The sequence below is a fragment of the Paenibacillus alvei DSM 29 genome, assembly GCF_000293805.1.
Classification (GTDB): domain Bacteria; phylum Bacillota; class Bacilli; order Paenibacillales; family Paenibacillaceae; genus Paenibacillus_B; species Paenibacillus_B alvei.
On record NZ_AMBZ01000010.1, the window covers coordinates 1 to 115,343 of the forward strand.

Here is a 115,343-nt window from a genome sequence, read left to right on the forward strand (position 1 = left end):
GCACGGCTCCCTCTGCTAGATGATGCTGTTGCACGGCTCCTTCGGCCAGATGATGCGGGTGCACGGCTTCCTCTGCCAGATGATACGGCTGCACGACTCCCTCTGCTAGATGATGCTGTTGCACGGCTCCCTCTGACAGATGATGCGGGTACACTGCCTCTTCCGCTAGATGATTCGGATGCACGGCTCCTTCCGCTAGATGACTCGGTTGCACGGCCTCTGCCGCTAAATGAACGGAAGCAACACTGCCGTTGGCTAATTTGTCAGAGGTAACGCTCATATTCGCCAGTTTGCTTGAGGTAACCGCCATATCGGCAAGCTTTTCGCTTGATACACTCTCTGGTGATAGCTTCAGCGATGTGATTACATGGTCAGACAAGTGATGAGAATAGATCGAGGATGAGCTTATGTGCCTGTCGCGCACTGCATGTGTAGCGAGCTTTTCACTCGTCACTGTCTCTTGCTTCAGCATCGCCGAGTCTATCGACTCGGAACGGATATGTTCGGAGCCAATTGCTCCTGAAGTAATGTGTTCACCCTTAATCGAATACAACTCTATTTCCTGAGTCCCTACAGCGCCTGAACTAATATGGCGAGATTGAATACTATTGTCGGCTAGTGCCTCTGAGGTGACACTCTGATCCGCAAGCTTATGCCGGGTTACAGCATCATCAGCAAGCTGCAAAGTGGTGACACTATGAACAGCCAATTTGCTCGTGGTCACAGCTTCATTGGCAAGGTGTACCGAAGATACAGCATTCGCATCAATATGTCTTCCTTGTACCGCCCCGTGTGCAATGTTCTGCTTATTAACAGCTCCATCCTGCAAATGCCGATTCGCAATGCTGTCCTGTTCAATATGCTCCCCGCTAATTGACTCTTCCTGAATATGAGACGTTCCAACTGCCATTGGCGCAATCTGTTGGTAGCCCACTGCATACTTGGCAATATGACGGGTTTGAATCATGTCGTCGGCAATTTTTTGCGAGGTGATGCTTTGATCCGCGATTTTGGAGGAGGTGACAGCTTGATCAATCAATTTCACAGTTGCAACAGATTGATCGGATAGTTTATCCGTCGTGACCGCTTGTTCGTGCAAATGCCAGCTATGGATTTCGCCCTCACGCACATGCTTCTGATGAACCGCCTTCTGCTGCAAATGGTCAGATTGAACAGCATCTGCTGCAAGATGTATTGCATGAATGGATTGAGATTGAAGATGCTGGCTGCTTATCGACTCCGTTGCAAGATGCGAACCGTCAATTTGGCCGGAGCCAACATGCCGACTTTCTACTGCACGCTCGGCGATGACACGACCGAGTATGATTTCGTTGGCTAGATGATCGCTTGTAATACTTGAGGGGGCTATTTTCCCGCTCGTAATGGAATGATCACGCAGCTTGGAGGCCGTTACGGCATCATCACGCAATTTAGAGGTGTCTACAACTTCATTGGCTAAGCTTTCCGTCTGAATAGCGCCGCTGCGAATCTTCTCCGCAGTTATGGATTGATCCTGAAGCAATTCATTCGAAATGATCAGTTCACTTAAATGCTTCGTTTGAATTGAGCCCTCTGCTAATTTATTGGAATCAATCGTCTTATCGGCAAGCTTCTCGGATGTAATACTGCCGTCTTTAATTTTGCCTCCTGTAATTGAACGATCCCTGATTTTGCTCCCTGATATCGCATTGCGGGCAATATGCTCCCCTATTATCGCCTCAGGTGCAATTTTCCCGCCTGTAATTGCTTCATCAGCAATCTTGATTGAGGTAACGGCAAAATCCTTCAACGCTTCTGAGTCTATGCTCTCGCGTTTGATCTTAGTTCCACTTATCGAGTATGTGGCCAGCTTTTCATTGGTAACTGCCTCATCCACAATATCATCGGTATATATAATCGCTTTTGGCCGGAAAATGCTTCTCTTCTCGAACAGTTGTCTTTCCTTCTCTGCCTGCAACGCTTCAGCATCTTCTGTTCGAACTGTTCCATCGCTAACGGTTTCTTCAGGTAAAACGGAGTTGTCCTGTGAGCTAGACGCGGTCGAGACAGCATCTACTTCTTCATTAGCAACGGTTCCCCTGATTGGCTTGGAAGATTTCTTAGATTTTTTCTTATCGGAATGGCCGCTTGATTTTGAAAGCCTGTTAACAGATTGCTTCGTTATCGAATCATCTGAACCTGTATGATTTGGATCAGCAGTTCCTACAGTATCAGTAATGCGCGTCGCCTGTATGTCCTGCTTGCTTTGCCCGATGGATGAAGCAAGCGTTGATGTTGCGGCGCTTCTGCTTGCCTGAACGTCAAAGGAGATAACCTTGCTCGAGTCCCCTCCTTCTACAGCAGTTCGTTTTCCTTGTACAGAATCATCAGGTGCAATCCATGCTTCCTGAATTTGTGCTTCTTTGACCTGATTTTGACTGAATTGCTGCGCCGCCGCAAATGAAGTAATCGCCGCTTTATTTGACTGTACTGCACTTTTCGATTTCGATAAACGATCCAGCATCTTCAGCTCCGATTTATTCGGATTATCTACATAATACGAAGTCCTTTTTCCTTTTTGGGACGAGCTTCCTTTCTTCTTTTTCAATCTGCGCACTCTCCTTTCCGATGGGCTTCTACCTACACCTACCCCATCATATGCACCTAACCGGCTCCCCGACACTCGCCTAAGCGTGAATCTCTATTCATCGACAAGGGTGTATCCTTGTTAGCCATCCCAGCATCCATTCATTCCTCTTCAATCTGTATGAAGCAGGCTTCGAATCCAATTCTTCTATACTCGTCCAAGCCGCAGCTAAAGGACATGCATACGATGCAATACCCGCCGACGGCTGGCTGCTTATCGCATGTTTCCTTAAGGAGGTAAGGCTATGTCCGACAATCGAATTGGAATATTGTTCAGTGCACGAATGCTGCGTGAATTTATCAATGGCAAATTGAAATTCGAATCCACTCATTTATATGAAGAGGCAGCACGACAGTACGGACTCGTTCCTTGCTTCTTCCGAATTGAGGATGTTCATCTTCGCCAAATGGAAGTAGACGCCTATGTAAAGGGCCCCTCCGGCTATGTTCGCTGCCGCATGCCAGTGCCATCGGTCATTCATAACCGTGCTATTTATAAGCGTTCGTTCTTACATGCACGAGTCCGTTCCTTGGTTCAAGCAAATATTATCTTGTTCAATGAGGTCAATCGCTATAGAAAAATAAGCATTTACAACCTGCTGCGGACAGATCCTCTGCTCGTTACTCATTTGCCTAAGACGTTGGTGGCTACCTCGTCTGCCATCTCTGACTTCATGACACGCTATGGAGCGCTCATCTTGAAGCCTGACAACAGCAGCGTAGGCCTTGGGCTCACCAAAACGGAAAGAACGAGCAAGGGATGGAGAACGACTTACATGCTGCGGACATCAGCAGGACGAGCACGCTGGAGAACCGTAGATTTGCCGGCAGGTGAGCTGCCTGCTGCTGTAAAGCGCGATATGTTGAAAAAAGTCTATTTGGTTCAGCAATTGCTGCCGCTTGCTCGTTACAAGGGCAGACCCTTCGATCTGCGCGTATCCGTACAGAGAGATGGGTCTAAGCAGTGGCAGATTACAGGGATCATCGGTAAGGTCGCACCTCCCTATACGTTCGTTACGAATGCTGCACGAGGAGGGACCACCTATAGATTTGAACAGTTAGCTGCATCTTCATTTCCTCATCTTGCAATAGATGTCCTTCGGGATCGCATATGCCGCTTTTCTCTGCGTATTGCTTCCCGTTTGTCTAAATCGCTTCCTCAATTGGCTGACCTCGGGCTTGATATCGGCTTATCTCCCGAGGGTTTGCCTTTATTTATCGAATGTAACGGAAAAGATCAACGTTACGGCTTTCGTGAGGCACATTTACTTGATTGCTGGAAAGCAACATATGCAAATCCGATTGCTTACGGCGCGGCTTTATTGCATCAAATTAAGGGGTAATCGCTCGTTATTACCTTCGTAATGGACTATCATATTGAAAATGATGGCGTTCTGTGTCAAGATAGTCCACAGGAAACATGGTTTGATTTCGTTTCTTGAGGTGCTGAAAATACAGGACGCCATTAATGAAGCGTCTTATAAACCAGGTGATTAATTGAAGATGAAAAAAGAATTTTACGCTTGTTAACTGAATTATCCTCCCGCAAGTGGGTATCGCGCATTGCAGGGCGCTTCGCCAATTCCGGCTTAAGCCGCCGATTTATCCCCACCTTCGCCAAAACGTACAATATCCGTGTGGAAGAAGCTGAGAAGCCAATTGAGCAATACGGAACCCTGAATGAATTTTTCACACGCAAGCTGAAGCCGGGAATGCGTCCAATGTCTGCTGAGGCAGATCAATTGGCAAGTCCAGTTGATGCCGTCATCACTGGCATGGGTCCAATTCAGGAAGGCAGCATCTTTAATGTAAAGGGGCAGGACTATACGCTCGATGAACTGCTGCATCACTCTCCGCATCGACAAAAATACAATCATGGCTACTGCTTTGTACTCTATTTGAGCCCTTCCGATTATCATCGGATTCACGCTCCTGTTACGGGTGTCACAGTAGAAAGCGAACATGTACCCGGACGCGTCTATCCGGTGAACGACTTCGGTCTGCATCATATGCCGCGGGTGCTCAGCCGAAACGAAAGACTGATCACATACATACGACACCAGTTGGGTGAGGTGGCCATTGTCAAAGTCGGAGCGCTCAACGTGAGCAGCATCCGCTATGCCGACGATCGAGTTAAAGCTTCATACGAACAAGGGCAAGACCTCGCCTATTTCGAATTTGGTTCAACCGTTGTCCTGCTTACGGAGACGAATACGTTCCAGCCTTTGGAGGGATTAGCGCTCGGGGCTAAGGTGAGGATGGGCGATTGCTTAGGGACGTTCCATGCAAAGCCAGAACGAGGACAGAAGATTCCGTCCTAAATAAAAATAGGCCTTTGATAAGTCGTGATCTAAAGACTTATGCAAAGGCCTATTTCAAACGTTTCATTTTTTATATAGTAAACTATTTTCAAATTCCCCATCCAGTATGGGGATTCGGTCATTTACCCAAATCACTCTAAAAACTCTTAAGTAACTGATTACCAAAGTGCAAGTGCTAATATGTCTTGGACATACAGTGCTCCTGTTACAGGAAACGCAACTCAATATCTAATCCTTAATGTCGGAAATAATTCTGCAACATCTGAATTTACTACTTAAGTAATTTATGGTGATTTATGCAACTTACAGGAGGAATTCGTTTGCTTGATAAATTAAAACGGGTTATTACCAATCCGGTTTATTTTATTTACCTGGTAGTTATATTTATAGTTGTTGCGTTCCTGATCGGAGCCTATGCTTTGAATAAATCCTAAATATAAAAAAGTTCGAAGCCGCATTTTTATTGTAATTAACAGCCACTAAATTCCACCTTTTAACTGTAACACAGATAGTGGATAGTTTATGACAAGCAGCCTGAGTTAAATAACAAGCAGATGACCTCTGAATTAATCGGGGTCATCTTTTTTTGCTTCGGCGGATTCCAAATCTCGCTTTTGAATATAAATTTGCAGGAGGAACTCACGATGTTCATTTTATAAAGGGAGATTTCGTCACTGTAGCAAATGCGCGATGGCTGTCTCATATTCAATTCATTCCGATATAGGCGAATCAAACATCTCTAAATTTTGCTTAGTAGACTTTACAGCCTTCATGCAGTTTTCCTCTATTAGACTTGCTGTTTGGATCGTGAGACCCGCATTTTGATTCGATAGATAAACAGTAAGCGCTATAACTTTATGTCAGTTCGGCAGCGATAATCTTTTCAAAATGCTCTTCTTCTGTATTTCGACAATGTAGCCATCCAGCTCCTGGCTAAGTCGAACGACAGAAGCATCAGTCAAATTCCGGCCAGCCTCTACCGCGCTAATCATATTCAATCGCGTCTGCTCCATTTGTCTTAACAAGGCCTCGTCCGTATCTGTTAATCTAGTGAACATGGTTATCCCCTTCTTGAAAAATTCGATAGCTTCTTTCTGTCTATTCATTCCGCTCAGCAACTTCCCTTTATTGATATAATAGTTTGCAAGCTCATTGATTTTTATCGGATTTGTGAAGTCTTCTTCCAAATAGTCGGGTTCACGCAGTAGCAACTGTTGGGCGGCATCCATATCTCGTTTTTGAAGATAGATATGAAGCAGTGAGTTTACGATGTTCAATTTATAAACTGACGATTTCAAGCAGAACTGCAATTGGAAGATGGCCGACTCCACATCTCCTCTTTTCTCATACAGCTTGGCCTTCATAAAAGCGACATGATCCTTCAGGAATGGGAATCGGGTCAAGCTAATACGTGCTAAATACTGCTCTGCCAATTCATAGTTGGATTTCTTAAAGTAAGATGAACTAATAAGCAGAATGGAATATGCTTTATAGGTACTGTCTTTCCCGTCACTGTCCAGCAGCAATTTGCTAAACTCAATACTTTCCTTATAAAAATGCAAGGTATATGCATGTACACCTAACTTGTAATAGAGAATAATGCGTTCATCACACGACAAAAATTCAGCATAGGACAACACCTTTTTTCCCGAAAGATAAGTTTCCGCCATTTTGCTGAAGTTATCCCGCTCCACGAGATAGCGATAATACTTTCCTTTGGCAACATAAGTATCCATGCCTCGCATTTGAGCATGTGCAATTGCATAATCCATTAACGCAAGCCGATGCTCAATACTGCCCGATCCTTGTTGTACAACGCTCATTAGCTTGCCTAGCTGTGCTTCAGTGCTCTCGTCTTTACAGGCCAATACATGCACCATTACATCTCTTGCAAGCGAAATATCACCTTCTGCAGAGACGAGCTGTTGCAGCAGACCAAGCCATATGTCCGAATGAATTTTCGTAGTGGCTAGTGCCGTCACTACCTCATGAGCAGGAATATTCAAAGCCGTGAAGATTGAGTCCAACGAAGCATAATCTCTTGGAGTACCACCATATTCTAGAATCGAAATCATTTTTCGATGTACACCAGATATTTTCACAAGATCTTGCTGGGTCATATTCAATTCATGCCGATATCGGCGAATTAACACCCCCAAATTCTGTTTAGTAGACTTTACAGCCCTCATGCATCTTTCCTCCATTAAACTTGCTGTTTGAATCGTGGGTACCACATTTTGTTGCGATAGATAAACAGTCGCGCCCATATTTCATCAATTTCTTAATAGGGAGCTTTTCAATATCCCCTTTTTCTGTATTTCAACAATATATCAAGCTCTTGACTGAGCTGTACAACAGAGGCATCTGTTAAGTTGCACCCCGTTTTACCCGCGCTCATCATACTCAACCGTGTCCGTTCAGCTTCCGTAATAGCTCTATATCGTTTTCAGTCAATTCAACAAACATGCTTACACTTTGAATATAACAATCAACGGCTTCACTGTTCTTTCCCCATCGATGAAGCCATATTTCTTTAATTTTGTAATAGTATGCGGTTCCTGATATTGAAATCGGATTTAAGTAGTTTACATTGAGGTATATATGTTTCTTGTTGGAGTAGTTGCCTAGCTGAAGACCTATCATTTTTTGATAGATACAATTCTAGAAGTGAATTCACAATGCCTATTTTTATAAGAAGACACTGTAAAACATTTTTGCAATTGGCTAATTGCCAATTCTATGTCTCCTCTTTTTTCATGGAGTTTAGTAGTAAGAAAGCCAACATGTTCTTGTACAAAGGAAAATGGAAACTGGCTATAGATATTCAAATACCTTTCCGCCTCATTATAATCTTCAAGACGAAAATATGATGAACAAATAAGCAAGGTGGAGTATGCCTTGTAAATGCTCTCTGAGCTATCTTCATCGATTCCTAGCTTAGCCATTTCTATTCTGGACTAGCTAACCTCTTCTGTCGATAGGGATGCCACTATTTCCGCCACTGGGATACGCAATAGGTAATCAGTGACTTCAACACTGCATGTTCTAGTGGCATTTCTCCCTCTTCAATTGCGATAACACTTTCATAGTCTACACCTGCTTCTTTTGCAAATTCCTGCTGTGTCATACTCACATTCCGGTAACATTGAATTAGTTCCCCGAATTTCTCGTACTCCATAACGGAACCCATGTAAATATCCTCCGCTATACCGGATAGTCATCGCCTTGCTCCCTAGCTCAACCAGCTATTTCAATCTCCAAGATTGCCTTTTTTAGCAGTCTTTTCTTTTGAATTTCCACCAAATACTCATCGAGCCGCTGACTAAGCTCAATAACATCGGCGTCAGTAAAAGTTTTGCCGGCTTCAAGTGCTTCTTGCAGCTGTTCGCGAGCTTTTTCGATTTCATCCAGCAGTATTTCATCCGACAAACTAATTTCATTAGTAGGGATATCAAAGTAAAACCGCATCTTGTTAGCCTCCCGATTTAATGAGATTCTATTTTATAGTGATTGTTTCTATTATCCGACAATTATGTATCATTGTCATTATATAACATTCTGCTTATTTCACTATGTTTCTCTAAAATAAGATATATTCGACGCTCTTCAACATTTGTTGCGATGCGTACTAGACAACAAAAAAGGACGCTAACGATTAGCGTCCTCGTCTCTTACATTATTTCTTACCAAGGTATGTCGACATCATGACCTCCACCAAACATGACGACATAATGAACTGAAGTCTTGGCCGCTTGACACTTTACATCAGAGAGACCATTGGCAATCGAAGGAATTAACAACATTGATGCCATTAACAACGAAGCACACAATGTAATAATCTTTTTTTTCATACAAGATTCCTCCTAGTTTTTCAGCTCAGCGAACAACGCACTAAGCTTTTTCATCATTTCAAAATCATCTTCAAATGACTTCATGTGTTCAAAGATAAGCTCCAAGCATTCATAAATTTGCTTATGCTCACTTAAATCGGCAAATATTTTGGCGCTATCAACAAAATTTTCAATGGCCTCTTTCTTTCGATCCAGTTCCAGCAAATACTTCCCCTTGTTTACAAAATAATGCGCGCGGCCTGAAATGGAGACAGGTGTGTTCGAGCTCTGAGCCAAAAATTCACTTTCACGTTGGATCAGTTCACCAGCTGCTTCCATATCATTATTGTTGCAATATATTTCAAGTAACGAGTTTACGATATTCAATTTGTATGAAGAAATATCCAAGCACTTCTGTAACTGAGACGTCGCTAATTCAATGTTACCCTTTTGTTCATTGAGCTTTGCTGTCATGAAATCTACATTTTCCTTTACAAATGAAAAGCTAAACAAACTAAATATTTTCAAATACTTTTCTGCCATCTCATATTGTTCTAGACGGTAGTAAGAATTACAAATACCTAAAGTAGAGTAGGCACTAAAACTGCTTTCGGCATCTTCTTCAATAATAGCCTTCTTGCATAGCTCAATACACTCGTCAAAACGCTTTAAATTATACGCATGGATACCTAGCTTGTAATATAAAGTTGCTTTTTCCTCACGAGAAAGAAATTCGACATAATGGAGCACATACTGCCCGGATTGATAAGTTGCCTCCATTTTCGAGAAATCGTCCCGTTCAATTAAATACTTATGTAAAGTTCCTCTCGCAACAAAGCGCTGAATTCCATGACTTCTTGCATAGGTAATAACGATGTTCAGTAATGAGAGCTTTAGCTCATTATCGTTCGCTATTTCTTGAATCACATGGAAGAGCTTGTCCAACAGAACTTCGCTTTCTTCATTGCGGGATGCAAGTAAATTGGAAGCTATCTCGGCTGACAAGGAGTAGTCCCCACTCGATGTTGAATTATGCAATAATCCGAACCAAGTGTCTGAACGATGGTCAGTCAAAGACAAGGCATCGATCACTTCGCGCAGCGGAACGTTCAAAACGGAAATAATGGGTTGTATGGTCGCGTAATCAGGCCGTTTAATGTCCCCATTCTCAATCTTGGAGATGCTGCCTCGGTTAATTTGTGTCAACTCCGCTAATTTCGCTTGCGTCATTGAGCGTTCATACCGATAACGTTGTATCAATTCTCCTAATGTCGAATAAACAGCACTGACAGAACCCACTCCATCACCTCCTTATTATGGAATTTCTTGTCTATATTCTATCATTATATATATCTCTTGTAAATCCCTCACTATCCAACAAAATTAATATTTATTCGACTCCTTCCATCTAACAGGAAAGGCAAATTAGCGAACATGTTTTGTCGATAGTCTCGTGTTGATCCTTGTCGTTCCCGAGCAGCTTCCCTATACCGTTAAGCATAGCAAAGTTTGTACAGTCATCCAAACCAAAAAAGCTGCTCGGGCCCGTATGCCCAAAACAGCTTAATGATGATCTTATCGAATTTCAGACGGACTCCGTCCTGTATATTGCTTGAATTGGCGGCTGAAGAAGAAGATGTCCCGATATCCTAATGCATCCGCCACTTCCGTCACATTCATGCCCGCATGGTGCAGCAGATGCTCCGCACGTTCAATCCGAGAACGAATAATATAGGTTTGTACAGACATCCCGATCAGCTCTTTAAATTTCACAGAGAAATAACGCGGGGATAATTGTGCTCGCTTTGCCAAATGCTGAATGCGATGGTTTGCACCTGGATTTTGCCTGATGTAATTGGCGATTTCGTGAATGGATTCCGCAAGCTGATGACTTGTTTTCCGCTCATCCGGCTCTTCCTTGTCTCCACGCAGCAAATGAATCATCAATTGCTTCAGCACAAGCTGTGCTTCCACTTCCGCCCCATACGTATCCCGCAGGAACAAGCGCACATATCTAGCAAGCAAGTGCTCGAAGTCAACCGTTTCATGCAGTTCTCTATACGGCACCGGAATGTCTGATAAGGACGCATCCACATCAAAATGAATATAAGTTAATGTCAACGGCTTTTGCGGATTATGTGTTGCAGACGTGTGATCGCCTGGCCGGAACAAGAAGCAGCTCCCTTTGCGAATCTCATAGGCTTCGCCGTTCAGAGTCAGCTCCCCTTCCCCGCTCCATACATAGAACAGGTCGTAGTTCGGCATTGGCTTCTCTCGCTTTTGCCATTTCCAATTCGGTTCACATGTAATCTTGGCACACGCCGGCTTCAGAACGTATTGTGTTGGTGATGCTTGTAACACGGTAGTGCCCCCTTCTTTCTCTCTAACATGGTCTCTACTCCGTCATATTAAGTCAATTTCATGTAGGATTGCTCGAAAAATTTGCACTATTTCACTATAGTACCATCACTTTTGCAAAATTTGAACCTCATTCTTAATCTCCAGACAGAATTCAAATGCGCGTCGCCTACTTCCTATAGGTAATGATAACCAATTCATCGTGACGAATGAAGAGCCAAAATGCTATAATAAAAAAGTTATTTACAGGGCGTGTTCAATACATACATTGAACGAACCCTTACAATGATGGTGGAAGGATGGACGCCATGAACCAACTGGCTCAACAATTGAACGAAACAATTCAACAGCACAATCCGAACATTTATGCCATGCTCTCCCGACTCGCACAGCAAATCTACTTCCCGAAAGAAGGGATTTTGAGTCAATCGGCTGAAGCGAAAAGCAAAGCAAAAGCGGCGTTCAATGCCACGATAGGCATCGCAACAGAAGGCGGCACTCCAATGCATCTTAGCGTCATCCAGGATACACTGTCCGCTTATGCCCCTGCCGATATCTATCCCTATGCACCGCCAGCGGGCAAGCCTGAACTGCGCAAGGCATGGAAGGAAAAAATGCTTAAGGAAAACCCATCATTGCTTAATGCGACAATTAGCAATCCAATTGTGACGAATGCATTGACCCACGGTCTAAGCATTGTGGCCGATCTGTTCGCAGATGAAGGCGATGTCGTTGTTCTGCCGGAGAAGAACTGGGAGAATTACGAGCTTACATTTGGCATTCGCCGCAATGCAGAGATGGTTTATTATCCGTTATATAATGACGACTGGAAGTTCAACAGTACAGGACTGCGTGACGCTTTGCTTGCAAATAAGGACAAGGGCAAGGCAATCGTCGTGCTGAACTTCCCGAACAACCCTACCGGCTATACACCTGGAAGAGAAGAGGGCGAGCAAATTGTCGCAGCCTTGCTCGAAGCGGCAGAAGCAGGCATGCGTCTTGTCGTAGTAACCGATGATGCGTACTTCGGTCTCTTCTTCGAAGATTCTATGCACGAATCCTTATTCGGAAGATTGGCTTCTCTTCATCCGAACGTGCTTCCAATTAAGGTCGACGGGGCTACGAAAGAAGAGTATGTATGGGGCTTCCGTGTAGGCTTCATTACGTATGCGGCTGAATCCGAAGCTTTACTCTCTGCCTTGGAGCAGAAGACAATCGGCATCATCCGTGCTACCATTTCCAGCGGGCCTCACCCTTCGCAGACTTTCGTACTTCATGCCCTTCAATCTGCTGATTATGAATCGCAAAAGCAAGCGAAATTCGATCTGATGAAGGCACGCGCGAACAAAGTGAAGGAGCTGCTTGACAGCGGCAAGTACGGAGACAAGTTGAGCTATTATCCGTTCAACTCCGGGTACTTTATGTGCTTGAAGCTTCATAATGTCAACGCCGAAGCCCTGCGCTTGCACCTGCTTGAGCAATATGGCGTCGGTACGATCGCACTCGGTGAAACGGATTTGCGTGTTGCATTCTCCTGCATAGAAGAAGATCAATTAGAGCAATTATTTGATATGATCTATCAAGGTGTGCTTGATTTAACGAAATAATAAGGGACTTGAGCAATCGCCAAATACCTATATCGTATAACGAATAGAGCCGTCGAGGGAGTGTAACAACTTCATCGGCGGTTCTTTTTTAAGTTCCCTCAGATTTCCCGCCTATTTGACATCCCCTAGTAAAATGAAGTTTTCCTCTAAAAAAATGAAGCAATGCGAAATATCACTCCCCAAGCCTATCATTTTATGTTACAATCTTCCAATGTTGCGTATTTGTTCATATAAAAAGGGGGATGTCCATGCGATTCATCGAAACATCGCCATTTGCAACCGCTGATATGACCTCTAACGAATTACTCTTTTGCGGCAAAGCAGATATTCAGGACGATGCCACATTGTCTGAACGCTGGCTGCTGATTTCCAAAGATGAGATCTTCATATGTACTTCTTCAGGGAAATTGGTAAGACATGTTCTTGTAAGCGCTGTCAACAATTGCAGAACGAGTGATTCGATTGGTGGGTCACAGCTTATTGCAGATACCGAGAACGGGGCAGTTGTCCTCGTTCGATACACGTCGATGCAAAATGCGAAGTTCGCTTATGCCTGCCGGCTGCTGCAAGCACTTATCAAGGAGGAGGAGCTTCCTATACCGTCTGCTGACGACCTGCCTAAACGCTGCAGCAAGTGCGGGGTTCAGCTCATCAATCACTATGCCAATTGTCCTCGCTGTACCGACAAAGTAAAGGCGTTCAAGCGTGTCTTAGAATATGCCAAGCCATTTAAAAAATGGGTGGGGATTACTTCACTGCTTGTTATCGTCACGACCTTAATTGAACTTATCCCGCCTTACCTCACAAAAATTATTGTAGATGATGTTTTGCAGCCAACCCATCCTGCTGCATCCCTGCTTGCATTCGTTCTAATGCTTGGTCTTGTCCAGCTTACCCTGTCGGCCATGACAACAATTCGCGGCTATATTGGCGTCCACACCGGAAGCAAGCTGATGCACAACATTCGTGAAGATGTATCTCGTTCCCTTATGAGGCTGTCGTTAGGCTACTTCGACCGCCGCCAGACATCACAATTTATCGGTCGAGTCAATCATGACGCAGAGGCACTCAACCAATTTTTAAATGAAGGGATCATATGGGTATCCAGCCAAGTGCTGCTTATTATATCGATTTTTATGATGATGGGCTCATTAGATTGGCAGTTAACATTGCTCGCACTCCTTCCTGCCCCGATTATCATGTTTTTCTCGTTTGTCATTTGGCCGATTACTCATCAACGCTGGTATATGCATTCGAGAGCCCTCTATCATGTCAATACAATCGTTGGGGATACCTTACAGGGCATTCGGGTAGTGAAGGCATTCGGTCAAGAAAAGAAGGAACGCGGCCGCTATAGTGAAGCGAATGATGCGCTGATGAGGCAAACGATCCGGGTCAACAGCCTTTGGGCGGGCATCTCTCCCTTTTTTTACTCATTTTTCAATCTGGATTGCTGCTTGTCTGGTACGTGGGCGGGCAATCTGTACTCGGACAGGAAATGACACTAGGAACACTTATGGCGTTCATAGGATACATGGGGATGTTCTTCGGACCGCTTCGCTGGTTCAGCCAAGCCGTAAATTGGACCAGCCGTGCGTTCGCCGCAGCAGGCCGTATTTTTGAAATTATCGATACGAAACCGGAAGTCCCGGATCACGAACAGGCATTGGCTTTGCCATACGTATACGGCGAGGTGAAGTTTGAAAACGTCAGCTATGGCTATGAGAAGCATCGGCCTGTTTTGAAGGAAATTTCATTTACTGTACAGCCTGGGGAAATGATCGGCATCGTCGGCCATTCGGGAGCAGGCAAGTCTACACTCATCCATCTTCTCTGCCGCTTCTATGATCCGGACAATGGCACGATACGTATTGATGGAACAGATATTAAGGACATGAAGCAGGATAGCTTGCGCCAGCATATTGGCGTCGTCCTGCAGGAGACCTTCCTATTCGACGGTTCTGTAGCCCAAAATATAGCCTATGCCAAGCCTGACGCAACACCGGCTGAAATCATGCGGGCTGCTAAAATCGCAAATGCACACGACTTTATCATCCGTATGCCGGACGGATACGATACACGTGTCGGGGAACGAGGAACCCGCTTGTCTGGCGGCGAGATGCAGCGCATTGCTATCGCCCGCGCCATTCTTCATGACCCCGCGATCCTCATTCTTGACGAAGCTACTGCTTCCGTCGATACCGCTACTGAACGCCAAATTCAAGAGGCCATGATGCGGCTGATTTGTGGCCGGACGACCTTTGCCATTGCACATCGCTTGTCCACGCTTCGCCATGCGAATCGCATCATCGTGCTGGATCAAGGCAAGCTGGTCGAGGCCGGTTCCCATGAGCAGCTTCTCGCTCAAAATGGGGTGTATGCGAAGCTTGTACAAGCTCAGCAGGAAATGTTTGAAATGAAAGGGGAGTATCTCTTTGCCTGATAGCTCTATCCCATTAGTAGAAGATATCCGTTATTTGCCCTCCACCGTATCTTTTCGCCATACCGAAGGAGGAGTGCTGGAATTGAAAGAAGAGGACAATGTAATACCTGAAGTGTCGATATATCGCGCATTTCCATTCTCTCATGCCGAGTGCTACTTATCTGTTCGGGATCGCGATGGCAAGGAAATCGGCATTGTACAGGAATTGCAGCAACTGGACATGAACAGTCAAGCTGCTATCCAGCTCGAATTGAAACGAAGATACTTCATTCCGAAGGTGAACACTATCGTAAGCATACGAGAGAAGAACAATGTATGGAAATGGGATGTCCTTACGGATAGAGGATCGTTGAGGTTTGAGCTGGAAACATTGCACGAGCATGTCCAGCCGTCCCCAGACGGCGGTATGATCCTCATTGACAGCTTCGGTCGACGCTGTATCGTCCCGCCGGCATCTGAGCTGGACGATGGAAGCAAACGATGGTTGAATCGGCTGTTCTAACCGCAACAAAAGCCAGCGAAGGCGTGTACCCTGCCTTCACTGGCTTTGCTCATTTTCATATATCGCTCTCTTCTTGATTCATTTATGATGTAACAACATCGTCCAGATTATATGGTTCGCCCTACTCCCCGGCTTAACCAGACGAAGTCAACATCTTCCCAGTCCATATCGATCTCCGGCAAGACAGGCTGCCCATCAGATTGCGACGTATTCCCTGGAACATTGACCGTTTGCTCCATTCGTATCCCTACGATCGGATAATTTCGTGTGGCGTGAACACCAAGAATTTGCTCAGCAGCTAGGCGAACATAACTCACATGCTGCTTCCAGCATCCCGCTTCATAGGGCAACAGCACCGTAAGCTGGATATCATAGCCTTGGGCTGCTAAGCGTTGTTCGGCTCGGAACAGTGCTTCTGCCTGCATGTCGATCCACTCCACAACTGTATTGGATAACATGCAATTGACCTCGCTCCCGGAATGGAGCCACTGCTTCCATTGCTTGAGCTTCAGCCACTGCTGATGCAGGCGATGCCGCTCCATCGATCGGTCTGAGTCAGCCGCCAAGCGTTGAATCACTTCCATCCTTAGATCCAGATCAGCGATACTTGGCAGCAGCAGCACGATCGGTGCATCAAGTAAGCGCACATATCCATGTATGGCTGCATTTCGATGAAGGCTGTCCAGCATATGTTCATATTCTGCTGTCATAAGCGGGAGAAGTTTCTGAAGCGCTGCCTCCCGTTCGATGGTTGTTCCTGCAAGCAGGATCTCCCGTATCAGCCGCACACGTCCAGACTTCAATAGCAAGTAATGACATGGCGCCAGCAGCAATTTATTGTACCCTGCTTCTGAAGCAGCTTGCACATCTTCAGGAATGTTGCAGCAGGCAATGTGTATGCTGCTGGATTTGGTCGTATTCGAAATGCCCGTGTGCTCCGTTTCCCTCCATAGCGTGCCAACATGGGGAATGTGCTGCTGTTGCAGTTCAATAACCTGAATGCTTGTCGCACTGCTGGAATTGTCATGGAACTGAGCATTCGTACCATGCCATTGCTCCGCCTGATTCGAACTAAGCTTCAATGTACTGTACCTCTCTCTCCGCCACTGCTTGCTCTTTGCAATCCCGTTTATTGCACTCCACATAGTACACGATGACTTTTTCCGTATCTTGCTCGGCAATGATCCGATCACACTTTTTGCATATAATTGTCCCGAGCAATAGCTGACGGCGTCCTTGTTCCATCGGACATTCACCTCTCCCTTCATCTACATGACGGGAATCCCCTGCTGAATTCAATTGGCTGCATATTTGAAGCTGATAGCGGATTCATCCATTCCATTACCATAACTATGACGTCACAATGTATCGTATTCTTTCCCCTGCTGGTTAGTTCAAGTATGAAAGCACAAAATAATCTTCATATACCTGCCTTTTTTCGGACATATACAGTAAAAAGGACAAAGAAGCAACGTTATTTCCATTTTGAAATAGAGAGAGTAGATAAAAAAGCAAGCTTCGCTCCTGTAGCGTCGTATATTGTCCCACGGACTGGAGCTACTTCGATGCGAACCTTGCCGATCTCCATCATCTGCGAGCGCAGATCATGACCTTGGATAAATTGTAAGAGTGCAAGTCTTAAAATATGAGTGTAAATATGATACACGTTACAAAAAAGAGGTTCATGCAAGTCAAGAAGCGACGGCGACTTGTCGCCGCTTCCTCCTCAATATTCAAATCCGGATGCATCTGTATGAAGAAGCTTTCCCCTTTCTTCACTAAATAGGGGTCGATCGTTATCTAAGATGCCGTTCTAGGAACCCTTTATTTTGTAATCTATATGCTTCCTATTATACTTAATCCTCGTCATCCTTGCGTGGTTTCGATCGTTTCCATCTGGTTAACGCCACGATAAGCAAGCCTGCTCCGATCATGGCCAGCTTGAATGCGACCGTTAATGGCCCGACTGCAATTGGCAGCAGCAGCACGATAGCTGCCAGCGCATGGACAACCGTACTAGCGTATAACGCCGCTTCATGGCGAGCATGATTGGGAAGCGGATATACTTCGTTCCATACATCATGACGATGAAAGGCAAAAACAGCTCCCATCTGTGTGCCAATCACGAACACAACTGCCGCATAAAGCAGCATGCTCCACTCCGTTGCATTTGTCCAAAACAAGAGCACAGCGCCAATAACGACCAGCCTCATAATGATGCCAAGCAGTTCACTTCGTGATAATGTCTTCATGAGTAAATATCGATAAGCAAATTGCTTGTTCAGCGCAAAGCGATTTCCTATAAAATTGAGCCATGGCCGCGCATATCGACGTTCATCTGTTGCCGGAAGATCTACGAAACCGCTCAAAAATAAATAGACTCGTCCTTCATGCGCTTTCTCCGCCTCAAAGTGTGCCTCCCAAGGAAAGCGCAAAGTTCTCCCTGTTACCAACCAGCCCATATAGGCCAAACCGCTGATTCCAATGAACAGGAGCGAAGAAGGCACACTGAGCCACAGCCAGCAAGCAGTGGCTCCCCAAGACCATAGGTAACGGATATACCTGGCAGCAATTCGAAGACGCTTGTCACTGTAATGTCGCTCTTTCCAAGCGCCGAATGCAGCTACAGCCTTAATCAGCAGCAGCAGCGCTAAGCTCAGGATGAAGCTCTTTGGATGATCCTCTGCACGGCTGTACAATGGCCATAGCACACACCATACTGCGACAAGAAGTACTGTTCGCGGCCATAGGCTATAGCGCACACTTCTCTTCATATAGCCTGACATTTGGTGCTCAATGCGAAGCAGGAATGCAAGATCAGCAGGCCGCAGCAATGTACGATATGTTGTATACGCCACCGTAGGCGCTACCAATAACAGAGCAACCTCCTTGATCGGAAAAGAGGGCGGAATCTGTTCGATGAAGGACGCATATAATGCCGTCCCTGCCACGAGGACAAATAGCACGAGCGCCCCCAGACCGCTCTGGATGACATAACGCATATAGGGCATAACCTTGCCCCAAAATTCTCGCTTGCGACTTGTCCATAATGCTTCCGGATGCAGCAGCGCCTCCGTCAAAGGAGTAACGGTAGTCGCCTCTTTGGTTCGAGTCTGTGTCATCGAGGCACACCATCCACAGGGCCTGTTATACGTTCATCACTCACCCACGCATAGAATAGCTCCTCAAGCCGCTCCTCGGCCCGTGTACCGGACTTGGCCGCATATTGATCTTGCATCTCTTGAACCGATCCTGCTCCGAGAACCCTGCCTTGATGCAGAAGTACGAATGAATCACAATAATGCTCGATCGTCGATAAAATATGTGAACTTACCAATAAGGAAGCTCCCTCGGCCTGAACCTGCTTCATATATTGCAGCAGGGAGCGAATACCGAGTGGATCCAGTCCAAGAAAAGGCTCATCGATAATATATAAGGGCGGGCGAACTGCGAATGCGCACATGAGCATCGTCTTCTGCCGCATCCCCTTCGATAAATGCTGTGCAGCCTTATCCAGATGTGCGGTCATGTGGAACAATTCCGCAAGCTCCTGCACCCGCTTCTCAAATACTCCTTGTTCGACGCCATAAGCAGTAGCCGTCCATACAAGATGCTCGCGCACGGTTAGCGCATCATAGAGGATCGGTGATTCCGGCACATAAGCGATCGCAGCCCGGTACGCTTCTGCATCCTCCGCAAGTGTTTTTCCATTTATAGCAACGGTTCCTGCTTGCGGTTCAAGCAGACCTAATATATGCTTCATCGTCGTACTCTTTCCTGCACCGTTCAATCCAATGAGACCTACCATTTCACCAGCATTCACCTGCAAGGATATGTCATGGAGTACGGGCCTTCCTGTACTGTAGCCGCCTGTTAGACGATCAATCTTCATCAAGGGTTTCATTCCTCTTCACCTCACTAATTTCATTATAGCGAACAACCCGACAGGAAGCGAATGGATATCATGAACTGAAAATTAGTTGACACGGCAATCTATTAAATAAGCAAAAAAGCATTCACACATGAGTGAATGCTTTCATTCGCTAAATCTACATTTTCCATCTCGTCATACTCTATATATAAGTTGGTTAGCCTCCAGATTTAGTAGACGACCCTTCCTTCTTTTCTTTGGCTAGACGCGCCTTCTCAGCCTCGCGTGCCTTCACCAACTCTGCCTGTCCCTTCGCTTCCAATTCAGCAACTGCTTCGTTTACGGACTTCTTATTATCGATGATATCCTGCAAGGCTTTCCGCAACAATTGGCTATAAGGTTCATAAAATTCCATAGGAATATTATTGTTGTAGCGCTCTGTGTTAGATTTCGGCTTGAGCATATAGAACGGCTCCGTGCTTCTGCCGTCGATTTCTTTAAAAAATTGATTGCGGGTCGGAAGCTGTCCACTCAGCGTTCTGGAAGCGGCCTTTGCCATCTCCGTACCGTTGACAAACTTGACGAATTCCCAAGCCGCACGCTTGTTCGGAGAATCAGCGGCTATCGCATAGATTTCAGATAAAAATACATTGCCAGATTCTTCAGGCGTTGCCGGATCTACCGGTGCAGTAACAATATCCCAATCGATTTGCTTCGTTTCCTTGTCAAAGCGATAACGATCTTTTAATTGACGCGCATACCAGGTGCTCTCAACTATCATCGCTGCCTTGCCCTTCATAAAAGCATTATCCCCGACACTCATCATTCGTCCGTTCTCACCGCCGTTGTCTCGTGGCGGGATATATACCGCCTTCGACCGCACCGCATCGGTAGCAAGAGTGATTGCCTTCTTCCATCCATCTGAGTTAATGAGCAGTTTCTCACCCTTCTGGTCTACCAATTTCAAGCCGGAGGTAGAGACAATATTGTCCATAATTCGCTCCACATCACCATATTCCTGATACAAGCCGAACACTTGATTGTCGCCTGATCCGATGCCAATAAAGCGCTTCGACAGATCAATGACCTCCTGCCAGCTCATCTTGTTGCGCGGCGGCTCAATATTGTGCTCCTTGAATAGTGCTCGATTATAGTACAGTACATTTGTATAGAAATAAGGTGCAAGGCCATACAAGGTACCGTTCCCTTTGGCCCGAATCATATCAACAAGACCAGGCATATAGCCTTCCAAATCAAACTTTTCCTGAGCAATGATCTCTTCTAAGTTGTACAATTTTCCGTCTTTTGCATAGGTTTCGAATGAGGAATCATCCAAGAATAAGACATCCGGCTTATGCTTTTCAAGGAATTTTTTCATTTCAGCTTCATAATCAAACGGCTCGCCATCCTTGCGATTCGCGTACATCTCCTCTGAGCTTACCACCTCAAATTCGATATCTGGGAACTTTACATTAAAATAGTTGCCATACTGTTGATAGAAGGATTCCTCGCTATAGTAGAGTACCTTAATTTTCCCTTTCCCTTCCTCAAGCTGTTCCAGTACCGGCTTCTCTCCGAGACATCCGCTTAACATAGAAGTAATCGTTAGTAGTAATATGACGAGCTTCGATTTCGTCCACACACACAACTCCCCTTCCTGTTTTTCCAAATATCAACAACAAGTATATAGACAAATTTTCCATATTACAACCAAATAATTATCATCCTACTAAAAAATCGTATATTTCTTCTCTCTGTCTCTATTCCAGCATGCATCTACTAACAAAAAAATCCGCCATAAAAGGTTTTATGACGGATTCTTCATATATCTTCAGTTCAATGCCTGTTTATTTTTTATCCTTTGATTTGGCCTTTTGCTCTTGATGCGCTTTATCCAACAATTGTTGACCCTTCGCTTCCAGCTCAGCCACAGCTTCTTCTACCGTTTTCTTATTATCGACGATCGCCTTTAGCGACTCTTCTACTAATGGATTGAAGTTCTTATTGAAGGTGTCTGGAACATTATAGTTCCCCCAAAATCCAGAATAGGATGTGCCCAATTTAGGTTTCAGTAAGAAGAATGGCTCGGTACTGCGGCCTTCGATTTCTTTGAAATAGTCCTTTCGTGTAGGAATTCGGCCGCTCACTGTACGTCCCGCAGCCTTCGCTATTTCAGGTCCGTTCACGAACTTGACGAATTCCCAAGCTGCCCGCTTATTTGGGGAATCCGCAGCGATCGCATAGATATCGGTTAAGTTCACATCGCTCGATTCATCAGGACTTGAAGGATCGATTGGCGCCGTTACGATATCCCAATTAATTTCCTTAAACTTCTTGTCATAAAGAGGGCGGTTTTTGATTTGCTGTGCAAACCAAGTCCCCTCTATTACCATTGCCGCCTTGCCCTGATAGAATGCTTCACCCCATCCAGTTTGACTCTCTTCGGGAGATGGAATGGCTATCGATTTGTCCCGCACGGCATCCGTCGCCATTTTAATTGCCTTTTTCCACCCATCCGAATTAATAAGCAGCTTTTCGCCCTTCGTATCGAACAAATTCAATCCAGCAGATGAGGCGATATTATTAACGATAAACTGAACATCTCCATAGGACTTATAAAATCCATAGATCTTATTGTCTCCTGAGCCAATACCAGTGAAGCGCTTCGATAAATCAATGACTTCCTGCCAGCTCATCTTATTGCGCGGCGGCTCGATATTATGCTCCTTGAATAAATCTCGGTTATAGTACATCACATCCGTATAGAAGGCCGGCGCTAATCCATATAAAGTGCCGTTCCCTTTAGACCGAAGCAAATCAACAAGCCCCGGCATATAGCCTTCCAGATCAAATTTTTCTTGGCTAATAATTTGATCCAGGCCATACAGCTTGCCATTTTGCGCAAATTTCTCAAACTGCTTCCCATTTAACATCATCACATCAGGCTTATTTTTCTCTATAAATTTCTCTAATTCTGCATCAAAATCGAATGATTCGCCTTCTCCTTGCTTCGCCGCCAGCTCTTTATAGCTGATAACTTCAAATTCGATATCCGGATATTTAATATTAAAATAATTGCCATAATCACTATAGAAAGATTCCTCACTATAATGAATAACCTTAATTTTTCCTTTTCCCTCTTCCAATTGATCCAATACCGGCTTCTCCCCAAGACAGCCGCTCATTAAGGCAACTACCGCAAGCAACAGCACGCCTATTTTCCACTTTGACGCCAATTCTTTCTCCCCTTCCGCTTTTTGTACATTTCATAGATTGAGTATATTTGTGTGTGTACATTTACTCATATATTATGACGCCACAGCCCAGTATTTGGTTTCCGCTATTGTACATTTATTTTTAAAATTCACCGTATACTATGAAATCTATGAATAATTCTCTTCTTTCTCCTATTTAAAATTTCCGTTTTCTACTTCTTTGCATCCACGTTTTCTTTCGCGCTTTCAGCCTCTTTTTTCTTTATCTCCTCAGCATGCGTCTTGTTCAGCAGTAGCTGCCCCTTCGCATCCAACTCATTGACGGCTTCCTCCGGTGTTATCTCGTGCTGCATGACCGCCTGCAAAGATTTGTCCAACAACTCATTGAATGGTGAGTAAAAGTCTTCCGGTACATGCTTATTGCCGTATCCCACCCAAAATCCCCAGCTTCCTTCAGGAGGCGAAGACTCCGTAGAGAGCCTTGGCTTCAACATATAGAATGGTTCCGTGCTTCGTCCTTCCAATTGTTTGAAAAATTGATGCCGCGTCGGCAGAGTGGATATCGGATTGCGGGAAGCAACCTTCTCCATGCTCAGCCCATTAACGAATTGGACAAATTCCCACGCAGCCCGCTTGTTGGTGGAGTCTGCCATTATCGCGTACATTTTTGTCAATCTGACCTTTGAAGACTCGTCGGGTCTTTTTAAATCGACTGGTACCGTAACCATGTCCCAATTCATCGTGCTCAATGTTTTATTGTGCAGAGGGGCACGCTGCAGTTCCTTCGCGAACCAAGGGCCATCCATAATCATGGCCGCCTTTCCCATGAGAAACAGGTTGTTCATCCCCTCTACTTGTCCGGGCGGGTAATTTCTCACCGCATCCGTTGCCATCTGCATGGCCTGCTCCCAACCATCCGATCGAATGCGCAGCTTCTCTCCCTTCGCATCAAAGACTTGAAGGGATAAAGTATTTGCGATATTAATCAATAAGCTGGAGGGACTTTGATATAATCCATAGATTTCATTGTCCCCCGTTCTCATCCCATCAAAGCGCTTGGATAAAGCCAATATTTCCTGCCAGCTCATCTGATTGCGCGGCAGCTCTATGTTGTACGCTTGGAATAAGTCGCGATTGTAATAGATCACTTCGTTATAAAAATAGGGAGTCAGCCCGTACAGTTTCCCTCTGCCTTTCGTGCGGATCATATCTATCAAGCCCGGCATGTAGCCTTCCAAATCGAATTTTTCCTGTGCAATAATATCATCCAGCGCATACAGCTTTCCTTGCTGCGCATACGTTTCGAACATGTGCTCACTTAGCAGCACGACGTCTGGCTTCTGCTTGTCCAACAGCTCTTCCATATCGGTTTCAGCAGTGCTGATGACCTCAACCTCAATATCCGGGAATTTGATATTAAAATAATTTCCGTAATCTCTGTAGAACGATTTTTCACTGTAATAGGTTACTTTTAGCTTTCCCTTGCCCTCGTCCAATGGCTCCAATACCTGCTTTTCCCCAAAGCACCCCGTTAATACAGACATCATACCCAGCAACAGTATGCTCGTCTTCCATCTCCTACTCACCATCCATTTCTCCTCCCTTTCAGCTTCTCATTTGCGTAAAACACTGAAATCTATGTACACAAATATAGTTCTCTACTAAAGTAGATGGAAAATTCAGCTCTTAGGTTCATAGGATTCGAAAATCCATTTCATTTTTCTGTTTGCAGAATGTACATGAGAGGAGATCAAATTGCTTTCCGTATAAATAGTCATGCCTCTAACCGATGAGTGAAAAAGAAAAACCGCTGTAGATGCATCATCTACAGCGGCCTAATAACCAGCTCGCATTTATTCAACTTAACGACGCTTCTGCTTCTCTTTCAACCACTTCGGCGCGCCTTTATCTTTATCCTTGCCAGAACGCTTGTCCCGTGACTGAGAACGAGCCCCCGCCGATGACTTGCCGAACGGCTGCTTGGAAGCTGGCTTCGTCTTCGGACGACGGTCTGCATCATTCGAATCGATAATGCGGCCATCATAGTAACTGCGCTCATGGATGACAATCTCAAGCTCGCGCTCGAACTTTTTCATAATGAACTGCTCGCGAGGAGAGATCAGATTGACAGATACGCCTTGACGTCCCATTCGACCCGTACGCCCTGCACGATGCACATAGTGCTCGGCATTCAATGCAGGCTGAGCGCTGAAGACGAATGGCAAATCAGGTATATCCAATCCCCGCGCAGCTACATCGGTTGCCAACAGCAACTGGAAGTGACCTTCACGGAAGCGTTTAAGGACATTAACCCGCTCCTGCTTCGGGGCATCGCCATACAACGAGGCGACTGACAAATGGGCATAGCTTAACTTCTGTTCCCATTCTGCAATTTCAGCAGAGTCATTGATGAACACGATCGCCTGCTTCGGATTCCAATGCCGAACGAGGCGTCTCAGCATATCAATCTTGTCCCGCTCCTCGCAAACGAACACAAGGTGCTCAATCGTATCAGCTATTCGCTTCTCCGGCTCAATACCGATGTTTACCGGGTCTTGCATCCAGCGCTCTGCAAGCGCCTTTACTTCTTCAGGCAATGTGGCGGAGAAGAATAAAAGCTGGCGATCACGCAGCGCGCTGCGCATAATATAATCCGTATCGCCTGCACCGCCCTTCTGCAGCACATGATCGACCTCGTCTACAACGATGGTGCGCACTTCGTGCATCTTTAGCTTGCGCATCTCTATCAGCTCACGGATTCGGCCCGGTGTGCCGATGACGAGCTGCGGGTGCAGCTTCAGCTTCTCTACCTGCCGCTTCAGTGCCGCGCCGCCGATTATCGCTGCAATCTGAATGCTGCTGCCCTCGCTGTAATATTCCGCTTCACGCACAATCTGCATCGCAAGCTCTTGTGTAGGCGCTACAATCACAGCCTGCGTTGTCCGCTCATTATGCTGTATGCGTGTTAGCACAGGGAGCAAATAGGCAATCGTCTTTCCCGTGCCCGTTTGCGATTGCGCAAGCACGTCGCGCCCTTCCAGTGCAGCAGGAATAGCAGCTAACTGAACCGGCGAAGGTTCCGTAATATGTCTGGCTTGCAGCCGCAGCTTCAGCTCTTCACGTATTGAAAATGATTCAAAGGTAGCACTCAACATGTATCGTTCCTCTCTATGGAAAGCGGTTCATATCCACTGAACATGAACATACCTTCCCTTTGTTCGCTGTACCCATTATATCGAAAAGAAGTCTCCGCTCCAACTTTCCAACTTCTGCTCATTATGATAGCCTAATCATACACACCTATAAAGTGAGGAGGTTGCTGCAAATGAATGACAACATGACCGCTTTATTCGACGCGCTCGTCGAAAAATATGCAGAGCTGTTGACTGGACACTCCGACCCAGCCACAGTTGAAAAGGTGAAGATGTGGGCGCTCTATAATCAAATGCATAAAACAATGCCCAACTTGACCCGCCATTGGAACAATGCGAATCCGGAAGGCAAAGCAGGAGTTCGCGCACTATTTGAGGAAATTAAGCAAATGAATGAAGCGCACCGTGCCGATGGAGGCAATCAACAATAATCTTCACAGCTCAATAGGTATCGCTCAAGCACAAAAAAAGTCCGCTATCTCCCGATCTCAATACGAACAGGAGAAGCGGACTTCGCCATTTCAACCATCATACAGCGCCACCAATGGTTACCTATCCTATTTCTTGTTCAACAGCTTCGAGGCAACACGATTCGATATCCGCGGGAACATGCCGTACAGCCTCGTTCCGAGCGCACCAAGCCACGGGAGATCCACTTCCTGCTTACGTGTCTCCATGACGCGGACAATATGACTTGCAACCTTCTCCGGTTCCATCATGAACCAGCGAATATTGTTTACATATTGCCCACTTGGATCCGCCTGATCGAAGAACGGCGTATTCACAGGGCCGGGGTTGACCGCTGATACTGCGACACCTGTTCCTGCCAGCTCCATGCGCAGAGCATTCGTAAAGCCGAGCACAGCGTGCTTCGTTGCCGTATAGCCTGCGGACTTCGGAGAACCAATCTTGCCTGCCATTGAAGCTACATTGATAATATGTCCTTCGCCCCGCGCCAGCATATGAGGCAGCACAGCCTTCGTGCAGCGCACCGTCCCCATGTAATTCACATCCATCATCGCGGCAAACTGCGAGATGGGCATATCCACCGTCCGCTCAAAAAATCCGAAACCTGCATTGTTCACTAAAATATCAATGCGCCCATACTTCTCCAACACAGCTGCAATACCGTGTGACACGTCCTCTTCATTCGTTACATCCATCGTATAGATGGCAGGTGAAGGCGTCACCGAGACAGCCGCAACTTCCAACTTTTCTTTAGAGCGTGCCGTTAAGATCGGAACAGCTCCCTTCGCAGCAGCTGCTTGGGCTGTCCAAGCTCCAATTCCGCTTGATGCACCTGTGATCAGAACAATCTTACCTTTCAGTTCCATCGCTCTACTCCTTTACCTTCCCATCCACACCGTTCACACCCTATGTATAGCAGCGCGGTTGGTCAGAACTGCGTCGCCGCATCAGGATACAACGTCGACTCTTTCACTATAGCCGATATGCATAAGTACATCAAATCGCCCAATTCCGTCCAATAATAGCGGCACAGCCATGGCCTCTAGAATAGGGCCTGCATGCTCAGCAGATATGAGCAATTGGGGAGGTGTTATGTCAACGCGCATGCCCTGATTGTACATCAGTGTCGTTGCGTTGCCACTAATCATGTTGCCTAGCTCTGAAATGGCGCTTTCACCTATAGCATCAAGGGATGCAAGAGGAAGTCCTCCCATCATAGCTGATGCCATTTTTAACGCCACGTCCTCATTCAAGCCAAATGCCACCTGCCCGGACAACTGCCCCGTCAGACCGACCTGGATGCGTAAATCATGCGTGCCGCTCCAATTCAACATTTGAAGCTCTCCCCGACTAGGACGGACTTGCACAATTTGTTCAATAACTGTGCTTGCCGATTGCAAAAAAGGATGAATCCATTCGGCTCTCATCTCAGCTATCTTTTCCCCTTTCCGACATTAATGGAGTATATTCGACACAATCCGATCGTCCTATATATCCACTTTTCTATGCCTATTATACTGAAAACGATTCATTCAAGCACTATCTGATTTATCATTTTCACAAGAAAAACATATCCAGATTTATATTTTGAGTATAAAGAACTACTCCTAGAGGTTTATTTCGACATATTTTCGTCGATCCAGCCTCTTTGCATTTCATGATGCTCAGCGCATCTTATAGCCTATTAACCTCGACAAAAGGATACAGGAGTATGCATTTGCAATGACCACCACTGCTCCTTGAAAACATTTCCACATCCTCTCATCACAACTCTTTGTTTCTTGTAAGCGTAACAAGTAATGGATCAGTTTGAAGTGGATCATTTAAAAATCCGATAAATAACAAAAATGAATAAAATATGTAATACTTCTGTAACGAGTACATATGTGCTTTCCGATATAGTAATAGAGGTTATTCCGAAATTTTTACACTTGGTAGGAGAAATGAACTCAAGGAACGAGTAAGAGCATATCCTAAACTCACTCCTCTTTATCCTCTTCGCTACTACGAACATCGTTCGAATGATCAGGACTTGCCTTGAAGCTTTACTACTTTGCCAATTGCTTATACAACCAATCATTTCTCAACATCACAAGAAAGGACACCATGAATACAATGAAATGGTTATGCACGAGACTTCATCCGAATAACGATTCAATCGTATGGTTATTCGTTGCGGTTATACCTTACGTAGGGGGCGTCCAAGATGCATGAGCTCCGTCGCAACAATAGACGCTACATACCCGCTCTGGACGGCCTGCGAGCAATTGCTGTTCTGGCTGTCATTGCCTATCATCTGAATCTTGGATGGGCGCAAGGAGGCTTTTTGGGAGTCGGTATATTCTTTGTATTATCCGGTTATCTCGTAACGGATTTGCTGCTCGCCACAAGACAGCAGCGAGGCTCAATTGATTTGTACACATTCTGGGTACACAGAATGCGCAGACTTGCCCCTGCTCTCATTGCCATGCTGATGCTCAGCGTCGCTTGGCTCACGATATTCGATCCGTCGCGCTTGATACGACTTCGAGGGGATATTTGGTCAACCTTTATATACGGCAATAACTGGTATCTTATTTTTCATAATGTTTCTTATTTTGACAGCTTCGGATCACCCTCACCATACCTTCACTTATGGTCTCTCGCCGTCGAGGGACAATTTTACTTAGTTTGGCCTTTATTGTTGTTCCTTGGTATTAAGCTTGCACCGAGACGAGGTCAGCTGCTAATTGGCATTGCAGCGGCAGCCACACTATCTGCCTTCGCAATGGCGTGGTTATACGAGCCAGGTACCGATCCAAGCCGAGTCTATTATGGGACAGATACGCGGGTATTTGCACTACTCATTGGAGCAGCCCTTGCCGTCGTGCTGCCTAGCAGACGTCTCGCTTCACAGTCAACGGGCAGATCAAGCTTTGGCCTTGATGCCATTGGAGCTATCGGGTTAGGAGCTATCCTTTATATGATTTGGAAAATAAGTGAATATGATGATTTTCTATATCAGGGGGGATTCGTGCTGCTCTCCGTTCTGAGCGCACTTACGATTACGGTGCTTGCCCATCCAGCCAGCCGCTGCAGCAAGCTGCTGAGCTGGGAACCTCTCGTATGGATTGGCAAACGATCCTATGGCATTTATTTGTGGCATTATCCGGTTATCATTCTTACCAATCCAGAAGTCAATACAAGCGGCTTCGATTGGTCGCGTGCCGTTTTGCAAATAACAGCAAGTGTACTGCTCGCCGCCTTATCTTGGCGCTATATCGAGCAGCCTATCCAGCGCGGATACCTCTCCTATCTGTGGCATAAGGCTCGTACAGAACGAGATGCTTGGCACCGGTTGTCATGGAAGCATTGGTCTGTATCGGCCTGCTGCGTCCTGCTGCTCACTTTGTTTTATGTCGGCATGAGCAGCCGCTATCCAGTAGATGCCGCTCAATCGACCGTGGGAAGACAAGAGCCAGACAATCAACTTATGATAACGCAAGATGAACTAGGAGCAGCCTCGCAGGCTCAACAAAAAGAACATCATGGTTCCAACATGATCAAAGAACCTGAACAGAAAGATCAGAAGCAGCCTGCTGGATCTTCCAATCACATTAAAAAGCCTGACGGTTCGGGGCACAGCAAGCCCAATCCTGCCGAATCGCAGCAAAATGCTAAGGATAAGCAAACCGATGCCAAGCAAGCTGATGGCCGACAACCAAAACGCTCTAATCCGCCATCCAACGGAATTTATCCCCCCAATACGAAGCAGAAGTGGTCGGTGACAGCAGTTGGGGATTCTGTCATGCTGGATGTTGCTCCTTATCTAATCAAGCATCTGCCGGGTGCCGTGGTTGATGCTCAAATTGGAAGACAGATGTCCGAAGCCGGCAATGTGCTTCAGGAGCTAAAAAAGGCCGGAAAACTGGGCCGTTGCGTCATCATTGCCCTCGGAACGAATGGTATATTCGGTGAAAAGCAGCTCAACAAACTCATTGAGTCGCTTTCTGGTGTAGAGCATATTATTTTCGTCAATACCCGCATGCCTGAGAAATGGGAAAGCAAGATTAACGAACTATTGGCAAAAACGGCTGCTGCCAATCCAAAAGTCACTTTAGTCGATTGGTACAGCGCTAGTGAAGATCAAGACGATTATTTTGAGCCGGACGCTACTCACCTCGTCCCTAAGGGAGCCAAGGCCTATGCCGCCTTATTGGCAGAAGCGGTGCAGTCACTTCCGAGATCCAAGACGGAATCTCCCGCTCCTACCAACAAGAAAACAGCAGCAACTCGTTCTTAACATCATGATCACGCACACGCGGGCATACAGAAAACATACAGAACGTACGTGATACTTGTTCCTCGCAATCATGCGCTGTCCTTAATCAACTATCATGTTTACTGACGGGTCTCGCCATATCTGCATATGGCAGACCCTCTTCCTTTACCAGCCAGAAAGAAAGGAACTAAGGCGATTATCTGTCCTTGTCATTTCACGATTCGCAGCATGAATAACTTGTACGCTATAATAAACATATGATGATCGTATTCAAAAGTATGACATCCCTTGCAAATTCAAGAAAAGGAGCCTAACTCATGACGATGAATAGACTATCAGAGCAGGAAAAAGAAGGCGTTTACAAAGCGATATATAACCGCAGAGATATTCGCACCTTCCTTCAACAGCCCGTGTCCGATGAGCTGCTGGTTAAATTGCTGGAGGCCGCTCATCACGGGCCGTCAGTGGGCTTCATGCAACCATGGAACTTTATCGTGATCAAAGACGCCGAGACCAAAGCCAAGCTGGCTGAGGTTGTAGACCGGGAACGCCGTGCCTTGGCTATCCATTATGAAGGTACAGATCGCGACACTAAATTTATGGAAATTAAAATTCAAGGCATCCTGGAGGCTCCCGTCACAATCTGCATCACATGCGATCCTTCGCGTGGCGGCGATCATGTGCTGGGTCGCAACTCTATTCCTGAGACCGACATTATGTCCGTAAGCTGCGCCATTCAAAATATGTGGCTTGCTGCCTATGCCGAAGGCTTAGCAATGGGCTGGGTCAGCTTCTACAAGAAGCCAGACATTCGGCGCATCCTCAACATCCCGCTTCATATCGATCCTACTGCACTCATCTCCATTGGGTATACTGAGGACTATCCAGAACGGCCACTGCTTGAAGCTTACAACTGGGAGAAGCGAAAAATATTAAGTCACCTCGTTTACGATAACCAGTGGGGCACCTCATCCAGCTTGCTGTAACCAAACCGATCATACTGGCACAACAAAGCCTTCCATCCCACATAAGGAGATGGAAGGCTTCTTTATGATGAACACGAATCTAGTTTATTTATCCAGCAATCCGCGCTGCATCGCTTTCCATACAAGCTGTGCGAATAGGCTGTTCGACCAAGCGAACCAAGGACGTGTGAACACATTCGGATCGTCTGCGAGGAAGCCTTCATGCATGAATCCAGTATCTGCATCCGTTGCTTCCAGCATATCAATCATCGCAAGCATTTCCTCATCATTTGCAGCCGTCAAGCCTTGCATGGACAACGCCATATGCCATACATAACCGTCTGGCGTATGCGGACTGCCAATACCTTTCGCAACCTTGCCTTCAAAGTAATACGGATTTTCTTTGCTCAAAATAAATTTGCGTGTATTTTGATAAATCGAATCGTCTGCCGCCGCATATCCAATATAAGGGATCGATAACAAACTTGGCGTTCCTGCATCATCTAGAAGGCAGGAATTTCCGAAGCCATCCGTTTCATAAACATATATTTTGCCGAATGTAGGATGATTGTGAACCCCATACAGCTGAATGCCGTGGTTGATCTCCTCTTCCAGCTTCGCCATTTCGCTCACGAATTCCTCGTCGCGGAAGCCGTACTTGGAAATTTCCTGCATTTGACGCAGGCTAACAACTGCGAACATATTCGACGGAATGCTGTAATGGAAATCGCATGCATCATCGCTTGGACGGAATCCAGACCAAGTCATTCCTGTATAATTCACAGGCATTCCCTTGCCATCGTTGCGAATCGTATCAATGGCTGGACAGTTCACACGTGTGAAGCGGTATGGAGATTGCTCAAAGTGACGCTGCTCCGTTTTCCATACGTCCACAATTTTACGCATCGCAGACTTGAAATTCGTATCGAAAATGTCAGTGCGCCCTGTTTCTTTCCAATACATATAGGCAAGGCGAATCGAGAAGCACATCGAATCCAGCTCATACTTGCGTTCCCACACCCACGGGGACATTTCAGTCTGGTCGTTGGCATCCCAGTGCCAGTCATTTGCCGTCTCGTTGAACGCGTTTGCATAAGGATCAATATTAATATAAAACATATGACGCTTGATCAATCCGCCGATAATGCGCTGCAAGTCCTTATCGTCCTTCGCGAATGGTACGTAATGAATCACCTGCTCTACGGAGTCGCGCAGCCACATTGCAGGAATATCCCCGGTCAAGACGAATGTTGTTCCGTCATCTAATAATTTTGTCGTTGTTTCAAGAGTGTTAGGGAAGCAGTTCTTGAACAGCTTCAACAGCTTAGGTCGATGCGCAAGCTTCTGCTCCGCTTCTTCCATAACGCGGGTGACTGCTTTCGGCAAGTCGAATGCAGGTACATCGATTTTGGGCAAACGAAATTGTTCCATGTTATTATCCTCCACCTGTTCTCCACATGATGTATATATCTCTACTGTCACGGTTGCTTGGCAGCCCCACATTGCAGGCTTGTTCCCCGTGGCTCCTTACAGTGTACATGCAAACGCTTCATCTTGCTAGACAGATCATGAAAGTTCATCATGTTGCACAAAAATGTTCCACATAAAGAAACCGGACACTATCTTTTTCTATCATCGTATAGGATTGACATTGCCCTTCATTTCGGGTGAACTGATAGATAAGCATCTCCACTGCGATAGCTTCCAAAGCCGCTTAAACACCGAGATGCCCCGCAACGAGGAGGAGAATTATGCCTAACGTATGGACACATTTATTATTCGGCCAGGAGATACTAGCCAATACGGGCATTTCCCATTGGATTTCCCGCGACGATCAGAAGCGCATGTTCAACATGGGATGCCAAGGGCCGGATTTTTTATTCTATCATCAATTTCTGCCCTGGCAGCGCAATAAAGTAATGAATGAGTTGGGAAATGCCATGCACAATAAGCAGTGCGGGCCTTTCCTGCTCGACTTGATAGATTCCGTTCCGAAAGGAGATATGCTTTCGCGAGTATATGCACTTGGATTCCTGCTGCACCATATCCTTGATCGGAATATGCATCCTTATGTATTCGTCCGTTCAGGATTTCGCAAGTGGGATCATCAACGATTCGAGGTGCTGATGGATACTCACATCTTGCATGCCAAGCGCAAGATCGCTACATGGAATACACCGGTATGGAAAGAGATTGACACTGGAGGGCAATTCCCGAAAGCAATCGTTTCTGCCTTCACAACATTGACGAGCCGATATTACCCGGAGCTGTCGGCTCGTGTTCAGAACCGATTCTGGAATGATGCGAACCGAGATATGGTAGGTGCCCAGAAGCTGTTTCACGATCCGGCCGGAATCAAGCAACTGCTGTCATTTAATCAGATTGAACCCTTTGTATATAAACGGAATCCTCCAGCCTATGATGTGTTAAATGAAGCGAAGAGACCTTGGCCGGATCCAACAGGAACAGGCGAGATCCGCACCACCAGCATATGGGAGATGTGGGAAGTGGCAAGTGAAGACGCGAAGCATGCAGTATCGGCTGCTGCCGTCTATTGGAGCGTCAAGGAAGAGCCAGGCGCTGATCAACGAGCGATTGCCAACTCGTATGCGGCTTTGCAGAAAGCAATCAGCAACCGCTCTTACGAAACAGGACTACCGCTTGATCAGGATCGTCCAATTATAATCGAAGACCCAATCTGGGAGCATTAACAAATAAGGCGCTATGGGCAGGAGCATCCTGCACCATAGCGCCTTATGATTATGTTAGCGTGACTGCGTCACATGAGCTACGATGACAAGATCCCGCTTGAAGCGCTTGCGAAATGCCGTGCGAACCGCATACGCTTCCGACACTTCAAGCAGTGGCGGAGTCGAGGCACGCACATGGAATACAACCTCCTGCTCCTCAATATCGCAAGCATCTAATGCAACGTCCGTCGCCGCTCCACGGTTGAAGCTGATTGCCAGCCGCAGCAATATGCTGAGCGTGCGCACTCCCTCTTTATCCCCTGGATGGAAGAGTGCTTCATAGTCACTCCACGCTTCTCCTGCCTTCAGCTTCTGATCAGCCGAGGCAAGGAACGCGCTAAGCACCAGTTCACGGGGAGTCAGTCCGTACAAGTCCGAATGCAGCAGCATATACAAAGCGTGCCGCTCACGTTCAAGCGGAGAAATGACGATCCCACAATCATGGAGCATAGCACTCGCGCACATAATCTGTGACCAGTCCCCCTCCAGCTCCATAAGTGCCCCCATATCCTCCACAAGCCGTGTGAACAACACATGGACTCGCCTCGCGTGCTCGACTTGCAAGTGGAATCTTCGCATCATATTCGAGATAGATAAGGATAGGGGATCATCGATCGTCAATCCACTACCCTGAAGCATATCGAATAATACGCCTTCACGTATCCCTTTTGCGCTGACCATCAATGCTGGCATATCCAAGCGTTCCATCACATGCTTAATGAACGTAAAGGCACCCATAAATATATCCGCGCGATCCTTGGACAGCCCCTGAATCTTCTCCCTCTCCTCAAGCAACAGCGGCTTTAGACTCTTATGCCACTGCTTAACCTGTTCCCGTTCAAGCACATAATGGTGAAGCGAAGCCAGCGGAACCTTCACCTGAGCCTTATCCATCTTGGCAATAGTCCGTATTGTGCCGCCAACACCGATTAGCGTATAGCCCTCTGCTTGCTGCAGCCAATCAATCTGGCTTAGAAGCTTCTCCATATCGGCAATCAGCCGCTGCTCCTCTTTCGCCTCGAGTGCCCCCCTAACCTCATATTGGCTTGCAAGCGTCAGTGCGCCTATCGGTATACTGATGCTCTCCTTCAATTCCCGCTGCTGAATAAGCACCATTTCTAAGGAACCGCCCCCAATATCTATGAGCAGTCCGTTCTGAATGTTCATCGTAGACACGACAGCGAGGTAGTCTAAATAAGCCTCTGACTCTCCACTTATCACACGAACAGACAGCTGAGTTGCACCCAATATGCGGCTTAAAATCAAAGCACGGTTCGTCGCCTTGCGCAGTGCAGCAGTTGCTACCGCTATGATCTCGCATGGTTCATAACGGCTGCATAACTGCTTAAATAATAGAAGCGTAGAAATCAATTTATCAATTTTATATTCAGGGATTGCACCGTCTTCATCATACACATCTCCGAGGCGCACGACTTCCTTCCATTGATCTACAATTTGGAAAGTCATATCCTCATGAATTTCCGCAATCATGAGACGTACCGAATTCGAACCGATATCTACGATGCCCTGATGGCGATTTTGTCCGGGAACCTTGGTTTCCTGTGCCTTCTTAGGTCGCATTATATGGTTACTCTCTCCTTCCTTACTTATCGCAGCACGTTTGGCACCCGACATCATCTTGCCATACCGCTTTCACGAAAATCTGCGATTATGGTTGTTTGCAGCGCATACCGAGCGCGATTATGCAAAAAAAAGTTTGCAATGTTCTTTTCATTTTGCCATGCCCAGTATGAAAACTCCATCCGAAAGCGCGCTGCACGATGTTAATCTTTTGTAAATCTATGACCTGCGCCTGCCATTTCCATTACTCTAGCAGTAGACAGCATTGTTGGGTCTACTGGAAGCAGTATTCACACCTAGGATTGCACTCATTCCTAAACATGAATAGCCTGCGACACCTGACATAAGTTTGGGATGGGAGCATTGCCATGCATCTAGTTTCATTCACTCGAAACGAAAAAGCAGCCCGAAAGAAGAAAAGCGCATATCATCCTGAAAAGGAACGCGCTAGTAGACGAAAAGTTCATATCTCTGCTGTACAAAGCTTCCAAGGCTAACGTGTGCATCGAACTCATTGTTCGCGGCGTCTGCTGCCTGCGCCCAGGGATACCGAATCTGAGTGACAACATCACAGTACGAAGCATTGTCGGGCGCTTTCTGGAGCACACCCGCATTTTCTACTTTGAGCATAGCGGCAAGGGAAAAGTGCTGCTCAGCAGTGCAGACTGGATAAAAATCCTGAGACCAAATAAATGAGGCCCTATCCAGCATGCCACCCTGCTAATGATGCAGTAGCAGTGAGCATAGGGATAAGACCTCTATGTTGCTTCCGACAGGGTCAACAGCATGAACGTCAATCCGAGAATAGAAGATCCTTCATTCCACGGACCAAAGGGGATAGTAGAACAAAGAAGTAGGTCATTGTTCTTGATCAGTCCTCGCAACGAGACGAACAAAAAACAACCCCTCGAATGTCGGAACAGGGCTGCTTCAATGACAGCTTTTATATGTCAATATTGTTCTTATGTCTGTTACGCACTATGTTACACATACAGACCTAACTACATCGGCATTTCTGTGCCTGCAGCAGAATCCGTATTCCACATGCCCTCTTCCATTGCCGCTTCTCTGCGTCCCTTCTCAATATCAACGAAGGCAAGCAATACAATTCCAATAATGAAAAAGACAAGAATAGACAATATCGCGACACGCGTTGAACCTGTCAGCAGCCCTACCATGCCAAATACAGCCGGCCCAATCGAAGCTGACACCTTGCTCGACAGACTGAGGAAGCCGAAAAATTCAGATGCGCGGCTGATTGGCACCATCTGACTGTAGACAGAGCGCGCCACTGCTTGGCTTCCTCCTTGCACCATCCCGACCATAAAGGCCAATATGTAAAAATGCAGCGCTGTTGTCATAAAGTAGCCGAAGAAAACAATTAAAATATACGTGCCGAGCGATACATACAAGGAACGCTTGGAGCCTAATCTGCGAGCGAACTTCGCAAACAAATACGTAAACGGTATTCCTACAAACTGCGTAATGAGCAGTGAAATAATGAGATGACTCGTCTGAATGCCTATTCCAGCACCATAAATAGCCGCCATTCCAATAATAGTGGAAATGCCGTCATTGAAAAACCAAAAGGAAACCATATACTTCAGCAGTTCCGGATAATGCTTCACACGCTTGATTGTGTGAGCAAGACGGCTAAACCCTTGCTTCGTATAATAAGAAATCGATTGCCGCTCTATCCGTGCAGGATCCTTCAAATTACGGAATATCGGCAAGGAAAATGCAAGCCACCATATGCCAACAGACAAAAACACGGCCTGCGTTGCGACTAATTTATTTGGGAAGCCCAGCATCTCCCACTTTTCGAGCATAACGATGTTGACAGCTAGCAGCACGCCGCCTCCGATGTATCCATACATGTAACCCTTCGCAGATACTTCGTCCCGCTCTTCTGGCGATGCAATCCCCGGCAGAAGCGAATCATAAAAAGTATTGCCTCCTGAAAAACCGATCGTCGCAAAAATAAACAACACAGATACATACAGCCAATCTCCATTTCCCGCGAAAAACAGGAGCATGCATGCAGCCGAGCCGCTAATCGCAAAAACACGCAAAAATGCCATCTTGCGGCGAGACAAGTCGGCCATCGCCCCCAAAATCGGAGACAACAGCGCAACAAAAATCATGCCAATCGTCTGTGTAAATGCCCAATAGCTCGTCGCTTCGTGATTCGGCAGACCGGAAGCGGCTACAGATTGATAAAAAATAGGAAGCACTGCCGCCAACATCGTCGTTGCAAATGCGGAGTTCGCCCAATCATACATCATCCAACTGCGTACTTGTTTCGAACGCATCATTTTCCCCCTAAGCGACAACATAACGTTATGAGAATATCTTCATTTCATTGTGCGGTATGGCCTCACGATGGTCAACTAGTTCAATTATTAAGTTTTGTATAAGCCGCAGTATTGGAAAACATTGTTTGACAGCATAGCTTCCGCATCTAATCTAATGTATAATGAGAAAAACATTTTATTAGCCCCATAAAAGCGATAAATAGTTTTGAAGCTTTCGCCTGATATCCTATATCAGTTATTACATATCCAGCTAGAAACATCCATCTCATTACATACTTGAGTCCTATGATTATATAGGCAAGAAAGGGGGAGCAGTAATGAATTTAAGTCAATTGGAAACACTAATCACCATTTCCAAGACAATGAGTTTCCGCAAGGCTGGTGAATTGCTTAACCTGACACAGCCTGCAGTATCCGCTCAGATCAAAAGCTTGGAGGATGAATTCAAAACGGTGCTCATTGACCGAAATCAACCTGTCACGCTGACTGATAGCGGCAAGGTATTTTTAGAACATGCAACGCGCATCTTAGATATCGTCGACGAAGTCAAGCAGAAGCTGAGTGATTTGAACCAAATTCCACAAGGTCATATTGTTCTTGGTACAACAACATCCATTGCCATTCAAATATTGCCGCGGGTTCTTTCCTATTTCCAGGATCAATTCCCGCTCATTAAGACGACCATTATGTCCATGTCTTCCTCACAGATCATGGCCCATATCGAAAATGGCACCGTTGATATTGGCATCGGATATTTGAACGAACAGAACCCGAATCTGAACACGTCCGTGCTCTACTATGATTCGTTCGAACTCGTCGTCTGTCCAGAGCACCCACTGGCTAAGCATGAGCATGCAACGGTTGATATGCTAAGAGAAGTTCCGCTCATTTTGCTGTCGCCTGATACAGTAGGCCGCCGGTTCGCTGAAGAAATCTTCCGCCAATACAATATCACTCCCCATATTGTCATGGAGCTGTCCAGCAGTGAGGAAGTCAAGCGGATGGCCGAGTTGAATCTCGGGGCAGGCATCATTTCCAAGCTATCTGTCAGCAATGAGCTGCGCCGCGGCACACTGAAGATCGTTCAAATACATGAGCTCGAAACCGCGCATCCCGTAGGGGTTATGTATCGCTCAGGCCGTTACTTAAATTCAGCGATGCAGCAATTTTTAAGTGACTTGAAGGGTATGCCCGAAGCCCAATTTATCGGTTCCGAATAACCATACCGACCACATCGCAGAGTTGAAAATTGCCACTCATTGTATAGGAGGGGAAGCTATGAAATTCGATTTGCACACTCATCATTTTCGCTGCGGTCACGCAGATGGCAACATCCGTGATTACATCGAGGCAGGGATCGCACATGGCCTTCAAGTCATAGGCATATCCGATCACACGCCATACTTCGGACAGAATGAAGATCATCCACATCCGAATATTACGATGGCTAAAAGCGATTTCCGCAACTATGTAGACGAGGTGCTGCGCCTCAAAAAGGAATATGAGGGACGCATCGACGTACTGCTGGGCATCGAGTCTGATTATTTTCCTGAACATGCGGAAACCTATCGCAAGACACTTGCACATTATCCGTTCGATTACATTATAGGCTCCGTTCACAGCACAAATGGCGTCAGCATTTTCAATAAAAATAGATGGAAAAAGCTTAACGCCGAGCAGCAAATTGCTGAGAAGCGAACCTATTACGAGATGATTCGTGACTCGGCACGTACAGGAATGTTTCAAATTTTAGGCCATATCGATGCCATGAAGGGCAATTATCCGCCGTTCTCGGATATTCAAACCCCTGACATTATTGACGATACCTTGAAGGTCATTGCAGAATGCGGCGTTGCCATCGAAATCAATACATCTGGGAAAACGAAGCTGAGCGGAGGCTGGTATCCCGCGGATTCCATCTTGGAACGGGCCCTTCATTACGGTGTCGAAGTTACCTTTGGCTCGGATGCGCATAAGCCATCCCGTGTTGGCGAAGACTGGGAAGAAGTCCGCTCGCGCCTGAAGGAAATTGGTTTTACTTATTGGGTGTATTATAAAGAGAAGCAGAAGCAAGTCGTACCGATTGAATAGCAATCTTGTCGAAAACGATGGGATTGTGGTTATGAATAATAGATGTGTACAAGGATGCTTCCGGAGCAAAATAGGCTTTTATTATTCAAAGGCCTATCCCTGTTCTGGGTGCATTTTTTATATGTCTACCGAATTCAGGGCAAAAAAAAGGGGATCTGTATCTCACAGATCCGTCTCAAGGGATATATATTCATCAAAAGGGGGTCTTGCTATTTACTATACCCTTTGTACATTAACTAACGTTAACACAATAGCGTTGCATTAAATTTCAGACCTAATTACAAATTCTAAATTGTACTAAAAATGTTAAATTATCGACGTCCATTCAAAGAAAAAATCTCCATAATTAGGGGAGCAGGTAGTCCTGTCCAAATCCCTAATCATAGGAGATCGTACATGGACAAGGATACACTACTTTCATCATTTGGTAAATGGGTCGCACCACTAAATGCACAAATCATTTCAGATTGGACGGATAAAACCGGCGAAGATAAGTACGTTAAAAAGCTGCATTCACTGGCCTATCTCTTGATCTTTATGGATGCACAGCTGCAGCAGCGAGACTGTTTACGAACTATCGTTACTGAATTGCAGTGTAACGAAGCGTTCCAGAAAGAACTTGGAATTACGTCCATAAGCACCTCACAGCTATCAAGGAAAAACAACAAGCTTTCCAGTGAGGTTTTGCAAAGCATATTTGCGGATCTGGTCTTGAAAATCAGCGAGCACAGCCGTCCTGCTTCAGGGCGAATCGGCACAGTAAAATTGCTAGATTCCACGACGATGAGCCTATGTTTAAGTAAATACAAATGGGCAACGTACCGAAAAACAAAATCCGGTGTCAAACTTCATTTGCGAGTAACCTTTTGCGATCCGGACACGGTTTATCCAGAAAAGGCAGTGCTTACACCTGCGAAGCCTGCGGATCGTACTCAAATGGATGCTCTTATTGATGAAACCGGAGCCACCTATGTGTTCGATCGCGGCTATGTCGATTACAAGAAGTATGATCATTACTGCAGGGAAGGCATTTTTTTCGTAACTCGTTTGAAGAACAACGCGGTCGTGGAGACGCTCTCCGAATTTCCAGTAGCCGAAAACTCCTTGATCCATCGGGATCAAATGGTTCGAATCGGTAAAGGAAAGAAACAGATGGAAGAGGCATTGCGACTTGTAGAAACGACCGATTTAAAGGGTAAGCTGATCCGCATCATTAGCAATCGCTTTGATTTAACAGCAGAAGAGATCAGTGAGCTGTATCGCAATCGTTGGAAGATAGAAACATTCTTCCGTTGGGTTAAACAGCATCTGAAGCTGACGCGTTTCTATGGAGAGCAAGAGAACGCGGTATGGAATCAGATCCTCATTTGTTTGATCGCATATAGCCTTCAGCTCTTGATGAAAATGGAGCTTGGTACAACGAAGAGCTTATTAGATCTACATCGACTACTTATCTCAATGCTGTATCAGCCCTGGGAAACGTTCAGAGAAGCTGTTTTTCGGAAGCCTGCTCGCACTTCCAAAGGTCGGCAGAAAGTCGTAAAGACCTAAGATTCAGGAAAATAGTTCCTTGAAATGATAGATATTACCAAATGGGCGCGGCTACTTGCTTTCATAGAACCCTTAACTTTTTGGCTTATATGAAAGCAAGAAAACTGTAAATTATTTTATCTGCAACAATATCTTTCCTTTAATATTTGCAGTGGGATTCTTTTATGCAACGCTATTGACGTTAACAGGAATATTACCGTTGTGTAACAAATCATTAAGCCTGTGTTAAACTGCTCTCCGAATTGCCTTGCGAGCTGCCTTTCCAGACGATGAACGATTGACAACAATGATTCCCGCCACCACGAGTCCAAGAGCTGCCAATGTACCGCCGTTCCACGATTCATTCAACAGCCAAGCGGATAAGAGAACCCCAAACAATGGAATGAGGAAAAGGAACATGGATACTTTGCCTACTTGATTATATTTCATAATTAGATTCCATAGACTGAATCCTGCTGCCGACAGGAATGCCAGATAGAACAGCAGCATCAGAGATGAAGCGTCCCATTGGAAAGGGGCAAATCCTGCACGCCATGCGCCCACTATAATAAGCCCAACGCCACCAAGCGCCATTTGGCGTCCTGTCAACCATAATACCGGCAATTCGCGCGCCTCATAACGCGCCAGCACATTCCCTATCGCACCGAACAATGCCGATAAAATCAAGCAAACATCACCGATGCCAAAGGACATGTCTGCGTCGGCTGTATTACTGAAAGTCACAATAATAACTCCTACGAAACCAAGACACAACCCGAGTGTCTTACCGAATGTGAAGCTTTCACTGCGATCAACCATCCTTGCGACAATCATTTGAAAGAAGCAGGTTGCCCCAGAAATAATCGCTCCCTTCATTCCGGTGCTTAAGCTTAGTCCAATATAGAAGAAGATATACTGTAAAAATGTCTGTATGACTGCAAGACGCGTTACCCGCCAGCCAACACGTCTAGATTTGCCGCTGCGATTCAGATCAGTTCGCGGCCTACGATTCATACAAGCAGTCAATAAAATAAGCATAATTCCAGCCAGGGCAAATCGATATCCTGCAAATACCCACTGTTCATTAGCTGCATCCGAGCCAATCCCAAGCGCCTCGTACCCAAGCTTAATTGCTGGCATCGCACTTCCCCACAACAGTGTAGCGATAATCGCGCTTACGGTCATGCCTACAGGATGAGTAAACCATTTCTGCGCTTTCACTGATGAACCCTTCCTTTCTGCATGCGGCTTACGCCGCCCGGTGCATAATGCGCGAATGGGTCAATCACTGTTCCATCCGCTCCCATTACGTTCTAGTTGAATTGTGCAACAATAATGCCGCCCTTAACTGGACGGCATCTCATAAACCTATTCTATCCTAGCACGAAAGCATGCAGACAACAATCATTTCCAACAATTAATTTTCATTCTGCTGAAGCCCGCGATATACCCCTGTACGAAGCTCTCGAACATACGGCTTCACCCCAGGCACATCACTCATTTCCGCTGCCCGTACTGCCTGTTCAATATCATAGGGAACCCGATGGAATTGGATCGAAAATTCACTTTGCTGAACCTGGCCGAAATGACCCTGCAACATCACATAGGACGCTTGTGTCATATCAAGAGGATTGCCGACACTTCCGCAATTCACTAAGGTATGACCTTTAAAATGCTGCAAAAACGCATTATGAATGTCTCCATAAATGACCACATCTGGTGATTGGCATGGATGGAGCGGTTCAGTCAGTGATGGAGTAAAATCGAACATGCCCAGACGTTTTTCCTTATCATCCCAAGGCTGTACTCGATTGAACACACTGTGAGGGGAAGCGTGAAATAGACGAATATGCCGACCGCTCATATTGAAGTCATACGAGAACGGCAGCCGTTCCAAGCGGGCTAACCTTTCTTGGCCCAACTGCTGCGCGTGCCAGCTGAACTGTTCGTCATCCTGAATCTGACGGACAAGCTCGTCCCAGTTCCCCTTTACAATGACATCACAATAATCGAACAATAAATCTACAACTTCTGCAGGGTTCGGCCCTTTCCCCACTAAATCTCCCAGGCAGTATATTTTATCAGCGCCTTGTCGCTGAATATCATTAAGTACGGCTTCGAGAGCCTGTAAATTCCCATGTATATCGGAAATGATAGCTATAGACTGCATATCGCTTCGTCTCCTCCCTAATATCCTTCATATCCCCCATAGGGTTATGTAGGGGTCCTTCACCAATCCTCATTTATAGCTAGCCGTGTAAACCATACTAATATATCTTTGCTATGCCTTGATCGGCCGTATTATGCCTAATTCCTTATACAATCGCCCTTAGCGTCAGCAAGGTCCATTCTGGTGGACAAAGCAAGCGTATGGGCAGAAGTGTTGTACCAATTCCTCTGCTTGTATATATAAGAAGAGGACGTTCTGGCATGTTCTCACGTTTTAGCACATATAATCCATCAGGGTATCGCTCTCCTAATTTTGGAAGGAACAGCGGCCCGATAAGCGGCAAGCGCACCTGTCCTCCATGACTATGTCCGGACAATTGAAGATCAACCTTATACTCGCGAGCAACCATTCCCCAATCTGGTTCATGGGCAAGCAGTATGCAGCACATCGTATTCGATATTCCTCGCATAGCACGCCTCATATCAGGGGTACCTTCCAGTGCATCGTCAATGCCTGCTAGTGCCAGCATATCCTGATTCCGCTTGAGTACCACATGATCATTCGTCAGCATTCGGATATCTGCCTCTTCCATTGCTTTTAGCACGGCCTGCGCGCCGTTCCCCCGATAATCGTGATTGCCAAGCACAGCATAGGAACCATACGGCGCCCGTAGTTGGCGCAGCACAGATACAATTTCGGCTGGAACAACATCTCCATGATCAACAATGTCCCCTGTAAAACATATGACGTCTGGCCGATTCGCTAGTACATCCTGGACGATGCTCTCGAGCTTCGATTTATTCAGGTTATGGCCGTAATGAATATCCGATAGATGTGCAATCGTCATTCCGTCGAAGGAAAGAGGCAAACCACGTATTCCTAACTCGATCTTGCGCTGCCTAACATAGGTCGGCTCAATGTATCTGGCATAGCCCCCAACTGCTAGCGGCAGCGCCACAATTGCTCCTGTCATCATACGCAAGAAGCGCCTCCGACTAGGATTTGCAACCGAATTGTCCTTTTTCATATCTTCCGTAATTGGAGATTTTATAGCTATCCCCTGCCTTTATCACATGCATTCGGTCTTCGCTATTTTCAGAATAAGCTTCTATCATATCTTGTCCTTTTATTATGAATCAGCACCGTTTTCAATGCAAATCATTGTAGAATATGCTTTAATAACAACTGCCGACCGCTATAATAGGGTCGGCAGTCCATTGCCTATGTTGTTCATCAGCCTCAATTGATTGCGCTTCCATTATGTTGAAGTATAATACTCTGCATATTGCTGGACTACCGGCTGTACTAGCCAATCTAAACGCTTACAAAACATTGAAATACTCATTCTCCAACGCTGGAGCCGTTCCTCCCCCATGATGGAAGGCCCTATTCCAAAGTGCTCTTCCATGCATTGTTCAAGTTCCTCTTCCATCATCTTCATGTCCGAGCTGACATCACTAAGCTTCACTATGTACGCGGTAAGGCAATCGTATTCATCGTCGGGCGCGCCAAGTGCACGCAAGCCTAGTGGATCCCATTCGTCCACGAGCAGTTTCACCTTGCTGAAGAGGCTGTTCTCATCCCAACTGTTCTTGTCCTGTACTGGCAAATGGAGCATCAACTCGGCACCTCCTAGTCATCTCACAAGCATCCGGCGCACATTCAAGTTGTTATCCAATACTATAATCGATATTTCAATTTTGGAATACAAATTTTTCTTAAAATTATTTAATTTTTTACTGGCTTATTTCACGATCTGTACACCGTATCTGTATATATTTGTTTCTACAAGTTATAAAAAAGCGCCCCTCAGAGGGGCGCTTTTGCTTGCAGTTATTGCATAAACCAACGCTTGAACATTAGCTTCGTTGTATCTTTGTTCATCTCAGCAATGGAAGTTGTGAGCGGAATCTCTTTCGGACAGGAGCGGACACAGTTCTGGGAGTTACCACACCCTTCAATACCGCCGTCATCAAGTAATTGTTCCAAGCGCTCATCCTTATTCATTTCACCTGTCGGATGCGCATTAAACAGCCGAACCTGCGAGATTGGAGCAGGCCCGATGAAGCTCGTCTTCTCATTTACGTTCGGACATGCTTCCAGGCAGACACCGCAGGTCATACACTTGGACAATTCATAGGCCCATTGGCGCTTCGTCTCTGCCATACGAGGACCTGGCCCGAGATCGTACGTACCGTCGATTGGAATCCAAGCCTTTACTTTCTTCAAGGCATCGAACATCCGCTGACGGTTGATAACCAAGTCACGAACGACTGGGAATGTCTTCATAGGAGCGATACGAATCGGCTGCTCGAGCTTATCGATCAGCGCAGAGCAAGCCTGTCTAGGCTTGCCGTTAATGACCATGGAGCAAGCTCCGCACACTTCTTCCAAGCAGTTTGATTCCCAGCATACCGGAGCAGTTGTTTTGCCGGATGCATCCACAGGATTCCGTTGGATTTCCATTAATGCGCTAATGACGTTCATATTCGGGCGATATGGGATCTCGAATTCTTCCGTGTACGGCTGCGCGTCCGGCGCATCCTGACGCGTCACGATCAACTTGACTTTTTTGGATTGTGCCACAGCTTCCACCATCGTTATTCCCCTTTCTTCTTGTTCGCCGTATAGTCACGCTTGCGCGGTTTGATAAGCGATACGTCCACATCTTCGTATGAAATTTCCGGCCCATCCGGAGTCCATGAGGCAATTGTTGTCTTCAGGAACTGCTCATCATTGCGATCCGGGAATTCAGGCTTGTAATGTGCCCCACGGCTCTCGTTGCGAAGCAGTGCGCTCTTCGTCATTGCTTCTGACAACTCAAGCATATTCCACAGTTGGCGGGTAAAGGCTACTCCTTGGTTGCTCCAGCGCGCAGTATCCGTCATATTAATATTACTGTAGCGCTGCTTCAGTTCTTTTATTTTATTGATTGTATCTTCCAGCTTGTTATTGTAGCGAACGACCGTCATATTGTTGGTCATCCATTCGCCCAATTCCTTATGGATTACGTACGCATTTTCCGTGCCATCCATCGTCAGCAGCTTCTCATACTGTGAAGTTCTCAACTTCACCTCACGCTCAAATACGCTTGTCGATACATCCTCTGTCGCTTTGCTCAAGCCGCGGACATATTCTACTGCTTTAGGACCGGACACCATACCGCCGAATATCGCTGACAACAGCGAGTTCGCACCAAGTCGATTCGCTCCATGATATTGATATTCACACTCTCCAGCCGCGAACAATCCCTTAATGTTCGTCATTTGGTTGTAGTCAACCCACATGCCGCCCATCGAGTAGTGCACAGCCGGGAAGATTTTCATCGGTATTTTGCGTGGGTCATCACCCATGAATTTTTCATAAATCTCAATTATGCCGCCGAGCTTCACGTCCAGTTCCTTCGGATCTTTATGCGACAGATCGAGATAGACCATGTTCTCGCCATTGATGCCCAATTTCTCATCAACGCACACATGGAAGATTTCACGAGTTGCAATATCACGCGGAACGAGGTTTCCATATGCCGGGTATTTCTCTTCAAGGAAGTACCATGGCTTGCCATCCTTATACGTCCAGATGCGACCGCCCTCACCGCGTGCTGATTCAGACATAAGACGGAGCTTGTCATCTCCTGGAATTGCTGTTGGATGAATTTGAATGAATTCACCGTTCGCATAGCGAACACCCTGCTGATACACTGCGCTGGCCGCAGTCCCTGTATTAATGACCGAGTTCGTCGTTTTGCCGAAAATAATTCCTGGGCCGCCTGTTGCCAAAATAACGGCATCAGCAGCGAAGTGCGTAATGTTCATGCTGCGCAAGTCCTGCGCTGTAATGCCACGGCATACGCCTTCATCATCCACGATCGCGGAGAGGAATTCCCAATGCTCATACTTCGTTACAAGACCCTCTGCTTCCCAGCGGCGAACTTGCTCGTCAAGCGCATACAGCAGCTGCTGTCCTGTTGTTGCGCCAGCAAATGCAGTGCGGTGATATTGTGTGCCCCCGAAGCGGCGGAAGTCCAGCAAGCCCTCTGGCGTGCGGCTGAACATAACCCCCATGCGGTCCATTAAGTGAATAATGCCGGGCGCTGCTTCACACATAGCCTTAACAGGCGGTTGGTTCGCCAGGAAGTCTCCCCCGTATACCGTGTCATCAAAATGCTCCCAAGGGGAGTCTCCTTCCCCCTTCGTATTGACTGCGCCGTTAATGCCGCCCTGCGCACAGACGGAGTGAGAACGTTTCACAGGAACTAAAGAAAAAAGGTCGACGTGAACGCCTGCTTCCGCTGCTTTAATCGTTGCCATCAGACCAGCCAGTCCTCCGCCAACGACGATAATGTTCTGTTTTGCCATAATGCGTCACCCTCCCTTATCCGATAAATGGAATGATTGATTGAATTGCTTCAGCCGCTTGGAATTCTGCTGAACGGAATCCGATCAGCGACAATGTGAACATAATTGCCATAACGATGAACAAGCCCATGCAAATTTTTGCGGATACATTCTGTGCGCGCGGACCAACTGTAATGCCCCAGCTCACAAGGAATGCCCACAATCCGTTCGTAAAGTGATAAGATGCAGAAATTGCACCAACCAAATATATGATAAACATCAGTGGAGAAGTAATAATGTCATGCATGTATGTGCCAAGCTGTTCATGCGTAATATTTCCAAGCGCAATTTGGACACGTGTTTCGTATACATGCCAAATGACAAACACAAACGTAATGACACCTGTTATCCGCTGCATCAAAAAGGCTACGTTGCGGCCGTAATTGTAATTGCCAACATTGTTCTTGGATGTGTACGCAATGTACAATCCGTATACGCCGTGATACAGAAGCGGAAGCCAAATGCCGAACAATTCTAGGAAAAATATTAGCGGCAATTCATTTAAAAATTTGACACTGCCTTGAAATGCTTCCTTCCCGCCTTCGAACGCGGAGTAGTTCGTCAGCATGTGCTCGACAAAAAAGAATCCGAGCGGGATAATTCCAAGAAGCGAGTGCAACTTGCGCGAGTAAAAGTATCCTCGTTTCATAAGCGTGCCGGTTCCCCTTTCCTTTTGTGTTCCAGTAGATTTTGGTAACAAACATCCTCATTTTACCTGCGCTTGTCGAAAGCGTCAATAATTTGTCACATCAATAGAGGCTTGAAATGGCGCGGTTGTTACCGCTTTCGACAACATTCGCGATTCTTCTTAAAAATCGCTTTCTATAGTTATGTGAACAACTTGTGACACTACCATGTTACTCCTAATCCCCTTATAATGGAATTGCAATGTTTTTATATCTTTTATAACTAAAACGCATAAGCAATCATTCATTTTTCTGTGCAGCCCATCATTCATATAATAGGAGGCTATGAAATATGCTCGATTTATTAGAATCATTCGCAGCCGTTGTTGAGCTGACAAGCTTGAATCAAGCGGCGAAGCGGCTGAACATCTCTCAGCCCGCGTTGTCCAGGCAAGTGGCAAAACTTGAAGAAGAGCTTGGGGTAGAGCTATTTATTCGCAATGGCAAACGGCTTGAACTGACGCGTGTCGGTCAGCTTACGTATGAATTCGCACTCGATATTCGGAATCGGCAGCTCGACTTCCTGAAGTCCATCGCAGCCTTCAAGGCAGAAGGCCAGGCAACCATCACGATTGGCGCCAGTTTAACCACACTGCAAACGACGCTGCCTTTGTTCATTTCCTCCTTCGTCGAGAGACACCCAGACGCAAGACTGAAGGCCGTTACCGGCAAAACGCATGAGATCATCTCTCTTGTCCGCGAGCAGACCATTGATCTAGGCATTGTAGCCGATGCCATCCGTGAGCCTGGACTTATGTGCATCCCGTTGTTCGCTGATCATCTTCAACTCGTGCTGCCGCGGAGACATCCACTTGCAAGCATCCGCAACTGGTCAATGGATCGCTTGGACGGTCTCCCTATGCTTCTGTTTTCAAAAGGAACCTGGTATCGCAAACTGATTGATAATCTGTTCCGCCGATACCGAATCATGCCGGACATTCGTATGGAGATCGACTCCTTTGAGGCAATCGTACGCTTGCTTTCCACTTGTCACGCAGCCGCCCTGCTGCCGCACTCCTATTTGCGTTTGGAGTGGCTCAAGGATAATGATCTGATTGCCGTTCCCTTGAAAGAGTTGAAGCAAACTGAACGTGTAACTTCCATTGTATACGGAGAACAGGCACTATTAAGTCCTATCGCTACCCAATTTATTGATGAAATGATGGAAGCAGCAGCCTTATCGAGATTAGGTAAATAAATCTGAATGATAAGGAAGAAGAAGGATTTTACGCAGTTGCTGTCGAATTTAGTTGGCTTTAGATAAATAGAAAAAATCACTAGGGGAAAATAGGGAGGAGATCGAAACCATGAGTGTATGTACTCGTTGTGGCAAACCTATCAACGAACATGAATTTCATCAATGCAGTGGGGAGAACACTGCTAAGCAAGCCAGCCCAACAGCCGATGAATTTGTGCAGCAGGTCTCTGCTGCCGCAGAGAGCGATCCTTTCACGACGCCTCAAGCGAACCACAAAACCTCAGGCAATACTGTACCAGATTGGGCCAAAACAATCGACAAAAAGAACATCCTTCAGTTGCTAAAAAATCCTGCGAGTGCTCGCAGCCTTACCGTGTCCGACTGGATATATGCGGTCATTGCAGCGTTAGCATCTGCTTTGGGCTTTGCTCTTTTTGGCTATACACTTTTTGGAAGCCTTTTCGCTTCGCTGATGGGTTCAGTCAGCTTCTTAAGTTCACGGTCAGTCACGCCGCCATTTAGCTTTTTCCTTCAATTGTTCGTCTATCAATTGATTGTACTGGCGGTGCTCTTTATTAGCATATGGCTCATTAGCCGCTGGAAAGGCAGCAAGCCGCTTGATTTCAAGACTACATTGATTCAACTTGCGGCGATGCAAATGCCGTTCGGCTTGGGATATCTGCTCGCATTCCTTCTTGCACTCTTAAACTTCGGAGCATTAGCGGTAGCCGTAGCTGCCTTTACTTGGTTTGTATCGGTTATTGTTGCAACAACCGAATCGATGGAACAAGCAGAAGTCATACGTCCGAATCGCTTCCCGTTCATCACAGCCAGCATGGGCATGTACTTCTTCCTTACATATCTCGTATTCAAAATTGTCATCTTGTAATACTTCATAAAAACACAAAGCCTGCAGCTCGCTTTCCATTCCAGCGACAACTGCAGGCTTATTTGCAACGTATTTTACTTCCCTTTTAACATGAACGCTTCTTCGAAATCCTCAATTTGCGTATTCGTACCGATCATCACCATAATATCCTTCTCATCAAGCACATCTTCGGCTGTTGGTGCAATAATAATGCCCTTAGGCTTATTAAGCGCAACGATGCTGCATCCGAACTTGGCTCGTGGATTCACATCCTTAAGCGCCATGCCTTGCATACAGTTCGGCACGCTTAGCTCAGCAATGGTATATTCCTTGGACAATTCAATGTAGTCCAGCAAGTTCGGCGATACAAGCTGATGCGCAACGCGGATGCCCATATCCCGCTCCGGATAGATTACCCTATCCACACCTAACCGCTCTAGGACACGTCCATGCAGCTCTGATAGTGCTTTGGCAACAACCTTCTTCACGCCAAGTTCCTTCATTTGTATACTAACAAGAATGCTTGTCTGAATATCATCACCGATGGCTACGATCGCACAATCGAAGTTCCGTATGCCGAGCGAGCGCAGCACCTCTTCATCCGACGCGTCCGCTACTACCGCATGGGTTACGAGCCCTGTCACATCCCCGATTACTTCCTCATCCTTATCAATGCCAAGAACTTGATGTCCGAGCTTTACAAGCTCCTTCGCGAGACTCGAACCGAATCGTCCCATCCCAATCACTGCAAACTGCTGCAACTCCATATCCCTGTATACTCCTTCGTCCGTTACAATCTAACTTGCTTATCCTATCGTTATTTTTCCTTCTGGGTGCCGGTATAATTCCCGTTCATTTTTCGGGCCTAACGCATAAGCCAACGTTAATGGGCCAAGACGGCCCGCGAACATCGTCAGACTTAGCAGCACCTTGCCAATATCCGATAAATCCGTCGTCAATCCCATCGTTAACCCTACTGTCCCAAACGCCGAGGTTGTTTCGAACAGAATCATCAAAAAGCTGTGATCCTCTGTCGTTGATAGTATCATCGACACAATAATGACAAGGAACAACGACAGCAAGGTTAAGGTAACTGCCTTAAAGATTCGATCCTTCGCCAAGCGATACCGGTAAATGACGATATCTTCTTTGCCGCGAATCATGGCAAGTACAGCTCCTACGAGAATAGCGAACGTCGTGGTCTTAATACCACCGCCGGTGGAACCCGGTGAAGCCCCAATGAACATGAGGATGATCATAAAAAATTGCGAGGCCTGCCGCATGGCTCCGATATCTATCGTATTTGCCCCTGCTGTACGCGGACTGACCGACTGGAACAGCGACGCCCAAAATTTCTCCCAGCCAGTCAAGCTTCCCAGCGTGCGCGTATTCGTAAATTCAAAAATAAATATAACGATCGTTCCGAGCACAATGAGCAGCCCCGTCATCGTTAACACGATTTTTGAATGGAGAGACAACTTACGGGAACGCTTATAATCCACTAAATCAGACAATACGATGAAGCCAATACCGCCAAGTATAATGAGCAGCATGGCTACCATATTGATAACGGGATCCCCTGCATAGCTGGTCAAGCTTGTAAACGGCCCGCTCACGGAACCGAACAAATCAAAGCCAGCATTATTAAATAAAGAAACGGCATGGAATATACCGAAATAAATCGCTTTGCCTAATGGAAGATCGAATGCCCAGCGTACCGAGAACAGCACAGCTGCAACTCCCTCGATACATACCGCAAACAAGATAACTTTACGGATAAGGCGTACGATGCCTTCCATACTGCCTTGATTAAGTGCTTCCTGCAAGATAAGCCTTTCCTTCAGCGATATCTTCTTCTTCAAGGCAAGTGCAAACAGCGTTGCCATTGTCATGAACCCAAGACCGCCGATTTGGATGAGCAGCATAATGACTACCTGCCCGAATACCGTAAAATGAGTGCCCGTATCAACTACTACGAGCCCCGTCACACAGGTTGCTGACGTTGATGTGAACAGTGCATCAAGAAACGGTAAAGGAACCCCTTTGGCGTTCGATATCGGAAGCATAAGTAAAAATGCGCCCAATAATACAATAGCTGCAAATCCAGCAACCAGCACTCGCGCCGGTGTCAAATTGAATCGAATGGCCTTTTTTGTTCCCTTCAAGGGAGTCACCTCTTTTTTTCCACGAAAAAAAGCACTGGAAATCCCAATGCTATCGCTGGTATCCTGACGTACATGCCTACGAGGTTAGCTGTCGGATTCGGGCACGTCCAGGCTGCCCTATTCGCTAGCGGACTCTGTTCATCCACATTTGCGAAATTCACCCCATCTATCGGGTCCCCCGCTTTCGTTCATTCACGAAACTCGGCTTGTATGCAATTCATAACGAGATTATATACGTTTCCCTTGCTGCATACAAAGTCAAAGAATGAACAAATTAACCAGAATAAGACGAAAAACTTGAATAAATAGCGCTTACAATCCCCCATTTTCTTCGATTGTATTCAAAACACTCATTATCGCTGATTGTTTCTACATTTTCTCTGCTGGACTTTACAAAGTTGAAGTGGATAAAATGAACAAATAAGCAATCATACGCGATAACGTGTGATGTGATGGAGGTTCTGACATGTCCTATATATCGAAGCCGCTTCTCCTTGCTTCAGTGGCTGGATTTCTATTATTCCTCATTGTGCAGGTATTCATTCCCTTTCAACAAACAGAGGCCATATCTGATTCGACAACCACTCAAGCCATCTTAACGAAAGAGGAGGCGGCCCGCAAAGCGCTCACATTTGTGCAGGATTTAAACCGGCATCATATCTCGATGACAACTGAGCCTAATATCGCCCCTACCGTTGTGTATCGCAGTCAGCCTACCGTGTCCGGCTATATTAGCAAGGAAAAGCTGGCTTCTTCCTTCCAGAAATGGGAGCCATCCAGCCCATATGATACCTACCAAGTATTGCTGAATACGATGCATTCTGGCAGATCAGGTGTGATGTGCATTGACGTGCACATGACGAGTGGCCGTATCATTGGATTTGAATTCAAAGATCAGCCATCGAGCGCTGCCAGCTTAGGCTGGGTCATGGGAAATCAGGCGGGTGAGACGTCAGCAGAAGAAGAGGAGCCTGTATTGGATGCAGCGAGCCGCAAGAAACTTGCAGACGCACTCTTGAAGCATATGGGATGGAATTCTTCCCAATTAAAGCATAATGAATCGTCTACAGAATTAGACACCGTATCGTACTTCGTTCCTGAAGCCCATGTCGGGCAGGCTGCATTGAACGTGAAGGCTGTCTTCTCGCAGGATCGTATCGTCATGCTGAAGCCCTTCTGGTATATTCCACACAGCTACCAAGCAGAGGAGCTTCATCAAACGAAAACCGCTTCTTCCATTTACAACATTGGATATAGGTGGATGACAATTCTGTTAAGCGCATGTTCCCTTATCGCCTGCATCGTCTACCGCCGCGACCTAAAGTTCGGATCGAAGACACTGTTCGTACTAACGGCTGTCTCATGCGGAATTTCACTGCTGCATGTATGGAACGCACTGCCGGGACTCTTTGCGCTTGAACTCCAAATCACTTTGGATAGTGTGAATATGGGGCTGTCCTTCGCCATTCAAGGCGCGGTTACGGTTATTCAGGGCGTTATTCTCTATTTCTCTATCCATGCGGGCAAGCGAGCATGGGCATTGTCTGCCTACAGGGATGTACTGCCTACATGGAGCAATACTTCATTCGGCAGCAAGCTGGTTCAGGCATTATGGATCGGAATCGCGTATTCAGGTGTATTGCTCGGTCTGCAAACTGTTATTTTCTTTATTTTAGAATCCGGATTTCATGCGTGGTCATCTACAGATGCCTCCCAATCGCCGATTAACCTGCGCATTGCACCGTTGTTCCCTCTTCTCGCATGGGTTGCAGCTATTTCTGAGGAGGGCGTGTATCGCTTATTCGGGGTAGGCCTACTGAATCGTTGGCTCCGCAATCCATGGCTTGCTGGCATTCTACCGACACTCATATGGGCGTTCGGCCATGTCACCTATCCGATCTATCCTTATTATTCAAGACCAGTAGAGCTGTTGTTCATCGGAATGTTGTTCCTCTTCATTATGCTGAAGCATGGTTGGTGGACCGCCATGTTCGCACATCTAATGCTAGACAATTGCTTAATGTCCTTGTCATTCCTGCTTGATGGAACCATGAAGGGCTTTATCATTGGATTTGTGTATCTCATTTCACCCATCGCCATTGTGTATATACTGGCTAAGATGCATCACAACCATCGCCGAAGCACATATCGAATCCAATGGAAGTAAGCTTGTTGCCAAGTGCATAGTTTCTATAAAAATAGAGCCGTTGCTTCGCAAGGTGTTATGTATATACGCACCTCTCGAAGCAACGGCCCATTGTTTATTATTTCTTTTCAACGAATTTTTTGGCTTCCTTCACTGCTGTATCCAGTGCTTTCTGTGCATCTTCACCCAGCATGACAGAATCAATTGCGGTCGAAAGGTGACGGTTCATTTGGTTCCAGTTGCTGTTGAGCAAAAAGGCTGGTGTGTTGTCGGAACGCTCCAGCATGTGATAGAACGGTGCATACAGTTCGGATTGATCAAGCTTCATTTCCTGCACAACGCTCTTGCGAATCGGCAGGTCAGCATCGCTCTTCATTTTAACGGCTTCCTCCGAAGTAAAGAACTTCACGAACTCCCATGCCAACTCTTTTTGCTTGGATTGTTTCGCTATCGATACTGCACTTACGGAAATTACGCCTTTTACAGGCTTGCCAGGGAACGCCGGCATTTCAACGGTTCCGAAATCAACCTTTGCCTCCTTGAATCCTTCAAGCGGCCATACGCCACTTTCCCACATCCCGATTTTCCCCGCTTTGAAAATGTCATTACCGCCCAGTTGTGTCTTTCCGCCTACCAGAACTCCATATCCATCTTTCACCATATTGCCGAACATTTGAACTGCAGCTACGGTTTCTGATCCATTCATAATGCCTTCGATCGTTTTGCCATCATCACTGATGAAGCTTCCCCCGTTGCTCCAGATGAATCCTTGCAAATCGTATGGATCATTCTCAGCGCGAACACCGAACCCATACTGCTTCTTCGATTTATCTGTCAGCTTCGTTGCAATATCCTTAAAGTCATCCCATGTCCAGCCATCCTTCGGATATGGAACGCCCATCGCGTCGAAAACTTTCTTGTTGTAATACATAGCACGCGTCGTGAAGCCCGCAGGCAAGCCGTACGTCTTGCCGTCTACTTTCACGTAATTGAACAAGCCTTCGTATATATCATCTAATTTCAAGCTTGCATCCTTTTCCGTAAAGGAATCGAGCGCCTCCAAGTTTGAATGATACGTTGGGAAATCCCACATCAGCATAACATCCGGCGGATTGCTCGCACCGAACGATGCAGCCAGCTTCTGATCGAAGCCATCTGCATAAGGCTCAATTTGTACTTTAACGCCTGAATGGGACTTCTCGAACGCTCTCGCAATATTTTCTTGAACCTTCAGCTTTTCGCCTGTATCCCAGGTAGCAAACCGAAGAACTGTTTGTTTCCCCTTGTCTCCTCCGGAGGAACCTTGTTCTCCAGATCCTCCGCCACAGCCAGCAAACATAAGTGCAAAGATCGTTAACAGAATAACCAATCTTGACCTTCTCTTCATCCTGCTCATTCCCCCCAAATGGTTGCATCTCCAACATATCTACACTTTAATAACAATAAAGCGTTTTCAAAACGGCGAATTGTTTCGAATACGGGGTGAATTTGTTCGATGGAAAGGCGGAATATCGTTCGCCTCTCGTCATTTTTGAGCAGTCTGTTCTCCCTTTTGTCCGCTCCTATATTGACTCGGTGTCATCCCACAGCAGCGCTTAAACCATTTACTCACATATTTCCCATCTACCATTCCAATTCGTTCAGCAATATCTTGCAGCGTCATCGCCGTGTTGAGCAGCAGATCCTGCGCCGTTTTCAGCCGCATCCGGTATAGGAAGGTAACAAAATTCTCCCCCGTCACCTTTTTGAACAATGTACTGAAGTGGCTGCGGCTTAAGCCAACTCGATTTGCCACATCGCTCACCGACCATGGCTCACTCACATTATCCGCAACCAATAGCACGGATTGCATTACCGTTTCCGGCCACGAATTAACCCTGAGCTCGAATTTGCGCTCCACCTCTGCTGCTCGATGCAGCTCCTGTACCGCTTCCAGCCACCCCTCCATCCCCTTCAACGGGCCTCGTCTGCTCCAATGCAGCTGAGGGCAGGAGGATTTACATTCCTTCAGCAACTGCTCTACCTTCATCCAAGCAGAAGGATGATATACATAGAAGCAGCGATCGATACCGCATGGAATATACGAACATGGCCCCTTTGTTTCATGCAAAAGTGTATCTCCAAGGTACTTCCAGTACTCTCCGCCTCGATTGGAGGCCTTACCAGCAGAAGGAACTTGCTCGAAACTGTCAAATATTTTGACTAACATGATTTCATGAGGCTCATTCAGCCAGCTCCATTGTGTCTCCCAGCGCAGCTTCAACTCATGATGGAAGTCATTGCGAAAACCGCACAGCCACGCATAGAATGCCGCATTCCACTGCGTATCTTCCTCGCTGGAATCCGCGGAGCGAACAATTGGAGAAGACTGTTGGTCGCCGGCAAGCTCCTCTTCGAACTTATGTAGATAATAAGCAAGCTCCTCGTCTTCGAACGCCGTTTTTAACAAATAGCCTGACGCTCCAAGCATCATGCCTTTTTGTGCGTACTCGAAGTCGCGATGGCAGCTAAGCAGAAGCACCCTTGTTTGCGGCGCCTTTTCCTTTATACGCTTTGCCAGTTCAATGCCGTCCATCTCAGGCATCACGATGTCTGTTATGACAACCTCTGGTTCGTGAAGCAGGAAAGCTTCCCATGCCTTTTGACCGTTCGGGGCATCGGCTACGACTGCCATGTTGAATCGTTCCCAATTTACGGTTGCCATCAATCCTCTGCGAACAATACTCTCATCATCAGCGATCAGCACTTTAATAGGGCTGTCTGTCATTGGGTGCTTCCTCCTTTTTTGGCCAGCGTATCGCAATCGTCGTGCCGCTTCCTAATTGAGATTCGATACTTAATCCATATTCGGAACCAAAATGCAGCTTGAACTTTTGATCCACGTTGTACATACCAAGCCCATGCCTCTGAGTAGGGTCACTCGGAGCCTGCAGCAAAGCACATCGACGCTCCTCGCTCATCCCTTTTCCATTGTCAGTCAAGGTTAAGTACAGGTCTGAATCGTTGTCAATGAGACGTAGGGCAATCGTTCCATACCCATCTTCGAAAGCGTGGAAAAAAATATTTTCAAATAACGGCTGCAAGCTCATACGCGGTATGACTGCTGTCATCGCACTTGATGCGATGTCCACCTTATATCCGAATTCTCCCTCATACCGAACATGTTGAATTTGCAGAAAATGATCAATAAGCTCCAGTTCTTTCGATATCGGAACCAATTCCCGCGTCACATCCAAGTTCGCTTCTAGCACAATCGTCAAGTGAGCGATCATTTTCCTTATATCTTCATTGCCCTGCAGCCTAGCCTTCCATTGTATGGAGTTCAACGTATTGAACAATAAATGAGGATTGATCTGGTAGTGAAAAGCCCGCAATTCAGCTTCCTTTTTGAGCTGCTCTTTGGCGGCGATCTCCTTCACCAGTTCTTCGATCTGACCGATCATTTTATTAAAGCTGTTCGCAAGTGATCCAAGCTCATCTTCGTCCCGCACTTGGATTCGGGTTTTTAGTCGGCCAGCCCCTGCTGAATTCATCGATTCTTTGATCCGCTTAATTCTTCTTGTTACACGTGTAGAAAATAAATAGGCAAGCACAAGTGCGAAAAAGCCAGACAGTCCTAAACCGAATAGGGTGTAAGACTTAATCACGCTCGAAGGCTGATTAAAATATTGATAGGGAAGTCTGGCTTCAATCGTCCAGTCATTGATTTGCAGGCTCTGCTTCCATACAATATCATTCTCTTGCACAGTGTTGTCGCCTGATGAGCGATATATCGTCTGTCCGCTTCCGCTCGTGACCGTTACAATCGACTTCGTGTCCTCTTCGAACATGCGAAACAGCTCAATCAGCTTATCTGCGTTCATTTCAATGAGAATTTTACTGTCCTGCAAGGGCCCTGACTGGTTGCGAATCGGTACGACCAAGCCAAGCAACTTCTGGTTCGGTGTATCTTTCTCATCCCGATAATGTAATGGCGAATAGAACCCTGCCCAATACTCTCCAGCATGATCGGCAGGTATTTGTTGCCACCAAGGCTGTTGGAACAAGACATCGACATTTAACATACTGTCTCCGTAGTAATATCCGGATTTTGTAATAATGAAGATCCCTCGATCATGCAATCTTTTAAGCGCTTTCAAGAAATCTTCCAAATCGTTTTTATCCTGCACCTGTGAATACGTCCTGGGAATCTCCGCAGAGATAACATTCTTATATGGATTAAGCAAATACGAATAAATATAGCCTGCAATCATACTCATCTGATTTAATTCCGTATCCAGTTGGTATTGCAGCTGATTAACACTGTTCTGACCATATTTGCCGAACTGCTCTTGCAGAAGACGAGAGGATTGTTGATAAGAAAGCACGCCCTGAATCATTAGCGGCAGAAGCGATGACGCCAAGAAAAACAGCACGAGCTTCAAGCGCAAGCTTCGCCTAGGATTCGGCGGCATATTGGCCATCCATTGCTGTAGCCGATGTAAGACGCCAGACTGTGTCATATGAGTTATTCCAGTTAGCTTTTCACGCGGCGCTTCGATACGAATCATCCCCTGTTGCTCATATGGACTAGTTATGATGTGGATGAGCGTTAATGTTATGTGAAGTTTATCATAACCAATTTTAACCTGACAATGGAGACCGAGGTTCCTCTAATCATTTTGATCGAGACACCAATTAGGCAGATAGGACGAACAAATAACAATAGCTCCCGTGCGCGCTGAGCAGTAGGGAGCCTGTTCATTCCGTTCATTGGAGTGGTTGATTGACATATTCATTGGCCAGGATAAGGAACACACTGGAGGTCCAAGTAAAAGCCCGATCACGGAGTCCACAGCCAGTCTTCGCATCGAAGTTCTCTGCCATCCCGCTGCGAGAAGCCATGCGGCAGAAGCGAATTGCGGCCTCTTGTGCCACTTCCCGCTTCCCGCTGCGCTGCAATCCATCGATTAGCAGCATCATGACCGGAGCCCAGATTGGCCCAAGCCAATAGCCGTCCGGCTCGTAAAACGGGCTATTCAGACTTTCCGTAGCAAAGCCATTCGGGCTGAAGAATCGTTCTTCGTCGGCAACTGCCTTTACAAGTGCTTGCAGTACTGATTCTGGAAGGCGATCACCCAACAATATCGGCATAAACGGAATCAAGCTGTCCCCTTGTGCCGGCTCATGTGTGCCTGAGCGGATAGCCCTAAACTGCCCCCCCTGCCAAAAATGCTCCATCATCCGTCCGAGCAAACTGTTCGCAGCATTGCGCCATTCCGCCGCTTCATAAGCCTTGCCTAGCTGTTCCGCTATTTCCGCGAGCACCTCGAACTGAATAATTAAGTACGCCGACAAATCTGGACTTTCTATAGGACCAACACAGCGGAAAATCGTGCTATTATCCCAGCCGCTGTCATTGCCGTGATTGTACTGAGGAATTCCGTCATGATCGTCATCTCGGCAATTCATCCACCATTTGCTCCACTGTGCAAGCGGATCATAAATTTCACGCAAACGATCCGCATGTCTGAACCACTCATTGCGCTCCATCATCCAGCGCAGCGTCCAGCCATGAATAGGAGGCTTGCAGCAATTCCACAGCGCATACTTGTCATTGATGAAGTCTGGAAGCTGTCCAGATTCATCCTGCTTGTCGAACATGATCATGAACTGATCCCAAGCAAGCTCGGGTTGGTTGGCAGCAAGCGCCATTGCGTTGAAGCAGTGATCCCAGCTCCAAATGTTCGTCATCCAATTTTTTGACATGTACATCGCAGGGCGTGATAAATGTCCAGCCTCAGGTACCACACACGACCATGTGATGTAAGCAGCCAAAGCACGCGCTTCCTCCAATTCCTCCAAGGCAACAGGCAAACTCTTGTCGAGCCATGCGTCAAATTCCTGCTTAATGCCTGCAACCGCCTCATCAAAGCAGCCCACTGACGCCAATGTCCGTATGGCTGGCGGCTGTATCCGATACTCTTCCAGCATCAGTTCCGCCTCCGCTGTCCCATTGTTGATTGCATCAGTCGGGCTACACTCCACTACAGCATATTTGCATCTGGATCGTTCCCATGGAGCATCTACCGCAAGCTCCCCTTGCAGCAGCGTAAGCATAAATCGCATTTCGGTCGTGAAATGGTTAACCTCATAGCGTCCATCCTGATGCGGCAGTACATAATCATAAGAACCAGCGACTAATGTCAGCCGAATCCCTGCTCCCCGAGCTCTTATCCGCATTGCGCCAGTCTCGGGCAGACATAATTCCGCTCTTCCTTGCCCGCCTTCTTCAAGGAGAGTCAAGGAAGAAGGAGAAGTATGAACTGAGTAAGGAACGACTTGATCTTCAGCCATCAGTTCCAGACGAAAAACAGCACCGCTCGTGTCATCTCCTCCACGAACCGTACGGAAATACAAACCTTCCTCTCGCTTTCCATGCTGTGGCAAATACGATACCGTTAGAAAAGTTCCAAACCGGCTAAATGGGATGTGATGAATATCAAATGGTATGGTTGCCGACATCCGTTACTCCTTATCTGGCAGGCCTTTTGCCTGCCCTGTCTTCTTCAAGTAAGCTCGCCATGTAATGCACCACTCAGCCGGATTATCCAGCGATTCCTCGATGTTCTGATGTACTGTGCTGTGATGCGGCGCAGACTTGACGATCTCTGGCACGCTGCGAGCTTCCTCTGCAATATGGGCTAACGCTTGAATATACTCATCAAGATCATCCTTGGAGTATGATTCCGTCGGCTCCAGCGTGAAAGGCTGCGGTACAATATATGGATGGTGACTCGTCCAGTAATGTAATCCGAAATCACACATTCTGCGCTGAATGTCTTCGGTCGTCACCCCTGTCTCCCTCGTCAGCTTCTCCCAACTGTAGCGAACCTGCTCAAGGCGTCCTCCTTTTACATAAGGAACGCTAGCGCCTGAGATCTGTAATATTTTATGGTACAAGTAATTATTGTTCAAGACAGCAATTTCCGCTACATCGCGCAGTCCTTTTGCTCCTAAGCTGCGAATCCAAGCATAAGCGCGCACAATTGTCTGTGCAACGCCATGGAAGCTTCTTACTTTGCCGATGCTCAGCTCTTGATTGGTGTGCAGTACGAAGCGTTCGCCGTCTCGTTCTACAATCGGCCCTGGCAAGAATGGCTTCAGCTGCTCTGTAACCCCCAGAGCGCCTGCAGCAGGCCCGCCGCACATATGAGGAGCCGCAAACGTCTTGTGCAGGTTGAAGAAGCACATATCGAATCCTGCTTCCTTTGCACGTGCAATACCGAGCAGACCATTGGCATTAGCTTGATCGTAATAGCAAATTCCGCCCGCCGCATGCACAATATCCGTGAACTCCTTTATGCGTGGATTGAAGATTCCCGTATCTTCCGGGTTGGCTACGACGAAGCCTGCCGTACGATTTGATATCGCTTTTTTAAGCTTTTCAATATCTGGGAAGCCATCCTCATCCGGATGCAGGGTAATAATCTTGTATCCCTTCACAGCCGCCGTTGCAGCCTGAGATGGATGAGAGAAGATCGTCGTAATCATTTCATCGCGCTGATCGCCTTCTCCATTCGCCTCATGGTAAGCTCGAACGATGGACGCCATCGCAAATAAGGCTTGAGTCCCGCTGCCAGGCTGGAATGAGAAGGCATCTATCCCAGATATTGCACGCATCGCCTCATCCAGCCGATAGATGATTTCCAGTGTTCCCTGTACCGTGCGGCTGTCCTGCAATGGATGCAGTTCCGTCAGCTGTGGATTGCGCACAAGCAGCTCATTGATGCGTGGAATGTATTTCATCGTGCACGTGCCTTGGCCAATCTCTATATTAAGATCGCTACCAAGGGTTTCCTGCGACAAACGCAAGTAATGGCGAAGCACCTTCGCCTGACCAATCTCAGGAAGCTGCGGCGCCTTCGTGCGCTGCATCGAAGCTGGAATGTGAGAAATGACGTCGCCTACCGCTTGGACAAGCTCCTGCTCCGCCTCTGGAACGAGAACCCCGCGTTCTCCTTCCCGATGAAGTTCAAAAATGACCGGCTCATCCCATTTCGCCTGATGAAATTGTCTGACTGTACGATCCTTGCGAACGATTTGTTGCATTACTCATCACACCTCTTCCATATTAGCGGCTGCTTCCGACATACCATCTGCGGATGTCCTTGTAAGCGAGCAGTTGATGTCCGGCTGTATCGTCTTATTCAGCAAAGCTGTGAGTTCGTCAACCAGATGGTCAATCTGCTCCTTCGCCATGACCTCGGTTACACAGAACAAAGCACTCTGCCCCATTTCAGGGAATGATCCGGACAGATCCAAGCCTCCAAAGATATTTCGTGTAAGCAGATGCTCATTGATCTGGCTAACCGTTAGACCTGTTGCCGTGAAGTCGATGACGAATTCCTTGAAGAAGGCATTCTCATAACGCAGCGCAACACCAGACAATGTGCTCAAACGAGCCGCTGCATAACGAGATTTCTGCATGATCGTCTCGCCTATCTCGTACATGCCATGCGGTCCAAGCAAGGCCAAGTAAACGCCAGCCGTAATCCCCCATAATGCAGTCTGTGTGCCAACAGACTCCTTTCCCTGCTCGCGCTGTGCGAAGGAGGTACGCTCATAAGCTACGTCGCCGAAGCCATACTCTCCCTCGACAACAGTTGGGACTATGCCGAACAGCCGGGACGGATACTCCATGACGAAGCGTTCTTCATCATGTACAGCAATAAAACCTGACTGCCCGCCGCCATAGTTCATACGAATGCCGAGCGGCTGCAAATCCCCGCAGACGATATCTGCACCGTATTGGCTTGGAGGGGTCAATACGCCGAGCGATATTGGATCAACGCCTACAACACTGATTGCCCCATATTCGCGAGCTAGGCGGTTGATTTCTTCACCCTGCCGCTCAATGATACCGAAATAATTCGGATTCTCTATATAGACAGCTGCCGTCTGATCAGACAACTTGCTCCGCAGATCATTCAAATCCAATAGTCCGCTATCCGATTCCGTTTGAACCGTGATGACGCGGATATGCGGATGCAAGTAATTTTTAATAATCATTCGCTTGTCAGGGCAGAGAATCGCTGGCAGGAGCACCTCTGTCCGTCCTGTCATCCGAGCAGCCATCCGCAGCGCAGTCGATGCAGCTTGCGGCCAGTCGAATGTCGGTACGTTGACAACATCCATATCGACCAGTTCAGCCACAAGACTCTGATATTCGAACAAGGCCTGAAATCTGCCATGATCCTCATAAGGTTCTCCGGCATAAGCTGTCACGAATTCCGATCGTTGATTGATCTCATCGCATACAGCAGGCACGAAATGCTGCCAACAGCCTCCACCTAAGAAGCTTGTAGCCTGCGAAGTGCTCACATTCGCCGCCAGCAAACGTTCAATATGACCCTTCAACTCAAATTCATTCAGTGCGGGCGGCAAATCCATCTCCGACTGCATGCGCAAATGCTGCGGAATATCTCGATACAGCTCTTCAATGCTTGCAATGCCGATCTCCTGCATCATCTGTGCCTTAACTTTCGGAACCGTATTCGGAATATAAGGATGCACATTCGATTGACGTTCCTTCATGACGTGCGTTCTCTCCCTTCAATATTCAGATCAAGTGTTACGCCAGTCCCCCGCCGTCCACAACCAGCACGCTTCCACTAACCCATTGCGATAGATCGCTTGCCAGAAATAGTACTGCATTTGCAATATCCTGCGGTGTACCAATACGCTCCAAAGGTCTGCCTACGGCAGATGAAGCAAGGAATGCTCCCTCCTCGACCGCCAATTGTATGGCCTCTTCACGCAGCAGCGGCGTATCTGTATCGCCTGGACATACGCAGTTGACACGAATATTGTCCTTACCGAAGTCGATTGCCATGGCACGCGTCAAGTTCACAACTCCAGCCTTCGCAGCACAATACGCTGCGGCTTGATCGCCGCCCTTCAGCCCCCATCCGGATCCGGTATTAATAATGCTTCCGCCTCCTCTAGCGGCCATAACTGGAATCGCATATTTGGACAACAAGTACGTACCCTTAAGGGATACGTCCACAACCAGATCCCAATCCTGCTCCTCTAGCCCAACGACCGTCTTGCGACGAATGACGCCAGCATTATTGAACAGAATATCAACGCCCCCATACCATTCCTGTGTCAGGCGGACTGCACGCTCACAATCTTCCGCTTTCGTGACATTGCAGGACACAAATTGTGCTTCTCCTCCTGCATTTCGAATTTCCAGGACAGTCTCCTGCCCTTGCTGTTCTCCAATATCAGCGATGACCACATTGGCTCCGAAGCGTGCCAGGCATTGTGCCGTAGCGCGTCCGATACCAGATGCTCCGCCTGTAATCATCGCAGTCTTGCCTTTCAAGCCAAAAACATCTATTTGCTGCATCATGAATAGTCCCTCCGTTATCTGTTCAAGTTGTTACCCCTTCATCCCTGTTGTTGCAATACCGGTTACGATATAACGCTGCGCTGCAAAGAAGATAGCAAGCGGAGGCAAGCAAATCATGCACGTAACGGCCATAATCGCATCCATCTTCACCTCGTACATCCCTTTGAACTGCGACAAGCCCAGCGTCAGCGTGTACTTGCTCTGATCATTCAAGAAAATGAGCGGGCCCAAATAATCGTTCCATGTGCCAAGGAAGTTGAACACCGCAACGAGGATCAATGCCGGAGCCATAAGCGGTACAATCAGGCGGATAAACGATTGAAGCGGATTCGCGCCATCGATGCGGGCTGCCTCCTCAAGCTCTGGCGGAATCGTCATGATGAACTGACGAAGCAAGAAAATATAGAATGCCGAGCCAAAGAAAGAAGGAACAATCAATGGCTTCAATGTGTTAATCCAGCCAAGTGCATTAAATTCCATATATAACGGAATCATTGTCACTTCCCAAGGAATCATCATCGAGGCAAGCAAAATAATGAACAATGTCTTGCTTCCCTTAAATCGAAATCTGGCGAATCCATAGGCAACAAGCGCAGAGGACACAACCTGACCAATGAGTGACAGCACCGATACGATCAATGAGTTTTGCAGGAACACATCAAACGGTTGTGAATTCCATGCCTTCGCAAAGTTCTCGAAATGAAAGCTGCTCGGAATCCACTGCGGCGGAAAAACGAACAATTCTTCGGGCGACTTCAATGATGTTGAGACCATCCAATAGAAGGGCGCCAAGAACAATACGGTAAAAAAGATGAGCAGTGCGTAAGTCGTTATTTTTTCATCACAATCTCCCTCCTCAGCCTTTGCCGCCCTTCACTTCACCTTCGTAATACACCCATGCCGACGAAGAACGGAATACAAGCATCGTCAGAACAAGTACAATCGCAAACATAAACCACGCATTGGCAGATGCGTAGCCCATCTTGGAATATTTGAAGGCATTTTCGTACATATACATCGCATAGAAATACGTGGAATTGAGCGGGCCTCCCCCCGTCAACACCAATGCGAGCGTCAACTGCTGGAACGCAGAAATAATCGTGGTGATCAGGTTGAACAAAATGGTCGGACTAAGCATCGGCAGTGTAATTCGGAAAAACTGCGACACCGTACCTGCCCCATCAATTGCGGAAGCCTCATACAGCTCACGCGGGATATTTTTCAAGCCTGCCAAGAAAATAAGCATCATCGATCCCTGTCCCCATAAGCTGGCGAACACCATCGCTGCAAGAGACCATTTCGGGTCATTCAGCCAATTCGGCCCTTCTACCCCAATAAGTGATAAGGCATAGTTCAAAATCCCGTATTCTCCGTCGTACACCCATGACCAAATCATCGCCAGCGCGACACCGGAAATAACGGAAGGGACATAGAACGCTGTTCGGAAAAATCCACTGCCTCGCACGTTGCGGTTCAGCAGTATCGCAAGTCCAAGCGCAATTAAAATGTTAACAGGCACAAATATAATGGCGAATTTCACTGTGACCGTCAGTGATGTCCAGAACAACGGATCATCCGTGAACATGTTAATAAAGTTATCCAATCCGACAAACGTCTTCTCCCCTACAATTGGCCAATCAAAGAAACTGATAATGAATGAAAAAAGGAGTGGACCGAGCGTGAATGCGAGAAAGCCGATTATCCATGGCATAATGAATAAATAAGGCACGGCTGCATGCATGCGAAGCGAAAACGATCGTTTTTTTCTCATCTTCATAAGGGCTTCGTTCCTTTCTTTGTTGTTCGTGATCATAGGTTGCAGTGTAACAGGCGCTGCCGTTCGATGATGTCAGGACAGGATGCTCGGCTCTTCTATAGCACAGCCCTAATTGATGGGCACATCGTAGGTACCATTGTAGATGAGATGTAAGCGTTTTCACACGGAAGGCTGTTTTTCATTAGGGGGGACTTTGTTCGAATATATTTTGCGGGACAGGCAGTAAGGGGGATTTTTGTTTGTTCCATGACGTTATTTTGTTCGATAGGAAAATAGCAGACGTTGACGAGGATGAGTTAAGCAGTACATGCAGCCTCGTTTTTCACAGTAATGAATGTTTTTGCAAATGCAAACGGTTAATAAGCTTGCTGCGAAAAAAGGCCCGGTCAAGGTTTATCCTTGCCAGGCCTTTTTTATGTTGCGCAATATCACTTTGGCTCTTTCTTGATGAAAAACGATGCGATAATCAAAACAACGGCCAGCCCAATCTCAATATTGAACATTGTCCAGAAACTATCGTTAATATAGTAGAAAGGTTGGTTTACTGCTGTTCCTGTATCTTTCAACGTTCTCATGTATACGTAATCATTCCAAAACATAACCAGCAACAGATGCGTAAAAGCCCCATATAGAAGCGCTACTCCACACTTAAAAATAAAATCTCCTCCCCCAATTACGATGGCAAATCTGGCCCGTTCCATCTTAATGATAAAAATGATTTTTTGAATGATAAACCCAAAAGAATATAGCATATTATCCCAACCCATGACAGAGTGAAAGTACACTCGAATATAAAGAGGAGCCGAGCCGCCGCCCGATTCCAGGGCCAAGCGGAAGTCCATTACGTCAACCGTAACTGTCGGAACCAGCTCAAAAAAGAAGCCTTGCAGCAACGATCTGCAAGGCTTCCAGCTTTCCTTTTATTTATCATGGTTCACGTCATTATCCACATCGGCAGCCTCCAGGTCTGGGGCATCCGGCTCGGCTTCCTGTGGTTCCTTCTCTTGCTGGAGAGCGGCTAAGATCGTATGCGCCAACTTCTCGCCAATCCCGATTTGTCGGAATTCCTCAACCGATGCTTCCCGAATCTTCTTCAATGATCCGAAATGCTTCAACAGATGCTTGCGCCGCTTCTCACCAATGCCCGGGATCGAATCAAGCGCTGAGACGACCATCGACTTCGCACGCCGCTCCCGGTGGAATGAAATCGCGAAACGGTGAACCTCCTCCTGAATGCGCTGAAGCATGTAGAATTCTTGGCTGTCCCGACCAAGAGGGACAATTTCTGGCGGATCACCGGCCATCAACTGCGCCGTCTTATGCTTATTGTCCTTCACGAGTCCACAGACCGGTATCGTTAATCCAAGCTCGTTCTCCAGTACATCAAGCGCGGCAGACATTTGACCCCTGCCTCCGTCTACAATAATCAAATCAGGCATTTCGAGCTGTTCTTTCAACACCCGCTCATACCGTCTGCGAATGACCTCGCGCATCGTTTCATAATCATCAGGCCCCTGCACCGTGCGTACCTTATACTTGCGGTATTCTTTCTTCGCAGGCTTGCCGTCGATGAAGACTACCATAGCCGATACTGGATCCGAGCCTTGAATATTCGAGTTGTCAAAAGCCTCAATACGGCGGGCATTGTCGATGCCGACCGCTTCTCCGAGCCGTTCAGCAGCACGCAAAGTGCGATCCTCATTGCGCTCCTGCATCTTGAACTTCTCATCCAGCGCAACACGTGCATTTTCCATTGCCATCGAGATCATCTGCTTCTTAAGCCCGCGCTTCGGAATGTGCACCTTGACGTTCAACCATTGCTGAAGCGCCTCTGCACCGGCAATCCCGTCATCCGTTCCGTTATTTGCTCCCTCATCTAATTCCTCTATGCGGCTCTGTTCATGTTCATTGGCAATGGATGAGTCATCTTGTGTGTCCACTGAGTCATCCTGTGTATCCACGCCCGCAACAGATGAAGTGCCACTTGATTCCTCTGCCTCAGCATCGTTTTGTGCAGCAGATGTGTCGAACAGTTCCGAATCAGGAAGCAATATTTCCTTAGGCAGTGCCGGGTTCTCACTATAATATTGCGTCACGAACGACATGAAGTCCGCATACGCTTCCCCATAGAATGGGAACTTTGTTGCATGCCGTTCAATCATTTTGCCTTGTCGAACATACAAAATTTGAACACACATCCAGCCTTTATCTACAGCAAAGCCGAATACGTCGCGATCCAGTTGGTCGGATGTATTTATGTTCTGCTTTTCCATAATGGCACGAATCGCGATCAACTGATCCCGATATTCCTTGGCACGCTCGAATTGCATCTCTTCAGCGGCTTCTTCCATCTTTCGCTGCAGTTCCTTCTTAATCTCCTCATGCCCGCCGCTTAAGAACTTCGCGATCTCCTGCACCATTTCTTCATACTGCGCCTCCGTTACCTCATACTCGCAAGGTGCAAGGCACTGTCCAATATGATAGTACAAGCACACCCGATCCGGCAGTGTTTTGCACTTGCGAAGCGGATATAAGCGATCAAGCAGCTTCTTGGTCTGCGTAGCGGCAAATGCGTTCGGATATGGCCCAAAATATTTGGCTTTATCCTTCAGCACGCGACGTGTAACCTCAAGCCGCGGGTGGCGCTCATTCGTAATTTTAATATATGGGAACGTCTTATCATCCTTGAGCAGCACGTTATATCTCGGATGATGCTGCTTAATCAGATTACATTCTAATATGAGGGCTTCCATGTTACTGGAAGTGACGATATATTCAAAGTCGCGAATTTCCGATACCAGCCGCTGCGTCTTACCGTCATGGCTGCCATTGAAATACGAACGTACGCGGTTTTTCAATACTTTAGCCTTACCGACATAAATAATGGTTCCCTCACGGTTCTTCATGAGATAGCATCCCGGCGAATCAGGAAGCAATGCCAGCTTATTGCGAATTCGCTCCAATGCCTGTTCCCGTTCTGCAAGCTCCTCTGGCGACAGCTCCTGCTGCTCGTCCGTAGAATAACGTTCGTTCCAGCGCTCCTTCCAGCGCTCTACCCGCCAATTGGATTGGTTGTTGTCTATTTCGCTCATCGTCCTCCCCCTTTCCTCTATAATACGAATATATGATCCTATTGTATACGAGTGAAGACATAAGAAAAAGCCCTCCCGCAACGGGAAGGGCTGGCAATCTATCGCTTGCGATTCACATCAAGCTCAATCGAGATGTCCCTCAGCAGAACACACCTTTTATAGGTTGTCCTCTGTAATAAATCTCGATTATTGATGTTTGCTGATCAAGTTCTTCAATGCATCCTTGGAGTTCAAGCCTACAACCTTATCAACAGGCTGACCGTCCTTGAACACGATGATAGTAGGAATGCTCATTACGCCAAAGCGGGAAGCGGATTCTGGGTTCTCATCCACATTCACTTTTGCAACAGTCGCTTGACCGTTTACTTCGCTTTCCAATTCATCGAGGATAGGGGCAAGCATTTTACAAGGGCCGCACCATGGCGCCCAAAAATCGACCAATACAACGCCTTGCTGACCTTCAACTTCAGTCTTGAACGTTTGGTCGGATACGTTAACGATAGCCATATTTGGTTCCTCCTTTATGTTAGAAGCTTACAATCTGAGTCAACATGTAAAGTATACCACAGTTCAATGTTTTATGTGAAATTTGCACTTCATTTTTGCATCCAATTTGTCACATCCTAAGAGAGCGCTGTCTTTACAGTCATGGCGCAGTTCGGTATACTTATAGCGATAAGAAATTGGGTTAAAATACCTGTTGATGCCGTGACATACGTCATTGTATCAGACATGTAAGAGATAGGAGGCCCCTTGATGGAAGCGAGAGCAATTGATCCGCGTGAGCATGTGAACGAGGAACCGCGCAACGATTTCTCCGATTTGATGTTCGGGTTCGGTGCAATGGCCGGATTTATGACGGTAGTCTTTTTCGGCATGGTTATCGTGAAGTTCATCATCTCCTAGCCCTGATCATGGTGCGTTCCCCTCAATGGAGCGCACCACAGTGGCATCCCTATTACCATGAATAAGCCCGGTTCGCATTGCTTGCGACCGGGCTTTTATTTGCAATTATATAGCATGAACGGGAGGCATACTGGCTTCTTAGCCGAAGCTGCGATGCTATGCGGCATGAACAGCTTCAAGCTTTCTCTCTAGCTAGCTTCCCCGTTTGTTCCGTCCTTGTACATGTACCACTTTCACAAATGGCTGAATCCGGTGCATAAGCCGTTCGGCCTTATGCACATCCTCTCCTTCACGCGTGAAGCTGAAATGCTTCTGCAGTGCTTCCAAATCATAATTCGACGTGTAGAATGTTGGCTTACGGTTCATTCGATAATTCAAGATAGAGCCCAGCACATGGTCGCGAACCCAAGGAGTAATATTTTCTGCCCCGATATCGTCGAATACCAGCAGATCGGTTTCCTTCATCATTTCAATCGTTTCCCGCAGCTTCTGCGGCTCTTGGAACATTGACTTGAGCTCTTCGACAAACTCCGGCATATAGACGATTACCCCGGTGTAATTGGCCCGAGCGAGTTCGTACAATACGTAGCTCATAAGAAATGTCTTGCCCGTCCCAAAAGGCCCGACGAGGTACATGCCCTCAGGCATCAATCCTTCTTTCTTTGTCTTCTCAATATATTCAATGATATTTAAAACGGCAGGCGATCGATCAATATCATTCTCTAGTATTTCGGAGGCAGAGTATCCGCGCTTGAGCGCAGTCTCATCTACATAGAAGGAACGTACCCGGTTATAAATCGCCTGTTGGCGCTCACTAGCCAGCAGCTTCTTGCAGGGTACCTTCCGATCATATACATAGTTGTTCCCGTTCAGGTTATCGGCGCTCAGCATCGTATAGTGGCCATGGAAGTCATTCGGACACTGATCCAAGCCCGGACAGTTGGTACAGTGCCCAATTTCCGTTACATATTGGTATAGCTTATTCATATTGATGCGAAGGTCGCGATCCGACAACTCCGGATATTTGGAGCGAAATTGCACGATCAATGGATCGTTGAGCAGCTTTTCTATTTTCTGTTCCGCCTGAGTCCGGCGGGCGTTGACCGGCAATTGCTTCAAAATATCTCCGATAGATTCCATAAGTCGCACCTCCTATCCGCTGTAACTTTATTATACTCGTCCTTCGTCCAATCGTCGCGCCAATTCACGAGCACGCTCTAATTCTTCCGGTGTCAGACCTGATCCCGCTTCACTCGGTTTAACGACAGGAATCGATGGCTTGGCTGCTTTATTATTGTACCGGCTGCGCGGCCGCTGCTGTCTGCCAGCGTCTTGGCGAGAAGCTTGCGTTCGACCAGAACCATTGACCTGCGCCTGTTCACGAGTATACATAACCGCTTGTTCATATGTGCGTATCTGCTTTACAAGCATATTGGATACGATCGCTTCAACGAAGTTCCGATTTAGTCTGTGCTCCGATCCGCTTACCAGCATCGTCATCAAATAATGAATGAGTACATTGATGACCTCATCAGGCATCTTATAATTCAAATCCATCTTGGTAAACATATCAAGGAAGGAGTCCGGGACTGCCCCTGGGAAAAACTTCTCAAGCAACTGCGTATACGGTGTATTGCGAAGCAGCATGTTATATTGATGAATATCGCATTTGTCGCGGAATTGCGGGGGAACCTCAACATAGAACTCCATTTGCACCGCAACTTCCTCTTCATGCTCTTCTTTCACTTGCTCCTTCTGTTCAATTCGATGCTGCACTCGCTCCCGATGCTCGCTTCTCCGCTTATTCTGACGGAAATGAAGGTGAGCACGGTGCTGCAGTTCTTCCAATGCGACCAAGCCGTCCTGCGTGAAGACGCCGTCTTCATCCAGCAAACGGCACAGCTCTTGCAAAGTCAGCTCGAATTTGCGGACAACGTAATTAATTGTACTCATACTTTCTTTATTGTAACGAAGCTGCTCTACGAACTTGCGGTTGTAGGACTGCTTAGGGAACCGCATAATAATATCTGCATAATTGATTTCAACAGCTTCAGGTTCGGCATCCGCAATCGCGGTACGGCTCGGGGCGACTTCCTGAAGGGCCTGCTCGAGCTCGAAATCAATGACATGCGTATTCAGGCGGAACAAATCGTAGAATGGTATAGATATGTTCTCCCGATGCATATTGGATGCCATTCCTTCAAAGGGGTCATCCGTAGTAAACTGCTGCCGTAAGGACAGCACCGCGTATTTTCCAACCTTATCCCGCAAAAGAAGAGTTAAATGCTGTGTTTCGAAAAATTCCTTTGGGGACAAGGGCTGCTGCAGCTCATATTCATACATACAATCATCCATATCAGGCAGCATCACTCTTGACGTATTCAACAGTCCGACCGCTTCCAGCTTGGAAGCCTGTTCAATGAAATAGGTGCGTCCCTTCTCACTTGGCTCCAATCCAAGGAGCAGGAACAATCGGCGCTGCGCATCTACAGCTGAATAGCCTGTCTTATCTGATGCCACATGCTGGCAGAGAAGCTGATACATGCCGATCGCAAATGCCCCCACCATTGGTTGATACACATGGGACAACATCTTTAGATCCAGTTCGCTCAAGCTAAACTCTCGATAAGCCACATATCGATGATGTTCTGTAAAATGGTGCATATTCGACATCCGCATCGTCGTACCTGTTTCTCCTTCCGCTCTACTCAGTCCACCTATTGTAACATATATAGAGTCTGCCCGTCCGACAAAATCGTGGTAAAAAGACATGCAATTCCGATCAAAAAAGCATAAAAAGCGCAGAGATCATGCCAGATGCTCTTCTGCGCAGAAAAGGAAAGATGCTAGTTATATCTTCTATTGTATACCTAGGCAGAATACTAATAATCGTTAAGATCGCACGCTCTCAATCACGTTGTTTTTCATAAATACAATTTTCGCCCCATCTTTCTCAAAGCAGAAAAATCCTTATTTCCCAACAATCCTAGAGCCCCTCGTTAACATTTCTTGTCGGAATCGCTGGCACTGCTTCTTGTTCATGGTGCCGCTTCAGGAATTCGACGATAGCTCGATAGACGCGCATCTCATTCTCTTTTTTAGAGAATCCATGTCCTTCATCATCCAGCACGATATATTCCACATCCCGTCCAAGCTGTCTAAGCTTCTCTACCACCTGATCTGACTCTTCCTGTACAACACGGGGATCATTCGCCCCTTGGATGACCAGCATCAGATTCGTCATGCTATCCAAGTACGTAATCGGGGAATCAGTAATGAAGCGCTCCTTATCCTGCTCTGGGTCACCAACCCACTGCTTCATGATTGGCTTCCAATGATCAGGTACAGAATGATAGAACGTCAATAAATTGCTAACGCCGAAAATAATCTACTGCCGCACGGAAGTAATCTGCATGCCGTCCAGCATATCGTTTCATTGATCCGGGTAAAGTCCCTAGAACCTACAAGCCGCAGCACCTTCTTGCAGGCACTGCGGCAGTTGTATCCGCTTGCGTATCACTTGCTCATTGCTCATAGTTGCTTGCGCCGCTTAAGCAGTTCCGCATATTGCCGCTCCAGTTCCTCGATATTGTCTCCCTTGCGCGGAGCAGACAAACGCCCCATCAAATCCGCCCATTCCAGATCCAGCTTCAATCGCTCCTCAGCCGACATCGATGAGGACGACTGTTCAATTTTCTGCACTTCCTGTGCTGGTACAAAATCTGAAGTAACGCCTCTCTCAACAGGTCGAGGTCGCTGACGCTCGCGAAATGCTTCAATTGTCATCCATTCCAGTTCGCCGTCTCGGAACACAATGGTATGTGTAGCCGTTCGATCCAGCAGCATGCGATCATGCGTCGCGAACAGGATCGTACCTGGATACTCCAGCAGCACACGCTCCAGTTCCTCGCGCGTGTCGATATCCAAGTAATTCGTCGGCTCATCGAGGAGCAGCATATTCGCTTCGCTCATGAACAGCTTGGCGAGCTGAGTCTTCACCTTCTCGCCCCCACTCAACTGCCATACCGGCTTCAATGCCTCATCCCGTCGCAGCCTAAGCCGCGCCAATACCGTCCGCACCATCGTCTGATCATAGGCGCTCGACTTCAATACATTGTCCAGTACACTGGCCTGTAGATCCAAGGCATACAGCTTCTGATCGAAATACGCCATTCGAGCGCTTGGGGAGAAGCGAATCCGTCCTCCCTCCACCGTCACATCACGCTCTTTTGCAGTTCTCAGCTCATATACCTCCACCAATCGGCGGAGTAAGGTTGTCTTCCCTGCTCCATTCGAACCGACTAAGGCGACACGCATATTCGGCCGAATGCTGAAGGAACTGCTGCCCACCAATTCACGGTCGCCTGCACGCAGTGCAAGCCCTTGAACCTCCACAGCCTGCTTACTGCGAATCGGAGCATGGCATTCCGCATTGAATAATACCTGCACCTGCTCAAATGGCTTCTCCACAATCTCCAACTGATCAAGACGCTTCTCTATCGCCTTAACCGTCTTCTCTACCTTTGCCTTCTTGCGATTGAAGTGTGGACGCGCAAGCCTCATTTCCTTACTGGTCAATCCCTTCTTAGGCCTGCTGACCTTACTTGCATGCTCCTTCTTCTCTACAATCGCTTCCTGCAAGCGGCCTCTTTCTGCGACATAATTGTCATACGAGCGTTGATGTTCCAGCCGCAGCCGTTCCTTTTCCCTGCGATAGTCCTCATACCCGCCGGTAAAGACATGAATCTGTTCGTTCTCCACTTCCCAGATTCTCGTTGCTACATGATTGAGCAGCGTTCGGTCATGTGAAATGAACAATAGCGCGCCCGTTCTGGAGTATTCGATCATCCGATCTTCCAGCCACTCCATTCCTTCCACATCCAAATGGCTTGTCGGTTCATCGAGCATCAGCAGTCCTGCCCCTGCGTTCATGGCCTCATTCAATCGGCGTTTCGTGCGCTCCCCGCCGCTTAATATCACTTCCTCTGCTTCTTCCTCCCGCACATCATCCAACTGCGGTACGAAAGACGTTACCACATTACATACTACGGTTCCTTCATCCGGCTCTACCATGCCAGCCAATATGCGCTGCAATGTCGTCTTCCCGACTCCGTTGACGCCAATAAGTCCGATACGATCCCCTGCATAAATGCGAAGAGAACTGTCTGTGCGGAATAAGCGGCGATCAGCTACATAGGCTGCCAATTGATGGGCCTCTAACACGATTTGGCCCGATTTATTCTTTGATTGTGCTGTATATTTATTAGTCATAAAAAAACCTCCCTGGTAACCCAGAGAGGATAGTGTGCATGCGGCTGCAAGCTTGCACATCGCTTATATCATGGAATTGAACACGTATGTTACGCACGTGTCTATTAAACGTATGCCACAGCAATCCGTTCTAAGCAACGATTCGTCTCTCCCCAATTCTCCTCATCCAATGTTGAAACTGAGGCAGTGGGGACAAGTGCAATACCGTTGCGTTATTCCATTACAAAATAAGTGATGAATCATGCAAGCTATCAAATATAACGGCCGATATCAATCTGCGAAAATGGGCAGACCTATCCTCTCTGAACGTACATTTTGAAATATAAAGCTGTCAAAATGACTTCTATCAGATCAGATTAGTTCAACATCGCAGTAGATACCTTGCCCTTTCATTCGAATAAAATCTATGCATCGAAAAGTCCCGATGCGTTCTGTATCATTGTATGCCAATTAGCTCAAATTTATCAAGTACAATTTTCATTAAAACATCTGATATCCACTCTTGCGTAAAAAATGAATTGTCTTTCCGCTAATAAATGCCCCTGCAAGTCCAGCTATCGCCGTTAAATATCCCTGCAAGCCGATGCCCGTCAAATTGTCCATAACCGATGCATCCTGCTTCCACAGCATGATAACCATTGCCGGCAGCAAAACGACTAAATATACGCCGATTGGGAACCACGTTGTCTTCATCAGCATGTTCAGAATAAAGCCAATGCCGAACATCATCACAAAAAAAGCACCATTAAAATGATGACCATTATCCAGCCTAACATGTTGCAAACCGCCTCCTGCTTTTCTTCATCCAATCTATAATTATCCAATAAAATATCCATATTTCGCTAATTACTGATCAGTCTTAGTGTACTTGCACCTGGGCTAAAAATCAACGAACATTCAGTGACATTTATCACCTCTTAGTTGAATGCGATGCAAATTATAGCTACAATGGCTTTAGAATGGCGATTTTCACAATAGTGGTTGTGGTACACAATCTTTTACGATAACGGAGGATAACGCGATATGAATGAAGCAGCTTTAACGCTCGACGGTTGGTATGCACTCCATGATTTCCGCACGATCAACTGGGCTCAATGGAAAAAGGCGGACGATGAAGAGCGTGCGCATGCGCTTGAGGAATTGCAAACGTTATGGTCGGAATGGTCCGAAACGGAAGCAGACAAGAAGGGCAGCACTGTCGTATACAGCATCGTAGGCCAAAAAGCCGACTTTGTCATTTTCCACCTTCGTGAAACACTCGAAGAGCTTAATGCGCTTGAAAATGCGCTGAATAAAACGTCTTTCGCTCAATTTACGACACCAACGTATTCCTATGTCAGCATCGTAGAACTGAGCAATTATATGACGAAGCCAGGATCAACCGAGGATCCGATGGAGAATCCGGAAATTATTGCGCGTCTTAAGCCAACCTTGCCGCAGAGCAAGCACATCTGCTTCTATCCAATGAATAAGAAGCGCGACTTGTCCGATAACTGGTACATGCTGTCCATGGAAGAGCGCCGCAATATGATGCGCAGCCATGGCATGATTGGTCGAGGCTATGCGGGTAAAGTGAAGCAAATCATTACAGGCTCCGTAGGTTTGGACGATTGGGAATGGGGCGTTACGCTATTCAGCGATGACCCGCTTCAATTCAAAAAGCTGATTTATGAAATGCGCTTCGATGAAGTCAGCGCGCGCTTCGGCGAATTCGGCTCCTTCTATGTAGGGAACCACCTCACTATGGATAAGCTGAATGACATGATGAAGCTGTAGCTTCATGCATTCACGGCTACCATCATACTCAAGAGCGACAAACCGGGAAGCCTATGCGGGCAACCCGGTTTTTTTGCTTTCCTCTTTATCAAAATCATGTACATTCAATTCCATCAGCCCCTATGCATACATGCCCTAACCTTCGGCAATGGTTAGCTCGGGAAAGTGAGCAAGGAGGCAGGGATCAAGGCGGATCCCTCCACCAAATCTCCTTACGGTTCGACCACAAGCGGCCCGCGTTACGCGCCAATCAGCTTCTTCTTGCACAACGGCTGATTCAGTTTTCAATTGATTGCATACCGCTGTCTCTGCTGTTAAAGCAAAAAAAGCCATCCTCGCACATTCGTGCAAAGACGGCCTCCCAAATTTATAACAATCGTATTCGTACAAAGCCATCAACAGAATGACTTGTACAACATAATGCTTCGGCTTAGAAAAACTTCCCTTTACGAAGAGCAAGGGAAACTCCGCCAATGATGAACAACCAGCGGATATCGATTACTTTTTTCAATTGAGCAGCCCAGAAGCCTTTCAGCTTCTTCTTGCCCACTACGCCAATCGCTTCGCCTTTACCCAAGGAAGCAACAGTCCCTTTGTTGTGGAACTCGAACTTCTTCAGCGGCTGGTTGCGGATCGAAGCAACGATGTTGCTTGCACATACCGGACCTTGCTGCATCGCCATTTGCGCTGTAGGCGGATATGGACGATCAATTGCCGGGTTAATCATGAGCGAGTTGTCTCCAATAATAAAGATGTTATCATGGCCTGGCGCTCTCAAGAATTCGTCAACCTTCACGCGGCCGCGCATTGCCTCGAAGCCTGCTTGCTCAATTAAGCGGTTACCGCGAATACCACCTGTCCATACAACAGTAGAAGATTTAATTTCTTCGCCTGTTGCAAGTACTACACCTTCAGGTGTGCATTCTTTAATCGCTGTTGCCAGCTTGAACGTAACGCCTTTTTCTTCAATACATCCATTGCATACTCAACAAGCTCAGGATCGAAGCCTGGAAGTGCTGTTGGTGCTGCTTCGACGTTATAAATATTGACCAATTTTGGATCAACATCGAACTGTTTGCACAGCATCGGAATGCGATCGGACAATTCACCGATAAACTCAATACCTGTGAAGCCTGCACCACCTACAACAAAGTTCAGACGCTCAGGATGAGTCTCATCTTGCTTATATAGAGCAAATTGATGTTCGATATGCTCACGGATAACGCGAACAGAATTAATGCTGCGAATGCTATACGCATACTCAGCAAGACCCGGAATACCAAATGTTTCTGGCTCTCCACCGACACCAATAACCAAATAATCATAAGACAAAGTTCCGTCTTCAAGAATGACTTTCTTATCTTGAATACGAATTTCCTTCACCGTAGACTTCACAAAATCAATTTTGAATTCATCGATCAGCTTCGAGATGGACACCCGAGCATTCTCGTAGGAATCCGTACCAGCAGCTGGCATATGCAAATGAGTTGTAAAGTAATGATAGTCATGTTTGCTAACTAACGTTACGTCTGCCTCATTATAGTTTAGTTCTTTTTGAAGACGTTGCGCTGCCATAATGCCACCGTAACCCGCGCCTAGGATTACGATTTTAGGAATGTTACTCATCTTTCATTAGCTCCTTCCAATCAGGTCAATCATTTTGTGTTGGTTGGTTATAACATGTTACAACTTTAATTATGAATACCTTTGTTCTAGAAACCCGCGTATATCCTCAATCCAACGAAGTTGTGAAAAACCCCACAAAAAACCTTAAACGTTATCTAGACAGTAAAACATCATAGCAATCGGTAATCATTTTTATTATGATCCAAATGAATGAAAGTAAACCAAACAATAGAACCATAATCACTTGCACATCGCATTATGCCCAACATCGACAAATTGTCGACAATTTACATACAATTCAACTGCAATGATATCGAGTTTCCAAATAAATTACAAGCACCTTTTTTGTAGAACAATCAATGAAAGCGGTTAATTTTGATAATTTTCACATTTATATCGACTTCCTTAGGCAAAGTACGGTTTCCTTCTTGTCGAGCTCCGTTTATAATGATAGATGTGCCTAAATACACAATGACCATGATCACATGGTCAGACATCGCCATTGGAGGTGCTCTGCCTTGAATTCACAACTTGCATCGCAACCAGATGATGTAGTAGATATTTTAATTATTGGTGGCGGGCCTGCCGGTATGTTCGCCGCGTTCTACGGCGGAATGCGACAAGCTTCCGTTCGCCTTATTGAAAGCATGCCTCAGCTCGGAGGCCAATTAGCAGCATTATATCCGGAAAAATACATCTATGACGTAGCCGGATTCCCGAAAGTAACAGCGCAGGAACTTGTTAATTCCTTGAAAAAGCAGATGGAGCATTTCAATCCAGATGTTCGCTTGGAAGAGAAGGTTCTTGGTGTAGAAAAGCTTGGAGAGCGTCTATTTGCCGTTACTACAGACAAAAGCGTTCATCATGCAAAATCAGTTATCATTACAGCAGGCGTAGGTGCATTCGAACCTCGTCGTCTGGAGCTTCCAGAAGCAGCACAATACGAGAAATCGAACCTGCACTACTTCGTAAGCGACCTGCAGCAGTTCAAGGGCCAGCGCGTGCTAATCAGCGGTGGCGGCGACTCTGCTGTCGATTGGGCACTTATGCTGGAGCCTATCGCAGAGCAAGTTACACTCATTCATCGCCGCGACAAATTCCGTGCGCGTGAACATAGTGTGGAGCAGTTGATGAACTCTAAGGTTAAAGTCATTACGCCAACAGAAATTACCGCGCTGCATGGAGATGCAGGCCGTATTGAGCGCGTAACACTGGCTGACACCAAATCGAAGGAAGCATTCGATATTGATGTAGATGCAGTAATCGTCAACTTCGGCTTCGTATCCTCGCTCGGTCCGATTTCCGAATGGGGGCTTAACATCGAAGGCGGCTCCATCGTTGTCGATTCCCGCATGGAAACAAACATTCCAGGCTTGTTCGCTGCCGGTGACATTACGACTTATCCTGGTAAGCTGAAACTGATCGCAGTCGGCTTTGGTGAAGCGCCAACCGCAATCAATAACGCTAAAGTATATATCGATCCAACAGCCAAGCTGTCTCCTGGTCACAGCAGCAGCATGAAAATGTAACTAAATAAACGAAAAAAGGGTATCCTATCTCCAACATCTTTATATAACGGAGGAGGATACCCTTGTTTCATGTTTGTCCACTATGCAACGGCATTATCAGTACAGAAATCATATGTCCGAACTGTTTGAACCCAGCCACTGACAGCGGCAAACTGGAAGATTATGTTGGACCTTACGCCCCGTATCAGCCAGACGATTCCACATCTCATGAAATCATGCTTCATGATGGTTCTGTGTCGATGCAGTGCCTGCATATAATCTATTGTGAGCACTGTCATGCAACTAACTATGTGAACGGCTTGGCTTGGGAGTAAAGTCTCGGCATGCCGGTCATCTATGTGCATACCGGTATTCGGAAGAGGGTCGGACAAAGGCAGCGCCTTTTCATTTCCTCAAGCAGCAGCGCGATGAATTCTTCATCCAATCGGAGCCTGATTGCCTGCTTATAAGAATCAATAAGCAGTTCATCGGAAAGCAAAGCCATCTGCATCACAACCTTTCCTAAACTTTCCTGCCGGGTTCATCATATCACGGCTTTAGAAAGCAGAACAAGCGTTCCAATATCCACAGGCAACTGTGGAAAAAATGTGAGTAATATGTTGATAAACGTCAAAAATCGTTGTCTAGCAGTGGGGATGATGTGGATATGGTTATTCACATCTTTTTGGCCTGTTCATTAATAAAAAAGTTTAATCACATCATGATATCTATTAAATGTTATCTATCAAATTTACACTTCTGGAATCTATACCCAGTGATTGTGGTTACTGCGGTCTCGTGTTTACCTCAAAAATCCAAATATGTCCCGAACGGTCTATCCCATAATCGAAGCCCAACTGTCCGATTCCAGGGTATTTCTTCTCTAAAATGGCTGTGGATACTCTTGTCAGGTGTTTCATTTTACTCTTTTTAGCGCTAACGCTTTGTCCAGGAAGCGATTGAGTAATGCCTTGGGCTGCGGTAAGCATCGTACCTCCCTTGCACAAGTTCGTCACGAACAATCCTCTTTTCGCTAATCGTCCAACCATTGCACGAAATCCCCATTTGCCGTTCTTCTTCACTACCTTTACTCGATAATCAATCGGTCTTCCGCCAATTGTAGCAAGATCAATTCCCCGCTGTATCAGGTTGGCGCGCTTTTTTTTCACACCTGACAATGATCGCACCATGGCGTCGAACTCGTCGAAGCTGCGCGTATTTGAGCGGTACGTATAGCGATAGGTCGATCCACTTTTCGTTACTTTTATTACTCCCGAACCACCAGTACCAACGACAGGCTTGACGACGACATAACCGTATTTGTTCAACATTTGGTGAAGATTGGACGTATTATAAATGCGCGTTGCTGGAATATGCCCTGCGATGCGCGGATCTGATAATAATGCCGCAGTCTTCAACCACTTGTTAGCTAGCTGTCTGCCTTCCATTCGTGTCTCCCCTTTCGTCTTCAATACTTATACATACTCAAGAGAAGCTCACGATTCTTGTATGATTGTCCAAGGCACACGCCTTATTTCATTGAACTGGATCAATATGGACGCTTAATGCTTGTCATTTTCAAGACTGGGATGGTATCGTATAAGGGATAATAATGGATGGATATAAAGGATGGGAGCGACCGTCATGTCAACTGCAGCTGTATATGAAGCGTTGTACTGGATAGCGATCGTATCCATGTCTGTCGTGCTTGTGCTTGCCAATGTCGGAATACTTGCGATCGGCTTTCAATTTTGGAGAAAGCATAGACGGGTGCTTGGTGCAGCATGCTGGCTGTTCTCCGTATTTTGCTTCTATTTGATCTCCATCATGATCAACAAGACGTTCTTATGATGGTCATGTCCTGATCAAAAAGCTTGATCGTCTCCCGCATGACGGACAACGGGGCAAAATCCTTGAGCTGCGCGCTATGCGCTGCCTCAAGGATTTTTGTGCTTCACCCTGCATTGAGCCGCTTAAGCCGTTCCTATCTGAATGGAGGAATCCCTTTGATCATTCATGTACTCGTTGCAGATGATGATCCGAATATTGTAACAATGCTGCGCCTTGTGCTGGAATCGGAACAGTATCACGTCTTCGACGCAAGTGATGGGCAAGCTGCAGCACGTATCCTGGAGCAGGAAACCATACATATTGCAATCGTGGATGTGATGATGCCGCTAAAGGACGGATGGACCTTATGTGCCGAAATTCGCCAGCAATATGATATTCCGGTTATGATGCTGACCGCGCTGGGGGAGCTTGAAGACAAAGAGCAAGGATTTGCAGCCGGCACCGATGATTATTTGGTGAAGCCATTTGAACCGAAGGAACTGTTATTCCGCATGAAGGCGCTGCTTCGTCGGTATCAAATTGTCTCTGACAGCCTCATACGTATTGGTGCAACGACTATAGATCGTCAAAGCTATACGATAACCACATCCGGTGCAGAGCATACACTCCCACGCAAGGAGTTTGAGCTGTTGGCTCAGCTTTCTTCCTATCCGGGGCGCATCTTTACTAGAGAACAACTGCTTGCTTGGATATGGGGTGCCGACTACGAGGGAGATAGCAGAACCATAGACGTACATATTAAGCGTCTACGTGAGCGCTTCCCTGAAGATTCGAGCGATTTTCGCATCACGACGATTCGAGGTCTTGGCTACAAATTGGAGGTTCATGAGCCTTGAAAACACTCTATACTCGAATTGTATTCTTTTCCGCCGTTATCGTCTTTATCAGCTTCGTGTGCGGCGTTTTTCTCGCGAATATTGCACATAATCAGGCGATCTCGAGCCATTATGAGCAGAAGATGGAGAAGGTTGGTCAAGCACTGTCCCACATGAACAGTATGCTGTCGGCTGGTACCCATTCGACGGATGAGGCCCTTTCGAACCTAGCTGAGCTAGGGTATCAATTGTATCTTGTTGATCCGGAACACCATGTGAAAACATTCGGCAGACCTTTTAAGCACGCAGATATTGCCTCTAAAGATATTGATAGTGTGCTTACAGGCAATACGTACCTCGGCATGCTTAAGCAGGGTGAATGGAGCAGCCTGTTCGTTCCCGCTATATTCGAGAACCGACTTGCGCTCAGCCATGGCATACCACTTGTCATTCATGGAGAACGTCATGCCTTGTTCATCCGTCCCGACATGGTGCAGCAGACTGAAGAAGTTCGCGTCCTTATTGCCGTGCTGCTCATTTCTACCTTCGTCATTAGTTTGGTGCTCATATCTGTGAAGACACGCTATCTGGTCAAGCCGCTTCAACGGCTAACTCGCGCTACGATGGAACTGGAGAAAGGCAACTATGAGGTGAAACTGGATCTTCATCGCAATGACGAAATCGGGGAGCTTGCAAGGCGGTTCACGGTAATGGCTGGCGCACTCGGTCAGCTCGATTCTGTACAGAAGCAGTTTGTAGCGAACGTATCCCATGAAATTCAATCTCCATTGACCTCCATACAAGGTCTAGCCCAACAGTTGATGGATCATCCACTGCCGCCAGAGCAGGAACGACGCTATTTGCATATCATTGCAGAGGAATCACGGCGCTTATCCGGCATTAGCCGGCAGCTACTGACTCTCGCCTCGCTGGAACGAGGTAAGGAGATGATGAAGCAGGCGCCTATCCGGCTGGATGAGCAGCTGCGCGAGGTCATTATACTGCTGGAGCCACAATGGGGCATAAAGGACATGGAGCTGAATCTCCAACTCGATCAGGTGATATGGATAGGAGATGCTGGATTGCTTCATCAAGCATGGACGAATCTGCTGACGAATGCGATTAAATTCACTGCGCCGCAAGGAACAATTACGGTACGATGCCATCAACAGGGAGAAGACATTATCATAGTTGTATCTGATACGGGGAGAGGAATTCCTCAAGACGTACTTCCGCACATTTTCGAGCGATTTTACAAATACAACGAACATGTGGAGCCAGGACAAGCACAACTAGGCACAGGTCTTGGTTTAGCGATCGTCAAACGAATTATTGAGTTGCATAACGGGACGATTAGTGCATTAAGCGAATCAGGAAAAGGCACGACCTTCACCGTCCGATTAGCTGCCTCAGACAAACACAGAACATGACCTCGTTGTCATGTTCTGTTCATATTGGGTTCATACAACTGCGGTACACTCCTATCATCCATGCGAATGACACTACAAAGGAGAGAGTTTACTGTGAAAAAACTGTATTACACTTCATTCTTTTATGCCATTCTTGGCCTTATATCGGGTATCTTTTACCGAGAGTTCACGAAAGTAAACGAATTCATGGATTACACAGCGCTAAAACCGCTGCATACTCATATTCTCGTCTTGGGCTTTCTGTTCTTCCTGCTGGCTACCCTGCTCGCGAAGCAATTCCGTGTACATGAGGTTCGTTCATTCAAAGGCTGGTACTATGTATACAATATCGGCCTGCTTATTACAATTGCCGCAATGACGGTGCGCGGTCTTCTGCAAGTAAATGGAACAGATATGAAGGGCTTGAGCCATATGGCAGGCCTCGGACACGCTGTATTGGGAGCAAGCATTATTTGGTTCATGATCTTGCTGGGTAAAAAAATTAAGGAATAGCTTTACACATACCGAGCATAGCGGAAGGCTGCACCGGCTCCCCCATCAGGAGTAAGGGCAGCCTTCTTTGATTGAGACAGACGACTGATTTGTCCAACTTCGATTTCAACTGCACGACGATACAATTACAATTGCTGCATTAGCAGCTGCCAGAGCTTTCAATGACAGTTGCCCCTGTCGTCCCTGCATGGTACGTGTTGTTGTGATTTTGCGCGTCTCTTGTTGATTCTTGACGGGAACTGTAGCAGGTTCCTTGCCATCCTCCCGGACATTCTGAGCAATACGCTCTATAGGACACCAGCGTCGTACGATCCACATGAGTGGATTGCTGTACTTGGTGGGCATCATAATGTTCATTCATAGGTATCACCTCCTACTCGTTATAAGGTTCGCTGAAATAATTTGCAGTATGTTTAGAAATATTAGGATTTGTGGTAAGAAACGCAATAAAAAAGACCTCTCTTACGGGAGGACGATCTACCGTAATAAGAGGTCTTCTGTATCAGCTGAATCACGATCATCGAATCAAGCTGTGCGATTCAATTCTATAATTATAGTTCAAGTACTCGACTAGTCGTCACACTTCTCTGCTTTTCCCGCATCTGTAGCTGTACGGAAGCTGGAGCCGCAGCCGCATGTCGCTACCGCGTTCGGGTTGTCGATCGTGAAGCCGCCAGACATGCCAGATTCCTTATAATCGATGACGAGTCCGCTCAGGTGAGGCACACTCTCTTTGTCGATAACGACCTTCATGCCGCCAATCTCCGTGTGCACATCTTCCTCCGTTTCCTCATCATCAAATCCCATACCATAAGAAAACCCGCTGCATCCGCCAGGGCGAACACCAATACGCAGGAACAAATTTTCATTTTCTTCTTGTGCAATCATATCCTTTATCTTTTCAATCGCTTCATCGCTGATTGTAATCATTCTAATCACCCTCCTCGTATTACTAAGTATAACCATCCCTTTCGGCATATACAAGAGAACATGCAATGCTGGTAATTTGCACCTTTACTTCCTGTAGACGTATTGCCCCACCTCTTATGCGAATGTATAATGGTACTGACATCAATTATTGTGATTCGTTTCACTGCAATCTCCGACGGAACTTATCCGCCGCGGAGTTTTTTATTTGTCAATAACAGCATTTTGGTGCTGAAAATGACATGATATCTACCTGAAGGGGGCCTGTTTATGACTACAGTCATGACACGTCATGCCGATCCACGTATGGCCGAAATCGCAGACAAAGTCGAACGAGGCGAACGCCTGACACTCGAAGATGGCATTTATTTGTATGAAACAGACGACCTGTTGACTTTGGGTCAATTGGCGAATCTTGCGAATATGCGCAAGAACGGCAAGAATGTTTATTTTATTGAAAATATGTCCTTATATTTCACAAACGTATGTGAAGCGCATTGCGCCTTCTGCAACTTCCGTAAAGATCAAGGGGAAGATGGCTCTTACACCTTGTCCGGCCAAGAAATGATCGACTATGTGGAACAGCATATTCATCCGGGCGTACGTGAGTTCCATATTGTGGGGGGGCACAACCCTCATGTACCGTTCTCCTATTATGTAGATTCGCTCCGCGCGCTTAATGAAAAATATCCGGATGTGACGCTGAAAGCCTACACAGCGGCAGAAATCGATTTCTTCACGCGCATCAGCGGCTTGAGCATTGAAGAAGTGCTCAGAGAACTGATGAATGCCGGTCTTGAATCCTTGACTGGTGGGGGCGCAGAGATTCTGTCTGATGAATATCGGAAGAAAATGCGCGTCGAAAAAGCAGGCGTTGAGCGTTATCTCGAAGTTCACCGCACCGCCCATCAGCTTGGCATGAAGACACATACAACGATGCTGTATGGCGCAATTGAATCTCATGAGGATCGCGTTCGCCATATGATCTCGATCCGTGAACTTCAAGATAAGACGAATGGCTTCCAAGTCTTCATCCCATTGTCCATGCAGCCAAAAAGTCCAAAGGCCAGCATCAAGCGGCGCAATTCCGCTTATGAGGACTTGAAGACAATTGCAATCAGCCGTCTCATGCTGGACAACATTCAACATATTAAAGCGTACTTCATCAATATCGGAACACAGTTGACGCAAGTCGCCCTTACGTTCGGCGCTTCTGACGTGCATGGCACGCTTGTGAAGGAACGCATCAGCCATGCGGCTGGCGCACTTACACCAGAAGGCTTAACGCGCGACGAGCTTGTATGGCTCATCAAGGGTGCAGGACGCACGCCAATCGAGCGTGATACGTTCTACAACCCGATAAAAATATATGAATAATTCGTTGTAATCAATCATGGACCACAATAGAGAGATAGAGGTATTGCATGACCCTATTGGATACGACAACCCAGAATCAGCAACCGTTGGCACGATTCATCTCACTGGAGACTGAGCTTCAAGCCGGCTTCATTGAATCGCGTCCCAGACAAATGAGTGGACCCATACGACGTAATCGCCGCTTGCGGCACAGCACCTACCATACTTAATCATTCGGCAACATGGGGGGAGTCGAACAGATGAAACGATACGTCATACTCGGTGGCGGCTACGGAGGATTGGCCATCATTAGTCGGTTGTTGGAGGGCGAGCTGCCTTCCGATGTACAGCTTGTATTAGTTGACCGCATGCCCTATCAGGGACTCAAGACGGAATACTACGCATTAGCAGCTGGAACAGTGTCGGATATGGATATTCGCGTTTCCTTTCCGAACGATCCACGCGTGCATCTGCACTATGGCAATGTTCAATCTATTGACTTGGACGGACAGCTCGTCCATTTTACGGATGGCGATACACTAGTCTACGATCACTTGGTCATAGGGCTAGGTTGTACAGATAAATATCACGGCATTCCAGGGGCCGAGCAATTCGGCAATAGCATTCAATCACTCGCCAGCACAAGACGCACCTACCAACTGCTTAATGACATCCGGCCATACGGTCAGGTGAGCATCGTTGGCGGCGGACTGAGTGGAGTTGAAATGGCAGCAGAGCTGCGTGAGAGCCGTCCTGATATCAACATCCGAATTTTGGATCGGGGATCACGCGTGCTGTCAGCGTTCCCGGAGAAGCTCTCTCACTTTGTCTCCGGCTGGTTCCTTGAGCACCATATTGAGCTTCGTTCCTTTGTAAATGTAAGCCATCTGGAGGAAGGGGTCATCTATAACCGGAAGGAAGACAACGAGGAAGAAATTTTGTCTGACGTAACGGTATGGACTGCCGGCATTCAGCCTGTGATTCCTGTACAGCAACTCCAAGTTGCTAAGGATCAACAGGGTCGCGTTATCATTAATGAGTACCATCACATTCCGGAATATCCGAATGTATACGTTGTTGGTGATTGCGCGAGCCTTCCGTTCTCGCCAAGTGCACAGGCTGCTGGAGCCCAAGGCGAGCAAATCGCTGATGTGATACGAGCTAGATGGAAGGGTGAAACGCCTCAACTAGGTAAAATCAAGCTTAAGGGTGTCCTTGGAGCATTGGGCAAAAAATCCGGCTTCGGCGTCGTTGGCAAGCGTGCCGTTGTAGGCTATGTGCCTCGCGTCATCAAAAGCGGTGTATTATGGATGTCTAAGCACCATTTCGGATAATATATGCAATGATTCTCCTCTATAACAAAGCATGGGAGCAGCGGCATCAATCGATGTCCAACTGCTCCCATGCTTTTATTTCATCTATTTTGTTCATAATCTTGTCATATAACTCATCTGCCGATTCCCCAGCCACGATTTCGCCATTTACGAGCGCAAACGGAAACATGTAGCACTCCCCGCAATTCCCTAGACATCCATACTCCAGCACATCATACTCTGGATTGCCTTCCAGGCGCTTCATGACCTTGTCTGTTCCATGATGCATATTATTCACGCAAAATTCTATGATTGGTCGCATTGACATTATCCCCCGCTTTCATGTAATGCCTTTGAATTCGGATAGCTTTATAATATAATAAAATCAGCATGGATGAAAGGAGTTGTCATAGATGAGCGAAAATGCACAAAGCAGCATTTACGATGAAGTGCTGGAAGTGTTGGATAAACTGCGCCCGTTCTTGCAGCGCGACGGCGGCGATGTCGAATTGGTTGATGTTGAGGACGGCATCGTTAAGCTTCGCCTGATGGGCGCTTGCGGCAGCTGCCCAAGCTCCACAATCACTTTGAAAGCGGGTATTGAACGCGCTTTGGTGGAAGAAGTAGAAGGCATTACAGAAGTCGTCCAAGTATTCTAATTGAATCATTCGGCTTCCTAAGACAAAAGGCTGTCCGCCAGCAGTTCGTTCTGCCGGCGACAGCCTTTTTTCAATCCGAATTGAAAACGATAATTGCCGCTTCCGCATCCAGCTACCGCTACGATTTCAACAGCTTCCCGAACTTTAATGCCATTCCAATATTATAGGCGGTACGCTCCATATTTGCCGATGCATGCTGCATGGCATCCTCTAATGTTGTTACCCCTGGCACAATCGTGAATACCATATCAATTCCATGCTCATGAACTGATTCATATCCTGCTGCAAGTGTACCTGCAATTCCGATAACGGGTATATCATGCAGCTTGGCAGCTTTAGCTACGCCAATAGGCGTCTTGCCGTAGATGGTCTGTCCATCAATTTTGCCTTCTCCGGTAATCACCATGTCCGCACCAGCAGCGTGTTCCGCCAATCCAGTGGCATCGACAACAATATCTACTCCGCGCTTTAATTCCGCTTGCAGGAAGGCTACAACTCCTGCTCCAAGCCCACCTGCAGCACCAGCGCCAGGCATATGGGCCACATCACAGCCTACGTCTGCCAGCACCTGCGACGCATAGTGAGCTAGGTTCGCATCAAGCTGCTTCACCATGTCCGCTGTCGCCCCCTTCTGTGGGCCAAATACAGCCGAGGCTCCGCGTTCTCCGACAAGCGGATTGTCAACGTCACAGGCTGCAATGAATTTTACCCTTGCGAGCCGTGGATCCACACCACTCATTTCGATATGCGCGATACGGCTAAGCTCACCGCCGCCATACCCGATTTCCGTACCGTCTTCAGTCATTAACCGTATCCCAAGCGCCTGCGCCATACCAGCTCCACCATCATTTGTAGCGCTGCCGCCAAGTCCAAGAATAATGGTCTCTACTCCCTCGTTCAGTGCAGAAAGAATCAGTTCTCCCATTCCTCGCGTCGTCGTTACAAGCGGATTCCGTTGTTCTGGCGGTACAAGAGCCAGTCCCGACGCCGCTGCCATCTCAATGACCGCTGACTTGCCATCACCGAGAACGCCATAGAATCCTTCCACTGGTGTTCCAAGCGGCCCAGTCACTGTCGTTCGTACAATTCGACCACCTGTCGCGTCGACTAATGACTGTACCGTTCCTTCTCCGCCATCAGCCATCGGCACATGTACCAGTTCCGCTTCTGGGAATACTCGTTCCAAGCCACGGCCAATCGCCTGGCATGCCTCCCATGCGGACAAGCTTTCTTTAAACGAGTCTGGAGCAATTACAATTTTCATGCTGATCCACTCCTATCCATGCAATCTGACTTTTTGCCTGGACGAATACGTCCATCTATCTGTCTATATCTTAATTAGAGCCTATTCACGATCTAGTGAACTTCTCCGTTATTTCTATCATTCGCTATTACCATTCAATTGGATGCCGTACGCTGCTTACAGGAACCAGCCGAAGACACCGAATACAAGCGTTGATACAATGGCGAGCACAAGACCGATTAGCGTTTCATATGGGATAAGACGAAGACGTTCCTTCATCGCCATATTTACGCTGCCACCGGTAGCATGGAAGAAGCTTCCGTGCGGCATATGGTCGAATACGGTTGCCCCTGCATGTATCATTGCTGCTGCCCCTAAGGAAGCAACACCAAGCTCCATAATGGTCGATCCGAATACCGAGCTGGCTACAGCAGTACCTGCTGTTGTGGAAGCTGTTGCTAAAGACATCAAGGCGCCGCTGATTGGTGCGAGCAAATATGCTGGCAAGCCAGAAGCCGTTAAGCCGTCAATAATGACATCCTTAAGCTGCGAATTGGAAATAATGCCAGCAAGTGTCCCTGTACCGATGAGCATAACAGCAACACCTGTCATTTTGCCAAGACCGGAAGTCGCATATCGATTAATATGCTTGAGACGTCCCATACAGAGCGCTCCTACCAAGCCTCCGACCGGAAGCGCGATAATCGGGTCAATGACAATCCCTGCTATCGGACGCAAAGCCAGCAGCGCAATTGCGGTAATTGGAGCCATCATCGCGGCTAAGAAGCTAGGAAGCTGCTCCTTGCTTTCTTCGACCTGATCAGCCAATGCGATTTTAGTCCCTTTATTCGTCAACTTCTTCGCAATCCAATAGGTGACGAACAAACCAATCAAGGCTGGGATAATACCAGCTGCCATTATGGAAGTCAACGGCACATGGAAAGCATCTGCCGCCGAAATCGCATTCGGGTTCGGCGACATAATGTTGCCGGCCTTGCCGCCCCCAATCATCGCCAGCAATATCGCCATGCGGGACAAATCTGCACGCTGTGCAATTGCAAGAGCGATCGGAGCTACCGTAATAACCGCCACATCAATAAATACGCCTACCGCCGTCAATACCATCGTTGCAAAGGCTAGTGCGAACAAGGCGCGAGTCTCGCCTACCTTGCGCACCAAGGTTTCCGCAATGGTCTTTGCACCGCCGGATTCAATCAATACTCCGGCCAGAATACCTGCTGCTAAAATCCGCAGCACCGCCGGAATCATCGTCTTCGCCCCATCCATCATCAGCGTAACGGAATCCACCAAACCAATTCCTCCGACTACGCCCCCCACCAGTGCACCAATCATCATGCCGTACGCCGGCGGGACTTTCCGCAAAATAAGCACGATAGCAACCGCCAAAGCCGCCAGTGCGCCAAGTACAGATACCGTAACTGTCATAGTCCCCATCCTCCTTGAAGATGCAGTGTTTCGTTGTTGTACTTTTACTTTACTTCTAAAATGAAAGCGCTTCATCATGCATTGACATGAAATAAAGCGCTTTATAAAGTCGGTTTTTGTTCAAATGCACAATCCAACGATCTGCGATCGACTCCTTAGGAGTAGAGGTACCACTTGAGAAAACTACCTCCTTAATGCTCAGGGCGCTGGACTTCGCGGCTGGGTCTCATCTCGTAAAGCCATCCGGCGGTCATTAAGGTAAATAGGTCGCGATAGCTCTTCGGATCCTTGCCGGTCACATCAGCAATCCGCTGAAGACGATATCGAAGCGTATTGCGGTGAATTGCCAGACGCTGTGCGATCCGCTGCTGCTCTCCACTTTCCACGAAGTACACCTGCAGCGTCTGCCGCAGCTCCCCGCTTCGATCCTCCTGTATAAATTTCTCCCACATCTGTTCCAACTCATCCGTAATCCAGCTGTGACTCACATTTGCCAGTACAGTTTCATTAGGCATATCATCGCTATAATATACGGTCTGCTCTGGCAGGATCGCCTGCCCTGCCCGCATTGTATCTTGGGCAGATCGATAAGAGGCTATAAGACCGTCAATCCCTGAATAAGCTTTGCCTACAGCTATTCTTAGCGGAGCAATCTGCCTCTCTTCCAGCAGTTGCCGAATGTGCCGAATGCCTTCGCATATATCCATATTCGGCTTGCGCGGATGAAGATGCGGCTTGAAAAGAACAATTTGCCGTGTATTGCGTATGGCGATAAGCTCAATAGTTGGGCGGCCCTCTAACAGCTCAACAACTCTCCGCAGTGTCGGTACAGAATCCGCATCTTGTTCATCTGTAAGCTCCAGAATACAAGCGACACGCGGCTTGTCCGGCTTCAATCCAATCCGTTCCGCCTGCAGGCGAAGCATAGCCTGATCCCCTTGCTCCGCATGAATGACCGATAGCAGAAAATCCTCCTTCATCCGCTTGTCCCAACGCGCCTTCTCTAATAAATCTGCCTGCTCCAAATACATCTCGGCCGTCATCTTGACGAGCTCCCCATACTTTGTCACTTCCGCTGGATCGCCGGTAATCCCGATCACACCAACAACCTCGCCGCGAAATTGAATAACGAGATTCGTCCCTGGCATAACACCATGAAGATTGCGTGCGCTCTCTTCGTCGATTTCGAACCGGCCCTTGCGCTCTATGGCAATGAGTGCCCCTTCATGCTTCTGGTTCATACGAGATGGATCGCCTGAACCAATAATGCGTCCGCGCTCATCCATCACATTTACATTGTAGCCAATAACCTGCATCGTCCGCGTGACGATTTCTTGCGCCAATTGCTTTGTCAGCCAACTCATGTCTATCTACCACCCACCACGCTAAAATCGCTGGAGCATAGTCTCCTCAGAATATGAAAACGCCCTCGTTCCAACCGAGCACAGCATGCGCTGTGCCAGTCAGCCAACGGGGCGTACATGCAGCATTAAGATTTCGAGCTTATCGTTGTACGAATCGGGTCGAGTCCACCTGAGACATTAATAATATTGCCTGTAACAAAGTCCGATGCATCCTCACATAGGAACCGAATAACTCGCGTTACATCTTCCCCGCTGCCAGGACGGCCGCGCGGCGTTTCCTCATCTGTCAAATGAAGCACTTCTTCGATCTTCCGCTCCTTGTTGTCGCCCCGAATGTCGCCTGGGCAAATCATATTTACCGTAATGCCATTTTGCGCTTCCTCTACGGCCAATGTCTTCGTGAAAGACACTAACCCCACTTTAGCAGCAGCATACACGGCCCTATGCGGCCAAGAGCGAGCTTCGGAGGCATGACCAAAACCATAATGGATGATGCGCCCCCAGCCTTTTTCCCTCATCGATCCAAGTAACAAATGATCAAGCAAAATGACACCGCTTAGATTTCCATTCAATAAATACATGATTTCTTTTTCCGAATATTCGGCGAACAATCGCCGCTCCCTAATGAAAGGCCCTGCATTGTTCACCACAATATCAGCTGGACCTATGCGCTCATTCATTTCCTGAACGAGCCGCTTGACTTCCTCCGGCTTGGATATATCAGCACGAATGGCAATACAGCGTATTCCTGTTTCCTCAAGCTGGTGACGCAGTGCTTCAGCCTCTGTCTCACTATGTACGTAATTCAGAACAATATTATGCCCGGCTTCGGCCAATGCCATAGCTGTCATCTTCCCGAGGCCTTTGGCGCTCCCCGTAATAAGAGCAATTTTACGCTGCTGTTCCACGTCATAATCCTCCTTCTGAGCGCTTCAAAGAACTTCCACGTTCAGTATAAGTCATTTGTCTTAACAGAACAACTTTGCGTTAGGAACGGACCGAAGCTTCCTTACAGGAATCAGAAATACGACGCTTCCCATCTATCAGAGTGAAATAAAAAAGCCCTGAAAGAACCACCTTTCTCAAAAGGCAGCTTACTTTCAGGGCATTTGTTCATGGATTACTGAATCGACGCGCCATCATTAGAAGGCAGGGACGATTGCACCTTTGTACTTGTCTTCGATAAATTTCTTCACATCATCGGACTGCAAAGCAGCAAGCAATTTTTTCATTGCGTCGCTATCCTTGTTGTCATCGCGAGAAGTCAGGATGTTCGCGTATGGGGAATCTTTATCTTCAATGAACAACGCATCCTTCGTAGGATTCAAATTCGCTTGCAATGCATAGTTCGTATTAACAAGCGCAAAGTCTACTTCATCAAGCGTACGCGGCAGCATTGCAGCTTCCAACTCTTTAAACTTCAGATTTTTGGGTTTTCCGCAATATCGTTCACTGTCGCTTCAAGACCTACGCCATCTTTCAGCTTGATAAGTCCTTGCTTCTCCAGCAACAGCAGCGCACGCCCGCCATTTGTTGCGTCGTTCGGAATCGATACCGTTGCGCCATCTGCAATTTCGCTAACCGATTTAATCTTTTTGGAATAAGCGCCGAATGGTTCTACGTGAACATTGCCAACACTCACCAAATTATATCCCTTTGATTTCACTTCATTGTCCATGTACGGCTTATGCTGGAAGAAGTTCGCATCAAGCTGCTTCTCATGCACCTGTACGTTAGGCTGTACATAATCCGTAAACTCCTGAATTTCCAGATCAATTCCTTGTTCAGCCAGCTTTGGCTTAATATGATTCAAAATTTCCGCATGAGGTACCGGCGTTGCGCCTACGACAAGCTTCACTTTCTCCGTGCCAGACTTGCCTGCCTCACCAGAAGCGTTCGTGTTATCGCCAGTATTCTTGTTGCCGCAAGCAGCGAGCACCGCTACGAGCGTAATAAGCGTCAATACAAAAGTCCACTTTTTCATGTGATTCACTACTCCTTCCAAAATCCCCGTTTTGATTATATATTTGGTGTAAGTTGAAGCTCCCAAGAGCATGCTTCCATTAAGTATTAGGTATTGAGATGCAATTTATCATGTCATCCCGCCTAAAAATGATGAACACTCCCGATAATTCCAATTGTATTACTTGGATTATATCATACTTTGTGCTGTCGGCGACCACAAAATGACCGCCTCAGCACAATAATTTTTTATTATTTTCTCGTAAAGCGGCGAACGAACGCATCACCGATCCATTGCAGCACTTGCACGAGCACAATCATAATGATGATAGCAACAATCATCATTTCGAATTCATAACGATGGTATCCATAGCGAATCGCGAGATCACCGAGACCACCGCCGCCGATGAGACCTGACATTGCCGTATACGATACAAGTGTTACCGCAGTAATCGTTGTTCCTGCAATCAAGCCCGGCATTGCTTCTGGCAGCAGAACTCTGCATACAATTTGCCATGTAGATGCACCCATTGCCTGAGCCGCTTCAATCACGCCGCGGTCGACCTCGCGAAGCGAAGTCTCAACTAGCCGTGCGAAGAACGGTGCAGCCGCGATAACAAGCGGAGGAATGGTTCCTTCTACGCCGATAGATGTGCCTACAATAATACGCGTAATCGGTATGATAGCAATCATGAGAATAACGAACGGCACCGAGCGCAGCACATTTACAATGAACGACAGTACACTGTATACCAGCTTTCCACCAACACTCTTCGTGCGGCCTGTTAAATACAGGAGCACGCCAAGCGGCAGGCCGATGAGAAACGTGAACAAAACAGAGAAGAGCATCATTTGCAGCGTCTGTCCGGTTGCGGAGGACACATCGCTCCAATTGACAGTAGAGAAATCGAGCTTCATTACGCGATCACCTCCACTTCAAGACCTTGTGCCCGCAAAGATTGCAGCGATTGCTCCACAGCATCCGTGTCGCCGTCTAGGCGAACGACCAACTGCCCGTATGGAATATCCTTCATGCGAGAAATCGTCCCTTGCAGTATTGCGAAGCTGACTCCCGCTTCCGTTAGAATACGGTGCAGTACCGGTTCATACGTAACATCGCCAAGGTAGTTGATTTTAACAACACGGGAATGAGCCGCAGCCTGACTTTTGAAGGCAGCCCAAGGCTGAATATCTGCATCGCTGCGCTCTTCAAGAATGAACTCTCTCGTGACGGCATGCTGAGGCTTCAAGAATACGTCTACAACCTTGCCTTCCTCTGCAATCTTACCGCCATGGATGACTGCAACCTTGTCGCATATTGCCTGTATGACATGCATTTCGTGAGTGATCAGCACAATTGTAATCCCGAATTTGCGGTTAATATCCAGAAGCAAATCCAAGATTGCATTGGTCGTCTGCGGATCAAGCGCCGACGTAGCTTCATCACAGAGCAGTACCTTCGGATCATTCGCTAGCGCACGTGCAATGCCTACGCGCTGCTTTTGCCCCCCGGACAACTGGGACGGGTATTTGTTCTTGTGCTCCTCGAGCCCAACAAGCCGGATTAGCTCATTCACCTTTTCTTCCACTTTCCCCTTGGCTTTTCCCGCCAAGCGCATCGGGAAGGCAATATTGTCATATACCGTCGCTGAACTAAGCAGATTAAAATGCTGGAAAATCATCCCAACCTTGCGACGCTGCTGCTGAAGTGCGGACTTCGACAGCTTCGTCAAGTCAACTCCATCGACCTCAACTAGGCCAGTTGTAGGTCTTTCCAGCAGGTTAATGCTGCGGAGCAGCGTACTCTTACCTGCACCTGAGTGCCCAATAATACCATAGATTTCGCCTGCTTCAACAGTCAGGCTTACATCATCCAGCGCCAACAGGCCTTGTGCCTTGCCGCGCGAATCATATCGCTTGCTTATATGTTCCAAACGAATCAACGAATCGTCACCTTCCTCCATGCTTGCAATTCTTGAATAGGTAAGAGGGCAATTGCAATCTCCTATATCTATTCGTCTGCTGTATCCTCTCATGAACTGTGGCCGAATATACCATTTTGCTTAACTTTCTTCTTGGTGAATGTATCAGAAGCGGTTTGGCCTGCTATGCAAAAAGCCCCCTCTTGGCAGATGCCAAAAGGGGGCGGATACTCGGTATTCTGTAAAGAAACCAGATGGAAAATCGACTCTCCCTTTCTTATCTGCCAGAACATCATGTTCTGAAGGAATTAGCACCATTGACATCTTGCAATCGTATAACATTGTTATACATCCGGGTTGCAAGATCGGTTGCCGGGCTTCGCAGGGCCTGTCCCTCCGCCACTCTTGATAAGAACACAGTTATGAAATTAAATTGAGTATATAGCAGCAGGTGAAAGTTGTCAATTAACTTTTATTCCCTTTTCAATTCCATTACTTAACGGGAAGCAACCGAAATACAAGGGTCAGTGCCCCACACACCATCTCCAGGCCATGCTGCAAATCAGCTACGTTCGCCTGAATGTCCTCCAGCTGAATCTTGCCATTCAAACTGCGATGACGCTGCCATAAATCATCTTGCATTTCTGGGTTCATATGATGAATCTCCATATTGCGCCGCTTGCGCAACCGCTGAAGCGCATCCCCATGCCCCTCCTTCAGAGCCGTGAGAGCATGCTCCAACTCAGGATGCTGCCCCTTGAAGCGCAATTGGCGGAGCACCGTAAAATAAGAGAAATGATGCTTCACCTTCTCCGTTTCCAGTGCAAGAACATTATTCAGAAGCATTCCAAGCTTGTCCAAAATCGAAAATACGCGAATAAACCCATTTTTATAAAAATAGACATACCGGTAATAATCGTCCTGTTCGGCTTGCGTCATCTCTGCTTCATAATGCTTCGATACCCGATCGGCAAATTTGTCAGATGCGTATACGCTTTGCTCCAATTCGTCTAAGGAGGTCTTAATTCCGACCGTCCACACTTCCACCTTGCGCCAGAAGTGATCAGGATCGCCTGTACCTTCCATCTGACTGTGTACGGCTTCCAAATAATTGTCCATCTCTGCCATGGTATCCTTCAACATTCCACTGTCAACACGGGGCGGCTCCCCGAACAAGCTGCGCAGCATGGAATTCACCCCCGCTTAATTCCGTTTGGGAAATAGTCTTTCCAACGACGGTCGACCAATTCCACAATATCCTCACGCGGGAATAGTTCATCTGGATACCCCGGCTTCATGCGGGCATCGATAACGATTGGCAATTTATATGAGAGATGGTGATTACGGACTTCCATTGCCGCGTATATATCAGATGCGGGGTTAAAATCGCGTAAACACTGTCCACAAGAATGACAATTGAGTATTTGCCACCTGAGCATCGTCAACAAGGAAGACGAGCGGCCATTTCGTCTCTTGTGCAGCGAGACGCTGAAGCAGTCGTTCCGCCAGTTGCGGCTCTGCTTCATACGAAGCGCCGGACATCGTCAAGCAGCCGCGGCAAAATACAGCCACGTCGTTAATTTCGTCGATCGGGCCTTCTTCGTACGAGCCAGGCAATTCACGAACGACTTCACCAACCCCAAGCATGATGCCCTTGCTGCCATGATTCAGCTTATGCCCCGTATAGTCAAGTGTGTCATGGGACGTATTATTAATGACGTACAAATCCGTTTCTGGCTTGAAACGCTCCAGAACCGCTTCTGTAAGCTCTGCAAAGTTCTCCAAATCGACCGGCTGATCGGTCAGCATCAAGAACTTCGTCAAGCTGAGCTGGCCCTCGCCAAGAATGCGGAAGCCTGATAGTAGCGCTTCGCGAGAGTAGCTCTCCCGAACGACAGCTGCCGCCAGCGAGTGAACGCCTGTTTCTGGATATGGATGTACCTTGCGCACCGTTGGCATGACCATCGGGAACGCCGGCGACAACAATCTGACTAGGTACTCGCCTAGGTAATAATCTTCTTGACGCGGCTTGCCAACGATTGTAGCCGGGTAAATTGCATTTTTACGGTGATACATGTGTTTCACATTTAAGAATGGAAATTCATGTGCCCACGAGTAATAGCCGTAATGGTCGCCAAATGGCCCCTCCATGCGGCGTTCATGCGGTGGAACATAGCCTTGGATAACAAATTCTGCTTCCGCTGGGATACGATGTCCTTCGAAACCGCTGTCCACAACTGGAAGTCGTTCACCCATAACGAAGGATGCCATTAACAGCTCAGGCAGCTTCTCAGGCAATGGCGCAATTGCTGCCGCAATAAGAGCCGGCGGGCCGCCGACTATAACGGATACCGGAAGCGCTTCATTGCGCAGCTCTGCCTCATGATGATGGAAGCCGCCGCCCTTTTGAATCTGCCAGTGCACGCCAGTAGTCTGGTCATCATAAATTTGGATGCGATACATGCCGAGATTGTGATCGGCGCTCTTCAGAACCGGATGTTCCGTATATACAAGCGGAAGCGTGATGAACGGTCCGCCATCCAGCTGCCAGCTCGTTAAGGCCGGCAAACCGTGCATCGGCTTGTCCGTACGCTTCACTGCCATAATCGGAGCTTGGGAGGCAGATACATTCTTCATGCCGACCTTCATCAGGCTGAACAGCTCCTTAACCGTTGAGCGCTCTTCCCACAACTTTTTCGGAGACGGGGGCATAAGACGGTTTACGGCTTCTACGCACTTATTGGCGAATTGTTCTGGACGCGTTCCGAAAGCCATATCTACCCGGCGCATCGTACCGAACAGGTTCGTCGTCACTGCAAATGGGCTGCCCTTCACATTCGTGAACAAGAGCGCAGGGCCAGCCTCTTCTATGACGCGCCGATGAATTTCTGCTATTTCCAAATACGGATCTACTTCCGTTTCAATAACGACTAGGTCATTCTCACGCTTCAGTGTGTCGACAAAGTCGCGAATATTCGTAAATGACAACTACGAGCCCTCCTTGAAAAAATAAGCATATCTGTGCTGCTGTTCATTAACAGTTACGTGGATGCCGCACGATGTCTGCAAAAAATTGCATTTACAAACGAAACGGCATTTATGAAATTGAAAACTTCCTCTCCTGTAGTATAGCTGTTTTTGAAGTGAACCTAAAGCCTGACTGGACAGACAACTTGCAACATTATTACGACATTGTAAGATAGCCGTAAGCCGATTGCATGGTACGAGCGGGATATTGCATGTACAATGAGGACATCAAAGGGATCACAAGCAAAATTAACAGGAGGTAGATTGACATGAAAAACAACAATACAGCGGTCGTAAGCAAGCCTTGGAATGTTCGCTGGTTGGCAGCAGCAAAAGCAGCAGCATCCATCGTATTGCTTGGTGCGCACTCCAATGAAACTCAGCAAGTGAAGGAAGGCGCTTAATTCAATGAATGTGTATCTGAGAAAAAGAAGCAGCTCGCTTATCCCTCGCTGACAATCCGCATTGTCCACCATTAAGCGATCTGCTTCTTTAATTTATACACACAATTCAAGCTACTAACTCACTTGTACTTTTTCTATTTCCCTACAGAAGCGGAAGCCCCGCCATTCGTCCATTCCTGCTTACGACGCAATTGCCATACACGCACACTCATATAACACAACACACTGAACAAGCCGCAAATTAATACCGTATGTAATAAGCTTGCAAAGAGGAATAAATCTGGGTTCGTGATCGTGCTGGCCACGACTGCACCGCTTGCAATTTGGGCTGCGCATAAAATAAGCGCCCATATGCCGCACAGTTGAATCTCTCGATTGTCCTTGTGACTATGGTAAGCAAAATGAGACATAATCGCGATGACGACAAACAATAATGCTGCGGCGACACGATGCATGAAAGCAATCCCCGTTCCCCCGACAGCTCCGGAATCCATTCGCCGTTGCATAGCGGCCATCCCATACACGCCCCCGAAGAATCCGTATGTCTGACAAATGCGCCCACATAAATCACGATGTAGGTATACAGAAGAGTAAACCATACTCCATATCGAAACTCTGCACGAATAAAGCTGTCGGCCGACACCGCCCCACTGCCTCGTTCATAACGCCGTGCCACTACGCTCATCATAAAGGAAGAGGCGAAGGCCAGCAGTGAGAAGCCGAAGTGAAGCGCCATAACAGGCGGAGACTGAGTATAGACTACCGCAAGCGCTCCCATAATTGCTTGGATAACGGTGAATAACAAGGTGAGTGAAGAGTAGCACAGCGCCTCACGATGATGCTTCGCATAGCGAATAACGTAAATGAACAAGGCCAGAACAAGCAATCCCACAACACCTGTCACAGATCGGTGAGAATATTCGATCATGGATTCGATCGTATATGCCGGAACAAACTTGCCATTGCATAGTGGCCAATCCGTGCCGCAGCCACTTCCGGAGCCTGTCTTCGTAACAAGCGCTCCGTTTAACACTACGATAAACATACCGATGCAAACCGCGTAAGATAACCGCTTCAATATACGGTAGATGTTCCCGTTCACTAGTTTCACCTGACCCGTTGTTCAATTTTTTACCATTACAAATTATGAAAACAGTTCCAATCGTCCTCCATTATACAAGATTTCCTAGCTGAATGTACGGCTAAATTGTGACAAATATTACATCTTCCTTATGAAAAGCTGCCTCTAGGTTTTTCCACAAAGAACACAGATAGCTGATGAGCTCGGATACCGGTTTCATTTTTTCGGAATTACCCGCCTTCTTACGATAAGAAAAACCGTCCCAATCAATGAAGATGGGACGGTTCTTATATGTGCACTATTGACGATATTTTGTTATATTGCAGCAGATACAGCTATTGCCCGATCAACGAACTGCTCGATTTCTGTACGAGTCTTGCGCAGCTTGTTCACAAAGCGAATGGTTTCCTTGCCGCCTTTAAAGGCTACGAAGCTTGGGATACCCAAAATATGATATTGCTGTGCAACATCAAGAAGCTTCTCGGAATCGATTTCAACGAATGTCACCTTACCTGCGTAGTTGGCCTCAACTTCAGGCATGAAAGGATCGATAAAATGGCAATCTGGGCACCAGGATGTTTTAAATACGGCTACAACCGGCTCCTCTTGCGAGATGACCTCATTGAAACGCTCAACTGTTTCTATTCTTTCCATACACGCTTCACTCCCAACTAATTCACGAAATCAAACATAGAACTTCTATTTCCTACTCTCAGCAGGTGCACTTCGAATACTTCCTGCTTTCTTGAACTTATAACATTTGGAGAATAGAAAAGTCAAACTGCGCACATGAACGTCTACGCCTGTTTTTGGGCATACTATGAAGAAAATCATTGAATTCGGTCACGTATCGTCGTCTCGAAATGGAGGGGAACAATCGATGCTGTCCAACTTTTCCAAGCGGATGCGCCATGCGGTAGAGCTTATGCGCCACACGTTCGATACGGCATACAGTGTCGTTCGTTCAACTTGGAATGAACTATATCAACAAGTTGTACATTGGCGGGAGCGCCCATCCCTTGATTGGAATCGCGCAGCAGCCAAGCGAGCAGAAGAACAGGCCAGCAGACTGCTGAATGAGAAGATTCGCCAACATGGAACTGTCAGTGTCTTCCGAGATCGAGGAGATGCAGAATTTTCACCGGAAGAATGGAAACTCATTCGGCAAATTCAAAACTCCGTGCGTACATCCAACCGCAACAACATTTCTCGTACTGCAGCCTATGGACGGATCTATCAATCCTACCCCGAATTGCATTGGGCTTTGCTCGCACATATGGTCTCTCGTAATGGTGGCTGGAGCATGACCGATCTGCAGGGCGAATGGCTGCCGCGCATAATGAATGCGAACCATAGACTATGGACGTATCGCGTGCTGGAGCGCTCAAATGCGCTCATTTTTCACGATGCATATCCACAGTTGCTCCTGTATGCAGCGAGCCGCCGTGCTGGGAAAAGCCTGTTCCACCTCCTCCCGGCCTTCGGCGTATCTTCGTTCATGACCCCATTCTGGGATGGCTTTTGGGTGCAGCAGACAAGTTCGCTGCTCACGACGGCACTTATCATTAACGAACAGAACGTAATTGAAGGCAGAGTGATACAAAACCCTACATATCGCGCACACGTACTTAATGAATGGGACTTTCAACTGCATGGGTGGATGCAAATGAATCAGGTTATTTTCCCGCTCGGCGTGCCTTCGCCGCGAGAAGAGGAGGCGGTTTCGCTCGTCGGGTTAAATCTTGGAAACTTTACGGACTTGGATGAACGGATTACCTTTGGCAAAAAGCTGTATGCGCTATTGCTACACACCCCTCATATTTATAACGGTGCTGTTCGATTTATGAGAGCTGTTCCGCATACTGGATCACGGGCAGATTATTGGCCACATCGCTTTGTCAAGCATACTGCCCCATCTGACAAGCCTGAACTGTCTCGTTCACACCGCGCATACAGCCCAACCTTAATCGATGTATGGAAGGACGAACCTGCCCGGCAAATTGAAGAGGGCGATTGGTTCATAGATGAGCGTATGTACCAGCATCTTCAACCGATACAGCCTCCTATGCAGGCTGATATGACTAGCTCACATGATCGGATGTGGCGGGAGACCGCATCGCTCGCTGGCTTCATTCATCCGGGTAAGAGCTGACGAAACAGCTTCCTTTCGATTTGAGCAATAAAGGACACTTCCCCAAAAGTGTCCTTTTCTGTTCATACCGCTGATTCCACGTATTCATCCGGTTTAATGCTTTCATACCGCGCAAATGCACGTTTGAAAGAATATACGTTATACGGATCGTTAAAGAATTCAATAAAGTGTGAGAAACCAACCCGTTCGTATCCTTAAATGAGAAAAAGAGCTTTCCCGGGAAATAATCCTGAAAAGCGATGATTATCCCATACATCGAACTATAACTAAATATAAAAATATGAAGTAGAACGGGAAGCTTTATAAGGTAAAGCTGAGCTGAGGGCAGTAAATTATGAGCAAAAGATCGAGTTTGGGCACAAATGGTCCCCCTAACTCGACCTTTTCAAATCCAGATATCATTTTATAGATAATAGCCAACTTGCTTGTGAGACTTCACTGTTGAAACAAGCTCTCCTCCATCCACTTTAGCTGTGGGCTTATACGAGGCACAATGTCCATGTTGGCTAAGAGATCCTTTTCCAACGAGATGCCCTTTGCGATCTCGATAAGTTCCAATTCACCCGCATGCAAGCGGAACACGGCTCGTTCTGTTACATACAGCACTTCAATGCCGCGTTGTTCCGCATAATCTGCACAAAATGTAAGATGCTCAACCTGTTTGACGAACTTGCGGAATCGCCCTTCCTGTAGAATACGCAGCCCCCCATCAGCCAATTCCACCTTAAGCCCGCCAGCGGTAAAGGTGGAGCAGAAGACAAGCCGCTTCGCATTTTGACTAATATTAATAAAGCCACCGCAGCCGGTCAGCTTGCCGCCATACAGACTGACATTCACATTCCCGCATCCGTCCGCCTCTGCCATTCCCAAACAGGCCACATCAATACCGCCCCCATCGAAGAAATCGAATTGTGCCGGCTGATCGATAACCGCTTCTGCAAAGGCTGATGCACCGAAGCTCAAGCCTCTGGCGGGGATTCCCCCTACAGGTCCTGATTCAAGCAGCATCGTCATATCCATCCGGCCGGACTCAAGCGCTGCATAGCCGACTCCCTCCGGGAGTCCAATGCCAAGGTTAACAACACTGTGCGGAGGGATTTCCATTAGGGTACGCCGTGCAATAACAAGACGCTCGTCTCGCGCCATCGGAGTCACATACGCAGAGGATGACTCGGGTTCAGCATCGCCCGCATATGCAGGATTGTATTCCTCAGCGAACGTCATCGCATGTTCCTCTGGAGCAGCAACGACAACAGCATCGATCAGCATGCCTGGGACCACTACCTGCTTCGAATGGAGGGCTCCTTTTGGCACTACGCGCTCTACTTGGGCAATCACAATCCCTCCGCTATTCCGTGCAGCTTGCGCAAGAGCCAGCATCTCCAATGTTACCGCCTCTCGCTCCATCGAAATATTGCCCCGCTCGTCTGCCGAAGTGCCGCGTATGAATGCACAATGAATCGGGAAGGCTCGATAAAAAAGTTGCTCTTGTCCCCCGAGCTGCACCACCTCTACCAGTTCCTCTTCCGTCCTCGCATTCAATCTTCCTCCGCCATTCCTTGGGTCAACGAAGGTATGAAGCCCGACATGAGTTAACGTTCCTGCCCGGCCTGCGGCAATATCGCGATAGAGATGCACGATTACACCCTGCGGAAGATTGTATGCTTCGATGCGGTTATCGAGCGCAAGCGCACCCAGACGCGGTGCGAGCCCCCAATGCCCTCCAATAACCCGCTTCACCATTCCTTCATGCGCAAGATGATTAGCACCGCGCACAGCACCATCGCCTTGCCCTGCTGCATAGACAACCGTAAGCCCAATTGGTGCAGCCTCGTTCAAGAAGCGGCGCTCGAGCGCTGACGTCAGCGCTTCAGGATTCGCGCATCCGGCAAAGCCGCCTACCGCAACTGTTGCATGATCAGCAATGAGCGCCACTGCTTCATCTGCACTCATGACACGTGTCCCGCAACGTGAAGCGCGCTGTTGATTGCCTCCTTGATCGATCCGATTACCTGCCAAGCTGAGATGAGCGTCTACTCCATTCAAATGGACAACCCTCCGTTCACTTCCAGCACCGTTCCGTTCACATAATCAGCCGCATCTGACGCCAGGAACAGATACGCCTGTGCAACATCAACTGGCTGTCCTAGACGACGCAGCGGCACTTTATCGCGCATGCCTTCAATGATTTTTTCAGGCATTTTTGCCACCATTTCTGTAGCAATGAAGCCCGGTGCAACTGCATTGACGCATATGCCTTTATAGCCTAGCTCGCGGGCCCATGTACGCGTCATGCCAATAACGCCTGCTTTCGTTGCTGCATAGTTGGTCTGCCCAATATTGCCTTGAACGCCAACGATTGATGAGGTGTTAATAATTTTGCCCTTGCCTTGTGCAGCCATATAAGGGGCGGCGTGCCGGGTGCATAAGAATACTCCGTTCAAATTCACATTAATTACATCCTGCCATTGCTCGGGAGTCATTTTCAACAGCATCGCATCACGCGTGATTCCGGCATTGTTAATCAATATATCGATACCGCCAAACTGCGCAACCGCCTGCTCCATCAGCTGCCGCACACTTTCCTCATCAGCTACATTGGTCTTTACGAATAATGAGCGATCACGCTGTTCGCTCGCCAGTCCTTCAATCACTTGCTGTCCTGCCGCCTCATTGAAATCAGCGATGACAACATTCGCCTCTTCCTCAAGAAATAAGCGGGTCGCCGCAAGTCCAATCCCATTTGCGCCGCCTGTAATAATTGCCGTTTTCCCTGTAAGCTTCATGATTAATCTCCTCTCTCCCTTCATTCTGAATGGCCAACTGAGGCAGCTGGGGCAGTTGAAGCTTCCGGTGCTGCATCTGATGTTGATGTCAAGAAAGACTCCATCTCATGCAACAGCTGTGCAGAATCATCAACTAACGGAGAATGTCCACATCCCGATAAGGAAATGAACTCCGCTATGTCTCCCAAATCGGCCAGCGTCTCTTTCGTCATCGCCTCAGTAATGACGAAATCATGCACGCCCCGCAGAACTAAGACAGGGACTTTTATTCGCTTCACTGCCCCGCTTCCCGCTGATGCCTCGTGATCGAATACGCTTACGTTAAAGGTGTTCAGAGCATGATACACGTCCATCAGATTGCGCTGCGTCAAAATATCGTCTAAATAGGTTTCGTATCGCGTCTCATCCGGCTGATTGCGATCATAGATGACAGCCTCATACAGCTGCTTCATAAACTGGCGATCCCGGCGCATATTCGCAGATTGAATAAGTTTATTGCGAGTCAGTGATCGAATGCCCTCTATCGTCGTAATACGACGTGTAACATCAGGCAAGCCGTTCGCTCCATCCTCATAGAATGGATAACCGCGCGTCGAGACACTTGCCAGCAGCACCAGCCGTGATATATCTTCTGGATAAGCGGCGGCATATTCCATTGCCACCCCGCCGCCAGTCGACCAGCCGACAAGAGCAAAACGAGTTAAACCGAGCATATCAGCCCATTGCTTCACATCTGCTGCGAAATCAGACAGGGATTCAATCGGTGTATGATAGGTGGAAATCCCAAATCCACGGAGGTCGACTGCATATAGCTTATATCCCGGATCCATCTGTTCCAGCACAACGTCCCAGTGGCAGGAAGAATTCATATTGCCATGAATCAGCACGACAACTTCATCGCCACCGTCTCGTTCACGGTATCCGAGCGTTTCCCCATTCGGCAATTCAACAGATTTCAATTGAACCTTCATGATGCTCGATCCCCCCATCGTAAAGTAAGTGCCCCCCATGCATAGCCGATGCCCGCAGCTGCCAGTACAACAATGCTGCCTGGTTGAATCAACTTGCGGTTTACGCCTAATTCAATACATACTATCGGATCGAATTGACCGATATGTCCATAGTCCTCTAAATAAACGGAACGGTCTTCGGGAATCCCCAGGAAACGCAGCACGAATTCATGCGCGGATCGCTTCATATGAAGCAAGCCGATGAAATCAATATCCGAGATCAGGTATCCGCTTCCCTGAATCGCCTGCTCCACCACTTGGGTGAACCGCTGCATCGATACCGCATCAAGCCGAGATTTCATTTGCTCTGGATCAGGTACACGGAAACAAGCCTGCCCTTGAGCCAGAAGCTCTGCCGTCAATGGCTGCTTCGTTCCTCCGGCTTGAATAATGACATCCTTCGCAAATGATCCGTCCGTAATCATTGCCGAATCCAACACCTCAGGATACGAAGACCCCGCCCCCCGCTGCAGCAGCATCGCCCCGCCGCCCGCACCTAGATTCGCCATAAAGCGTGTGTTCGGATCCGTTAAGTCAATCAGGTCGCCATTGCGATAACCGCCTGCAAGCAGCACAGTCCGAATGCGGGAATCTCCCAGCATCATCGACTTCGCTGTCTGAACAGCCATAATTGCCGTACAGCATCGTGAGCCCATATCGAAGCCCCACGCCTTGACAGCTCCAATCTCATGCTGCAGATGAAGGGCTGCCGTCCATACTGGGTATTCCTTATATTCTTCACCGATATAAATAATGAGATCAATATCCTCAGGTGCGATATGGGCACGTCGTATCGCTTCCTTCGCTGCTGCCACCCCCATTGCACAGGGATGGTCATCAGGCCCTGGAACAGGCTTCTGCCTAATTCCCAGCTTCGACTCCACAATATGCTGCGGGATGCCTGATGCTTCCGCGATGTCGCCACTGGTCATTTTCTGCTCAGGGATGTAAGTCCCTACAGACAACAGTCGGATGATCGACTGTTCATTCATTTCGCTTTCCTTCATTTCATTCTCGTTCATGCGCTTCGTTCCCCCGCTTCATCATCAGTTGCATAAAGCCTACCGCTTCCTCCCATGAAGCAACGGTCTGCTCTTCCTGGCCTTGCACATAAGTAATCCGGATGCGCCAGTCGCCTGCCCCATCCGCATCCTGCCGTACCCGGCAGCGGACGACAAAAGAACCGACGGTCGATGTATCCTCTAGCAAGCGGCTGCAACAATGGAGGCTGCTTCCATCGTGAGGCTCTAGATGCATATTCTCGTTGGAATGTCCAGCAGATGCTCCATTTCGATTATGAGAAGTCACCCTGTCCCCTCCTTCCCATACTCAGCTGCTGTCTCTGTATGAGACGATGAGACTCTCCTTCCCTTTCGCTTCATCCACCATAAGCGGAGCGTGCCTGTAATACCGGCTGGGAAGATGAGCACCACAACAATATAGAGAAGGCCAAAGAAAATGATCCATCTCTCGAATATGGGATGAAACTTGGCCAACTCGGTTAAACCATGATGCGCCCATTCAATAATTGCGGAGCCAATAATCGCTCCGAATAATGTGCCTACCCCGCCGATAATCGTCATCAGCAGTGCATTCAAGGTCATATCCATCGCAAATACTGTCGTATTTACGAATCGCAATGTCAGCACATACATCGAGCCGCTAATGCTGGCCACAATACCTGCGACTACACTCGCAAACACCTTGTAGTGAATAATCTCATAGCCGAGTGAGGCGGTTCGCTGTTCATTTTCACGAATCGCAACCAATACTCGCCCGACCGGTGATTGTGTAAATCTGCGGAGCAGCATGTAAATGACGACCATCACCACCAGCGATACCATATAAAGCACCGTCCGATCCTTCAGCTCCGCTGGTATTGGAAATGTGAAGCCGTCATTTCCTCGCGTCAGAGTCCGCCACTTCTCCGCCAGAACAAGCAGCAAGCCCGAAAAAGCCAACGTAAGCATCGCATAAAAGTGGTTTTTCAAACGTAGAGAGAGCATTCCTACTATATAACTGAGCAGCGCCGATAGGACTACACCTGCAGCAATCGAAAGCAGCAATACTCCGATGTTGGCTCCCATACGATCCAGCATGATACCGCTCGAATAAGCGCCAATCCCGAAGAACATACAATGACCGAATGAGACAATCCCTGTGTAGCCTAGTAAAATATCGTAGCTCATCGCAAAAACCGCAAATATGCAAATTTGCGTCATCATAATGAGAAAGCTGCGAGAATCATTGATCCATGGCAGAACGGCAAGTACGACAACGAGCAGAAGGAACCATCTCGTTCCGATATTGGTGCTTCTCATTACGTTCCCCCCTTCGCCCCGAACAAGCCTGACGGCTTAATGAGCAGGACAATTACCATTAACAGCATATTGCCCGCAAGTGACAGATCCGGTACATAATAAGCCATAAATGCCCCAGACAACCCGACCAGCAGCGCCGCAAGTGCAGAGCCTTGAATGCTTCCCATACCGCCAATGACCACGACGATGAAGGCGAGAATCGCAAATTGCATGCCCATCTCGGCAAATATCACGCCTGAATAAGGAGCGAGCAGCACCCCTCCCAGGGCGGCTAAACCAGCCCCAACCATAAATACAAGCGTGAATACGCGCCGAATTGGAATGCCGAGTGCTTGAACCATTTCCGGATTCATGACGCCTGCACGAACAATTAGACCTATCTTCGTACGTTTTAATATAAATAGAAGTCCACCATAGACAAGCGCGCCTACAACAATGATAAAAAGTCGGTATTTGATGAAAATGATCCCTTGGACTTCCCAGCTTCCACTGAGTAGGGGCGGAGCGTCTGCCTTAAGCGGATTCGGTCCAAACACGACCTTAAGCAGCTCGCTCAACACAAGCATGACGCCTAACGTGACCAGAATCTGCTGCACATGATTGCCGTACACAGGACGGATGACAATGCGCTCCATCAGGAAGCCTAGCAGCATGCCAGCTAGTATCGCTCCCACAATCGCTAGGACGAATGATCCTGTAGCGGCGTACAGCCACACTCCCGTATAGGCCCCCCATGCAAACAAGCCTCCATGTGCAAAATTGAGCACGCTCATAAGTCCAAATATTAATGTCAATCCCGACGCAAGCAGGAAGACGAGCATTCCGGTCGCTAGCCCATTGACAATCAGATTGATGAACCCGTTCAATACATACTCCCTCCTCTCTAGCGATCGGTTATGCGATGCCCAAATACTTCCGTCGCGTCTCCTCATCGTGCCGCAGGTCATCCATCGTGCCCGCCTTCACGATCCGTCCTTCATCCATCATGTAATACGCACTGCCAATTCGGCTCGCCATCAGGAAATTTTGCTCGACTAGAAGCACAGTCGTCTTCGCCTTCATCTGCTTGATGGCTTCCATGAGCTTCTCCACCATAATAGGGGCAAGCCCTTTGCTGGGCTCATCAATGAGGAGCAATTCATTGTCGTTCACATAGGCGCGCGAGATGGCCAGCATCTGCTTCTGTCCCCCGCTCAACAGTCCGCTCTTGCGGTTCCAGAAACGCCGAAGATCCGGGAATAGTTCCAATGTCCATTCGAGCCGCGCAGCAGCCTGATCGCTGCTTCCCCGCAATGCAATTCGCATCGTCTCTCCCACGGTCAAATCGGCGAATATTCCCTGATCTTCGGGAACGTAGCCAATCCCTTTGCGGGCAATTAGATGTGTCGGAAGCCGATCTACACGCTCGCCCTTATAATGAATCTCTCCTCGCGATGCCGGATTCAATCCCATAATAGAGCGAAGAGTAGTCGTTTTGCCTGCTCCGTTGCGGCCAAGCAGAACCGTAATATCGCCAGCTTGCACTTGAAAGGTCACTCCTTGCAAAATGTGAAACTGTCCAATATACGTTTCAATTTCATTCACCTGCAGCAGCGTCATCATACAACCCTCCCAAGTAAGCCGACTGTACCAATTCATTGTTCATAATCTCATCCGGATGCCCGTCTGCAAGCAGCTTGCCATTGAACAGAACGGCGATTGAATCCGACAGATCAAGCACCATGTCCATCTTGTGCTCGATCAGCAGTATCGTGCGATCCTTGGCATCCTTAACACGACGGATAACCTCCATAATCGCGGGCACCTCTTCTACCGATATGCCAGCCGTAGGCTCATCCAACAGCAGAATAGAGGGTTGAAGCGCCAGAAGCATCGCAAGCTCGAGCTTGCGCTTCTCTCCATGCGCCAAATGCTTCGCCGTGGAGCCGCCCCTTCTCCCGAGCAGCACCATATCCAGCCAATGCTGTGCTTCTTCCTCGAACTGTCGGTATGCTCGAAGCGACCGATACCAATTCATCCGTACGCCATGTCTGGATTGGACAGCCAGCCGGACATTTTCCATAACCGTCAAATTGGGAAATACATTCGTAATCTGAAAAGAACGGCCCATCCCCAGTCTCGTCCGTTCAAACGGGGGCAGCGACGTAACATCGCGCCCCTCGAATCGAACTTGACCTGACGTTGCCCGCAGTTCCCCGCTTAACAAATTAAATAACGTCGTCTTGCCTGCCCCATTCGGTCCTATAATGGACTTAAAACGATTGCGCTCGACCGTTAAATCTACTTCCTGCACAGCGATATGCCCGCCAAACGCAATCGTCAGTCCTGTCGTTGCCAAAATCGTATCTGCAGCCGGGGACGAATGGGAGCCGCCAGCTCTATTCGTCCCTTTTTCAAGCAGCGAATCGGCTGTATGGCGCTTGTTCTCCGCTCCGCTCATGTCCCGACCTCCTTGTTAACGTTTGTTGTGAATCGGCGGTGCCGTCTCTTCCGGTAATAATTCACGGATAAGCACAGGAGCCGGATAATCGGTTCCGTCCTTCATCTCCAGCTTTACTGCGTACAGTGTCTGCAGCGCTTGATGATCTTCCGCACGGAATGTCATTTTGCCCTTAGGCGCATCAAATGTCATTCCCTCCATCGCTGCGATCAGCTTGTCGGCCGAAGTATCTCCGTCTGTCTTCTTAACTGCTTCCACGATTGCGATCGCCGCAGACATGCCGCCAGGCGTGAACAGATCAGGCAATTCGCCATTAAATCGCTTCGTATGCTCTGATACAAGCCATTTGTTCACCTCATTGTTAGGCAGGGAATGATAATACACCGAGAAGCCTTCCATACCCTCCAGCTCATGCATCGTTTTCAGAGCCGCAATATCTGGAGCACCGGTTGACAGCTTAATGCCTTGCTCAGTAACTTTCATGTCCTTGATCTGCTTCCACGGGGTATTCGCTCCGGCCCATACGACGAACAAATAATCCGGCTTCGCACTAACAATCTTCTGGATGTTCGCTGTAAAATCCGTAGCTGTTGCATCAGCGTATTGCTCTTCTACAATTTCCGCGCCAAGCTTAATCGCAGCTTCCTTAAACGCCTTTATTCCATCTCGGCCGAACGCTCCGTCAGGTGCAAATGTTGCAATTTTAACGCCCTGTTTCGCAATTGCTGCAGCGCCTGCGATCGCATCCTGCGAGGAATTGCGAGCTGTGCGGAATATATATTTGTTCCACATCTCGCCTGTGATGCTGTCTGCAACAGCAGGTTCTACGATCATGACCTTCTCATATTCCTCAGCAAGCGGCAGAACCGCGAGCGTATCTCCTGAACTGGATGATCCGACAAGGAAATCCACCTTATCCGTTTCTAGCAGCTTGGTGGCCTTTTTCACTGCCACATCCGGCTTCGTTTCAGTATCTTCCACAATAAATTCGATGGATCGTCCATCGACCGTCTTCGTTCCCTGTGTTGCGTAGTCGATGCCCAACTCGAATCCGCGCACGGTCTGCTTACCGTAGCTCTCCAGCGCTCCCGACATCGACGCAAGCACGCCGATCTTAATCGGAGTCTTGTCCCCATCCGATTTCTTCTTTCCCCCTTGATTGTTCTTATTTTCGGACGAAGCTGCTTCATTGCTCTCCTGCTTCACAGTCTTCCCGCCTGCCTCACTGCCGCTGCTTCCGCATGCAGCCGTCAACAGCAGGAGAAAAGACATAAAACTGAGCAGCAGTAGTCTTGTCATCTGAATGCGAACCGCTGGCTGCTTGCCATGAATGCGCTGCGATTGTTGCTTATGGTTGCCTGTTTCACGATTGAATAGTTGTTTCATAGACACACCAAAAAACCCCCTTACGAGTCATTTTCATTCATCATAAGAGGGTATAGTTGCAAATGAGTTGCATCGGGTAACCATTCGCT

Annotated in this window: 98 protein-coding genes, 7 pseudogenes and 2 riboswitches; of the genes and pseudogenes, 30 read left to right on the plus strand and 75 right to left on the minus strand. The window is 47.3% G+C overall.

Features of this window, described 5'->3' with window-relative positions:
- Positions 1-2,587, minus strand: a pseudogene (locus tag PAV_RS25695) (hypothetical protein); the annotation flags it as partial.
- A gap of 283 nt (positions 2,588-2,870) precedes the next feature.
- Here PAV_RS25695 and PAV_RS25700 point away from each other — a divergent pair.
- On the plus strand, positions 2,871-3,968 hold the full coding sequence (locus tag PAV_RS25700) for a YheC/YheD family endospore coat-associated protein (RefSeq protein WP_005550965.1): 1,098 nt from the start codon (positions 2,871-2,873) through the stop codon (positions 3,966-3,968).
- Positions 3,969-4,148: 180 nt separating this feature from the next.
- Positions 4,149-4,946 carry an archaetidylserine decarboxylase gene (gene asd / locus PAV_RS25705; RefSeq protein ID WP_005550966.1) on the plus strand — a complete coding sequence of 266 codons (798 nt, stop codon included), beginning with the start codon at positions 4,149-4,151 and terminating at the stop codon, positions 4,944-4,946.
- An 860-nt stretch (positions 4,947-5,806) separates the two neighbouring features.
- Here the strand turns inward: asd and PAV_RS25710 are convergent.
- The 7 genes from PAV_RS25710 to PAV_RS25735 all read right to left on the minus strand — a co-directional run bounded on the left by PAV_RS25710 (position 5,807) and on the right by PAV_RS25735 (position 11,137).
- Entirely contained in the window at positions 5,807-7,135 is a 1,329-nt protein-coding gene (locus PAV_RS25710; protein WP_005550967.1) for a Spo0E family sporulation regulatory protein-aspartic acid phosphatase, read from the minus strand.
- A gap of 107 nt (positions 7,136-7,242) precedes the next feature.
- Entirely contained in the window at positions 7,243-7,353 is a 111-nt protein-coding gene (locus PAV_RS37770) for an aspartyl-phosphate phosphatase Spo0E family protein (protein ID WP_157267298.1), read from the minus strand.
- Positions 7,354-7,935: 582 nt separating this feature from the next.
- Positions 7,936-8,136, minus strand: coding sequence for a hypothetical protein (locus PAV_RS25720; protein WP_005550970.1), 201 nt, complete (start codon positions 8,134-8,136; stop codon positions 7,936-7,938).
- Positions 8,137-8,183: 47 nt separating this feature from the next.
- Positions 8,184-8,414 (minus strand): aspartyl-phosphate phosphatase Spo0E family protein, encoded by a 231-nt coding sequence (locus PAV_RS25725; RefSeq protein ID WP_005550971.1) that lies wholly within the window; start codon positions 8,412-8,414, stop codon positions 8,184-8,186.
- A gap of 215 nt (positions 8,415-8,629) precedes the next feature.
- Complete coding sequence (locus PAV_RS34940) at positions 8,630-8,797, minus strand: hypothetical protein (protein WP_005550972.1); 168 nt, start codon at positions 8,795-8,797, stop codon at positions 8,630-8,632.
- Positions 8,798-8,809: 12 nt separating this feature from the next.
- Positions 8,810-10,075: a helix-turn-helix domain-containing protein gene (locus PAV_RS25730; protein ID WP_005550973.1), complete on the minus strand. Its 1,266-nt coding sequence runs from the start codon at positions 10,073-10,075 to the stop codon at positions 8,810-8,812.
- Between the two features lie 276 nt (positions 10,076-10,351).
- Positions 10,352-11,137 (minus strand): helix-turn-helix domain-containing protein, encoded by a 786-nt coding sequence (locus tag PAV_RS25735; RefSeq protein WP_005550974.1) that lies wholly within the window; start codon positions 11,135-11,137, stop codon positions 10,352-10,354.
- 305 nt (positions 11,138-11,442) lie between these two features.
- Here PAV_RS25735 and PAV_RS25740 point away from each other — a divergent pair, with 305 nt between their 5' ends.
- The 4 genes from PAV_RS25740 to PAV_RS25750 all read left to right on the plus strand — a co-directional run bounded on the left by PAV_RS25740 (position 11,443) and on the right by PAV_RS25750 (position 15,686).
- The gene (locus PAV_RS25740; protein ID WP_005550975.1) at positions 11,443-12,741 is read left to right on the plus strand and encodes an aminotransferase class I/II-fold pyridoxal phosphate-dependent enzyme; all 1,299 of its coding nucleotides are present in this window, start codon (positions 11,443-11,445) and stop codon (positions 12,739-12,741) included.
- Positions 12,742-12,989: 248 nt separating this feature from the next.
- Positions 12,990-14,243, plus strand: coding sequence for an ABC transporter transmembrane domain-containing protein (locus PAV_RS34280; protein ID WP_005550977.1), 1,254 nt, complete (start codon positions 12,990-12,992; stop codon positions 14,241-14,243).
- Positions 14,244-14,257: 14 nt separating this feature from the next.
- On the plus strand, positions 14,258-15,184 hold the full coding sequence (locus tag PAV_RS34285; RefSeq protein ID WP_157267300.1) for an ABC transporter ATP-binding protein: 927 nt from the start codon (positions 14,258-14,260) through the stop codon (positions 15,182-15,184).
- The gene (locus PAV_RS25750; RefSeq protein ID WP_005550980.1) at positions 15,177-15,686 is read left to right on the plus strand and encodes a DUF1854 domain-containing protein; all 510 of its coding nucleotides are present in this window, start codon (positions 15,177-15,179) and stop codon (positions 15,684-15,686) included. The genes PAV_RS34285 and PAV_RS25750 overlap by 8 nt, the downstream gene beginning before the upstream one ends.
- A 107-nt stretch (positions 15,687-15,793) precedes the next feature.
- Here PAV_RS25750 and PAV_RS32770 read toward each other — a convergent pair whose 3' ends face one another.
- From PAV_RS32770 to PAV_RS25790, 8 genes are all read right to left on the minus strand, one after another.
- On the minus strand, positions 15,794-16,768 hold the full coding sequence (locus tag PAV_RS32770; protein WP_005550981.1) for a hypothetical protein: 975 nt from the start codon (positions 16,766-16,768) through the stop codon (positions 15,794-15,796).
- On the minus strand, positions 16,758-16,931 hold the full coding sequence (locus PAV_RS33865) for a GapA-binding peptide SR1P (protein WP_005550983.1): 174 nt from the start codon (positions 16,929-16,931) through the stop codon (positions 16,758-16,760). Before PAV_RS33865 ends, PAV_RS32770 begins: the two co-directional genes overlap by 11 nt.
- 611 nt (positions 16,932-17,542) lie before the next feature.
- Entirely contained in the window at positions 17,543-18,808 is a 1,266-nt protein-coding gene (locus tag PAV_RS25765; RefSeq protein ID WP_005550985.1) for an ABC transporter permease, read from the minus strand.
- Positions 18,805-19,590 carry an ABC transporter ATP-binding protein gene (locus PAV_RS25770; protein WP_005550987.1) on the minus strand — a complete coding sequence of 262 codons (786 nt, stop codon included), beginning with the start codon at positions 19,588-19,590 and terminating at the stop codon, positions 18,805-18,807. Before PAV_RS25770 ends, PAV_RS25765 begins: the two co-directional genes overlap by 4 nt.
- A gap of 184 nt (positions 19,591-19,774) precedes the next feature.
- Positions 19,775-21,199 carry an ABC transporter substrate-binding protein gene (locus PAV_RS25775; protein ID WP_005550989.1) on the minus strand — a complete coding sequence of 475 codons (1,425 nt, stop codon included), beginning with the start codon at positions 21,197-21,199 and terminating at the stop codon, positions 19,775-19,777.
- A 205-nt stretch (positions 21,200-21,404) separates the two neighbouring features.
- Positions 21,405-22,793: an ABC transporter substrate-binding protein gene (locus PAV_RS25780; protein WP_005550990.1), complete on the minus strand. Its 1,389-nt coding sequence runs from the start codon at positions 22,791-22,793 to the stop codon at positions 21,405-21,407.
- A gap of 191 nt (positions 22,794-22,984) precedes the next feature.
- The gene (locus PAV_RS25785) at positions 22,985-24,361 is read right to left on the minus strand and encodes an ABC transporter substrate-binding protein (RefSeq protein WP_005550992.1); all 1,377 of its coding nucleotides are present in this window, start codon (positions 24,359-24,361) and stop codon (positions 22,985-22,987) included.
- Positions 24,362-24,634: 273 nt separating this feature from the next.
- A complete protein-coding gene (locus PAV_RS25790; RefSeq protein ID WP_005550995.1) occupies positions 24,635-25,927 on the minus strand; it encodes a DEAD/DEAH box helicase in 1,293 nt (430 codons plus the stop codon).
- A 170-nt stretch (positions 25,928-26,097) separates the two neighbouring features.
- On the opposite strand from PAV_RS25790, the gene PAV_RS25795 reads away from it, so the two are divergent.
- Positions 26,098-26,355 (plus strand): DUF2573 family protein, encoded by a 258-nt coding sequence (locus tag PAV_RS25795; protein WP_005550996.1) that lies wholly within the window; start codon positions 26,098-26,100, stop codon positions 26,353-26,355.
- Positions 26,356-26,481: 126 nt separating this feature from the next.
- Here the strand turns inward: PAV_RS25795 and PAV_RS25800 are convergent, their stop codons facing one another.
- On the minus strand, positions 26,482-27,258 hold the full coding sequence (locus PAV_RS25800; RefSeq protein ID WP_005550997.1) for an SDR family NAD(P)-dependent oxidoreductase: 777 nt from the start codon (positions 27,256-27,258) through the stop codon (positions 26,482-26,484).
- 81 nt (positions 27,259-27,339) lie between these two features.
- Positions 27,340-27,819 (minus strand): chemotaxis protein CheX, encoded by a 480-nt coding sequence (locus PAV_RS25805; protein ID WP_040736915.1) that lies wholly within the window; start codon positions 27,817-27,819, stop codon positions 27,340-27,342.
- A 779-nt stretch (positions 27,820-28,598) separates the two neighbouring features.
- Between PAV_RS25805 and PAV_RS25810 the strand changes: the two genes are divergently transcribed.
- Together PAV_RS25810 and bluB are read left to right on the plus strand one after the other, a co-directional pair.
- On the plus strand, positions 28,599-30,674 hold the full coding sequence (locus PAV_RS25810) for an acyltransferase family protein (protein WP_005550999.1): 2,076 nt from the start codon (positions 28,599-28,601) through the stop codon (positions 30,672-30,674).
- A 302-nt stretch (positions 30,675-30,976) separates the two neighbouring features.
- On the plus strand, positions 30,977-31,639 hold the full coding sequence (gene bluB / locus PAV_RS25815) for a 5,6-dimethylbenzimidazole synthase (protein ID WP_040736967.1): 663 nt from the start codon (positions 30,977-30,979) through the stop codon (positions 31,637-31,639).
- Between the two features lie 84 nt (positions 31,640-31,723).
- Here the strand turns inward: bluB and PAV_RS25820 are convergent, their stop codons facing one another.
- Complete coding sequence (locus PAV_RS25820; protein WP_005551002.1) at positions 31,724-33,049, minus strand: glycoside hydrolase family 125 protein; 1,326 nt, start codon at positions 33,047-33,049, stop codon at positions 31,724-31,726.
- Positions 33,050-33,369: 320 nt separating this feature from the next.
- Between PAV_RS25820 and PAV_RS25825 the strand changes: the two genes are divergently transcribed.
- Positions 33,370-34,329 carry a zinc dependent phospholipase C family protein gene (locus tag PAV_RS25825; protein WP_005551003.1) on the plus strand — a complete coding sequence of 320 codons (960 nt, stop codon included), beginning with the start codon at positions 33,370-33,372 and terminating at the stop codon, positions 34,327-34,329.
- Positions 34,330-34,383: 54 nt separating this feature from the next.
- Here the strand turns inward: PAV_RS25825 and PAV_RS25830 are convergent, their stop codons facing one another.
- Positions 34,384-35,949, minus strand: a complete 1,566-nt coding sequence (locus PAV_RS25830; protein WP_005551004.1) for a Ppx/GppA phosphatase family protein — start codon at positions 35,947-35,949, stop codon at positions 34,384-34,386.
- Positions 35,950-36,369: 420 nt separating this feature from the next.
- Between PAV_RS25830 and PAV_RS33870 the strand changes: the two are divergent.
- Positions 36,370-36,621, plus strand: a pseudogene (locus PAV_RS33870) (phospholipase D-like domain-containing protein); the annotation flags it as partial.
- Positions 36,622-36,950: 329 nt separating this feature from the next.
- Here PAV_RS33870 and PAV_RS25840 read toward each other — a convergent pair.
- Positions 36,951-38,261: an MFS transporter gene (locus PAV_RS25840; protein ID WP_005551006.1), complete on the minus strand. Its 1,311-nt coding sequence runs from the start codon at positions 38,259-38,261 to the stop codon at positions 36,951-36,953.
- 320 nt (positions 38,262-38,581) lie between these two features.
- On the opposite strand from PAV_RS25840, the gene PAV_RS25845 reads away from it, so the two are divergent.
- From PAV_RS25845 to PAV_RS25855, 3 genes are all read left to right on the plus strand, one after another.
- Positions 38,582-39,484: a LysR family transcriptional regulator gene (locus PAV_RS25845; protein ID WP_005551008.1), complete on the plus strand. Its 903-nt coding sequence runs from the start codon at positions 38,582-38,584 to the stop codon at positions 39,482-39,484.
- A gap of 58 nt (positions 39,485-39,542) precedes the next feature.
- The gene (locus PAV_RS25850; RefSeq protein WP_005551010.1) at positions 39,543-40,355 is read left to right on the plus strand and encodes a histidinol-phosphatase; all 813 of its coding nucleotides are present in this window, start codon (positions 39,543-39,545) and stop codon (positions 40,353-40,355) included.
- A 396-nt stretch (positions 40,356-40,751) separates the two neighbouring features.
- On the plus strand, positions 40,752-41,906 hold the full coding sequence (locus PAV_RS25855; protein ID WP_005543483.1) for an IS4 family transposase: 1,155 nt from the start codon (positions 40,752-40,754) through the stop codon (positions 41,904-41,906).
- A gap of 225 nt (positions 41,907-42,131) precedes the next feature.
- Here PAV_RS25855 and PAV_RS25860 read toward each other — a convergent pair whose 3' ends face one another.
- From PAV_RS25860 to PAV_RS25890, 7 genes are all read right to left on the minus strand, one after another.
- A complete protein-coding gene (locus PAV_RS25860) occupies positions 42,132-43,106 on the minus strand; it encodes a DMT family transporter (protein WP_005551012.1) in 975 nt (324 codons plus the stop codon).
- Positions 43,107-43,302: 196 nt separating this feature from the next.
- Positions 43,303-44,055, minus strand: a complete 753-nt coding sequence (locus PAV_RS25865) for a metallophosphoesterase family protein (RefSeq protein ID WP_005551014.1) — start codon at positions 44,053-44,055, stop codon at positions 43,303-43,305.
- Between the two features lie 145 nt (positions 44,056-44,200).
- Positions 44,201-45,031 carry a metallophosphoesterase gene (locus tag PAV_RS25870; RefSeq protein WP_005551016.1) on the minus strand — a complete coding sequence of 277 codons (831 nt, stop codon included), beginning with the start codon at positions 45,029-45,031 and terminating at the stop codon, positions 44,201-44,203.
- 282 nt (positions 45,032-45,313) lie between these two features.
- Complete coding sequence (locus PAV_RS25875) at positions 45,314-45,673, minus strand: hypothetical protein (protein ID WP_005551019.1); 360 nt, start codon at positions 45,671-45,673, stop codon at positions 45,314-45,316.
- Positions 45,674-45,888: 215 nt separating this feature from the next.
- Positions 45,889-46,653: a succinate dehydrogenase iron-sulfur subunit gene (sdhB, locus tag PAV_RS25880; RefSeq protein WP_040736919.1), complete on the minus strand. Its 765-nt coding sequence runs from the start codon at positions 46,651-46,653 to the stop codon at positions 45,889-45,891.
- Positions 46,654-46,655: 2 nt separating this feature from the next.
- The gene (gene sdhA, locus PAV_RS25885; RefSeq protein ID WP_005551021.1) at positions 46,656-48,413 is read right to left on the minus strand and encodes a succinate dehydrogenase flavoprotein subunit; all 1,758 of its coding nucleotides are present in this window, start codon (positions 48,411-48,413) and stop codon (positions 46,656-46,658) included.
- 16 nt (positions 48,414-48,429) lie between these two features.
- On the minus strand, positions 48,430-49,101 hold the full coding sequence (locus tag PAV_RS25890) for a succinate dehydrogenase cytochrome b558 subunit (RefSeq protein WP_005551022.1): 672 nt from the start codon (positions 49,099-49,101) through the stop codon (positions 48,430-48,432).
- 329 nt (positions 49,102-49,430) lie between these two features.
- Here PAV_RS25890 and PAV_RS25895 point away from each other — a divergent pair, with 329 nt between their 5' ends.
- Positions 49,431-50,336, plus strand: coding sequence for a LysR family transcriptional regulator (locus PAV_RS25895; RefSeq protein WP_005551024.1), 906 nt, complete (start codon positions 49,431-49,433; stop codon positions 50,334-50,336).
- Positions 50,337-50,445: 109 nt separating this feature from the next.
- Positions 50,446-51,225, plus strand: a complete 780-nt coding sequence (locus tag PAV_RS25900) for a hypothetical protein (protein WP_005551026.1) — start codon at positions 50,446-50,448, stop codon at positions 51,223-51,225.
- A gap of 74 nt (positions 51,226-51,299) precedes the next feature.
- On the opposite strand, the gene PAV_RS25905 is transcribed toward PAV_RS25900, so the two are convergent.
- Positions 51,300-51,971 carry a potassium channel family protein gene (locus PAV_RS25905; protein ID WP_005551028.1) on the minus strand — a complete coding sequence of 224 codons (672 nt, stop codon included), beginning with the start codon at positions 51,969-51,971 and terminating at the stop codon, positions 51,300-51,302.
- Positions 51,972-52,010: 39 nt separating this feature from the next.
- Positions 52,011-53,369 (minus strand): TrkH family potassium uptake protein, encoded by a 1,359-nt coding sequence (locus tag PAV_RS25910; protein WP_005551029.1) that lies wholly within the window; start codon positions 53,367-53,369, stop codon positions 52,011-52,013.
- A 58-nt stretch (positions 53,370-53,427) separates the two neighbouring features.
- Positions 53,428-53,586, minus strand: a riboswitch (cyclic di-AMP (ydaO/yuaA leader).
- Positions 53,587-53,835: 249 nt separating this feature from the next.
- Between PAV_RS25910 and PAV_RS25915 the strand changes: the two genes are divergently transcribed.
- Positions 53,836-55,536: a CPBP family intramembrane glutamic endopeptidase gene (locus PAV_RS25915; RefSeq protein WP_005551030.1), complete on the plus strand. Its 1,701-nt coding sequence runs from the start codon at positions 53,836-53,838 to the stop codon at positions 55,534-55,536.
- 97 nt (positions 55,537-55,633) lie between these two features.
- On the opposite strand, the gene PAV_RS25920 is transcribed toward PAV_RS25915, so the two are convergent.
- The 12 genes from PAV_RS25920 to trxA all read right to left on the minus strand — a co-directional run bounded on the left by PAV_RS25920 (position 55,634) and on the right by trxA (position 71,287).
- The gene (locus PAV_RS25920) at positions 55,634-56,902 is read right to left on the minus strand and encodes an ABC transporter substrate-binding protein (RefSeq protein WP_005551031.1); all 1,269 of its coding nucleotides are present in this window, start codon (positions 56,900-56,902) and stop codon (positions 55,634-55,636) included.
- Between the two features lie 138 nt (positions 56,903-57,040).
- Complete coding sequence (locus PAV_RS25925) at positions 57,041-58,282, minus strand: response regulator transcription factor (protein WP_005551032.1); 1,242 nt, start codon at positions 58,280-58,282, stop codon at positions 57,041-57,043.
- Positions 58,263-60,065: a sensor histidine kinase gene (locus PAV_RS25930; RefSeq protein WP_005551033.1), complete on the minus strand. Its 1,803-nt coding sequence runs from the start codon at positions 60,063-60,065 to the stop codon at positions 58,263-58,265. The genes PAV_RS25925 and PAV_RS25930 overlap by 20 nt, the downstream gene beginning before the upstream one ends.
- 199 nt (positions 60,066-60,264) lie before the next feature.
- Entirely contained in the window at positions 60,265-62,019 is a 1,755-nt protein-coding gene (locus tag PAV_RS25935) for an amylo-alpha-1,6-glucosidase (protein ID WP_005551035.1), read from the minus strand.
- Between the two features lie 3 nt (positions 62,020-62,022).
- A complete protein-coding gene (gene gcvPB / locus PAV_RS34290) occupies positions 62,023-63,606 on the minus strand; it encodes an aminomethyl-transferring glycine dehydrogenase subunit GcvPB (protein WP_005551036.1) in 1,584 nt (527 codons plus the stop codon).
- A 6-nt stretch (positions 63,607-63,612) separates the two neighbouring features.
- The gene (gene gcvPA, locus PAV_RS34295) at positions 63,613-65,091 is read right to left on the minus strand and encodes an aminomethyl-transferring glycine dehydrogenase subunit GcvPA (protein ID WP_005551038.1); all 1,479 of its coding nucleotides are present in this window, start codon (positions 65,089-65,091) and stop codon (positions 63,613-63,615) included.
- A gap of 37 nt (positions 65,092-65,128) precedes the next feature.
- Positions 65,129-65,911: an SDR family NAD(P)-dependent oxidoreductase gene (locus tag PAV_RS25950; protein ID WP_005551040.1), complete on the minus strand. Its 783-nt coding sequence runs from the start codon at positions 65,909-65,911 to the stop codon at positions 65,129-65,131.
- Positions 65,912-65,941: 30 nt separating this feature from the next.
- Positions 65,942-66,685, minus strand: coding sequence for a carbohydrate ABC transporter permease (locus PAV_RS25955; RefSeq protein WP_005551041.1), 744 nt, complete (start codon positions 66,683-66,685; stop codon positions 65,942-65,944).
- An 82-nt stretch (positions 66,686-66,767) separates the two neighbouring features.
- Positions 66,768-67,688 (minus strand): carbohydrate ABC transporter permease, encoded by a 921-nt coding sequence (locus PAV_RS25960; protein WP_005551043.1) that lies wholly within the window; start codon positions 67,686-67,688, stop codon positions 66,768-66,770.
- 428 nt (positions 67,689-68,116) lie between these two features.
- Complete coding sequence (locus tag PAV_RS25965; protein WP_005551045.1) at positions 68,117-68,581, minus strand: hypothetical protein; 465 nt, start codon at positions 68,579-68,581, stop codon at positions 68,117-68,119.
- 27 nt (positions 68,582-68,608) lie between these two features.
- Entirely contained in the window at positions 68,609-70,780 is a 2,172-nt protein-coding gene (gene uvrC / locus PAV_RS25970; protein WP_005551047.1) for an excinuclease ABC subunit UvrC, read from the minus strand.
- Between the two features lie 186 nt (positions 70,781-70,966).
- Positions 70,967-71,287, minus strand: coding sequence for a thioredoxin (trxA, locus tag PAV_RS25975; RefSeq protein ID WP_005551049.1), 321 nt, complete (start codon positions 71,285-71,287; stop codon positions 70,967-70,969).
- A gap of 249 nt (positions 71,288-71,536) precedes the next feature.
- Between trxA and PAV_RS34300 the strand changes: the two genes are divergently transcribed.
- Positions 71,537-71,686, plus strand: a complete 150-nt coding sequence (locus PAV_RS34300; protein WP_005551050.1) for a hypothetical protein — start codon at positions 71,537-71,539, stop codon at positions 71,684-71,686.
- A gap of 192 nt (positions 71,687-71,878) precedes the next feature.
- Here PAV_RS34300 and dnaI read toward each other — a convergent pair whose 3' ends face one another.
- The 5 genes and pseudogenes from dnaI to PAV_RS26000 all read right to left on the minus strand — a co-directional run bounded on the left by dnaI (position 71,879) and on the right by PAV_RS26000 (position 77,740).
- The gene (gene dnaI / locus PAV_RS25980; RefSeq protein ID WP_005551051.1) at positions 71,879-72,826 is read right to left on the minus strand and encodes a primosomal protein DnaI; all 948 of its coding nucleotides are present in this window, start codon (positions 72,824-72,826) and stop codon (positions 71,879-71,881) included.
- Between the two features lie 30 nt (positions 72,827-72,856).
- A complete protein-coding gene (locus tag PAV_RS25985; protein WP_040736925.1) occupies positions 72,857-74,365 on the minus strand; it encodes a DnaD domain protein in 1,509 nt (502 codons plus the stop codon).
- A gap of 307 nt (positions 74,366-74,672) precedes the next feature.
- Positions 74,673-75,108: pseudogene (locus tag PAV_RS25990) on the minus strand (alpha/beta hydrolase family protein); the annotation flags it as partial.
- A 109-nt stretch (positions 75,109-75,217) separates the two neighbouring features.
- Entirely contained in the window at positions 75,218-76,957 is a 1,740-nt protein-coding gene (gene abc-f, locus PAV_RS25995; RefSeq protein WP_005551055.1) for a ribosomal protection-like ABC-F family protein, read from the minus strand.
- Between the two features lie 480 nt (positions 76,958-77,437).
- A complete protein-coding gene (locus tag PAV_RS26000; protein WP_005551057.1) occupies positions 77,438-77,740 on the minus strand; it encodes a YuiB family protein in 303 nt (100 codons plus the stop codon).
- 240 nt (positions 77,741-77,980) lie between these two features.
- On the opposite strand from PAV_RS26000, the gene hemQ reads away from it, so the two are divergent.
- The gene (hemQ, locus tag PAV_RS26005; protein WP_005551058.1) at positions 77,981-78,733 is read left to right on the plus strand and encodes a hydrogen peroxide-dependent heme synthase; all 753 of its coding nucleotides are present in this window, start codon (positions 77,981-77,983) and stop codon (positions 78,731-78,733) included.
- Between the two features lie 430 nt (positions 78,734-79,163).
- Here hemQ and PAV_RS26015 read toward each other — a convergent pair.
- Positions 79,164-80,359 (minus strand): annotated as a pseudogene (locus PAV_RS26015) (NAD(P)/FAD-dependent oxidoreductase).
- Between the two features lie 518 nt (positions 80,360-80,877).
- Here PAV_RS26015 and PAV_RS26020 point away from each other — a divergent pair.
- Together PAV_RS26020 and PAV_RS26025 are read left to right on the plus strand one after the other, a co-directional pair.
- Entirely contained in the window at positions 80,878-81,888 is a 1,011-nt protein-coding gene (locus tag PAV_RS26020) for an NAD(P)/FAD-dependent oxidoreductase (protein ID WP_005551065.1), read from the plus strand.
- Positions 81,889-81,950: 62 nt separating this feature from the next.
- Complete coding sequence (locus PAV_RS26025) at positions 81,951-82,202, plus strand: hypothetical protein (protein WP_005551067.1); 252 nt, start codon at positions 81,951-81,953, stop codon at positions 82,200-82,202.
- A 20-nt stretch (positions 82,203-82,222) separates the two neighbouring features.
- Here the strand turns inward: PAV_RS26025 and sda are convergent, their stop codons facing one another.
- The gene (gene sda, locus PAV_RS26030) at positions 82,223-82,372 is read right to left on the minus strand and encodes a sporulation histidine kinase inhibitor Sda (protein ID WP_040736975.1); all 150 of its coding nucleotides are present in this window, start codon (positions 82,370-82,372) and stop codon (positions 82,223-82,225) included.
- A gap of 280 nt (positions 82,373-82,652) precedes the next feature.
- Positions 82,653-83,315, minus strand: a complete 663-nt coding sequence (locus PAV_RS26035; protein WP_005551068.1) for a YheC/YheD family protein — start codon at positions 83,313-83,315, stop codon at positions 82,653-82,655.
- A 196-nt stretch (positions 83,316-83,511) separates the two neighbouring features.
- Between PAV_RS26035 and PAV_RS26040 the strand changes: the two genes are divergently transcribed.
- From PAV_RS26040 to PAV_RS26055, 4 genes are all read left to right on the plus strand, one after another.
- Positions 83,512-83,718, plus strand: coding sequence for a hypothetical protein (locus PAV_RS26040; RefSeq protein WP_005551070.1), 207 nt, complete (start codon positions 83,512-83,514; stop codon positions 83,716-83,718).
- Positions 83,719-83,873: 155 nt separating this feature from the next.
- Entirely contained in the window at positions 83,874-84,554 is a 681-nt protein-coding gene (locus PAV_RS26045) for a response regulator transcription factor (RefSeq protein ID WP_005551071.1), read from the plus strand.
- Positions 84,551-85,963 carry a sensor histidine kinase gene (locus PAV_RS26050; protein ID WP_005551072.1) on the plus strand — a complete coding sequence of 471 codons (1,413 nt, stop codon included), beginning with the start codon at positions 84,551-84,553 and terminating at the stop codon, positions 85,961-85,963. The genes PAV_RS26045 and PAV_RS26050 overlap by 4 nt, the downstream gene beginning before the upstream one ends.
- 93 nt (positions 85,964-86,056) lie before the next feature.
- Positions 86,057-86,455, plus strand: a complete 399-nt coding sequence (locus PAV_RS26055; RefSeq protein ID WP_005551073.1) for a DUF2871 domain-containing protein — start codon at positions 86,057-86,059, stop codon at positions 86,453-86,455.
- A 2-nt stretch (positions 86,456-86,457) separates the two neighbouring features.
- Here the strand turns inward: PAV_RS26055 and PAV_RS37050 are convergent, their stop codons facing one another.
- The 3 genes from PAV_RS37050 to PAV_RS26065 form a co-directional block, all read right to left on the minus strand.
- Positions 86,458-86,580, minus strand: coding sequence for a hypothetical protein (locus tag PAV_RS37050; protein ID WP_268594139.1), 123 nt, complete (start codon positions 86,578-86,580; stop codon positions 86,458-86,460).
- A 14-nt stretch (positions 86,581-86,594) separates the two neighbouring features.
- Complete coding sequence (locus tag PAV_RS26060) at positions 86,595-86,816, minus strand: hypothetical protein (protein ID WP_157267302.1); 222 nt, start codon at positions 86,814-86,816, stop codon at positions 86,595-86,597.
- A 209-nt stretch (positions 86,817-87,025) separates the two neighbouring features.
- On the minus strand, positions 87,026-87,385 hold the full coding sequence (locus PAV_RS26065; RefSeq protein ID WP_005551076.1) for a HesB/IscA family protein: 360 nt from the start codon (positions 87,383-87,385) through the stop codon (positions 87,026-87,028).
- 267 nt (positions 87,386-87,652) lie between these two features.
- Between PAV_RS26065 and mqnE the strand changes: the two genes are divergently transcribed.
- Positions 87,653-88,759 (plus strand): aminofutalosine synthase MqnE, encoded by a 1,107-nt coding sequence (gene mqnE / locus PAV_RS26070; RefSeq protein WP_005551078.1) that lies wholly within the window; start codon positions 87,653-87,655, stop codon positions 88,757-88,759.
- Between the two features lie 239 nt (positions 88,760-88,998).
- A complete protein-coding gene (locus PAV_RS26075) occupies positions 88,999-90,072 on the plus strand; it encodes an NAD(P)/FAD-dependent oxidoreductase (RefSeq protein WP_005551080.1) in 1,074 nt (357 codons plus the stop codon).
- 46 nt (positions 90,073-90,118) lie between these two features.
- On the opposite strand, the gene PAV_RS26080 is transcribed toward PAV_RS26075, so the two are convergent.
- Positions 90,119-90,373 carry a YuzB family protein gene (locus PAV_RS26080; RefSeq protein WP_005551081.1) on the minus strand — a complete coding sequence of 85 codons (255 nt, stop codon included), beginning with the start codon at positions 90,371-90,373 and terminating at the stop codon, positions 90,119-90,121.
- 91 nt (positions 90,374-90,464) lie between these two features.
- Between PAV_RS26080 and PAV_RS26085 the strand changes: the two genes are divergently transcribed.
- Positions 90,465-90,710, plus strand: coding sequence for a NifU family protein (locus tag PAV_RS26085; protein WP_005551082.1), 246 nt, complete (start codon positions 90,465-90,467; stop codon positions 90,708-90,710).
- Between the two features lie 118 nt (positions 90,711-90,828).
- On the opposite strand, the gene PAV_RS26090 is transcribed toward PAV_RS26085, so the two are convergent.
- The 9 genes and pseudogenes from PAV_RS26090 to PAV_RS26130 all read right to left on the minus strand — a co-directional run bounded on the left by PAV_RS26090 (position 90,829) and on the right by PAV_RS26130 (position 101,635).
- Positions 90,829-91,974, minus strand: a complete 1,146-nt coding sequence (locus tag PAV_RS26090) for a glycerate kinase (protein ID WP_005551083.1) — start codon at positions 91,972-91,974, stop codon at positions 90,829-90,831.
- 156 nt (positions 91,975-92,130) lie between these two features.
- Positions 92,131-93,399 carry a GntP family permease gene (locus tag PAV_RS26095; protein ID WP_005551085.1) on the minus strand — a complete coding sequence of 423 codons (1,269 nt, stop codon included), beginning with the start codon at positions 93,397-93,399 and terminating at the stop codon, positions 92,131-92,133.
- 191 nt (positions 93,400-93,590) lie between these two features.
- Positions 93,591-94,763, minus strand: coding sequence for a sugar diacid recognition domain-containing protein (locus tag PAV_RS26100; RefSeq protein ID WP_005551086.1), 1,173 nt, complete (start codon positions 94,761-94,763; stop codon positions 93,591-93,593).
- A gap of 125 nt (positions 94,764-94,888) precedes the next feature.
- A complete protein-coding gene (locus PAV_RS26105; protein ID WP_005551087.1) occupies positions 94,889-95,671 on the minus strand; it encodes an SDR family oxidoreductase in 783 nt (260 codons plus the stop codon).
- Between the two features lie 234 nt (positions 95,672-95,905).
- A pseudogene (locus tag PAV_RS26110) lies at positions 95,906-96,747 on the minus strand (MetQ/NlpA family ABC transporter substrate-binding protein).
- 230 nt (positions 96,748-96,977) lie between these two features.
- Positions 96,978-97,643: a methionine ABC transporter permease gene (locus PAV_RS26115; protein ID WP_005551092.1), complete on the minus strand. Its 666-nt coding sequence runs from the start codon at positions 97,641-97,643 to the stop codon at positions 96,978-96,980.
- Entirely contained in the window at positions 97,643-98,668 is a 1,026-nt protein-coding gene (locus PAV_RS26120) for a methionine ABC transporter ATP-binding protein (protein WP_040736976.1), read from the minus strand. Before PAV_RS26120 ends, PAV_RS26115 begins: the two co-directional genes overlap by 1 nt.
- A 253-nt stretch (positions 98,669-98,921) precedes the next feature.
- Positions 98,922-99,062, minus strand: a riboswitch (SAM riboswitch).
- A gap of 77 nt (positions 99,063-99,139) precedes the next feature.
- Entirely contained in the window at positions 99,140-99,835 is a 696-nt protein-coding gene (locus tag PAV_RS26125) for a Cthe_2314 family HEPN domain-containing protein (protein ID WP_005551094.1), read from the minus strand.
- A 5-nt stretch (positions 99,836-99,840) separates the two neighbouring features.
- Positions 99,841-101,635 (minus strand): annotated as a pseudogene (locus tag PAV_RS26130) (UbiD family decarboxylase).
- A gap of 308 nt (positions 101,636-101,943) precedes the next feature.
- Here PAV_RS26130 and PAV_RS37055 point away from each other — a divergent pair.
- The gene (locus PAV_RS37055) at positions 101,944-102,078 is read left to right on the plus strand and encodes a hypothetical protein (RefSeq protein ID WP_005551097.1); all 135 of its coding nucleotides are present in this window, start codon (positions 101,944-101,946) and stop codon (positions 102,076-102,078) included.
- Positions 102,079-102,212: 134 nt separating this feature from the next.
- Here PAV_RS37055 and PAV_RS26135 read toward each other — a convergent pair.
- Together PAV_RS26135 and PAV_RS26140 are read right to left on the minus strand one after the other, a co-directional pair.
- Positions 102,213-103,123: pseudogene (locus PAV_RS26135) on the minus strand (COX15/CtaA family protein).
- A gap of 351 nt (positions 103,124-103,474) precedes the next feature.
- Entirely contained in the window at positions 103,475-103,813 is a 339-nt protein-coding gene (locus tag PAV_RS26140) for a thioredoxin family protein (protein WP_005551100.1), read from the minus strand.
- Between the two features lie 226 nt (positions 103,814-104,039).
- Here PAV_RS26140 and PAV_RS26145 point away from each other — a divergent pair, with 226 nt between their 5' ends.
- Complete coding sequence (locus PAV_RS26145) at positions 104,040-105,311, plus strand: DUF2515 family protein (protein ID WP_005551101.1); 1,272 nt, start codon at positions 104,040-104,042, stop codon at positions 105,309-105,311.
- Between the two features lie 435 nt (positions 105,312-105,746).
- Here PAV_RS26145 and PAV_RS26150 read toward each other — a convergent pair whose 3' ends face one another.
- The 10 genes from PAV_RS26150 to PAV_RS26195 are packed head-to-tail and all read right to left on the minus strand — an operon-like array spanning position 105,747 to position 115,260.
- Positions 105,747-107,357: an acyl CoA:acetate/3-ketoacid CoA transferase gene (locus PAV_RS26150; protein ID WP_005551102.1), complete on the minus strand. Its 1,611-nt coding sequence runs from the start codon at positions 107,355-107,357 to the stop codon at positions 105,747-105,749.
- Entirely contained in the window at positions 107,354-108,097 is a 744-nt protein-coding gene (gene fabG / locus PAV_RS26155) for a 3-oxoacyl-ACP reductase FabG (protein ID WP_005551103.1), read from the minus strand. Before fabG ends, PAV_RS26150 begins: the two co-directional genes overlap by 4 nt.
- A 20-nt stretch (positions 108,098-108,117) precedes the next feature.
- Entirely contained in the window at positions 108,118-109,068 is a 951-nt protein-coding gene (gene phaZ / locus PAV_RS26160; protein WP_005551104.1) for an intracellular short-chain-length polyhydroxyalkanoate depolymerase, read from the minus strand.
- A complete protein-coding gene (locus PAV_RS26165; RefSeq protein WP_005551105.1) occupies positions 109,065-110,129 on the minus strand; it encodes a 3-oxoacyl-ACP synthase in 1,065 nt (354 codons plus the stop codon). Before PAV_RS26165 ends, phaZ begins: the two co-directional genes overlap by 4 nt.
- The gene (locus tag PAV_RS26170) at positions 110,116-110,415 is read right to left on the minus strand and encodes a hypothetical protein (RefSeq protein WP_005551106.1); all 300 of its coding nucleotides are present in this window, start codon (positions 110,413-110,415) and stop codon (positions 110,116-110,118) included. The genes PAV_RS26165 and PAV_RS26170 overlap by 14 nt, the downstream gene beginning before the upstream one ends.
- Entirely contained in the window at positions 110,412-111,428 is a 1,017-nt protein-coding gene (locus PAV_RS26175; RefSeq protein ID WP_005551107.1) for a branched-chain amino acid ABC transporter permease, read from the minus strand. Before PAV_RS26175 ends, PAV_RS26170 begins: the two co-directional genes overlap by 4 nt.
- Positions 111,428-112,294 carry a branched-chain amino acid ABC transporter permease gene (locus PAV_RS26180; RefSeq protein WP_040736928.1) on the minus strand — a complete coding sequence of 289 codons (867 nt, stop codon included), beginning with the start codon at positions 112,292-112,294 and terminating at the stop codon, positions 111,428-111,430. The genes PAV_RS26175 and PAV_RS26180 overlap by 1 nt, the downstream gene beginning before the upstream one ends.
- A gap of 28 nt (positions 112,295-112,322) precedes the next feature.
- Positions 112,323-113,027: an ABC transporter ATP-binding protein gene (locus PAV_RS26185; RefSeq protein WP_040736929.1), complete on the minus strand. Its 705-nt coding sequence runs from the start codon at positions 113,025-113,027 to the stop codon at positions 112,323-112,325.
- Complete coding sequence (locus tag PAV_RS26190) at positions 113,005-113,868, minus strand: ABC transporter ATP-binding protein (RefSeq protein WP_005551112.1); 864 nt, start codon at positions 113,866-113,868, stop codon at positions 113,005-113,007. Before PAV_RS26190 ends, PAV_RS26185 begins: the two co-directional genes overlap by 23 nt.
- Positions 113,869-113,883: 15 nt before the next feature.
- The gene (locus PAV_RS26195; protein WP_005551114.1) at positions 113,884-115,260 is read right to left on the minus strand and encodes a substrate-binding domain-containing protein; all 1,377 of its coding nucleotides are present in this window, start codon (positions 115,258-115,260) and stop codon (positions 113,884-113,886) included.
- Positions 115,261-115,343: the final 83 nt, after the last annotated feature.

Excerpts from the sequence above, each read along its gene's own strand:
- PAV_RS25700 (WP_005550965.1), top strand. The coding sequence starts at position 2,871 with ATGTCCGACAATCGAATTGGAATATTGTTCAGTGCACGAATGCTGCGT.
- PAV_RS25710 (WP_005550967.1), bottom strand. The coding sequence starts at position 7,135 with ATGAGGGCTGTAAAGTCTACTAAACAGAATTTGGGGGTGTTAATTCGC.
- PAV_RS25720 (WP_005550970.1), bottom strand. The coding sequence starts at position 8,136 with ATGGGTTCCGTTATGGAGTACGAGAAATTCGGGGAACTAATTCAATGT.
- PAV_RS25725 (WP_005550971.1), bottom strand. The coding sequence starts at position 8,414 with ATGCGGTTTTACTTTGATATCCCTACTAATGAAATTAGTTTGTCGGAT.
- PAV_RS34940 (WP_005550972.1), bottom strand. The coding sequence starts at position 8,797 with ATGAAAAAAAAGATTATTACATTGTGTGCTTCGTTGTTAATGGCATCA.
- PAV_RS25740 (WP_005550975.1), top strand. The coding sequence starts at position 11,443 with ATGAACCAACTGGCTCAACAATTGAACGAAACAATTCAACAGCACAAT.
- PAV_RS34280 (WP_005550977.1), top strand. The coding sequence starts at position 12,990 with ATGCGATTCATCGAAACATCGCCATTTGCAACCGCTGATATGACCTCT.
- PAV_RS34285 (WP_157267300.1), top strand. The coding sequence starts at position 14,258 with ATGGCGTTCATAGGATACATGGGGATGTTCTTCGGACCGCTTCGCTGG.
- PAV_RS33865 (WP_005550983.1), bottom strand. The coding sequence starts at position 16,931 with ATGGAACAAGGACGCCGTCAGCTATTGCTCGGGACAATTATATGCAAA.
- PAV_RS25765 (WP_005550985.1), bottom strand. The coding sequence starts at position 18,808 with ATGACACAGACTCGAACCAAAGAGGCGACTACCGTTACTCCTTTGACG.
- PAV_RS25770 (WP_005550987.1), bottom strand. The coding sequence starts at position 19,590 with ATGAAACCCTTGATGAAGATTGATCGTCTAACAGGCGGCTACAGTACA.
- PAV_RS25785 (WP_005550992.1), bottom strand. The coding sequence starts at position 24,361 with ATGGTGAGTAGGAGATGGAAGACGAGCATACTGTTGCTGGGTATGATG.
- PAV_RS25790 (WP_005550995.1), bottom strand. The coding sequence starts at position 25,927 with ATGTTGAGTGCTACCTTTGAATCATTTTCAATACGTGAAGAGCTGAAG.
- PAV_RS25795 (WP_005550996.1), top strand. The coding sequence starts at position 26,098 with ATGAATGACAACATGACCGCTTTATTCGACGCGCTCGTCGAAAAATAT.
- PAV_RS25800 (WP_005550997.1), bottom strand. The coding sequence starts at position 27,258 with ATGGAACTGAAAGGTAAGATTGTTCTGATCACAGGTGCATCAAGCGGA.
- PAV_RS25805 (WP_040736915.1), bottom strand. The coding sequence starts at position 27,819 with ATGAGAGCCGAATGGATTCATCCTTTTTTGCAATCGGCAAGCACAGTT.
- PAV_RS25810 (WP_005550999.1), top strand. The coding sequence starts at position 28,599 with ATGCATGAGCTCCGTCGCAACAATAGACGCTACATACCCGCTCTGGAC.
- bluB (WP_040736967.1), top strand. The coding sequence starts at position 30,977 with ATGAATAGACTATCAGAGCAGGAAAAAGAAGGCGTTTACAAAGCGATA.
- PAV_RS25820 (WP_005551002.1), bottom strand. The coding sequence starts at position 33,049 with ATGGAACAATTTCGTTTGCCCAAAATCGATGTACCTGCATTCGACTTG.
- PAV_RS25825 (WP_005551003.1), top strand. The coding sequence starts at position 33,370 with ATGCCTAACGTATGGACACATTTATTATTCGGCCAGGAGATACTAGCC.
- PAV_RS25830 (WP_005551004.1), bottom strand. The coding sequence starts at position 35,949 with ATGCGACCTAAGAAGGCACAGGAAACCAAGGTTCCCGGACAAAATCGC.
- PAV_RS25840 (WP_005551006.1), bottom strand. The coding sequence starts at position 38,261 with ATGCGTTCGAAACAAGTACGCAGTTGGATGATGTATGATTGGGCGAAC.
- PAV_RS25845 (WP_005551008.1), top strand. The coding sequence starts at position 38,582 with ATGAATTTAAGTCAATTGGAAACACTAATCACCATTTCCAAGACAATG.
- PAV_RS25850 (WP_005551010.1), top strand. The coding sequence starts at position 39,543 with ATGAAATTCGATTTGCACACTCATCATTTTCGCTGCGGTCACGCAGAT.
- PAV_RS25855 (WP_005543483.1), top strand. The coding sequence starts at position 40,752 with ATGGACAAGGATACACTACTTTCATCATTTGGTAAATGGGTCGCACCA.
- PAV_RS25865 (WP_005551014.1), bottom strand. The coding sequence starts at position 44,055 with ATGCAGTCTATAGCTATCATTTCCGATATACATGGGAATTTACAGGCT.
- PAV_RS25870 (WP_005551016.1), bottom strand. The coding sequence starts at position 45,031 with ATGATGACAGGAGCAATTGTGGCGCTGCCGCTAGCAGTTGGGGGCTAT.
- PAV_RS25875 (WP_005551019.1), bottom strand. The coding sequence starts at position 45,673 with ATGCTCCATTTGCCAGTACAGGACAAGAACAGTTGGGATGAGAACAGC.
- sdhB (WP_040736919.1), bottom strand. The coding sequence starts at position 46,653 with ATGGTGGAAGCTGTGGCACAATCCAAAAAAGTCAAGTTGATCGTGACG.
- sdhA (WP_005551021.1), bottom strand. The coding sequence starts at position 48,413 with ATGGCAAAACAGAACATTATCGTCGTTGGCGGAGGACTGGCTGGTCTG.
- PAV_RS25890 (WP_005551022.1), bottom strand. The coding sequence starts at position 49,101 with ATGAAACGAGGATACTTTTACTCGCGCAAGTTGCACTCGCTTCTTGGA.
- PAV_RS25895 (WP_005551024.1), top strand. The coding sequence starts at position 49,431 with ATGCTCGATTTATTAGAATCATTCGCAGCCGTTGTTGAGCTGACAAGC.
- PAV_RS25900 (WP_005551026.1), top strand. The coding sequence starts at position 50,446 with ATGAGTGTATGTACTCGTTGTGGCAAACCTATCAACGAACATGAATTT.
- PAV_RS25905 (WP_005551028.1), bottom strand. The coding sequence starts at position 51,971 with ATGGAGTTGCAGCAGTTTGCAGTGATTGGGATGGGACGATTCGGTTCG.
- PAV_RS25915 (WP_005551030.1), top strand. The coding sequence starts at position 53,836 with ATGTCCTATATATCGAAGCCGCTTCTCCTTGCTTCAGTGGCTGGATTT.
- PAV_RS25920 (WP_005551031.1), bottom strand. The coding sequence starts at position 56,902 with ATGAAGAGAAGGTCAAGATTGGTTATTCTGTTAACGATCTTTGCACTT.
- PAV_RS25925 (WP_005551032.1), bottom strand. The coding sequence starts at position 58,282 with ATGACAGACAGCCCTATTAAAGTGCTGATCGCTGATGATGAGAGTATT.
- PAV_RS25930 (WP_005551033.1), bottom strand. The coding sequence starts at position 60,065 with ATGATTCGTATCGAAGCGCCGCGTGAAAAGCTAACTGGAATAACTCAT.
- PAV_RS25935 (WP_005551035.1), bottom strand. The coding sequence starts at position 62,019 with ATGTCGGCAACCATACCATTTGATATTCATCACATCCCATTTAGCCGG.
- gcvPB (WP_005551036.1), bottom strand. The coding sequence starts at position 63,606 with ATGCAACAAATCGTTCGCAAGGATCGTACAGTCAGACAATTTCATCAG.
- gcvPA (WP_005551038.1), bottom strand. The coding sequence starts at position 65,091 with ATGAAGGAACGTCAATCGAATGTGCATCCTTATATTCCGAATACGGTT.
- PAV_RS25950 (WP_005551040.1), bottom strand. The coding sequence starts at position 65,911 with ATGATGCAGCAAATAGATGTTTTTGGCTTGAAAGGCAAGACTGCGATG.
- PAV_RS25955 (WP_005551041.1), bottom strand. The coding sequence starts at position 66,685 with ATGGTCTCAACATCATTGAAGTCGCCCGAAGAATTGTTCGTTTTTCCG.
- PAV_RS25960 (WP_005551043.1), bottom strand. The coding sequence starts at position 67,688 with ATGAAGATGAGAAAAAAACGATCGTTTTCGCTTCGCATGCATGCAGCC.
- uvrC (WP_005551047.1), bottom strand. The coding sequence starts at position 70,780 with ATGAGCGAAATAGACAACAACCAATCCAATTGGCGGGTAGAGCGCTGG.
- trxA (WP_005551049.1), bottom strand. The coding sequence starts at position 71,287 with ATGGCTATCGTTAACGTATCCGACCAAACGTTCAAGACTGAAGTTGAA.
- PAV_RS34300 (WP_005551050.1), top strand. The coding sequence starts at position 71,537 with ATGGAAGCGAGAGCAATTGATCCGCGTGAGCATGTGAACGAGGAACCG.
- dnaI (WP_005551051.1), bottom strand. The coding sequence starts at position 72,826 with ATGGAATCTATCGGAGATATTTTGAAGCAATTGCCGGTCAACGCCCGC.
- PAV_RS25985 (WP_040736925.1), bottom strand. The coding sequence starts at position 74,365 with ATGCGGATGTCGAATATGCACCATTTTACAGAACATCATCGATATGTG.
- abc-f (WP_005551055.1), bottom strand. The coding sequence starts at position 76,957 with ATGACTAATAAATATACAGCACAATCAAAGAATAAATCGGGCCAAATC.
- hemQ (WP_005551058.1), top strand. The coding sequence starts at position 77,981 with ATGAATGAAGCAGCTTTAACGCTCGACGGTTGGTATGCACTCCATGAT.
- sda (WP_040736975.1), bottom strand. The coding sequence starts at position 82,372 with ATGGCTTTGCTTTCCGATGAACTGCTTATTGATTCTTATAAGCAGGCA.
- PAV_RS26035 (WP_005551068.1), bottom strand. The coding sequence starts at position 83,315 with ATGGAAGGCAGACAGCTAGCTAACAAGTGGTTGAAGACTGCGGCATTA.
- PAV_RS26040 (WP_005551070.1), top strand. The coding sequence starts at position 83,512 with ATGTCAACTGCAGCTGTATATGAAGCGTTGTACTGGATAGCGATCGTA.
- PAV_RS26060 (WP_157267302.1), bottom strand. The coding sequence starts at position 86,816 with ATGAATGAACATTATGATGCCCACCAAGTACAGCAATCCACTCATGTG.
- PAV_RS26065 (WP_005551076.1), bottom strand. The coding sequence starts at position 87,385 with ATGATTACAATCAGCGATGAAGCGATTGAAAAGATAAAGGATATGATT.
- mqnE (WP_005551078.1), top strand. The coding sequence starts at position 87,653 with ATGACTACAGTCATGACACGTCATGCCGATCCACGTATGGCCGAAATC.
- PAV_RS26075 (WP_005551080.1), top strand. The coding sequence starts at position 88,999 with ATGAAACGATACGTCATACTCGGTGGCGGCTACGGAGGATTGGCCATC.
- PAV_RS26080 (WP_005551081.1), bottom strand. The coding sequence starts at position 90,373 with ATGCGACCAATCATAGAATTTTGCGTGAATAATATGCATCATGGAACA.
- PAV_RS26085 (WP_005551082.1), top strand. The coding sequence starts at position 90,465 with ATGAGCGAAAATGCACAAAGCAGCATTTACGATGAAGTGCTGGAAGTG.
- PAV_RS26090 (WP_005551083.1), bottom strand. The coding sequence starts at position 91,974 with ATGAAAATTGTAATTGCTCCAGACTCGTTTAAAGAAAGCTTGTCCGCA.
- PAV_RS26095 (WP_005551085.1), bottom strand. The coding sequence starts at position 93,399 with ATGACAGTTACGGTATCTGTACTTGGCGCACTGGCGGCTTTGGCGGTT.
- PAV_RS26100 (WP_005551086.1), bottom strand. The coding sequence starts at position 94,763 with ATGAGTTGGCTGACAAAGCAATTGGCGCAAGAAATCGTCACGCGGACG.
- PAV_RS26115 (WP_005551092.1), bottom strand. The coding sequence starts at position 97,643 with ATGAAGCTCGATTTCTCTACTGTCAATTGGAGCGATGTGTCCTCCGCA.
- PAV_RS26125 (WP_005551094.1), bottom strand. The coding sequence starts at position 99,835 with ATGCTGCGCAGCTTGTTCGGGGAGCCGCCCCGTGTTGACAGTGGAATG.
- PAV_RS37055 (WP_005551097.1), top strand. The coding sequence starts at position 101,944 with ATGAAAAACAACAATACAGCGGTCGTAAGCAAGCCTTGGAATGTTCGC.
- PAV_RS26140 (WP_005551100.1), bottom strand. The coding sequence starts at position 103,813 with ATGGAAAGAATAGAAACAGTTGAGCGTTTCAATGAGGTCATCTCGCAA.
- PAV_RS26145 (WP_005551101.1), top strand. The coding sequence starts at position 104,040 with ATGCTGTCCAACTTTTCCAAGCGGATGCGCCATGCGGTAGAGCTTATG.
- fabG (WP_005551103.1), bottom strand. The coding sequence starts at position 108,097 with ATGAAGCTTACAGGGAAAACGGCAATTATTACAGGCGGCGCAAATGGG.
- phaZ (WP_005551104.1), bottom strand. The coding sequence starts at position 109,068 with ATGAAGGTTCAATTGAAATCTGTTGAATTGCCGAATGGGGAAACGCTC.
- PAV_RS26165 (WP_005551105.1), bottom strand. The coding sequence starts at position 110,129 with ATGAACGAGAATGAAATGAAGGAAAGCGAAATGAATGAACAGTCGATC.
- PAV_RS26175 (WP_005551107.1), bottom strand. The coding sequence starts at position 111,428 with ATGAGAAGCACCAATATCGGAACGAGATGGTTCCTTCTGCTCGTTGTC.
- PAV_RS26185 (WP_040736929.1), bottom strand. The coding sequence starts at position 113,027 with ATGACGCTGCTGCAGGTGAATGAAATTGAAACGTATATTGGACAGTTT.
- PAV_RS26190 (WP_005551112.1), bottom strand. The coding sequence starts at position 113,868 with ATGAGCGGAGCGGAGAACAAGCGCCATACAGCCGATTCGCTGCTTGAA.